Source organism: Streptomyces sp. NPDC088910 (genome assembly GCF_044749865.1).
Taxonomy (GTDB): Bacteria; Actinomycetota; Actinomycetes; order Streptomycetales; family Streptomycetaceae; genus Actinacidiphila.
Map to the genome: position 1 here is coordinate 57,338 of NZ_JBIVIV010000016.1, position 115,343 is coordinate 172,680.

92 protein-coding genes and 1 pseudogene (2 of these 93 running past the window's edge) are annotated in these 115,343 nt (G+C 73.3%); 49 read left to right on the forward strand and 44 right to left on the reverse strand.

The features are described 5' to 3' along the window. The 3 genes from ACIP4Z_RS30590 to ACIP4Z_RS30600 all read right to left on the reverse strand — a co-directional run. On the reverse strand, positions 1-218 hold the start of the coding sequence (locus ACIP4Z_RS30590) for a transglutaminase family protein (protein ID WP_401313510.1). 706 nt of this gene lie to the left of the window's left edge; the window shows 218 of its 924 coding nt (coding positions 1-218); it begins with the start codon at positions 216-218; its stop codon lies off the left edge, out of view. Positions 219-311: 93 nt separating this feature from the next. After that, entirely contained in the window at positions 312-779 is a 468-nt protein-coding gene (locus ACIP4Z_RS30595; protein WP_391048563.1) for a TIGR03618 family F420-dependent PPOX class oxidoreductase, read from the reverse strand. Beyond that, on the reverse strand, positions 779-1,444 hold the full coding sequence (locus ACIP4Z_RS30600) for an ArsR/SmtB family transcription factor (RefSeq protein ID WP_401313512.1): 666 nt from the start codon (positions 1,442-1,444) through the stop codon (positions 779-781). The genes ACIP4Z_RS30595 and ACIP4Z_RS30600 overlap by 1 nt, the downstream gene beginning before the upstream one ends. A gap of 80 nt (positions 1,445-1,524) precedes the next feature. Between ACIP4Z_RS30600 and ACIP4Z_RS30605 the strand changes: the two genes are divergently transcribed. Then, the gene (locus tag ACIP4Z_RS30605; RefSeq protein WP_401313514.1) at positions 1,525-2,949 is read left to right on the forward strand and encodes an MFS transporter; all 1,425 of its coding nucleotides are present in this window, start codon (positions 1,525-1,527) and stop codon (positions 2,947-2,949) included. On the opposite strand, the gene ACIP4Z_RS30610 is transcribed toward ACIP4Z_RS30605, so the two are convergent. The 4 genes from ACIP4Z_RS30610 to ACIP4Z_RS30625 all read right to left on the reverse strand — a co-directional run bounded on the left by ACIP4Z_RS30610 (position 2,833) and on the right by ACIP4Z_RS30625 (position 9,054). Then, positions 2,833-3,396, reverse strand: coding sequence for a 2'-5' RNA ligase family protein (locus tag ACIP4Z_RS30610; RefSeq protein ID WP_401313516.1), 564 nt, complete (start codon positions 3,394-3,396; stop codon positions 2,833-2,835). The two genes, ACIP4Z_RS30605 and ACIP4Z_RS30610, sit on opposite strands and share 117 nt — an antisense overlap. A 107-nt stretch (positions 3,397-3,503) precedes the next feature. Next, the gene (locus tag ACIP4Z_RS30615; protein WP_401313518.1) at positions 3,504-6,815 is read right to left on the reverse strand and encodes an error-prone DNA polymerase; all 3,312 of its coding nucleotides are present in this window, start codon (positions 6,813-6,815) and stop codon (positions 3,504-3,506) included. Further along, positions 6,808-8,349, reverse strand: coding sequence for a DNA polymerase Y family protein (locus ACIP4Z_RS30620; RefSeq protein ID WP_401313520.1), 1,542 nt, complete (start codon positions 8,347-8,349; stop codon positions 6,808-6,810). The genes ACIP4Z_RS30615 and ACIP4Z_RS30620 overlap by 8 nt, the downstream gene beginning before the upstream one ends. A 6-nt stretch (positions 8,350-8,355) precedes the next feature. Then, a complete protein-coding gene (locus ACIP4Z_RS30625; RefSeq protein ID WP_401313522.1) occupies positions 8,356-9,054 on the reverse strand; it encodes a hypothetical protein in 699 nt (232 codons plus the stop codon). Positions 9,055-9,489: 435 nt separating this feature from the next. On the opposite strand from ACIP4Z_RS30625, the gene ACIP4Z_RS30630 reads away from it, so the two are divergent. Continuing rightward, complete coding sequence (locus ACIP4Z_RS30630) at positions 9,490-10,350, forward strand: esterase/lipase family protein (RefSeq protein WP_401313524.1); 861 nt, start codon at positions 9,490-9,492, stop codon at positions 10,348-10,350. Here ACIP4Z_RS30630 and ACIP4Z_RS30635 read toward each other — a convergent pair. After that, on the reverse strand, positions 10,343-10,717 hold the full coding sequence (locus ACIP4Z_RS30635; protein ID WP_391048546.1) for a cupin domain-containing protein: 375 nt from the start codon (positions 10,715-10,717) through the stop codon (positions 10,343-10,345). The genes ACIP4Z_RS30630 and ACIP4Z_RS30635 overlap by 8 nt on opposite strands. 86 nt (positions 10,718-10,803) lie before the next feature. Here ACIP4Z_RS30635 and ACIP4Z_RS30640 point away from each other — a divergent pair, with 86 nt between their 5' ends. From ACIP4Z_RS30640 to ACIP4Z_RS30655, 4 genes are all read left to right on the forward strand, one after another. Continuing rightward, positions 10,804-11,250: a MarR family transcriptional regulator gene (locus ACIP4Z_RS30640; protein WP_391161294.1), complete on the forward strand. Its 447-nt coding sequence runs from the start codon at positions 10,804-10,806 to the stop codon at positions 11,248-11,250. A gap of 67 nt (positions 11,251-11,317) precedes the next feature. Then, entirely contained in the window at positions 11,318-12,988 is a 1,671-nt protein-coding gene (locus ACIP4Z_RS30645; RefSeq protein ID WP_401313526.1) for a carboxyl transferase domain-containing protein, read from the forward strand. A gap of 36 nt (positions 12,989-13,024) precedes the next feature. Then, complete coding sequence (locus ACIP4Z_RS30650; protein ID WP_401313528.1) at positions 13,025-14,155, forward strand: methyltransferase domain-containing protein; 1,131 nt, start codon at positions 13,025-13,027, stop codon at positions 14,153-14,155. Then, complete coding sequence (locus ACIP4Z_RS30655; RefSeq protein ID WP_188283791.1) at positions 14,152-14,523, forward strand: GntR family transcriptional regulator; 372 nt, start codon at positions 14,152-14,154, stop codon at positions 14,521-14,523. Before ACIP4Z_RS30650 ends, ACIP4Z_RS30655 begins: the two co-directional genes overlap by 4 nt. Positions 14,524-14,999: 476 nt before the next feature. On the opposite strand, the gene ACIP4Z_RS30660 is transcribed toward ACIP4Z_RS30655, so the two are convergent. Continuing rightward, positions 15,000-16,169, reverse strand: a complete 1,170-nt coding sequence (locus ACIP4Z_RS30660; RefSeq protein WP_355333418.1) for a DUF5925 domain-containing protein — start codon at positions 16,167-16,169, stop codon at positions 15,000-15,002. A gap of 390 nt (positions 16,170-16,559) precedes the next feature. Between ACIP4Z_RS30660 and ACIP4Z_RS30665 the strand changes: the two genes are divergently transcribed. Beyond that, entirely contained in the window at positions 16,560-16,823 is a 264-nt protein-coding gene (locus tag ACIP4Z_RS30665; protein ID WP_188283793.1) for a hypothetical protein, read from the forward strand. Between the two features lie 277 nt (positions 16,824-17,100). On the opposite strand, the gene ACIP4Z_RS30670 is transcribed toward ACIP4Z_RS30665, so the two are convergent. The 5 genes from ACIP4Z_RS30670 to ACIP4Z_RS30690 all read right to left on the reverse strand — a co-directional run bounded on the left by ACIP4Z_RS30670 (position 17,101) and on the right by ACIP4Z_RS30690 (position 22,791). Then, the gene (locus tag ACIP4Z_RS30670) at positions 17,101-18,369 is read right to left on the reverse strand and encodes a type ISP restriction/modification enzyme (protein ID WP_401313531.1); all 1,269 of its coding nucleotides are present in this window, start codon (positions 18,367-18,369) and stop codon (positions 17,101-17,103) included. Between the two features lie 14 nt (positions 18,370-18,383). Then, positions 18,384-19,130, reverse strand: coding sequence for a GntR family transcriptional regulator (locus ACIP4Z_RS30675; protein WP_355333412.1), 747 nt, complete (start codon positions 19,128-19,130; stop codon positions 18,384-18,386). Beyond that, entirely contained in the window at positions 19,127-20,467 is a 1,341-nt protein-coding gene (gene hmgA / locus ACIP4Z_RS30680) for a homogentisate 1,2-dioxygenase (protein WP_401313534.1), read from the reverse strand. Before hmgA ends, ACIP4Z_RS30675 begins: the two co-directional genes overlap by 4 nt. Before the next feature lie 67 nt (positions 20,468-20,534). Continuing rightward, positions 20,535-21,374 carry an SGNH/GDSL hydrolase family protein gene (locus ACIP4Z_RS30685; RefSeq protein WP_401313535.1) on the reverse strand — a complete coding sequence of 280 codons (840 nt, stop codon included), beginning with the start codon at positions 21,372-21,374 and terminating at the stop codon, positions 20,535-20,537. 1 nt (position 21,375) lies between these two features. Further along, entirely contained in the window at positions 21,376-22,791 is a 1,416-nt protein-coding gene (locus tag ACIP4Z_RS30690) for a DHA2 family efflux MFS transporter permease subunit (RefSeq protein ID WP_401313537.1), read from the reverse strand. 142 nt (positions 22,792-22,933) lie between these two features. Here ACIP4Z_RS30690 and ACIP4Z_RS30695 point away from each other — a divergent pair, with 142 nt between their 5' ends. The 5 genes from ACIP4Z_RS30695 (at position 22,934) to ACIP4Z_RS30715 (ending at position 29,693) form a co-directional block, all read left to right on the forward strand. Then, a complete protein-coding gene (locus ACIP4Z_RS30695) occupies positions 22,934-23,587 on the forward strand; it encodes a TetR/AcrR family transcriptional regulator (RefSeq protein WP_401313539.1) in 654 nt (217 codons plus the stop codon). A 7-nt stretch (positions 23,588-23,594) separates the two neighbouring features. Further along, a complete protein-coding gene (locus tag ACIP4Z_RS30700) occupies positions 23,595-24,200 on the forward strand; it encodes a TetR/AcrR family transcriptional regulator (protein ID WP_355333401.1) in 606 nt (201 codons plus the stop codon). Positions 24,201-24,403: 203 nt separating this feature from the next. Beyond that, positions 24,404-26,644, forward strand: a complete 2,241-nt coding sequence (locus ACIP4Z_RS30705) for a molybdopterin-dependent oxidoreductase (protein ID WP_401313541.1) — start codon at positions 24,404-24,406, stop codon at positions 26,642-26,644. A gap of 301 nt (positions 26,645-26,945) precedes the next feature. Then, a complete protein-coding gene (locus ACIP4Z_RS30710; protein WP_355333606.1) occupies positions 26,946-28,346 on the forward strand; it encodes an aldehyde dehydrogenase family protein in 1,401 nt (466 codons plus the stop codon). 264 nt (positions 28,347-28,610) lie between these two features. After that, positions 28,611-29,693, forward strand: a complete 1,083-nt coding sequence (locus ACIP4Z_RS30715; protein ID WP_401313543.1) for a Zn-dependent alcohol dehydrogenase — start codon at positions 28,611-28,613, stop codon at positions 29,691-29,693. An 85-nt stretch (positions 29,694-29,778) separates the two neighbouring features. Here the strand turns inward: ACIP4Z_RS30715 and ACIP4Z_RS30720 are convergent, their stop codons facing one another. Both ACIP4Z_RS30720 and ACIP4Z_RS30725 read right to left on the reverse strand, forming a co-directional pair. Beyond that, complete coding sequence (locus tag ACIP4Z_RS30720; protein WP_391161273.1) at positions 29,779-30,324, reverse strand: DUF402 domain-containing protein; 546 nt, start codon at positions 30,322-30,324, stop codon at positions 29,779-29,781. Positions 30,325-30,397: 73 nt separating this feature from the next. Next, the gene (locus ACIP4Z_RS30725; protein WP_391161271.1) at positions 30,398-31,051 is read right to left on the reverse strand and encodes a TetR family transcriptional regulator; all 654 of its coding nucleotides are present in this window, start codon (positions 31,049-31,051) and stop codon (positions 30,398-30,400) included. Between the two features lie 89 nt (positions 31,052-31,140). Here ACIP4Z_RS30725 and ACIP4Z_RS30730 point away from each other — a divergent pair, with 89 nt between their 5' ends. Together ACIP4Z_RS30730 and ACIP4Z_RS30735 are read left to right on the forward strand one after the other, a co-directional pair. Next, a complete protein-coding gene (locus ACIP4Z_RS30730; RefSeq protein ID WP_401313546.1) occupies positions 31,141-32,295 on the forward strand; it encodes an acyl-CoA dehydrogenase family protein in 1,155 nt (384 codons plus the stop codon). A gap of 259 nt (positions 32,296-32,554) precedes the next feature. Then, entirely contained in the window at positions 32,555-33,169 is a 615-nt protein-coding gene (locus tag ACIP4Z_RS30735) for a TetR/AcrR family transcriptional regulator (protein ID WP_355333387.1), read from the forward strand. A gap of 55 nt (positions 33,170-33,224) precedes the next feature. Here ACIP4Z_RS30735 and ACIP4Z_RS30740 read toward each other — a convergent pair whose 3' ends face one another. Together ACIP4Z_RS30740 and ACIP4Z_RS30745 are read right to left on the reverse strand one after the other, a co-directional pair. Then, positions 33,225-33,686 (reverse strand): MaoC family dehydratase, encoded by a 462-nt coding sequence (locus ACIP4Z_RS30740; RefSeq protein WP_355333385.1) that lies wholly within the window; start codon positions 33,684-33,686, stop codon positions 33,225-33,227. A gap of 220 nt (positions 33,687-33,906) precedes the next feature. After that, positions 33,907-35,346 (reverse strand): amidase, encoded by a 1,440-nt coding sequence (locus ACIP4Z_RS30745; RefSeq protein WP_355333382.1) that lies wholly within the window; start codon positions 35,344-35,346, stop codon positions 33,907-33,909. A gap of 320 nt (positions 35,347-35,666) precedes the next feature. Here ACIP4Z_RS30745 and ACIP4Z_RS30750 point away from each other — a divergent pair, with 320 nt between their 5' ends. Beyond that, the gene (locus ACIP4Z_RS30750) at positions 35,667-36,410 is read left to right on the forward strand and encodes an SAM-dependent methyltransferase (protein ID WP_401313549.1); all 744 of its coding nucleotides are present in this window, start codon (positions 35,667-35,669) and stop codon (positions 36,408-36,410) included. 214 nt (positions 36,411-36,624) lie between these two features. Then, on the forward strand, positions 36,625-39,399 hold the full coding sequence (locus ACIP4Z_RS30755) for a penicillin acylase family protein (protein ID WP_391048505.1): 2,775 nt from the start codon (positions 36,625-36,627) through the stop codon (positions 39,397-39,399). A gap of 60 nt (positions 39,400-39,459) precedes the next feature. Here ACIP4Z_RS30755 and ACIP4Z_RS30760 read toward each other — a convergent pair whose 3' ends face one another. Beyond that, the gene (locus tag ACIP4Z_RS30760; protein WP_401313551.1) at positions 39,460-40,947 is read right to left on the reverse strand and encodes a serine-threonine protein kinase; all 1,488 of its coding nucleotides are present in this window, start codon (positions 40,945-40,947) and stop codon (positions 39,460-39,462) included. Positions 40,948-41,211: 264 nt separating this feature from the next. On the opposite strand from ACIP4Z_RS30760, the pseudogene ACIP4Z_RS30765 reads away from it, so the two are divergent. The 4 genes and pseudogenes from ACIP4Z_RS30765 to ACIP4Z_RS30780 form a co-directional block, all read left to right on the forward strand. After that, a pseudogene (locus ACIP4Z_RS30765) lies at positions 41,212-41,973 on the forward strand (SDR family oxidoreductase); the annotation flags it as partial. 158 nt (positions 41,974-42,131) lie between these two features. Beyond that, on the forward strand, positions 42,132-43,796 hold the full coding sequence (locus tag ACIP4Z_RS30770) for an AMP-binding protein (RefSeq protein ID WP_401313553.1): 1,665 nt from the start codon (positions 42,132-42,134) through the stop codon (positions 43,794-43,796). 112 nt (positions 43,797-43,908) lie between these two features. Continuing rightward, positions 43,909-44,532 carry a TetR/AcrR family transcriptional regulator gene (locus ACIP4Z_RS30775; protein ID WP_355333369.1) on the forward strand — a complete coding sequence of 208 codons (624 nt, stop codon included), beginning with the start codon at positions 43,909-43,911 and terminating at the stop codon, positions 44,530-44,532. A gap of 18 nt (positions 44,533-44,550) precedes the next feature. Beyond that, the gene (locus tag ACIP4Z_RS30780) at positions 44,551-45,534 is read left to right on the forward strand and encodes an NADPH:quinone oxidoreductase family protein (RefSeq protein WP_401313555.1); all 984 of its coding nucleotides are present in this window, start codon (positions 44,551-44,553) and stop codon (positions 45,532-45,534) included. Positions 45,535-45,642: 108 nt separating this feature from the next. Here the strand turns inward: ACIP4Z_RS30780 and ACIP4Z_RS30785 are convergent, their stop codons facing one another. After that, on the reverse strand, positions 45,643-46,863 hold the full coding sequence (locus ACIP4Z_RS30785; protein WP_391048496.1) for an acyl-CoA dehydrogenase family protein: 1,221 nt from the start codon (positions 46,861-46,863) through the stop codon (positions 45,643-45,645). A gap of 6 nt (positions 46,864-46,869) precedes the next feature. Further along, positions 46,870-47,949: a phosphotransferase gene (locus tag ACIP4Z_RS30790; protein WP_391161260.1), complete on the reverse strand. Its 1,080-nt coding sequence runs from the start codon at positions 47,947-47,949 to the stop codon at positions 46,870-46,872. A 175-nt stretch (positions 47,950-48,124) separates the two neighbouring features. Between ACIP4Z_RS30790 and ACIP4Z_RS30795 the strand changes: the two genes are divergently transcribed. Continuing rightward, the gene (locus tag ACIP4Z_RS30795; protein ID WP_401313560.1) at positions 48,125-49,432 is read left to right on the forward strand and encodes a glucarate dehydratase family protein; all 1,308 of its coding nucleotides are present in this window, start codon (positions 48,125-48,127) and stop codon (positions 49,430-49,432) included. 64 nt (positions 49,433-49,496) lie between these two features. Here the strand turns inward: ACIP4Z_RS30795 and ACIP4Z_RS30800 are convergent, their stop codons facing one another. Both ACIP4Z_RS30800 and ACIP4Z_RS30805 read right to left on the reverse strand, forming a co-directional pair. Next, positions 49,497-50,891: a gluconate:H+ symporter gene (locus ACIP4Z_RS30800; RefSeq protein ID WP_391048487.1), complete on the reverse strand. Its 1,395-nt coding sequence runs from the start codon at positions 50,889-50,891 to the stop codon at positions 49,497-49,499. 74 nt (positions 50,892-50,965) lie between these two features. Beyond that, positions 50,966-51,484, reverse strand: coding sequence for a gluconokinase (locus ACIP4Z_RS30805; protein WP_355333353.1), 519 nt, complete (start codon positions 51,482-51,484; stop codon positions 50,966-50,968). A gap of 114 nt (positions 51,485-51,598) precedes the next feature. Here ACIP4Z_RS30805 and ACIP4Z_RS30810 point away from each other — a divergent pair, with 114 nt between their 5' ends. Then, entirely contained in the window at positions 51,599-52,318 is a 720-nt protein-coding gene (locus ACIP4Z_RS30810) for a FadR/GntR family transcriptional regulator (protein WP_401313563.1), read from the forward strand. A gap of 44 nt (positions 52,319-52,362) precedes the next feature. Further along, positions 52,363-53,247, forward strand: a complete 885-nt coding sequence (locus ACIP4Z_RS30815) for a hypothetical protein (protein ID WP_391161252.1) — start codon at positions 52,363-52,365, stop codon at positions 53,245-53,247. A gap of 77 nt (positions 53,248-53,324) precedes the next feature. On the opposite strand, the gene ACIP4Z_RS30820 is transcribed toward ACIP4Z_RS30815, so the two are convergent. The 4 genes from ACIP4Z_RS30820 to ACIP4Z_RS30835 form a co-directional block, all read right to left on the reverse strand. Beyond that, positions 53,325-53,684, reverse strand: a complete 360-nt coding sequence (locus ACIP4Z_RS30820; RefSeq protein WP_401313565.1) for a DUF202 domain-containing protein — start codon at positions 53,682-53,684, stop codon at positions 53,325-53,327. Beyond that, positions 53,681-54,076: a YidH family protein gene (locus ACIP4Z_RS30825; protein ID WP_188283850.1), complete on the reverse strand. Its 396-nt coding sequence runs from the start codon at positions 54,074-54,076 to the stop codon at positions 53,681-53,683. Before ACIP4Z_RS30825 ends, ACIP4Z_RS30820 begins: the two co-directional genes overlap by 4 nt. Before the next feature lie 74 nt (positions 54,077-54,150). Then, a complete protein-coding gene (locus tag ACIP4Z_RS30830; protein WP_355333343.1) occupies positions 54,151-54,288 on the reverse strand; it encodes a hypothetical protein in 138 nt (45 codons plus the stop codon). Then, a complete protein-coding gene (locus ACIP4Z_RS30835) occupies positions 54,275-55,435 on the reverse strand; it encodes a hypothetical protein (RefSeq protein ID WP_401313567.1) in 1,161 nt (386 codons plus the stop codon). The genes ACIP4Z_RS30830 and ACIP4Z_RS30835 overlap by 14 nt, the downstream gene beginning before the upstream one ends. 29 nt (positions 55,436-55,464) lie before the next feature. On the opposite strand from ACIP4Z_RS30835, the gene ACIP4Z_RS30840 reads away from it, so the two are divergent. After that, on the forward strand, positions 55,465-55,797 hold the full coding sequence (locus ACIP4Z_RS30840; protein WP_401313569.1) for a hypothetical protein: 333 nt from the start codon (positions 55,465-55,467) through the stop codon (positions 55,795-55,797). A gap of 12 nt (positions 55,798-55,809) precedes the next feature. Here ACIP4Z_RS30840 and ACIP4Z_RS30845 read toward each other — a convergent pair whose 3' ends face one another. Beyond that, positions 55,810-56,352 (reverse strand): NUDIX hydrolase, encoded by a 543-nt coding sequence (locus ACIP4Z_RS30845; protein ID WP_401313571.1) that lies wholly within the window; start codon positions 56,350-56,352, stop codon positions 55,810-55,812. Positions 56,353-56,478: 126 nt separating this feature from the next. Here ACIP4Z_RS30845 and ACIP4Z_RS30850 point away from each other — a divergent pair, with 126 nt between their 5' ends. The 3 genes from ACIP4Z_RS30850 (at position 56,479) to ACIP4Z_RS30860 (ending at position 59,751) form a co-directional block, all read left to right on the forward strand. Then, positions 56,479-58,401, forward strand: coding sequence for an acyclic terpene utilization AtuA family protein (locus tag ACIP4Z_RS30850; RefSeq protein WP_401313572.1), 1,923 nt, complete (start codon positions 56,479-56,481; stop codon positions 58,399-58,401). 69 nt (positions 58,402-58,470) lie between these two features. Beyond that, on the forward strand, positions 58,471-58,662 hold the full coding sequence (locus ACIP4Z_RS30855; protein ID WP_188283824.1) for a hypothetical protein: 192 nt from the start codon (positions 58,471-58,473) through the stop codon (positions 58,660-58,662). Between the two features lie 120 nt (positions 58,663-58,782). Further along, positions 58,783-59,751, forward strand: coding sequence for a pirin family protein (locus ACIP4Z_RS30860; RefSeq protein WP_401313573.1), 969 nt, complete (start codon positions 58,783-58,785; stop codon positions 59,749-59,751). 84 nt (positions 59,752-59,835) lie between these two features. On the opposite strand, the gene ACIP4Z_RS30865 is transcribed toward ACIP4Z_RS30860, so the two are convergent. The 3 genes from ACIP4Z_RS30865 to ACIP4Z_RS30875 all read right to left on the reverse strand — a co-directional run bounded on the left by ACIP4Z_RS30865 (position 59,836) and on the right by ACIP4Z_RS30875 (position 62,828). Next, positions 59,836-60,897 (reverse strand): ABC transporter substrate-binding protein, encoded by a 1,062-nt coding sequence (locus ACIP4Z_RS30865; protein WP_401313575.1) that lies wholly within the window; start codon positions 60,895-60,897, stop codon positions 59,836-59,838. A 172-nt stretch (positions 60,898-61,069) separates the two neighbouring features. Then, on the reverse strand, positions 61,070-61,975 hold the full coding sequence (locus ACIP4Z_RS30870; protein WP_391048469.1) for an ABC transporter permease subunit: 906 nt from the start codon (positions 61,973-61,975) through the stop codon (positions 61,070-61,072). 28 nt (positions 61,976-62,003) lie between these two features. Next, positions 62,004-62,828, reverse strand: coding sequence for an ABC transporter ATP-binding protein (locus ACIP4Z_RS30875; RefSeq protein WP_401313671.1), 825 nt, complete (start codon positions 62,826-62,828; stop codon positions 62,004-62,006). A 271-nt stretch (positions 62,829-63,099) separates the two neighbouring features. Between ACIP4Z_RS30875 and ACIP4Z_RS30880 the strand changes: the two genes are divergently transcribed. The 5 genes from ACIP4Z_RS30880 to ACIP4Z_RS30900 all read left to right on the forward strand — a co-directional run bounded on the left by ACIP4Z_RS30880 (position 63,100) and on the right by ACIP4Z_RS30900 (position 69,261). Continuing rightward, a complete protein-coding gene (locus tag ACIP4Z_RS30880) occupies positions 63,100-64,314 on the forward strand; it encodes a transposase domain-containing protein (RefSeq protein ID WP_401313577.1) in 1,215 nt (404 codons plus the stop codon). Positions 64,315-64,731: 417 nt separating this feature from the next. Beyond that, positions 64,732-67,464 carry a nitrate- and nitrite sensing domain-containing protein gene (locus tag ACIP4Z_RS30885; RefSeq protein WP_401313579.1) on the forward strand — a complete coding sequence of 911 codons (2,733 nt, stop codon included), beginning with the start codon at positions 64,732-64,734 and terminating at the stop codon, positions 67,462-67,464. Positions 67,465-67,563: 99 nt separating this feature from the next. Beyond that, a complete protein-coding gene (locus tag ACIP4Z_RS30890) occupies positions 67,564-67,986 on the forward strand; it encodes a roadblock/LC7 domain-containing protein (protein ID WP_355333321.1) in 423 nt (140 codons plus the stop codon). Positions 67,987-68,035: 49 nt separating this feature from the next. Next, entirely contained in the window at positions 68,036-68,398 is a 363-nt protein-coding gene (locus ACIP4Z_RS30895) for a DUF742 domain-containing protein (RefSeq protein ID WP_188283832.1), read from the forward strand. A 95-nt stretch (positions 68,399-68,493) separates the two neighbouring features. Continuing rightward, positions 68,494-69,261, forward strand: coding sequence for a methyltransferase domain-containing protein (locus tag ACIP4Z_RS30900; protein WP_355333319.1), 768 nt, complete (start codon positions 68,494-68,496; stop codon positions 69,259-69,261). A gap of 12 nt (positions 69,262-69,273) precedes the next feature. Here the strand turns inward: ACIP4Z_RS30900 and ACIP4Z_RS30905 are convergent, their stop codons facing one another. From ACIP4Z_RS30905 to ACIP4Z_RS30935, 7 genes are read right to left on the reverse strand one after another with little or no spacing between them, the layout of a single operon-like run. Beyond that, positions 69,274-69,729: a carboxymuconolactone decarboxylase family protein gene (locus ACIP4Z_RS30905; protein WP_401313582.1), complete on the reverse strand. Its 456-nt coding sequence runs from the start codon at positions 69,727-69,729 to the stop codon at positions 69,274-69,276. Positions 69,730-69,740: 11 nt separating this feature from the next. Then, entirely contained in the window at positions 69,741-70,217 is a 477-nt protein-coding gene (locus tag ACIP4Z_RS30910) for a DUF6917 domain-containing protein (protein WP_401313584.1), read from the reverse strand. A 26-nt stretch (positions 70,218-70,243) separates the two neighbouring features. Next, on the reverse strand, positions 70,244-71,182 hold the full coding sequence (locus ACIP4Z_RS30915) for a Gfo/Idh/MocA family protein (protein ID WP_401313586.1): 939 nt from the start codon (positions 71,180-71,182) through the stop codon (positions 70,244-70,246). Continuing rightward, on the reverse strand, positions 71,179-72,285 hold the full coding sequence (locus tag ACIP4Z_RS30920) for an Ldh family oxidoreductase (protein ID WP_401313588.1): 1,107 nt from the start codon (positions 72,283-72,285) through the stop codon (positions 71,179-71,181). Before ACIP4Z_RS30920 ends, ACIP4Z_RS30915 begins: the two co-directional genes overlap by 4 nt. Further along, positions 72,269-73,735, reverse strand: a complete 1,467-nt coding sequence (locus ACIP4Z_RS30925) for a M20/M25/M40 family metallo-hydrolase (RefSeq protein WP_401313590.1) — start codon at positions 73,733-73,735, stop codon at positions 72,269-72,271. The genes ACIP4Z_RS30920 and ACIP4Z_RS30925 overlap by 17 nt, the downstream gene beginning before the upstream one ends. After that, positions 73,732-74,679: a sugar phosphate isomerase/epimerase family protein gene (locus ACIP4Z_RS30930; RefSeq protein ID WP_401313592.1), complete on the reverse strand. Its 948-nt coding sequence runs from the start codon at positions 74,677-74,679 to the stop codon at positions 73,732-73,734. Before ACIP4Z_RS30930 ends, ACIP4Z_RS30925 begins: the two co-directional genes overlap by 4 nt. Further along, on the reverse strand, positions 74,669-75,715 hold the full coding sequence (locus tag ACIP4Z_RS30935) for a Gfo/Idh/MocA family oxidoreductase (RefSeq protein ID WP_391048446.1): 1,047 nt from the start codon (positions 75,713-75,715) through the stop codon (positions 74,669-74,671). Before ACIP4Z_RS30935 ends, ACIP4Z_RS30930 begins: the two co-directional genes overlap by 11 nt. A 446-nt stretch (positions 75,716-76,161) precedes the next feature. On the opposite strand from ACIP4Z_RS30935, the gene ACIP4Z_RS30940 reads away from it, so the two are divergent. After that, positions 76,162-77,364, forward strand: a complete 1,203-nt coding sequence (locus tag ACIP4Z_RS30940; RefSeq protein WP_401313594.1) for a DegT/DnrJ/EryC1/StrS family aminotransferase — start codon at positions 76,162-76,164, stop codon at positions 77,362-77,364. Further along, complete coding sequence (locus ACIP4Z_RS30945; protein ID WP_401313596.1) at positions 77,361-78,620, forward strand: DegT/DnrJ/EryC1/StrS family aminotransferase; 1,260 nt, start codon at positions 77,361-77,363, stop codon at positions 78,618-78,620. Before ACIP4Z_RS30940 ends, ACIP4Z_RS30945 begins: the two co-directional genes overlap by 4 nt. Positions 78,621-78,644: 24 nt before the next feature. Here the strand turns inward: ACIP4Z_RS30945 and ACIP4Z_RS30950 are convergent, their stop codons facing one another. Next, a complete protein-coding gene (locus ACIP4Z_RS30950) occupies positions 78,645-79,895 on the reverse strand; it encodes a nucleotide sugar dehydrogenase (protein ID WP_401313598.1) in 1,251 nt (416 codons plus the stop codon). Between the two features lie 364 nt (positions 79,896-80,259). Between ACIP4Z_RS30950 and ACIP4Z_RS30955 the strand changes: the two genes are divergently transcribed. From ACIP4Z_RS30955 to ACIP4Z_RS30990, 8 genes are all read left to right on the forward strand, one after another. Further along, positions 80,260-80,766 carry a hypothetical protein gene (locus ACIP4Z_RS30955; RefSeq protein ID WP_355333292.1) on the forward strand — a complete coding sequence of 169 codons (507 nt, stop codon included), beginning with the start codon at positions 80,260-80,262 and terminating at the stop codon, positions 80,764-80,766. 77 nt (positions 80,767-80,843) lie between these two features. Next, positions 80,844-81,683, forward strand: a complete 840-nt coding sequence (locus tag ACIP4Z_RS30960; protein ID WP_401313601.1) for a class I SAM-dependent methyltransferase — start codon at positions 80,844-80,846, stop codon at positions 81,681-81,683. Continuing rightward, a complete protein-coding gene (locus ACIP4Z_RS30965) occupies positions 81,680-83,296 on the forward strand; it encodes a CoA transferase (protein ID WP_401313603.1) in 1,617 nt (538 codons plus the stop codon). The genes ACIP4Z_RS30960 and ACIP4Z_RS30965 overlap by 4 nt, the downstream gene beginning before the upstream one ends. Then, positions 83,293-85,047 (forward strand): class I adenylate-forming enzyme family protein, encoded by a 1,755-nt coding sequence (locus ACIP4Z_RS30970; protein ID WP_401313605.1) that lies wholly within the window; start codon positions 83,293-83,295, stop codon positions 85,045-85,047. The genes ACIP4Z_RS30965 and ACIP4Z_RS30970 overlap by 4 nt, the downstream gene beginning before the upstream one ends. Positions 85,048-85,090: 43 nt before the next feature. Next, entirely contained in the window at positions 85,091-86,116 is a 1,026-nt protein-coding gene (locus tag ACIP4Z_RS30975; protein WP_401313607.1) for a UbiA family prenyltransferase, read from the forward strand. After that, positions 86,113-87,744: an AMP-binding protein gene (locus tag ACIP4Z_RS30980; RefSeq protein WP_401313608.1), complete on the forward strand. Its 1,632-nt coding sequence runs from the start codon at positions 86,113-86,115 to the stop codon at positions 87,742-87,744. The genes ACIP4Z_RS30975 and ACIP4Z_RS30980 overlap by 4 nt, the downstream gene beginning before the upstream one ends. Further along, positions 87,735-89,120: a protoporphyrinogen/coproporphyrinogen oxidase gene (locus tag ACIP4Z_RS30985; protein ID WP_401313610.1), complete on the forward strand. Its 1,386-nt coding sequence runs from the start codon at positions 87,735-87,737 to the stop codon at positions 89,118-89,120. Before ACIP4Z_RS30980 ends, ACIP4Z_RS30985 begins: the two co-directional genes overlap by 10 nt. 50 nt (positions 89,121-89,170) lie before the next feature. Continuing rightward, a complete protein-coding gene (locus ACIP4Z_RS30990; protein ID WP_401313612.1) occupies positions 89,171-89,488 on the forward strand; it encodes a hypothetical protein in 318 nt (105 codons plus the stop codon). Between the two features lie 167 nt (positions 89,489-89,655). Here ACIP4Z_RS30990 and ACIP4Z_RS30995 read toward each other — a convergent pair whose 3' ends face one another. After that, positions 89,656-90,630, reverse strand: coding sequence for an ABC transporter permease (locus ACIP4Z_RS30995; protein WP_401313673.1), 975 nt, complete (start codon positions 90,628-90,630; stop codon positions 89,656-89,658). A gap of 398 nt (positions 90,631-91,028) precedes the next feature. Between ACIP4Z_RS30995 and ACIP4Z_RS31000 the strand changes: the two genes are divergently transcribed. Next, complete coding sequence (locus ACIP4Z_RS31000; protein WP_401313613.1) at positions 91,029-92,228, forward strand: Ig-like domain-containing protein; 1,200 nt, start codon at positions 91,029-91,031, stop codon at positions 92,226-92,228. 172 nt (positions 92,229-92,400) lie between these two features. On the opposite strand, the gene ACIP4Z_RS31005 is transcribed toward ACIP4Z_RS31000, so the two are convergent. Further along, on the reverse strand, positions 92,401-93,291 hold the full coding sequence (locus ACIP4Z_RS31005; RefSeq protein ID WP_401313615.1) for a DUF3152 domain-containing protein: 891 nt from the start codon (positions 93,289-93,291) through the stop codon (positions 92,401-92,403). A 162-nt stretch (positions 93,292-93,453) separates the two neighbouring features. Here ACIP4Z_RS31005 and ACIP4Z_RS31010 point away from each other — a divergent pair, with 162 nt between their 5' ends. From ACIP4Z_RS31010 to ACIP4Z_RS31020, 3 genes are read left to right on the forward strand one after another with little or no spacing between them, the layout of a single operon-like run. Then, positions 93,454-94,173, forward strand: coding sequence for a response regulator (locus tag ACIP4Z_RS31010; protein WP_391048419.1), 720 nt, complete (start codon positions 93,454-93,456; stop codon positions 94,171-94,173). Beyond that, positions 94,170-95,750 carry a sensor histidine kinase gene (locus ACIP4Z_RS31015; RefSeq protein WP_401313617.1) on the forward strand — a complete coding sequence of 527 codons (1,581 nt, stop codon included), beginning with the start codon at positions 94,170-94,172 and terminating at the stop codon, positions 95,748-95,750. The genes ACIP4Z_RS31010 and ACIP4Z_RS31015 overlap by 4 nt, the downstream gene beginning before the upstream one ends. Then, positions 95,747-96,304: a hypothetical protein gene (locus tag ACIP4Z_RS31020; RefSeq protein WP_401313619.1), complete on the forward strand. Its 558-nt coding sequence runs from the start codon at positions 95,747-95,749 to the stop codon at positions 96,302-96,304. Before ACIP4Z_RS31015 ends, ACIP4Z_RS31020 begins: the two co-directional genes overlap by 4 nt. Positions 96,305-96,439: 135 nt before the next feature. On the opposite strand, the gene glpK is transcribed toward ACIP4Z_RS31020, so the two are convergent. The 3 genes from glpK to fahA all read right to left on the reverse strand — a co-directional run bounded on the left by glpK (position 96,440) and on the right by fahA (position 100,448). Continuing rightward, on the reverse strand, positions 96,440-97,957 hold the full coding sequence (gene glpK / locus ACIP4Z_RS31025; RefSeq protein ID WP_355333263.1) for a glycerol kinase GlpK: 1,518 nt from the start codon (positions 97,955-97,957) through the stop codon (positions 96,440-96,442). A 141-nt stretch (positions 97,958-98,098) separates the two neighbouring features. Continuing rightward, positions 98,099-98,953 carry an MIP/aquaporin family protein gene (locus ACIP4Z_RS31030; RefSeq protein WP_355333260.1) on the reverse strand — a complete coding sequence of 285 codons (855 nt, stop codon included), beginning with the start codon at positions 98,951-98,953 and terminating at the stop codon, positions 98,099-98,101. A 256-nt stretch (positions 98,954-99,209) separates the two neighbouring features. Then, positions 99,210-100,448 (reverse strand): fumarylacetoacetase, encoded by a 1,239-nt coding sequence (gene fahA / locus ACIP4Z_RS31035; RefSeq protein ID WP_391161187.1) that lies wholly within the window; start codon positions 100,446-100,448, stop codon positions 99,210-99,212. A 298-nt stretch (positions 100,449-100,746) separates the two neighbouring features. Between fahA and ACIP4Z_RS31040 the strand changes: the two genes are divergently transcribed. From ACIP4Z_RS31040 to ACIP4Z_RS31050, 3 genes are all read left to right on the forward strand, one after another. Then, positions 100,747-102,156 (forward strand): SDR family NAD(P)-dependent oxidoreductase, encoded by a 1,410-nt coding sequence (locus ACIP4Z_RS31040; protein WP_355333601.1) that lies wholly within the window; start codon positions 100,747-100,749, stop codon positions 102,154-102,156. Between the two features lie 859 nt (positions 102,157-103,015). Next, positions 103,016-103,234 (forward strand): MbtH family protein, encoded by a 219-nt coding sequence (locus tag ACIP4Z_RS31045; protein WP_188285961.1) that lies wholly within the window; start codon positions 103,016-103,018, stop codon positions 103,232-103,234. Positions 103,235-103,610: 376 nt separating this feature from the next. After that, positions 103,611-115,343, forward strand: the 5' portion of a protein-coding gene (locus tag ACIP4Z_RS31050; RefSeq protein ID WP_401313622.1) for an amino acid adenylation domain-containing protein. 3,030 nt of this gene lie beyond the right edge of the window; the window shows 11,733 of its 14,763 coding nt (coding positions 1-11,733); it begins with the start codon at positions 103,611-103,613; its stop codon lies beyond the right edge, outside the window.

Genomic DNA, 115,343 nt, shown 5'->3' on the forward strand with positions numbered 1-115,343 from the left:
AGGATGTCCGCGGCGTAACGGGTCTCCGCCTCGGCGTCCTTGCGGTCGCGCGGCAGCTCGTACCCGAACAGGTGCGTCTCCTCCCGGTGGACGAGCAGACTGCGCACCGTCTCGGCGAGGACCCTCGGGTCGGCGGGCAGCCCGGCGAAGACGTCCGTGCCGCCCGGATCGCTGGCCACGCTCTGCGTCCGGTAGAAATCGAACTCATTTTCGTCCATGAGGGAACTCTGCCGGGAATTCCCGCCGGAATTCAACCTGTTCGGCCGTCCGTCCGTGGCAATCGGTGTCGCGGCGCCGGGCCTCAGGGGGCCTCAGGCCAACGGGCCGCTGGTGGCGCCCTCTTCGCGGCCCCAGCCATAGGCGCGGTCGGCACGCAGCTTGATCACCAGGCGGTGGTCGGCGACCATCGCGGCGCGGTACTCGTCCCAGTCCGGGTGCTCGCCCCGGAGCGCGCGGTACAGGTCGACCAGCTCCTCCACGGTCGCGTCGTGCGGATCGGCGGCCACCGGGGTGAGTTCGGCGTCGCCCTCGGCGACCAGGTACGCGCCGAGGTCGGGCGTGGAGACGTAGAAGCTGGCCCGCGGGTCGCGGCGCAGATTGCGGGTCTTCGCGCGGTCGTCGGTCGCCGAGACGCGGATGGTGCGGGTCGAGTCGTCGTAGTGGAAGGTCACGTTGGACAACTGCGGTCGGCCGTCCCGCTTCAGCGTGACGAGGACGCCGTTGAGCTGCCGCTGGAGGAGGTCGAACAGCGGGTGGGCGGAGGTTTCCTGACGGCTCATCATCGCTCCGGTTCTGATCGTGGGGCTTCGGGGTGGTGGCCGGTGGCCGGTGCGGCCTCGGGCACGGGTGCGTGCTGGTGCTGGTGCTGGTGCTCGTCGTGGTCGCGCTCGCGGGCGGGCTCGTGCTTGTGGTCGGGCTGTGCGGGTCCCGGTCCGGCGTCGGGTTCAGTGAGGGGAAACGCCATCACCGTCGCGCCGATTCCGACCGTGCCCGGCGAATGCGGCGCTCGCGCCGCGTCGTGCAGCTCGTCGAAGAGCGCGGCCAGTCGGACACGGAAGGTGTCCCAGACCTCGGGCGCCACCCATAGCTCCGCGTCCGAGGTCACCCCCGCGGCACCCGGCGCGCGGCGGCCCGCCCGGTCGCGCAGATTGTGGGCCAGTGCCTCGGCGATCAGCAGCGCCCCCTCGTCCCGCTGATCGGAGAGCGGGGAGCCGTGCACCGCGCGGTAACGGCGTTCCCTGCCGCCGCGGTTGGCGCGCACCTCGGCGAGTTCCACCAGGCCGACCGCGTCCAGCCTGCGCAGATGCTGACTGGCCAGGGCGTGCGAGACGCCCAGTTCGCGGGCGAGTTCCGCGGCGGACAGCGGCGCGTTCCAGACCAGGGACACGATGCGCAGCCGCACCGGGTGGGCGAGGGCTCTGAGGAGGGGATCGGTCGCCGTCATGTGCCCATTAGACCGTCCACGGGCGCGGGAAGCGGGCAGGCGGTTGCCGCCGCTGACTCCCAAGCAATATGTTGGGAGTCATGACGGTGCGCAAGGTCCTGGGGGACCGTGACGCGGCGACGTATCTGGGCGGTGTCCTGGTCTCCGGTTTCGGTGACTCGGCGATGCTGCTCGTCGCCGGTATCTGGGTGAAGACGCTGACCGGCTCCAGCAGCCTCGCGGCGGCCGTGACCTTCTGTGTGTGGGCGCCCGCCCTGGCCGGGCCCGTGCTCGGCACCCTCGCCGACCGGGTGCGCCGCCGCTCGCTGCTGATCTGGACCAACGCGGCCCTGGCCGTCCTGCTCCCGGTCCTTCTCGCGGTACGGTCCGGCCGCGAGGCATGGCTGCTGTTCGTGGTCCTCGCGGTGGTCGGCGCCGCCTCCGTGCTGTCGGACGCCGCCGAGGCCGGTCTCGTCACCGCCGCCGTCCCCGTCGACCTGCGCGGCGACTTCAACGGCCTGCGGATGACCGTCAACGAGGCCATGAAGCTGCTCGCCCCGCTCGTCGGCGCGGGCCTCTTCCTGCGCTACGGCGGCGGGGCCGTCGCCGTCCTCGACGCCGTCACCTTCGTCCTCGCGGCGGCGGCCTTCGCGATGCTGCGCACCCGTGAACTCCCGCCGGTCCCACCGGCCGAGGGCTGGCGCGAGCAGACCGCGGAGGGCATCCGCTGCCTGCGCGACCACCCCCTGCTGCGCCCGCTGGTGACCGTCGGAGCGGTCGCGATGGTGCTGTCCGGGCTCAGCAGCTCCGCGATCTACGAGATGACCGAGGCCGGGCTGCACCGTCCGCCCGCCTTCGTGGCGGTGCTCTACGTGGTGCAGGGCGCCGGGTCGATCGTCGCCGGAGTGGTCGCGGGCGCGGTCATGCGCCGCCTGCCGGAACGGGTCTTCGCCGCCGTCGGCCTGCTGCTCTTCACCACCGGCGCCGCCCTGCGCGCCGTCCCCTCACTGCCCGTCGTGCTCGTCGCGACCCTCGCCATCGGGGTCGGGCTGCCCTGGGTCATCGTCGCGGCCTTCACCGCCGTCCAGCAGCGCACCGCTCCCGAACTGGTCGGCCGGGTCGCGGCCACCGCGAGCACGGTGATCTTCGGACCCACGGCGCTGGCCGCCGCCCTCGGCGCGGGGCTGGTCGCCCTGGTCGACTTCCGGCTCCAACTCGCCTCCGTCGGCGTCCTCGGGCTGCTGGCCGCGTGGCTTCTGCTGCTGCGTGGCGGGGGCGCGGGTTCGGCGGACGCGGGTTCGGTGAGGGCCGCGGGTTCGGCGGACGCGGGTTCGGTGAGCGTCGAGGGTTTGGCGGATGCCGGTTCAGCGCAGTGCGTTCCGGTGGACGCCGTTTCAGTGGGCTCTGTTTCAGCGAGCCCCGCCGAGGGGGGCTCCGCCCAGGGGGAACACGGCGTCCTGCGTCCAGCGAACGCCGTCGAAGACCACCAGCCGGACCTCCGCGATCCGCGTCCGCAGCAGCGCTAGCGCCGGGACGCACTCCGCCTCCACCGCGGCGTACACCTCGTCCGACTGCCCCTGCGCGACAGTCAGATGGGGGGCCGGATCACCGAACGCGCCTCCGTACGGCGGGGCTTCCGGCCACCGGGTCGCCACTGCCGCGGTCAGCGCCCGCACGGGTGCTTCGGGCTCGGGCGCCAGCCACAGCAGATCCGGGAACCGCCCGAAGCGGGGGAAGCGCACCTCGAACGGCGGGTGGCCCGCGAAGAGTTCACCCAGCGCAGCCCGTACCCCCGTGTCGATCCGCTCGGCCGGAAGGAACGGATACAGCACCGTGAGATGGGCGGGCACCCCCTCCGCCGCGGCCGGGTCGTACCGCTCCCGCGCCGCGCCCACCACGTTCTCCGCCTCCGGCACCACAGCCACCAACGCGGTCGTACCCGCCGCGCGCCCCGACGTTCCCTTCTGGCCCATACCTGGCATCGTCCCCCGCCCGTCCCTCGCACCGCCACCCAACACCCACCGCCACCCAACACCCACCGCCACCCAACACCCACCGCCACCCAACACCCGTCGCGGTCCTACGCTTTCGGCTCGCCCTCGCCGAGGGGGCGGGCGGTGTGGACGACGAGGTTGGTGACGTCGTGTTCGCGTTCGATGTGGCCGTCGAGCAGGACGGCGGGGGCGTCGAGGATGGTGCGGCGGATGAGGGCCCAGACCGGTGGGGTGATGACGAGGTTGGCCATGGCGGTCTCGTCCTCGACGACGGCGAAGGCCATGCCGTTGGCGGTCGGGGGGCGTTGGAGGTATTTGACGATGCCGCCGACGCGGATGCGGCGCTGTGCGGGCCAGGTGCGGATGGCCTTGGTGGGCTGTGCGCCGAGGTGGTCGAGGTAGGGGCGCAGGTGGTGGACGGGGTGCGGTCCCGCGGTGGCGCCGGTGGCGGTGAGGTCGGCCAGGGTGGTCTCGCCCGCGGTCATGGCGGGGAGTTCGGGGGCGTCGGGCAGGGCGTCGAAGCCGGGCAGGACCGGCTGCTGGTGCGCGGTGTGGGCGCCGGAGCGCCAGATCGCGGTGCGGCGGCCGGTGCCCAGGGACGCGAAGGCGCCGGCGGTGGCGAGCTGTTCGAGGAGCCGGGCGCCCAGGCCGCCGCGTCGGGCGACATCGTCCAGGTCCCGGAACGGCCGCTCGGCGCGGGCCGTGAGGAGGGTCGTGGCGGCGTCCTGCGACAGTCCGCGGACGCTGGTGAGCCCGCGGCGGATCGCCGGGTGTCCGTCGGGTCGCGCGGAGTCGGGTTCGAGGGTGGCGTGCGCGCCGGAGGCGTTGATGTCGACGCCCCGGACGGCGATGCCGTGGTGGCGGGCGTCCTGGATGAGGGTCTGGGAGTCGTAGAAGCCCATCGGCAGGTGGGCCATGATCCCGGCGATCAGGGCCGCGGGGTAGTAGTGCTTGATCCAGGCGGACGCGTAGATGATGCCCGCCATGGACTGCGCGTGGGACTCGGGGAAGCCGTAACTGCTCAGCGACGAGATCATGGTGATGATCCGCTCCGCGGCGTCCGGGCCGATCCCGCGCCGCGCCATGCCGGTCAGCAGCCGGTCGCGCAGCCGGGCGACCTTCTCGGTGGCGTGTTTGGCGGCGAGGTCCTTGCGGAGCCGGTCGGCCTCGCCGGGGGTGAACCCGGCGCAGTCGGTGGCGAGCCGGATCGCCTGCTCCTGCCACAACACCACCCCCAGGGACTTCTTCAGCGCCGCTTCGGCCAGCGGGTGGGGGTAGGTGACGGGTTCCTCGCCCGCCCTGCGCCGCAGATACGGGTGCTTGCTCCCGGCCTGGATCGGCCCGGGGCGGATGATCGAGGCGGCGACGGTGAGGTCCTCGAAGCAGGCCGGTTTCAGCTGCGGCAGGGTGCTGATCTGGGCGCGGCTCTCGGCCTGGTAGACCCCTATGGTGTCGGCGCGGGCGATCATCGCGTACACCCGCGGGTCGTCCTGCGGAATCGTCGCCATGTCGAGGTGTACGCCGTGGTGTCCGGCGATCAGGTCACAGGCGGTGTGCAGAGCCGCGAGCATGCCGAGACCCAGCAGATCGATCTTGACCAGATGGGCGGCGGCGACGTCGTCCTTGTCGCCCTGGAGGACGGACCGGCCGGGCATGGTGGCCCATTCGACCGGCATGACCTCGCCGATCGGCTGCGCGGTCAGCACCATGCCGCCGGAGTGCACCCCCAGGTGCCGTGGCAGACCTTTGAGCTGAGCGGCCAGGTCGGTGACGTCGGCGGGGATGTCCGGATCGGCTGTCGTGCCCGTGCCCGTGCCCGTGCTCGTGTTTGTGGCCGTGCTCGTGGCCGTGTTTGTGTCGCTGCTCGCGCCGTCGGGGGTGTGGGGGCGGCCGGGCCGGTGGTGCAGGGACCGGGTCATGGCGTTGACGGCGGCGGCCGGGTAACCGAGCACTCGGGCCGCGTCCCTGACCGCCAGCTTCGGCTGGTAGCTGATGAGGTTGGCGACCTGCGCGGCGTGGTCACGGCCGTAGCGGGTGTAGACGTACTGGATGACCTCTTCGCGGCGGTGGTTCTCGAAGTCGATGTCGATGTCCGGCGGCCCCGACTTCTCCATCGACAGGAACCGTTCGAAGAGCAACCCGTGCTTGAGCGCGTCCACCGCCGTGATGCCCAGGACGTAGCAGACCACGCTGCTGGCGGCGCTGCCCCGGCCCTGGCACCAGATGCCCTGCTCCTGCGAGAAGCGCACGATGTCGTGGACGATCAGGAAGTACCCGGCCATGCCCAGATCACCGATTACCCCCAGTTCGTGGTCGAGCTGCCGCCACGCGGTCGCCGCCGCCGGATCGTCACGGGCCCCGTAGCGGGCGGCGCAGCCCCGCTCGGCCAGTCGCCGCAGCCAGGAGCTGTCGTCGTGACCGGGCGGTACGGGGAAGCGCGGCAGTTCGGGCCGCAGCTCGGCGAGGTCGAGGACGCACGACTGGCCCAGGGCGATGGTCGATTCGTACGCTCCGGGGTAGCGGGCCAGCCGCTCCTCCATCTCCGCCCCGGTCCGCAGGTGCGCGGTCGGCGCGGCCATCAGATGCCCGGTGGCCTGGTCGAGGGTCTCGATCCGTCGCAGTGCGGTGAGGGCCTGGGCGAGCCGGGCCTGCGCGGGCGCGGCGTAGTGGACGGCGTTGGTGGCGACCACGGGGGTGCCGGTGCGGTGAGCGGCCACCACCAGGGCGTCGGCGCGCACGCTGTCGACGGGAAGATTCCAGTCGATGAGTTCCGCGTGCACGCTGCCGCTGCCGAACACCTCGCCGAGCTGGTCGAGGTGGAAGGCGAGCTGTCCGATCTCCGTACCGTCCTCGCCCGCGTCGGCGGGCGGGCAGCCGGTCAGGACCGCCCAGTCGCCGCCGGCGGCGGCGCGGGCGAGCACGTCGAGGTCGTACACCGGACGGCCTTTGGACCCGGCGAGCTGGGCCGCGGTGATCGCCGCGGACAGGCGGTGGAACCCGTCGAGGTTCCGGGCGAGGACGACGGGGTGCCCGAGCCCGTGAGCGGTGAGGGTGAGTTCGGCGCCGAACACGGTCCGCAGCCCGGTACCGCGGGCGGCCTCGGCAACCCGCCGGGCCCCGTACAGCCCGTCCCGGTCGGTGAGCGCCAGCACCTCGATGCCCAGCTGCACGGCCTCCGTGACCAGCGCCCCCGGATCACTGGCCCCTTGGAGGAACGACAGCGAACTGTGCACATGCAGCTCCGCCCACGGCAACCGGCTCCGCTCTTCCCGGTATTCGGTGTGTGCCGCGTGTGCCGGGTCCGCCGGGTCCGCCGCGTGTGCCGGATCCGCTGGGCGCGCCGTGCGCGGAGCGGCGGCGGGCAGGCGCAGCAGACGACCGGTGCGGCGGTCAGCCATAGTGGGCCTCGGCCCACCACCGGCCTGCGGAGATCTGCAACAGCCATGCCCCGCCCGCGGCGGTGGTGATCTGCATCCGGGCGATCCGCCGCGCACGGTCCCGGTCCCACCACTGTTCCAGCGCGGGCCACGGCGCACTCCACGCGGTCACTTCCAGCACGCCGGGGAGCCCGTCCACGGTCAGCCGGACCGGAGGCGCGGAGACCGCCAGCCGTCCCGAGACGCCCACCACCTGCCCGGCGCCGTCCAGCAACCGGGCGGGCAGCAGCGGCTGGTACACCGTGGCCGGGTGCGGGGCGGGCAGCCTGCCGGGCCACGGCCCGCCACCGGCCGGGGGCGTGGCGATGTCGCCGACCGGGACCTTGCGGACCCGGTCGGCCGGGCCACGGCCCCCGGTCAACTCCACCCGCGTGACCGCCCGGTGCCCGAGCAGCGCCTGCACCTGACCGGCCGCACGCTCCAGATCGTCCAGCGTGGCGCCCCCGCCGAACAGCACCGTCTGACGGCCGGTGGCCGCGCTGAGCTGCCGGGGCCGCAGCACCAGCTCCACCACTCCGACCGCGCCCCCGGCCCCGTCGGCGGCCGGGGCGAGATCCCCGGCATCGGTCCACGCCTGCACCTGCCAGCGCACCCGCTCCGCGACCGCCAACGACGACAGCCGTCCCTCGTGCCGCCACGCCCGCCGCAACTTGCGGCCGTCGGCCAGGCCCACCTCCACCTCCACTCGTGCTCCGACGACGCCCGCCGACGTCAGCCGCTCCTGCAACCGTTCGGCCAGTGCCTTCCCCGCGAACGCCAATGGCTCGGTGCGTTCCTCGGCAGGGTCGAAGCCCCACCGCACCGCGTGGTCGGGCTCCGCGCCCGAGGCGTTCAGAAGCCGCGGCTCACGCCCGGACGCGGTGCGGTGCGCCGCCGCCCCGTCGGCGCCGAAGCGGGCCGACACCTGGTCCGAGGGCAGCGCCGCGAAACCGCCCAGCGTGCCGATCCCGAGCCTGACCAGCAGTTCGGCCAGCCGGGGCCGACCGAGCACGCCCACCGGATAGGGGGCGAGTAAACCGGCCGTCTCCCCGGCCGGAACCAGGACCCCGGACCGGGCGCGGGCCGCCAGCGCCGCGGCGAACGTCGTATCCGCGGCCCCGCTCTGCACGGGGTGGCCGAGCCGGGAGAGCGCCGCGGCGACCCGCGCGGCCAGCTCCGCCTCGCCGCCCCAGTACCGCGCGGGACCGCGGGCCGGGGCGGCCACCATGCCCGGACGGATCACCTCCAGCCGCGGCATCACCTCCGCCTCCAACCGGCGTACCACCGGTTCGAACCCGCGCGTCTCGGCCGCCTGATCCCGTTCGGCGACCCGCAGCCCGGGGCAGCGGGACTGCGCCTGCCGTACCCGCATCCCCCGGCGTACCCCGGCCGCCCGCGCCGCGGCCGAACACGCCACCACCCGTCCGTCCCCCGACACGACCGCCACCGGCTCGCCGTCCGGCAGCCCCGTGGTGATCAGCGGCCAGTCCGGGACCCACGACACCAGCACTCGCACGCCCGCTCACCCCACCACGCGCAGCGCCCGGCCCCGGCCCGGCGCGGCCCCGGCCCGCACCTGATCCGCGGGCGGAGAGACCGGTTCGGGCTCCGCCACGGGCATCGCCATCCCGGTCGGGCCGGGCAGCAACAGCTCCGCCCGGCGCGGGGCACCGCCCGCGGCGCCGCGCCCGGACACCTCCACCACCACGCGGCGATGACGCAGCACACCGTGGCCCGCACCGAGCCCGTCCCACCGCGCCTCGGTCACCCGCAGCCGCAGATCGGCGCCGTCCCACGGACCGGCCACGAGCAACACGGCCCCGTGGGCCCGCACCTGTCCTGCCACCCGGCGGACCGCTCGCCCCGGCGCCGGCCCCGTCGCGCCGAGCAGGATCACCGGCACCGTCGACACCAGCAACGACACCACCTGCGCCCACCGGCTTCCCGGCGCGTCCACCCACAGGCCCGCCCCGGCGTCCAGCCCCGCGTCCCGCGCGGCCAGCGCCCCCAAGGACGGCAGCCCCACCACGGCCCAGCCGGCCCCGGGACGCCGTCCCACCGCCTGCGCCGCCAACGCCAGCAGCAGTCCCTTGTCCCCGCCGACAGCGGTCACCGTGCCCGCCCGCAGCCGCCCTTCGGGCAGCAGCGGACCCCACACGGACCCCGGTCCGGCGACCGTCCCGTGTCCCGCCCGACCGTCTGCCGCCAGCACTGCACCCATGCCCCCGACATTCGCACGCGCGTTCGAACAAGGCAAGTCGGCGCACCACCATCACTGCACGTGAGGGGTGTCGTACGGTCGATAAGCATGTCCTCTGCACCCGCTCGACCGCAGCCGCTCGGCCCGCCCTTGGCCGCCCCGGCGGGAGTGGTCGCGACGCCGTTCTCGGCCCGCTCGGCCGTCGTCACTCCGGTGGCCGACGTCCGCCCGCCGCCTGCCGTACTCGCGGACGCCGGTGGAGGCCGTCACTTCCGCCGCGATGCCGTGGAGGGTCGTGGGTTTTGTGACCGGCGGATAACGACGCGCCGACTTTTTACTCACGCGTAACTAGCCGCCCGTACTTACTCGCGCGTAATTTAACGGGTGTTCAGCAACCTCGTGATCCGGATCACAGGGCCTGCGTGTGTCCATTTTCCCGAACTGCGAGGAGATCACATGAGGCTGCCCTGGCGACGGCTCTTGGCCGCGCTTTCGCTGGCTGCCGCGATGGTTGTGGCGCCCGCTGCCACCGCCTCCGCATCTGCCAACTCGGCACCGTCAAGCGGGTGGAACAACTTCTCCTGCCGCCCCTCGGCCCAACACCCCCGTCCTGTCGTCCTGGTCCACGGCACCTTCGGCAACGGCACCGACAACTGGCTCGCCTTCGCCCCCTACCTGGTGCAGCGCGGCTACTGCGTCTACTCGTTCGACTACGGGATGCTGCCCGGCGTGCCGTTGATCGGCGGCCTCGGTCCGATCGCGGACTCCGCGCAGCAGCTCTCCGACTTCACCGACCGGGTGCTCGCCGCCTCCGGCACCTCCAAGGTCGACATCGTCGGGCACTCGCAGGGCGGCATGATGCCGCGTTACTACCTGCGCTTCCTCGGCGGCGCGGCGAAGGTGAACGCCCTGGTCGCACTGGCCCCCGACAACCACGGGACCACGCTCGACGGACTCACCAAGCTGCTCCCGTACTTCCCCGGCGCGGCCGACGCGCTCCACGGGATCACCCCCGGACTCGCCGACCAGGTGGCCGGATCGCCCTTCCAGCAGCACCTGAACGCGGGCGGCGACACCGTGCCCGGCGTGCACTACACGGTAATCTCGACCATCTACGACGAGGTCGTCACGCCGTATACGACCCAGGCGCTGTCCGGGCCCGACGTGCGCAACGTCGTGCTCCAGAACCTGTGCCCGGTCGACGTGTCCGAGCATGTGGCCATCGGCCTGACCGACCGCATCGCCTTCCACGAGGCGGCGAACGCGCTCGATCCGGCGCACGCGACCCCGACCACTTGCCTGTCGGCGTTCAGTTAGCCCATGGCGGTGATATGCGCGAGCCGTCGGCCAGCGTGGCTTGCAGGCCGATGCTCGTGGTGACCCACAAGGTGGCCGGCTCCTCCGTGCGGTTGGACAGACCTATGGAGGAGCCGGGCCGTGCGATGGCGGCATCTCCCGGTGTCAGGGAGCGCGTCTCCCCGTCGACGGACAGCTCCACCGACCCGGACAGGACCAGGAACACCTCCTCGCGAGTGATGGTGTGCGGAGGTCCCGACGTCCCGGCCGGGACCTCGCTGCGCCAGGCGCACAGTTCCTCGCTGCCGAGTGCGGGCGCCGCGTAGGACACGAAGCGCACCCCGTGGATCTCATGTGCGACGGCGTCGGCCGCGGTGATGAAAGGCATGACAACCTCCGGTGTTAGGCAAGTAGCTTGCGTAAGCTCCTTGCCTATATGTTCAAGCAGCTTGCGCACTGTGTCAAGGTGTTCCTGTGAAGAATTCCGATGCCATGAGCCTGAGCGCGGCGCTCCTCGCCGCCACCGGCTCGCTCGTCGAGGACATCCACAACGGCGTCGTGGCCCTCGGCTACACCGACCTGCGCCCCACGCACGGCTTTGTCTTCTCCCGGCTGGCCCCGTCCGGCGCGACCGTCACCGAGATCGCCGAACACCTCGGCGTCACTCGCCAGGCGGCCAGTCAGATCGTGGACGAGCTGGAGCGCAAGGGGTACGTCGAACGCCGCCCCCACCCCGACGACGCGCGGGCCCGGCTGGTCGTGCTCACCCCGCAGGGGTGGCGGTGCACCCGCGCCGCCGAGGAGTCCGCCGCGGAAGCCGTCCAGCCCTGGATCGAACTCCTCGGCGAGAAGCGGCTGCTCGCGCTGCGCGACGAACTGGTCCGCCTCGCGCCCACCGGCCCCATCCGTCCGAGCTGGTAGCGCGGCACGCGGCCGACCGCCGGAGGAGAACGCGGCCCGGCCGCACCGGCCGTGGCAGGGTGGCGCCATGAGCGACCCAGACCGCCGGCCCACTGCCCTCCGGATCATCGGGACCGTCCTCGACCCCGGCACCTGGCGCCGCTGGGACGAACCGGTGACCGTGGCCGACCTGCCCGAAGCGGGCGACTACCGGGCGGATCTGCTCGCCGCCCGCGCCCGTACTGGCCTGGACGAGTCGGTGGTGACGGGGGAGGGGCGGATCCGGGGGCGCCGAGTGGCGCTGATGGCAGGGGAGTTCGGCTTCCTCGGCGGGTCCATCGGAGTCGCCGCGGGCACCCGGCTGGTCACGGCGGTCGAACGCGCCACCCGCGAACGGCTCCCGCTGCTGGCCACGCCCGCCTCCGGCGGCACCCGCATGCAGGAAGGGACCATCGCCTTCCTCCAGATGGTCAAGGTCACCGCCGCCATCGCCGACCACAAAGCCGCCGGACTCCCTTACCTGGTCCACCTGCGGCACCCCACGACCGGCGGGGTGCTCGCGTCCTGGGGATCGCTCGGCCATGTCACCTCGGCGGAACCCGGCGCGCTCATCGGCTTCCTGGGACCACGGGTGCACCAGGCGCTCTACGGCGAGGAGTTCCCCGCCGGAGTGCAGACCTCCGAGAATCTGCTCGCCCACGGTCTGATCGACGCGGTGCTGCCCGCGGGCGCGCTCGCCGCGGCGGCGGCCACGGCGCTCGACGTGCTCTGCGGCGAGCAGGGCCCGCTCTCGCACCGGCCCCTGACCACGCCCCGGCACGTGCCCGCGCCTCCGTCCGTGTCCACGCCCGCCCTCGTATCTCCGCCCGCACTCCTATCTCCGCCCGCGCCCGCAGGGCAGGAAGAGAGAGGACAAGGAGAGGACGCGCCGCTACCCGTGGACGCGTCGCTTCCCACGAGCGCGTCACTTCCCGCCGACACCGCCGACACCGCCGACACCGCCGACTCGCTGCGCCGCAGCCGCCGACCCGAACGCCCCGGACTGCACGACCTGTTGGCCCGTGCCACCGATGTGACACCGCTGAGCGGCACCGGCGCGGGAGAGCGCGACCCCGGTCTGCTGCTGGCACTCGCCCGCTTCGGACCCTCGCCGTGCGTGGTGCTCGGCCATGACCGCCGCCCCGCGGAAGCCGGACCCGCGCCGCTGGGACCCGCCGGGCTGCGCGAGGCACGGCGCGGGATGCGGATCGCCGCCGAACTCGGCCTGCCCCTCCTCACCGTTGTCGACACGGCGGGCGCCGCGCTCTCCCGCGAGGCGGAGGAAGGCGGTCTCGCCGCCGAGATCGCCCGCAGCCTCGCCGACCTCGTCACGCTCCCCGCGCCCACGCTGTGCCTGCTCCTCGGCCAAGGGGCGGGCGGCGGCGCGCTCGCTCTGCTGCCCGCCGATCAGGTGCTCGTCGCCCGGCACGCCTGGCTGTCCCCGCTCCCGCCCGAAGGCGCCTCCGCGATCCTCCACCGCACGACGGACCGCGCCGTCGAACTCGCCGAACAGCAGGGCATCGGCTCGGCCGCGCTGCTCGCCCACGGCATCGCGGACGCCGTCGTCCCGGAGGACCCGGACGCCGCCGACGACCCGGACGCCTTCCTCACCCGTCTCGCCCACGTTCTCGGCGCGCGTCTCGCGGACCTCCGCGCGATGGACCCCGAGCGGCGAACAGCCGCCCGCAGAGCGCGTTATCGCAGGCTGGGCGGGGTCTGAGGGGCCATTGTCAGTGGTGGGTGGCAGGCTTTTCCCATGAGCACCGAGACGGACAACCGCGACTTCTGGGACGGCGAAGCCGACCGCTTCGACGACGAGCCCGACCATGGCCTGCGCGACCCGAAGGTCAGGGACGCCTGGGCCATACGGCTGCGCTCGTGGCTGCCCGGGACGCCGTCCGACGTGCTCGACCTCGGCTGCGGCACGGGAAGCCTCGCGTTGCTCGCGGCCGAGGCGGGACACCGGATCACCGCTGTCGACTCATCGACAAAGATGGTCGCGCGGGCCGAGGAGAAGCTGACGGGTACGGGGGCGCGGGTGCTGGTCGGCGACGCCGCCCGGCCGCCGGTCGGCCCTGCCGGATTCGATGTCGTCCTCGTCCGGCACGTGCTGTGGACCCTGCCGGATCCGGCGGCCGTACTGCGGCACTGGGTGGGGTTGTTGCGGCCGGGCGGCAGGCTCGTACTGGTCGAAGGGCGCTGGGGCGCGATCAGCCCGGTCGGCATCGGGGCCGCGGAACTCGTCGAGCTGACCGCACCGCTCGGCGGCCGACTGGTGATCGAACAGCTCGGACACGACGCCGCGTTGTGGGGCCGTGAGGTCGAGGACGAGCGGTACGCGGCGGTGCTTCGGCCGCCCGCGCCCCAACGGCACAAGGAGATCGTCGACGTCCATCTGCTGCTGCTCCGCGGCGACGAGGTGCTGCTCGCCCGCCGCTCGGGCACCGGCTACGCGGACGGTCTGCTGAACGCGCCGTCCGGACACCTGGAGGACGGCGAGGACGTCAGAAGCGGCATGATCCGCGAGGCCCGCGAGGAGATCGGCATCGAGTTGGCGTCGGAGGAGCTGGCGGTCGCCCTGGTCATGCAGCACCGCGCACCGGACGGCGCGGCCAGGATCGGCTGGTTCTTCACGGCCGAATACGGCAGCGGCGGCGAGCCCGTCAACCGCGAGCCCGACAAGTGCTCCGAGCTGGGCTGGTACCCGCTGGACGCCCTGCCCGACGACATGGTCGCGTACTGCCGAGCGGGCATCGACGCCTACCGGGGCGGGCAGCCGTTCCTGCTCCACCTGCACGAGAGCGGGGACCCGATCGCCCACGACCCGGCCGGCAGCGGCCGAGCGGTGCCGCTGCCGCCGTCCGCTGTGCCAGGATCCCGGATATGAGCCTGAAGATCACCGTAGACGCGGACGCGGCCACCGCCCCGTACGAGCAACTGCGCGGGCAGATCGCGGAAGAGGCCCGCGAGGGACGCCTTCCGGTCGGCTACAAGCTGCCCACCGTACGGGGACTCGCCGAGCAGTTGGGGCTTGCGGCCAACACGGTCGCCAAGGCGTACCGCGCGCTGGAGGCCGACGGGGTGATCGAGACCCGCGGCAGGCACGGCACCTACATCGCCGCCGCCGACGCCCGCGCACGGGAAGTGGCCGCCGCGGCGGCGGAGTACGTGGCACGCACGCGCCGCCTCGGGCTCGACCGGGACGCCGCGCGGGCCGCGGTGGACGAGGCGCTGCGCGCCGTCGACGAGACCTAGAGCCCCGGACCCCGGAGGTTCTCGCTCTCGGAGGGGCGCCAGCGTGGCAGGTCGGCGGCCGGGGGTCCGGGCGGGCGTGACCAGGTGGTGGGGGAGCCGTCGTAGTGGATCGGCGGGAGTGCGTAACGGAGCCGGCCCATGGGGGAGTCGGCTTCGGCGAGACGGGGGGAGTGATCGCGATGGTCCGCAGGTGGTGGAGGGTCGGTCGCCGGGATGCCGGTACGGACGGCCACGGAGAGACCGCCCGCCGCGTACACCGTCTGCTCGGAGCGTTCGCCAGGCGCTGCCGCGAGTTCCTCCGCCACTCGGGCCACGAGGGCGTCGGTGCCGTCGGAGTCATGACAACGGCGGACGTCTCCAAGGCGGCGTCCGGCACTCGCGCGTCTCCTCGTGCGTCTTCTCACACCCGGGCGGCGCGGTTCCCGGACGCCTCATCGGCCTTGGCGGCGTCCGGGGCGGGGAAACCGCCGGAGCTGCTAGAGGTAGAGGCCGTCCGACGCCTGGGCGGGGACGGGCAGGGCGGCCGTGCTGCCGCGGCGGAGCGCGTACAGCTCGGCGAGGGTGGCGCCTTCGCGGCCGATGCCCTCGGGAGTGCCCAGCCAGTTGACGGCCTCGTCACGGGTCAGCGGGCCGACCTCGATCCTGGCCAGGCAGCGGCCCGGCCGGACCACCGCGGGGTGCAGGCGTTCCAGATCCTCGTTGGTGGTGATGCCGACCAGCACATTGCGGCCCTGGCCGAGCAGCCCGTCCGTGAGATTGAGCAGCCGGGACAGCGCCTGGCCGGTCTGGTGCTTGGCCTGGCCCCGGATCAGCTCGTCGCAGTCCTCCAGCAGCAGGAGCCGCCAGCGACCGCCCGCCGTGCCGTCGTCCTCGCCGATGGCGATGTCCATCAGATAGCCGACGTCGTTGAAGAGCCGCTCGGGGTCGAGCACGCAGTCGACCTGGCACCAGTCGCGCCAGGACCGGGCCAGGGTGCGCAGCGCCGAGGTCTTGCCGGTGCCGGGCGGGCCGTGGAGCAGCAGCAGGCGGCCGGTGATGTCGTCGGCCGTGAGCTTCATCAGGCCGTCCATCGAGTCGGCGACCGGCGCGGTGTAGTTCCCGCGCAGCTCCTCCCACGTGGCGGCGGAGATCTGCCGGGTGGTGCGGTGCGGTCCGCGGCGCGGCGAGACGTACCAGAAGCCCATGGTGACGTTCTCGGGCTGCGGCTCCGGCTCGTCCTCGGCGTCGTCGACGGAGGACTTCAGCACCTGCTCGGCCAGTTCGTCCGTGACGGCGGCCACGGTGACGTCGGCGCCCCGGTTCCAGCGGGAGATGAGGACGGTCCAGCCGTCGCCCTCGGCGAGGGTGGCGCTGCGGTCCTTGTCGCGGGCCTGGCGCAGTACCACCGCGTCCGGCGGCAGCAGTGTGAGGCCGGACTTCACATTCTCCAGCGAGGCGCCGCGCGAGAACGGCTGCTCGCCCGAGGTGAACCGGCCCAGGAAGAGGGCGTCCACGACATCGGACGGGGAGTCGCTGTCGTCCAGTCGCAGATGGACGGGGAGCGCCTGGTGCGGGGCGGTGGCGGCGGTCGGCTTGGCGGCCGGTCCCTTGCCGGTTCCGGTGGTGGGCGGCACTTGCCTCCTCGGTTCACTGGGTGTCGCGGACATGCGGCCCATGATCCGGCACGCGGGCCCGATTCGCCCAGTCTTTTTCCATGCCGGGCCTCCCACCACGCCGTTGGTGGATTCATACCGTCTTGTCAGTATTTGGCGAGCGAGGTGCCGGGCGGCTTGAACTTCTCGTACAAGCGTACGTCCACGCTCGTGGGTGTCCCCGGCGGGGCGGCGGGGGAGACCCGGGGGAACGGCACTGTTGCCAGGTCACAGCGGTCGCCGCCGATCGGGCGGCCGAGCTGGGCACATGCCCTTGGAATGTCAACGCCCTTGAGGAGAAGGTGAATACGGCGTCGCGAATGAGTCCAGGATGCGCACGTGACGTGGCGGGGCGATAGGGTTAGCCTGCCCGAGCCGGGTGCCCTCGTAAGGGTGGGGAGAGTAATGGAACAGATAGCGATGCACAGCAGGCCACGAGTGCCTGCCATCAACTGCGGTACAGGCGCGTCCAGTGCGCGCCTCGACCGGCACCTCGCGATACTGGCCGGGCCTGCCCTGCCCCAGCGCGACACAGAGGAAGCGACTGTGCTGATGCAGGAGCTGACCTCGCGCAACACCGTGCACACCAAGGCCAACCGCGGTGCGAGGGTGTCGCTCTTCGCGCCGCTGCGACGGCTGCGGAGATCGCTGTTCGGCAACCGAGGCTGAGTCCGCTCCGCCCTCTCCCAGGACTCGGACTCCCAGGTCCCGCCGTCCCCTGACCTCGGTCGGGGCCGCGGACCGGCCAGGTGCTCGGATCGTCCGGCGGCCACACCGTCCCGGCTCGGCGCTGCTTCGCGCGGCGCTTCGGTGTGTGCCCGCCGCGGCCGTCCCTCCCCACCGGACGGTCCGCCGCGACACCAGGTCGCGCGGACACCCTTCACCCGGCCGCAGCAGGACCGCTTACGGCAGTGTCGTTCACGGCACGGCTGGTCACAACGGCTGGTCACAGCAGGGCGAACTGCCCGTCCGGCCCTTCCTCGTGGTGTTCCAGCACGGAGGCGGGCCTGCGCCTGGCGGCGGGCACCGGCAGTACGCCGCCGGCCCGCAGTTCGGCCGTCGTGACCGTCTCGCCGCGCACCGCCAGGCGGCGCGCCAGACCCTCGCGGTCCGCGCGCAGACCGGCCAGCAGCGTCAGCACACTGATCAGTTCCAGCAGCTCCGACGTGGTGGCCCGTGTCCACGCGGCGGGTCGCAGCGCCTCCAGGGTCCCCGGCGCACCCGGCGCCGTACGCCGCTCGAACCACGCCTCGATCACCCGCACCCCACCCGCGGTGACCTCCCAGGCGGCCGGTGAGACCGGCGAGATCCGGCCGTCACCGATCAGCAGCGCCCGCTCGTCCGGGTCGTACGACAACTCCCCGGCGGCCGGGGTGTCCGGCAGCGGCGACCGGACGTAAGGGCGGCTTCCTCCGGGCAGCCGGAGCCGACCGGCGTCGCGTCCCTCGGCGGGATCGGCGAACCGCGCCCCGTGGGTCTGGAGCCACAGCGTCCGGCGCCCGAGCGCCAGCCCCTCCTGCCAGAGCGCGGGATCACGGGGCAGCGGTACGAGGGCGCCGCCGGGGCCCGGCCGCGCCGCCGCGCCGATCCAGGCCAGCACGTCCGCTGCGGCGACCTCGGTGCCCAGCCGCGCGGAGAGCAGGGCGGTCAGTCCCGGCGCGATGTTGGGGTCCCGGCCGCCCGGCTGCCGGAACAGCGGCCGTATCCAGCCCGGCCGCCCGGCAGGGGAGCGCCCGTCGGGCAGCAGCGCGCAGAACACCACGGCGGGCTCCGGCGCCCCGGACTCCGCCACCGACGCGGGCCGCGCCTGATACGCCTGTTCCAGCGCGAAGACCTGCCGGTCGTCGGCCGTCCGCCATATCTCGGCCCGCGCCACGTCGATCAGCCGGTGGTCGGGTATCAGCCACTGCCGGTCGTACGGGCCGTGCTGCACCCGTACCGGCTCGGGGCAGCGACCGGTCTCGCCGGCCAGCGCGGTGGTCGGGGTGCGGTGGCCCGGCAACTGCGCGACGGGCGTGTGCAGATTCCTGGCCCGCGTCGGATGCAGCAGCGCCGACCGGGCGTCCTGGTCCGCGGTGCCGGTGAACAGCGCCCACCGGGCACGCAGACAGGAAGGCTCCGCGGCCATCGGCCAGCCGCGGCCGATCCGCAACGGGCGTACGGACCACGGCATCACGTCGTGCAGCAAAGGCGCGTCATTGCTCACCGCACGCATGCTACTGACGACCCTCAGGGCGCCTCCATCGTCACCGTGAACGAGAAGCGGTCACCCCGGTAATGGATGCGCACCACGTCCACCGCCCGGCCCGACTCGTCGTAGGTCACCCCGGTGTAGTGCAATATCGGGCTCAGCAGCGGCACTTGCAGCAGCCGCGCCGTCTCGGGGTCGGCCAGCCGCGCCTCCACGGTGTCGGTGATCCGGCTGATCCGCACGCCGAGCACGTCCCGCAGCACCTTCGTCATCGGCCACCGCTCCAGGTCGGCGAGGTCGATCCGGGCGCCGAGTTCCGGACGTACGAAATTCTCCGCCCAGTTGGTGGGCTCACCGCTCTCGTCGCAGCGCAGCCTGCGGTAGGCCATGGCCCGGTCGAGGTCGGGGAAGTGCTCGGCGGCCCCCGGCGGCAGCGGCTCGGAACCGTAGCGCAGCACCGCCGTACGGCCGCCGGACTGCTGCGCCACGATCGCGTCCACCGAGCCGAGCAGCTTCACCGGCGCCCCGCGCAGCGCCGTCGGCTCGATGAAGGTGCCACGCCTGCGGTGCCGGCTGATCAGGCCCTCGTCCTCCAGCTCCTTGAGCGCCTGCCGCATGGTGAGGACGCTCACCCCGTAGTGCCCGGCCAGCTCGTCCTCGGTGGGCAGCCGCAGCGGGGCCTGCGCGTGGCGGCCCAGTATCGAGGCGCGCAACGACTGCGAGACCTGGTACCACAGCGGCAGCTTGCGGTTCAGGACGAGGGAGTCGGGGGCGAAGGACGTCACGGCCGGAAGTTTCTCGCAAGCCCCTCCCACACCCGGTCGTAGCCCCCCTGCCGGTGCTCCCCGTTCAGTGCGAACTCGGTGGGCACGACCGGCCAACGGGTCTCGAACATGAACGCCAGCCCGTCGTCCACGCGCTGCGGCGCCAGTTCGGCGGCGCTCGCCTTGTCGAAGGTGGCCCGGTCAGGTCCGTGCGCCGACATCATGTTGTGCAGCGAGGCGCCGCCGGGCACGAAGCCCTCGGCCTTGGCGTCGTACGCCCCCTCGATCAGGCCCATGAACTCGGTCATCACATTGCGGTGGAAGTACGGCGGCCTGAAGGTGTCCTCGCCGACCAGCCAGCGGGGGGCGAAGACCACGAAGTCCGCGCCCGCGAGCCCCGGCGTGTCCGAGGGCGAGGTGAGCACCGTGAAGATCGACGGGTCGGGGTGGTCGTAGCTGAGCGACCCCAGCACGTTGAAGCGGTGCAGGTCGTACACGTACGGCACATGGCTGCCGTGCCAGGCGACCACGTCGAGCGGCGAGTGGTCGTAGACCGCGGCCCAGAGATTGCCGCCGAATTTGTTGACCACCTCCGTCTGCTCGTCCCGGTCCTCGTAGGCGGCGACCGGGACGCGGAAGTCCCGCGCGTTGGCCAGTCCGTTCGCACCGATCGGGCCCAACTCCGGGAGCTGGAAGGGCTGGCCGTAGTTCTCGCAGACGTAGCCGCTCGCCGTGCCGTCCGGCAGCTCGACGCGGAAGCGGACGCCGCGCGGGATCAGCGCGACCTCGCCCGGATCGGCGCGGATCAGCCCCAACTCGGTCCGCAGCAGCAGGGCGCCCCGCTGCGGCACGATCAGGAACTCGCCGTCCGAGGAGGAGAACACCCGGTTGTGCATCGAAAGGTTGGCCGCGTACCAGTGGATGCCGATGCCCTCACGGCGCAGCACATCGCCGTTGCCACCGACCGTGACCAGGCCGGTCACGAAATCCGTCGGCTCCTGCGGCATCGGCAGCGGGCCCCAGCGCAGCCGGTTGGGGTCGGGCTCCACGTCCAGGAACGGGGCGCTGCGCACCTGGCCGTTGGGGACCCGGCGGAAGGGCGGATGGGCGGCCGAGGGCCGGATCCGGTAGAGCCAGCTCCGTCGGTTGCGGGCGCGCGGCTCGGTGAACGCGGTGCCGCTGAGCTGTTCCGCGTAGAGCCCGAAGGGGGCGCGCTGCGGTGAGTTGCGCCCCTCCGGGAGCGCGCCCGCCACGGCTTCGCTGCTGTGCTCGTTGCCGAAGCCCGAGGAGTACGGCAGGTCCTTGCCGTCCTCGGCGTCGGCGCCGCCCGGCCCGTTCACGGCGTTCGTGGCGTTCATGGTCTGCTCCCGGTGGGGTCTCGTCCGTGATTCCTATGCTGAACCATAGGAATCACGGCGGCAACCCTCAGCCCGAGCCTGTGGAAAACTCCGCTGCCAGGGCCCGGACGGTGGCCGCGGCCGAGACCGCGTGGCCGCGCGCCGAGGCGTGCACCAGGTCGGCGCTGTACAGGTCGCGGTCGGCGACGGCGGGATGGTCGTACATCTCGACGACCACCGCGCCGTAGCGCTCCGCGACCATCCGGGTCACCTGATTGAGGACGGCGACGCCGGTCTCCAGCGGGCCGCCGCGCAGTTCCGGCACGGCCGCCGCGACATTCATCAGCGCGTACGCGAACAGGGTCCTGCCGGGCGCGGCCAGCCGGGCGAAGAGCAGGTCGAGCTCCTTCTCCAGCACCTCGGGGGAGAAGCCGGGCAGCAGCAGGTCGTTGCCGCCGCAGACGATCGCGACCAGGTCGGGCGCGAAGCGCGCGGCGCGCTCGGCCTGGTCGGCGCGTACCTGGCCCGCGGTGAGACCGCGCATGCCGAGGTTGAGATACGTCAGCTCCGGCACGACCCGGCGCAGGGCCTCCGCGGTGCGGTCGGCCCAGGGCACGGTGCGGTAGCCGGGCACGGGGTCGCCCAGGCCCTCGGCGATGCTGTCGCCGACGACCGCGAAGCGCTTCCAGGGCGCGCCGCGCAGCAGCCGGTCGCTCTCCTCGGGTGACAGGCAGTGGGGGTCGGCGGCCTCCGCCGGGTGATTGGCCGCATAGGTGGCGGAGAAGGCGCTGACCGCGCTGAGGACGGGATCGGGGACGGGATCGGGATCGGGGACGGGACTCTGAGCGGGATCGGGATCGGGATCGGGATCGGGAGCGGGGAGGGGATCGGGGAGGGGAACGGGAACGGCGTCGCCGTGCTGCGTCATCTCAGGACTCCTTGGCAAGGGTGCGGGTCAGGCCGAGGCCGACCACGGCGGCGACGGCGGCAAGCGCGGCGCAGACGAGGAACACCTCGCGGAACGCCCGCGTCCCGTCCAGGCCGTGGGCGGCGATGACCGAGGCGGTCGCGGCGACGCCGAGCGCGCCGCCCAACTGCCGCGCGGTGGTGGTCATGCCGACGCCCGAGGCGAACTGCCGGGGCGGCAGCGATGTCGCGGCGGCGGTGGACAGGGCGGTGAGCGTGGCCCCGAAGGCGGCGCCGCCGATCAGGCCCATGGGCAGCCACAGCGCCAGGAAACGGGTGTCGGTGCCGAGTTGGAACCAGGTCCAGACGCTCACCGCGGCGAAGGCGGCCATGGACACGGCGACAACGGCGGGCAGATGGTGCGGCCGGGCGCGCTTGCCGACCACCAGGGCGGCCACCGCGGAGGTGAGCGCGCCGGGTGTGAGGGCGAAGCCCGCCTTGAGGACCGAGTAGTGCCACACGGTGGTGAGGAACAGCGGTCCGCAGAGCATCCAGGCGAAGAGCGCGGCCCCGGCGAAAGCGGCTGCGGCGGAGGCGACGGCGAAGGCGCGGTCGCGGAACAGGCCGGTCTCGACGGCGGGCGTCACCTGGTGCGTGGAACGGACGAGCGCCACGACGAGCAGTGCCGCGCCGCACAATGTGCTGCCCACAGTGGCCGCGGACGCCCAGCCCCAGTCGCTGCCCTTGCTGAGGCCGAGCACCAGGAGGCCGATGCCCAGGGTGACGGCGAGCGTGCCCAGCGGGTCGGGAAACCGCCGTTCCGCGCCGACGCGTTCCGGCAGGCCGCGCAGTCCCGCGGCCACCAGGAGGATGCCCACTGGCACATTGATGAGGAAAACGGAGCGCCAGCCGAAGGCGTCGACTAGCAGACCGCCCAGGCTCGGCCCGGCGGCGCTGGCCATCGAGCCCGCGGCGCCCCAGACACCGATCGCCGCCGCGAGCCCGGCGGGGGGCGTGGTGGCGAGCAGCAGCCCGAGTGCGGCCGGGATCATCCCGGCCGCGGCGGCGCCCTGGAGGGCGCGGGCGGCGATCAGCCAGGGCAGGCCGGGCGCGGCGGCGCACAAGGCGGAGGCGACCGTGAAGCCGGTGAGCGACAGCAGGAAGACGCGCTTGCGGCCGAAGGCGTCGGCTATGCGTCCCGCGGGGGTGAGCAGCGCGGCGAAGAGCACCGCGTAGCTGCTCACGACCCACGACAGGTCGGACACGCGGTCGGCGGGGAAGCTCTCGGCCAGGTCGGGGAAAGCGACGTTGACCACGGTGGCGTCGAGGAACGCGATGAAGGTGGCGCCCGCGCTGAGCAGCAGGACGAGCCCCGGTCTGACGTCCGGGGTCCGTCCTGAGCCGGGCGGTGCGGGGAGGGTGGAAGCGGGGGAGGACATGGGCCGTCCTTGCCTTGGCAGCGAGAAACATACTGGGAGTACATACTGACGGTATGAAAATACATACCGAAGGTATGTGCGTGTCAAGAGTGGGCAGGCCCTAGGGTGGGAAGGGCATCGCGAACGACAGGAGGGCGCCGCCGTGGCAGCACCGCGCACAGGCACCGGAAGCGGGACGGGCACCGTCCCGGCCCGCAGGACGGCGGCACGCCCCACGCAGCGCGAGCGGTCGGACGCCACCGTCGAGGACCTGCTCACCGCGGCGCGCGCGCTGTTCGCCGCCGAGGGCTACGCGGCCACCTCGCTGGACGCGGTCTGCGAGCGGGCGGGCGTCACCAAAGGCGCCCTGTACCACCACTTCTCCGGCAAGAGGCAGCTCTTCAGCGCCGTCTACACCCGCGAGCAGGAACGTCTCGCCCAACGGATCTCGACCGCGTATCTCCAGGTCGCCGACCCGTGGGAGGCGGTCTACGAGAGCAGCCGCGCCTATCTGGAGGCGTCCTTGGACCCCGAGGTGCAGCGCATCACGCTCTTCGACGCTCCGGGCGCGCTCGGCTGGGAGGCGATGCGCGACCTCGGCGTCAACTGCCGCCAACTCACCCTGCGCGGCGTGAAGTACGCCATCAAGGCGGGCGCGATCTCGCAGCGCCCCGCCGACCCGCTGACGTCGATGCTCTACGGCGGACTCAGCGAGAGCGCGATGGCGATCGTCAGGGCCGACGACCCGCCGGCCGCCCTGGCGGAAGCCCTCGCGGACCTGCGCAAGCTCTTCGACGCGCTCGCCGCGAAGGGCTGAGGGAGCCGTGCCACGGGCCGTGGGCGCGGACAGCGGACTGCGCCGCGCACCGGTGCAGCAGCGCAGCACCGAACGCCTGGAACGCATCCTCGACGCCTGCGCCCGGCTATTGGACGAGGGCGGTTACGAGCGTCTCAGCACCCGCGCCGTCGCCGCCCGCGCGGGCGTCCCCATCGGGTCGGTCTACCGTTTCTTCTCCGACAAGCGCGCCCTCGCGGACGCCCTCGCCCACCGCAACCTCGACGAATTCCTCGACCGTACGGCCGCGCGTCTCGCGGAGCCCGGCACCGACCCCGACTGGCGCACGGCGGTGAACATCCTGGTCGACGAGTACACCGCCATGAAGCGCACCGCGCCCGGTTTCGCGCTGGTCGACTTCGGCGTGCCGGGCGAGACCAACCACGACCTCGCCGACCGGCTGCCCGCGCTGCTCGGGGAACGGCTCTCGGTCGACCCCTCGGAACCCCGGCTGCGGCTGGCCCTGGTGATCGCCGTCGAGACGGCGGACGCCGCGCTGCAACTCGCCTTCCGCACCGACCCGTCGGGCGACCCCGGGGTGATCTCCGAGACGAAGGAGCTGATCCGGGCCTATCTCGCGACCGTCCTGGACTGATCTCCCAGGCCCCCAGGCCCCCAGGCCCCCAGGCCCCCAGGCCCCCAGGCCCCCAGGTCCCCGGGCCTCCCCGCCCCTTCCCGGATCTCCCGCACCCGCCCTCGCGAGGCCCGATGCCCGCTCCAGGGGTCGTTGTCAGTACCGCCGGGTAATGTCGAAGACGACCGCGCGCCAACGTCGCCGCCCGTCCAGGGGAGTCCCCGATGACCCGAACCGCCCTGCGCATCTGTCCGCTCTGCGAGGCCACCTGCGGCCTCACGCTGTCCGTCGACGACGGACGGGTGACGCATGCCCGCGGCGACCGGGACGACGTGTTCAGCGCAGGCTTCATCTGCCCCAAGGGCGCCGCTTTCGGCGCGCTCGACGCCGACCCCGACCGGCTGCGGCGCCCCCTGGTGCGCCGCGAGGGCCGGCTGACCGAGGCGACGTGGGACGAGGCGTACGCGGCCGTCGCCGCCGGGATCGGCGCGGTCACCGGAGCGCACGGCGGTGACGCGGTCGGCGTCGTCCTCGGCAACCCCAATGTGCACACGATGGCGGGCGGCCTCTACCCCGCGCAGCTCATCGGCGCGCTGCGCACCCGCCGCGTCTTCACCGCGAGCACGCTCGACCAGATGCCCAAGCACGTGTCCTGCGGCTACCTCTTCGGCGACCCGAACGCGATCCCGGTGCCCGACCTGGACCGCACCGACCATCTGCTGCTCATCGGCGCGAACCCGCTGGTGTCCAACGGCAGTCTGGCCACCGCCGCCGACTTCCCCGGCAAGCTCAAGGCGCTGCGGCGGCGCGGCGGCAGACTCGTCGTCATCGACCCGCACCGCACCAGGACCGCCCGCGCCGCCGACCGCCATGTGGCGCCCAGGCCCGGCACCGACGCGGCCCTGCTGCTCGCCATGGTCAGGACACTGTTCGCCGAAGGGCTCGCGGACCCCGGCGAACTGACCCCGTGGCTCAGCGGTGTGGCCGAAGTACGCGACCTGGTGACGGATTTCGCGCCGGAGGCGGTCGCCGCGTATTGCGACGTCCCGGCCGACGACATCCGGGCCCTGGCGCGCGAGTTGGCGGCGGCCGAGCGCGCCGTGGTCTACGGGCGGCTCGGCAGCACCGCCGTGGAATTCGGCACCCTGGCGAGCTGGGCGGTCGACGTGCTCAACGCGCTGACCGGCAATCTGGACCGGCCGGGCGGTGCCATGTTCCCGCTCGCGGCCACCGCGCGGGCGCCCCGACCGCCCGGCCCCGGCAAGGGATTCCGCGTCGGCCGCTGGCACAGCCGGGTCTCGGGACACCCCGAGGTCAAGGGCGAACTGCCCGCCGCCGCCCTCGCCGAGGAGATCGACACCCCCGGGGACGGCCGCCTGCGCGCCCTCGTCGTGGTCGCGGCCAACCCGGTGCTGTCCGCCCCCGACGGCCTGCGGCTCGACCGCGCCCTGGACGGCCTGGACTTCATGGTCAGCGTCGATCCGTATCTCAACGAGACCTCGCGCCACGCCGATGTGGTGCTGCCGCCGCCCCCGCCCGCGCAGAGCGCGCACTACGACTTCGCCTTCAGCACGCTCGCGGTCCGCAACACCGTCCGCTACAGCCCGCCCGCGGTGCCGCTGGAGGACGGACTGCTGGACGAACCGGAGATCCACGCCCGGCTGATCCTCGCCGTCCTGGGACAGACCCGGGGCCAGGGAGCCGACCCCGCGCTCGTGGACGAACAGGCGGTGGTCCGCAAGCTCACCGCCGAGACCGGCGACCCGCACTCGCCGGTCCACGGCCGGGACGTCGCGGAGCTGTCCGCCGCGCTCGGCGGGAGCACCGGATACGAGCGGCGGCTCGACATGATGCTGCGCCTCGGCCCGTACGGCGACGGCTTCGGCGCCGACCCCGACGGCCTCACCCTGGCGAGGGTCCTGGACCGGCCGCACGGCATCGACCTCGGCCCGCTGCGCCCGCGCGTGCCCGAGGTGCTGCGGACACCGTCCGGCACGGTCGAGCTGGCGCCCGAGGCCATTGCCGCCGATCTGCCGCGGCTGCGGGCCGCGGTGACGCGCGGCGCGGACGGCGAAGGGCTGGTCCTCATCGGGCGCCGCCATCTGCGGTCCAACAACTCCTGGATGCACAATGTGCCCGCGCTCACCGGCGGCACCAACCGCTGCACGGCGCAGATACACCCCGTCGACGCGGCCCGGCTCGGGCTGGCCGACGGGGCGCTCGCCCTGATCAAGGGCGACGGCGGGGAGATCACCGCGGCCGTCGAGATCACCGACGCGCTGCGCCCCGGAGTGGTCAGCGTGCCGCACGGCTGGGGTCACGACCGCGAGGGCACCCGGCTGACCGAGGCGGCCCGCGAGCCGGGCGTCAACGTCAATCAGTTGCTCGACGGCACGCGGCTCGACCCGCTCTCCGGCACGGCCGTGCTCAACGGATTCCCGATACGGATGGAGGCCGTCCGCTGACCCGCGCCGCGCCCGTGACACGGCCGGGTGACACGGCGCCGCCGAGTGGTGTGACACCCGGACAGCGGGGCACGGGACCCCTGGGCGCGGGTCGCCCGGGGAGGGCGGCCGGACGTCACGGGCCCGGCCCGGCCCCGCGCGGAGCCCGGGTCGTCGGGTGTTCCCGGCGCGACGTGACTGACGGCACGCGACACACCCTGGCCACAAAAAACTAACGGCGCTAGTTTGGGCGTCGGACGCAGAGCGGTGACCCCGGAGGGCAGCAACGGTGGACGGTACGGCAGAGGGCGCACAGGACCTGGTGACATCGCGCGACGCCCAGTACATCGGCGGGAAGTGGCGCCCCGCCGCGGGCGGCGGCCGGATCGACGTCGTCAACCCGGTGACCGAGAAGGTCATCGGACAGGTGCCCGCGGGCACCGCGGAGGACGTGGACGAGGCCGTACGCGCCGCGCGCGCCGCCCTGCCCGGCTGGGCGGCCACCCCGCCCGCGGAACGCGGCGCGATACTCGGCGCGGTACGCGACCTGATGGCGGCGCGCCGCGAGGAGATCGCCGCGACCGTCGCCGCCGAGCTGGGCGCCCCGCCCGCCTTCGCCGCCGCCGTCCACACCGACATGCCCACCGCCGTCATGGGCAGCTTCGCCGCGCTCGCCGCCGGGTACGGCTTCGAGGAACAGGTCGGCAACTCACGGGTGTTCCAGGAGCCGGTCGGCGTCGTCGGCGCGATCACGCCGTGGAACTACCCGCTGCACCAGGTCGTCGCCAAGGCCGCCCCCGCGCTGGCCGCGGGCTGCACCGTGGTGCTCAAGCCCGCGGAGGACACCCCGCTGGTCGCCCAGCTCTTCGCCGCGATCCTCGACGAGGCCGGGCTCCCCGCCGGAGTCTTCAACCTGGTCACCGGCCTCGGCCCGGTCGCCGGACAGGCGCTCGCCGAGCACCCAGGCGTGGACATGGTCTCCTTCACCGGTTCCACCGCGGTCGGACGGCAGATCGGCGCCACCGCGGGCGCGGCCGTCAAGCGCGTCGCGCTCGAACTGGGCGGAAAGTCCGCGAACGTCATCCTCCCCGGCGCCGACCTCGCCCGCGCCGTCAACGTCGGCATCGCCAACGTCTTCGCCAACTCCGGCCAGACGTGCAGCGCCTGGACCCGGATCCTCGTCGACTCCGCGCGCTACGACGAAGCCGTCGAGGCGGCCACCGCGGCAGCCGCCAAGTACGTACCCGGCGAACGGCTCGGCCCGGTCGTCAACGCCAAGCAGCGCGAGCGGGTGCGCGGCTACATACGGCGCGGCGCCGCGGAAGGCGCGCGGATCGTCGTCGGCGGCCCCGACGCGCCGGACGGACTGGAGACCGGCTACTACGTACGCCCCACCGTCTTCGCCGACGTCGACCCCGGTATGACGATCGCCCAGGAGGAGATCTTCGGCCCGGTCGTCGCCCTGATCAGGTACGAGGACGAGGACGACGCCCTGCGCATCGCCAACGGCACGGTCTACGGGCTCGCGGGCGCGGTCTGGGGCGCCGACGACGCGGAGGCCGTCGCTTTCGCCCGCCGGATGGACACCGGACAGGTCGACATCAACGGCGGCCGGTTCAACCCGCTGGCGCCCTTCGGCGGTTACAAGCAGTCCGGAGTCGGCCGCGAGCTGGGCGCGCACGGGCTGGCGGAGTACCTCCAGACCAAGTCCCTCCAGTTCTGACCGCAGGACCGCAGGACCCCAGGACCGCCCGACCTGGCTGAACCGCACGAACCGCCCGCCCCTCCCGACCCGTTCGGGCCGGCTCGGTCGACCAGGATCACCCCGGCCGACCCGGTCCGACCGGCCCGTTGCCCCACCCCGCTCACGCCCGCTCGTCCGCATCCGCACCCGCATCCGCACCCGCATCCGCACCCGCATCCGTCAGCCCCCGACCGCATCCGTCCGCATCCGGATCCGCTCGCAGCCCCGCACCCAGGAGACCTCGTGGTACGCGCAGCCGTCCTGCCCGCCGTCAACGCGCCGCTGGCCGTCGCCGACATCGAGCTGCCCGACCCCGGACCCGGACAGGTCCGGGTCCGGCTGGCGGCGGCGGGCGTGTGCCACTCCGACCTGTCGCTGTCCAACGGGACGCTGCGCCAGCCGGTACCCGCCGTCCTCGGCCATGAGGGCGCGGGCACGGTGGTGGCGGTCGGAGACGGCGTCGCCCATCTCGCCCCCGGCGACCGCGTGGTCCTCAACTGGGCGCCCGCTTGCGGCGACTGCCACTTCTGCGGCCTCGCCGAGCCCTGGCTGTGTGCCAACTCCGCCACGGCAGCCGCCAGTCCGTACGCCACGCTGGCCGCCGACGGCAGCCCGCTCTACCCGGGCCTGGGCACCGCCGTCTTCGCCGAGGAGACCGTGGTCGCCGCGGGCGCGGTCCTGCCGCTCCCCGACGGCGTCCCGCTCACCGACGCCGCGCTGCTCGGCTGCGCCGTACTCACCGGCTACGGCGCGGTGCACCACTCGGCGCGGATCCGTACCGGCGAGAGCGTCGCCGTCTACGGGGTCGGCGGCGTGGGGCTCGCCGTGCTCCAGTCGGCGCGGATCGCGGGCGCCGAGCGGATCATCGCGGTCGATGTCGCGCCCGCCAAGGAGGAGCTGGCGCGGGCGGCCGGCGCCACCGACTTCGTCGTCTCCGGGGACGACACGGCCAAGCGGATCCGCAAGCTCACCGACGGCTTCGGCGCCGACGCGGCCATCGAGTGCGTGGGCCGCGCCGACACCATCCGCACCGCCTGGTCCTCCACGCGCCGCGGCGGCCGTACGACGGTGGTCGGCATCGGCGGCCAGGACCAGCAGGTCACCTTCACCGCGCTGGAACTCTTCTACTTCGGCCGCACGCTCTCCGGCTGCGTGTACGGAAACTGCGACCCGGCCGTGGATCTGCCGGTGCTCGCCGAGCACGTACGGGCGGGCCGCCTCGACCTGTCCGCCATGGTCACCGACCGCATCACGCTCGACGGCATCCCGGCGGCCTTCGAGGCGATGACCGCCGGGCGCGGCGGCCGGGCGCTGGTGGTCTTCTGACCGGTCGGTCGGGCCGGATTCCCGCGGGACCGCGCACCCGCCGCTGTCAGCGGGCGCGTCCCTAGGCGTACGTCTAGGCGTACGTCTACGCCTGCGCGCCGTCGACCATCGCCAGCCAGTGCCGGTGAGTGCCGTCGAAGGGACCGGTGCCCTCCGCCACCGCCGTCATCAGCCACGCGGCGGCGGATTCGGCGGCGCCGATCACATCGGCGGGGTAGCCGTACCGCACCTGGTGCTCGGCGAATTCGTCCTCGTCGACCAGGATCGGCAGGTCGGCGCCGCGCTTGAGCAGGACGTCCAGGTCGAGGTCGACCATGGTGACCTCGGCGGGGGACGGCCACCGCGGCGGGGTGGTGATGTCGCAGTAGATCTCGGTGCGGCGGGGCGCGGCGTTGAAGGTCGCCGTCCACCAGGCGTCGCGCGGGAAGAGGATGATGTGCGCCTCGGGGATCGGGACGTGGGGGTTGTGGCCCTTGCGCACCAGGCCGAAGCCGGGGAGGCCGAGCCATACGCCGTGCTCGTCCTCACCGAGCCGCCGCATCCGCAGATTCCAGTGCAGAGTGCCGTCGTATTTGCGGTAGTTGACCTGGACGAAGTCGGGCTCGGGGCCCTGCGGGACCGGTTCTGACATGGCGCCATCCTGTCAGCAGGCGCGGCCGGTCCGCCCCCGGATTTCCCGCCGGGAGGCCACCCCCCCCGGGGGCTCACGCCGGGGCGGTTCCCGGGCCCGCGAGCGCCTCGAACTGCACGGCCAGACCGTCGATCAGCGCGCGCAGCCCCGTCTCGAAGGCGCCGCTGTCGATCTGCCGCTGGTGCTTGGCGAGGAGGTGGGCCTGGCCGAGGTGCGGATAGTCGGCGGGGTCGTAGACGTCCGCGTCGCCGACGAAGCCGCCCGCGAAGGAGCCGAGCGCGGAGCCGGTGACGAAGTAGCGCATGAGGGCGCCGATCCGGGTGGCGTGGGCGGGCGGCCAGCCCGCCTCGACCATGCCGCCGAAGACGGCGTCGGCCATCCGGAGCCCGGCGGGCCGCAGGCCGGGCCCGACGGCGAGGAACGGCACGATGTGCGGGTGGTCGGTGAGGGCGGCGCGATAGGAGCGGCCCCAGTCGAGCAGCGCCTGCCGCCAGTCCCTGCCGTCACCGAACATCGACAGGTCGACCTGGGTGACGACGGTGTCGGCCGCCGCGTCGAGGATGGCTTCCTTGGTGGCGAAGTGGTTGTAGAGGGAGGGCCCGCTCACGCCCAGTTCGGCCGCGAGCCGCCGGGTGGACAGGGCCGCCAGACCCTCCTCGTCGATGAGGGCGAGGGCCGCCGTGACGATCCGGTCGCGACTGAGCAGGGGCTTGCGGGGGCGGGCCATGCGGCACATAGTAGAGCCTGCCGCCCGAAAACTAGCGGTGGTAGTTTCGAAGGATCGTCCGGACGATCGTGGGATGCGGTGACAACGCAGTGAACCTTGAGCTGACCGAGGAGCAGGCCGCCGTCAAGGAGCTGGCCAGGGACTTCACCGAGCGCGAGATCGCGCCGAACGCGGTGGCGTGGGACCGCGCCGAGAGCGTGGACCGCGCCATCGTGAAGAAGCTCGGCGCGCTCGGTTTCCTGGGGCTGACCGTCGACGAGAAGTACGGCGGCTCCGGCGGCGACCACCTCGCCTACTGCCTGGTGACCGAGGAGCTGGGCCGCGGCGACTCCTCCGTGCGCGGCATCGTCTCGGTCTCGCTCGGCCTGGTCGCCAAGTCGATCGCGCGCTGGGGGAGCGAGGAGCACAAGCGCGCGTGGCTGCCCCGGCTCACCGCGGGCGACGCGGTCGGCTGCTTCGGGCTGACCGAGCCGGGCACCGGTTCGGACGCCGCGAATCTCACCACCCGCGCGGTACGGGACGGCGACTCGTACGTGATCACCGGCAGCAAGATGTTCATCACCAACGGCACCTGGGCCGATGTCGTCCTGCTCTTCGCCCGCACCGGCCGCGCCGACGAGGGGCACAAGGGCGTCAGCGCCTTCCTGGTGCCGACCGACACGGCGGGCCTGACCCGCCGAGAGATCCACGGCAAGCTCGGGCTGCGCGGGCAGGCGACGGCCGAGCTGGTCCTCGACGGCGTCCGCGTCCCGGCCTCCGCGATGCTCGCGCCCGAGGGCAAGGGCTTCTCCGTGGCGATGTCCGCGCTGGCCAAGGGGCGGATGTCGGTCGCGGCGGGCTGTGTCGGCATCGCCCAGGCGTGCCTGGACGCGGCGGTGGCGTACGCGGGGGAGCGCGAGCAGTTCGGCGCGCCGATCGCCGGGCGTCAGCTCGTCCAGGAGCTGCTCGCCGACATCGTGGTGGACGTGGACGCGGCCCGGCTGCTCACCTGGCGGGTCGCCGACCTGATCGACCGCGGGCTGCCCTTCGCCACCGAGTCCTCGGTCGCCAAGCTCTACGCGAGCGAGGCCGCCGTGCGCTGTGCCAACAACGCCCTCCAGGTCTTCGGCGGCTACGGCTACATCGACGAGTACCCGGCGGGCAAGCTGCTGCGGGACGCGCGGGTCATGACGCTGTACGAAGGCACCAGCCAGATACACAAGCTGCTGATCGGACGGGCGCTGACCGGCGTATCAGCGTTCTGACCGCAGGCCGCGCACCTGTACGCACCCGTACCGCACTCCCCGGACACCCGTACCGCTTCCACGCACCGCGCACCCGTACCGCACTCCCCGTACGGCACCCGTACCGCTTCCACGCACCGCGTCCCCCTACCGCTTCGACGTCCTGTCTCGACGTCCCCCTGCCCTGGTCACGACAAGTGACGAGCGACCGCTTAGTATCTAAGCGCTTGCTCAGCCCCGCGATAGGGTGGCGGCTGTGACCGGCGGTGAGGAGCGTGCGATGAGCGTCGAGGCGACAACCGGCGAGGCGTGGGGGGACATCAGCCCCGACGCCGCGAGGCGGCTGGTGATCGCGGCGGTGCAGGCGTTCGCCGAGCGCGGCTACCACGCCACGACCACCCGCGACATCGCCGGGCGCGCGGGCATGAGCCCCGCCGCGCTCTACATCCACTACAAGACCAAAGAGGAACTGCTCTACCAGATCAGCAAGGTCGGCCACCTGCGCTCGCTCGCCATGCTCTCCGAGGCCAGGGACGGCGACGGCAGCCCGGCCGAACGGCTGGAGAGCGCCGTACGCGCCTTCGTCCGCTGGCACGCCGAGCACCACACGACCGGGCGGGTCGTGCAGTACGAGCTGGGCGCGCTCGCCCCCGAGCACCACGCGGAGATCGTGGCGCTGCGGCGGCAGAGCGAGGACGCGATCCGCACGATCATCAAGGACGGCGTGACGGCGGGCGAATTCGACGTCCCCGAGGTCTCCGGGACCACGCTCGCCGTGCTGTCGCTCTGCATCGACGTGGCCCGCTGGTTCAACCCCGAGGGCCGCAGGACCCCGGACGAGGTCGGCGCGCTCTACGCCGACCTCGTGCTGCGCATGGTGCGGCCCACGGCCTGAGGGCGCGACCCGCGCGAACGCCTCCACGGACAGCCGCCCGAACGCGTCCGCAGAGCTACAGATAGAAGCGGGCGACTGTCTCCGCCACGCACACCGGCTTGTCGCCGCCCTCGCGCTCGATGGTCACCTTCGTCACGAGCTGGATGCCGCCGCCCACCTCGGTGACCTCCGCGACCTCGGCGGTCGCGCGGAGCCGGGAGCCGACCGGTACGGGAGCGGGGAAACGCACCTTGTTCACGCCGTAGTTGACGCCCATCTTCACGCCCTCGACCAGCAGGAGTCGCGGGGTGAGGGACGGGATCAGGGAGAGCGTCAGATAGCCGTGCGCGATGGTCGTGCCGAACGGGCCGAGCGCCGCCTTCTCCGCGTCGACGTGGATCCACTGGTGGTCCCCGGTGGCCTCGGCGAACAGGTCGATCCGCTTCTGGTCGATCTCCTGCCACTCGGTCCAGCCGAGCTGTTCGCCGACGGCGGCGCGCAGTTCGTCCGGCGAAGCGAAGATGCGGGGCTGCGACATGGGGTGGCCTCCAGGGGCGGTCCGGTACGGCGCGCTACGGGGTTTCTAAGCGCTTGCTCAGCGACTCTCAGCATGGTTCGGGGGCCGCCGGGTGTCAATCGCCGCCGCGCGGTCGGCCGCCCCTCGCGCCGCCCGGCCGCCGATCCCGTACCCCCGGCTCCCGCGCCGATCCCGTACCCCCGGCTCCCGCGCCGATCCCGTACCCCCGGCTCCCGCGCCGCTACCAGAGCTCCGGCCGCCGCCCCGCCCAGGGCCTGGCCCGTTCCAACTGCGCCGACAGCGACACCAGCGTCGCCTCGTCGCCGTACCGCCCGCCCAGCATCACGCCGATCGGCAGCCCCGCGTCCGTCCAGTGCAGCGGGACGCTGACCGCGGGCTGGCCCGTCGCGTTGTACAGCGGGGTGAAGGGCGTGAAGGCGGCCATCGCGTCGAATTCGGCCGTCGGGTCCGCGTCGTCGCGCATGCCCCCGACCAGGGCGGGCGGCTGCGCGAGCGTCGGCGTCAGGATCACGTCGTACGACGTCAGGAGCGCGTCCGCGATGAGCTGGCCGAGCATGCGGAAGACGTAGAGGGCGCCCGCGAAGTCCAGCCCCGACACCTTGCCGCCCGCCGCCCGCAGATGCCGGGTCAGCGGCATCAGCAAGTGCTCGTCGCCCGGCGCGACCGGCCGGGCCGCGGCCATCACCGACCAGACCGCGTTGAACGCCTGCCGCACCGAGTCGTCCACCGGCAGCGCCATCTCGTCCACGTCGTGGCCCAGTTCGCGCAGCAGCCCCGCCGCGCCGTCGAGCGCGGCCCGGCAGTCGGGGTGCAGCGCGACGCCGGGCACCGGCGGATCGGCGAGCGCCACCACGCGCAGCGGCCCCGGCTCGCGGCGGGCGTGGGAGAGGAAGGTCTCGCCGGGCGGCAGCGAGGGCGCCCCGTACGGGGCGCCGGCCTCGGGGCCCGCGAGGATGTCGAGCAGCGCCGCCGCGTCGGCGACGGTACGGGCGATCGGGCCCGACGTGCTGAGCCCGCTCACGTCGTGCAGGACGGGACCGCCGCTCACCCGGCCGCGGCTCGGTTTTATGCCGAACAGCCCGCAAACCGAGGACGGGATACGGATCGAGCCGCCGCCGTCGCTGCCCTGCGCGACCGGCGCGAGGCCGCCCGCCACCGCCGCCCCGGCGCCACCGCTCGAACCGCCCGCCGACCGCTCCAGGTCCCAGGGCGTGCGGGCGGGCGGCGCCAGCCGGTTCTCGGTGTAGCAGGGCAGCCCGAACTCGGGGGTGTTGGTCTTGCCGAGCAGGATCGTGCCCGCCTTGCGCAGCCGGGCCGCCACATGGTCCTCGGCGTCGGGTACGTGCTCCGCGAAGGCCGCGGAACCGAAGGTGCAGCGCACACCCGCCACCAGATTCAGGTCCTTGACCGGCACCGGGACGCCGTGCAGCACGGGCAGTTCGTCGGCCGCGCCCTCGCGCCGCGCGGCCAGCGCCCACGCCTCGGCCTCCGCCGCCTGCTTGCGGGCGACCTCCGGCGTCACGGTGATGAACGCGCCGAGCGTCGCGTCGAGCCGGTCGATCCGCTCCAGATAGTGCTCGGTCAACTCGACCGGCGACACCGCCCCCTCACGTACCGCAGCCGCCTGCTCCACCGCCGTCAGATCGTGCAACTGGGCCATGCCCGCTCCCGCCTTCCGCCGCTCGTACCGCCGTGCGCCACGCGTCGTGCGCCGCGATCCTCGCACTACCGGCGGGTAGCGACCAGCCCCTCGGCGGACTCGGTCACCGCCCGGAACCCGTCACGCCTGATGACCGCGGCTCCGTGGCGGTGACGCCCGTCGGCCGGTGACGCCGCCGACCGGTGACGGCCGTCGCCCCGCCGTCGGCCACTATGGAGCGGAGCCGACGGGCCAAAACGAGTGGCACCCGCCATCCCGATCGGGGACCATCGCGAACGCCCGAGCCCGCCTGTGAACGACCAGCACCGCCAAGGAGCCACATGAGCCTGCGCCACCACGAGATCGCCGAGGCGGACAACCGCATCCTCAACCCCCTCAGCCAGGAGAAGCTGCGGCTGCTCGGTGAGATCTGCCGGTTGAAGGAGGGGCAGCGGCACCTCGACCTCGCCTGCGGGAAGGGCGAGATGCTGGCCGGCTGGGCGAAGCGGTACGGCACGGGCGGTGTCGGCGTCGACCTCAGCGAGGTCTTCCTGACGGCGGCGCGCGAGCGGGCCGCGGAATTCGGCGTGTCGGAGAGCGTGACCTTCGAGCGCGGCGACGCCGGGAAATACCAGCCGGAGCCCGCCTCCTTCGACATCGCCTCGTGCCTCGGCGCCACCTGGATCGGGGACGGCCTCGCGGGCACGATCGAGCTGCTGCGGCCCGCGCTGCGCCCCGGCGGACTCATGCTGATCGGCGAGCCGTACTGGCACGAGACACCTCCGGAGGAGGCGTACGAGGCCCTCGGCACCGAGCCGGACGACTTCGTGTCGCTCAGCGGCACCCTGGACCGCTTCGAGGCGGCGGGCGTCGACCTGGTCGAAATGGTGCTGGCCGACGGCGACAACTGGGACCGCTACTACGCGCCCCAGTGGTTCGCGATCTCCGAATGGCTCCGCCGCACCCCCGCCGACCACCCCGACGTACCGGCCATGCGCGAATTCCTCGACCACCAGCGGCGCGGCCATCTCACCTACGGCAAGCGCTACTTCGGCTGGGGCGTCTTCGTCCTGCGCCCCCGCTGACCGCGACGCGCGCCGCTGATCCCGGCGTGCCCCCGCTGACCGCGACGCGTGCCCGCACACCCCAACGCGCGCCCGCTCACCCCAACGCGCCCCCGCGGCTGCGGGAGTCGGGGGCGGCGGGATGTGGGGGAAGTGAAAAGCTGACGCATGTTCATCTTCCGGGAAGGAGGTACCGGCGGTAACGTCCGGGGACTGGTATCCGGAAGGAGCAGACATGCCGCTGCGGACCCCACGACGGATCGGCAAGCTGGGCAGGATCGGCAAGTGGAGAACGGCGACAGCCGCGGCGCTGCTGGCGCTCGGGGCCACCTTGGTGGCCCCGTTGCCGCTGGCGGCGCAGGCCGCGGACAACTCGGGCGACTACTGCGCGGGACAGTGCTCTGACATTCTGCCGCCTGGCGAGAACGGCAACGCCACGCTCGCGGACATTCTGGCGAACAAGGTGCTCGGGACACGCCCCGCGCACACCTCTGACCAGCTCGGACCGTATTCGTCGCTCGCCGACGGATACCCAGGGCTGACCGACGCGACCATCAGCAACTTCTTCAACAGCTCGTCCTTCGGCGTCCCTTCGGGCCAGGTCGCCTCGGTGATCAGCCCGCGCTCGGACGTGACGATCACCCGTGACAAGGCGACGGGCGTCCCCCACATCAAGGGCACGACCAGGCAGGGCACGGAGTACGGCGCCGGATACGCGGCGGCGCAGGACCGGCTGTGGCTGATGGACCTCTTCCGGCACGTCGGACGCGGCGAACTGTCGTCGTTCGCGGGCGGCGCGGCGGCCAACCGCGGCCTGGAGCAGGAGTTCTGGCGGCAGGCCCCGTACACCGAGGCCGACCTCCAGGACCAGGTCACCCGGCTGGCGAACAGCGGCGGCGCCCGCGGCCAGCAGGCGCTCGCCGACGCGCAGGCGTACGTCGACGGCATCAACGCCTACATCACGCAGTCCAAGAACGGCCGTTACTTCCCCGGCGAGTACGTCCTCACCGGGCACATGGACGCGATCACCAACGCGGGTACGATCGACCCGTTCCAGCTCACCGACATGATCGCGCTCGCCTCGGTGATCGGCGCGCTGTTCGGCACCGGCGGCGGCGGAGAGGTGGAGTCCGCGCTGTCGCTGCTGGCGGCGCAGCAGAAGTACGGGGTCGCCGAGGGCACCAAGGTCTGGGAGTCCTTCCGCGAGCGGGACGACCCCGAGGCCACGCCCACCGTGCACGACGGCAGCAGCTTCCCGTACGCCGGCAAGCCCGCGCAGGCCAAGGGCCAGGCGCTGCCCGACGCCGGTTCGGTCGTACCGGAACCGCTGGTCTACGACGCGACCGGCGGCGCCAAGCAGGCCACCACCAAGAGCCCCGGAGTGCTGCCGAGCAACCTCTTCTCCGGCGACGCCACGAAGAAGGGAATGTCCAACGCTCTCGTGGTCAGCGGCGCGCACACCGCCAGCGGCCACCCGGTCGCCGTCTTCGGTCCGCAAACCGGCTATTTCGCGCCACAGTTGCTGATGCTCCAGGAGTTGCAGGGCCCCGGCATCAGCGCGCGCGGCGCGTCCTTCGCGGGCCTGGGCATGTACGTGGAACTCGGCCGGGGCCAGGACTACGCCTGGAGCGCGACCTCCGCGAGCCAGGACGTCACCGACACCTACGCCGTGGAGCTGTGCCAGGACTCCACGCACTATGTGCTGCACGGCGCGTGCGTGCCGATGGAGAAGCTGGAACGCACCAACTCCTGGTCGCCGACCGTCGCCGACTCCACGGCGGCGGGCTCGTACCGCATGCAGGTCTGGCGCACGGCGTACGGCCCGGTGCAGTACCGGGCGACCGTCGGCGGCAAGGCCGTCGCCTATACGGCGCTGCGCAGTTCGTACCGGCACGAGGCCGACTCGATCCTGGGCTTCCAGGAGCTGAACGACCCCGGATTCGTGCACGACGCCGCCTCGTTCCAACGGGCGACGCAGGACATCAACTACACCTTCAACTGGTTCTACGCGGACTCCCAGCACACCGCGTACTACAACAGCGGCACCAACCCGGTCAGGGCGGACGGCGTGGACCCGTCGTTCCCGGTGTGGGCGCAGGCCGCCTACGACTGGCGCGGCTGGGACCCGGTGACCAACACCGCCTCCTACACCCCGCCCGCGCAGCATCCGCAGTCCGTCGACCAGGACTACTACGTGTCGTGGAACAACAAGCAGGCCAAGGGGTACACCTCGGCGGGCTTCGGCAACGGCTCCGTGCACCGCGCCGACCTGCTGGAGGACCGGGTGAAGGCGCTCACCCAGGCGGGCGGCGTCACCCGCGCCGCGCTCACCAAGGCCATGGCGGACGCGGCGCTCACCGACCTGCGCGGTGAGGACGTCCTGCCCGACCTGCTCCAGGTGATCCACAGCGCACCGGTCACCGATCCCCAGGAAGCCACCGCCGTACAGCAGTTGGAGGCGTGGAGCACGGCGGGCACCAAGCGGCACGAGACCTCGCCCGGCTCGCACACGTACGCCAACGCGGACGCGGTACGGGTGATGGACGCGTGGTGGCCGCTGCTGATCGCGGGCGAGTTCCAGCCCGGCCTCGGCAGCGACCTCTACAACGCGCTGGCCGCGAACCTCGCGATCGACGAGTCGCCGTCCGCGGGACACGGGCCGACCGGCTCGCACGCGGGCAGCGCCTTCCAGTACGGCTGGTGGTCGTACGCCGACAAGGATCTGCGCAAGGTGCTCGGCAAGCCGGTGCAGGGCGCGCTCGACCAGACGTACTGCGGCGGCGGCCAACTGACCGCCTGCCGCGACATGTTGCTGTCCACGCTGAAGCAGGCGGCGGCCGTCCCGGCGGCCACCGTCTACCCGGCCGACGACAGCGGCTGCTCCGCCGGTGACCAGTGGTGCGCCGACTCGATCGTCCAGCGTCCGCTGGGCGGAGTCACGGACGACCGGATCGCGTGGCAGAACCGGCCCACCTTCCAGCAGGTGGTGGAATTCCCGTCACACCGGTGACGCGTCCCGCTCAGGGGTGAGCCCTTGAGCGGTGCGCGGTGACAGTCGCGGGCCGGGTCCTCAGCCGGGGACCCGGCCCGCGGCGCGCAGCACCAGGCGGGCCAGCTCCTCGTGGCAGATGTCGCTGTGCGCGCCGGACGGCGGCCCGCCCGAGCACACCACCGAGGACGCGTCCACGCTGACGCAGCCGGTCCTCGGCAGCTCACCGGCCAGGGCCCGCTCCAGGGTCAACTCCGGTGCGCCGTCCAGAGCTTGGAAGCCGTCGTGGCCCAGCGCTCCCCAGCGTTCGCCGAAGCCGAGCAAATCCGCTCCCGCGTGGGCGATGTCGCCGAGCAGCGACTCGTCCTCACCCGCGAGCCGCGAGGCCAGCGGGTAGAACACGCCGAGCGCCTGGTCGTGCCGCGAATGGCAGGCCACCAGGGGCCCGGTGACCCGCTGTTGCCTGCCGTGCAGCGCCCCGCCCCGCGCGTCGAAGGGCTGCGGGCCGCTGAACGCGTAGTGCGAGAGGGCCCCTTGGAGCAGGGTCACCGACGAGACCCGGACGCTGGACGGCATGCCGTCCAGGGCGAAGGACACCAGCCGCGCGCCGAAGCTGTGCCCGATCAGGTGGACCCGGACCGAGGGCGCCCGGCGCGCCAGCACCCCGAGCAGCGGCCCGAGCCCGCGCTGCCCGACGGTCCCCGCGCGCCGCTTCATCGCGTAGTACGTGGCCTGCCGCAGCAACTCCTTGGCGCCGTCCCACACGCGCCGGCCGAGCCCGCCGAACACCGCCTCGCCGGAGACGGGTTGGGCCGGGGCGACCTCGGCGCCCGCTGTCGCCAGGGCGTCGGCCAGTGAGAGGCAGGTGGTGACGGGGTCCTGGGTGAAGAGGAGCGGCTCGGCGCCCGGCGCGGTGCCCATGTCCTCGGCGAGGAGGCTCTGGGCGGCGACGCCTTGTGCGGCGGGAATCTGTGCGGCGGGACCTGAGGCGGCGGGACCCCGTGCGCCGGGAGTCCGTGCGGCGGCGCCCGGACTCGGCGGCAGTCCGGTGAGCGTACGGACCAGCGCGGCGAATTCGTCCAGCCGCTCGGGCGCTTCCGGCCGCTCGGCCAGCAGTTCCGCGATCCGGTCGAGCGTCGGTCCGCTGCCGGGGAAGACCTCGCCGAGCGCGGCCCTGGTCAGGGGGTCGAGCGCGGCGCCCGACGCGGCGGCGCCGTCCGCCACGGGCGCGGCGAGCGTCGGGGAGGTGCGCGGGAAATCGGGGATGGGCTCGTCGCTGAAGCGCATCGACGGCCAGTGCACGCCGACGTAGCCGAAGCGGAGGTCCGGCGCGGCGGCCAGCAGGCCGGGGAAGGGGCCGAAGAAGCCGTCGTAGAGCGCGGTCGCGGTGGCGATGTCGTTGTTCCAGCCGTGCGAGAAGACCACCAGATCGGTCCGGTCCCCGACCGCCTCCAGCAGCGCGTCCCGCTGCCGGGGGTCGGGGTCGCCGTCCGCGTCGAAGGTCAAATCCCAGTACGGCCGGACGCTGGTCACTGAGGTGCTGGTCACTGAGGTGCCGGTCACGGCCATGGTGCCCCCCTGGAAATACGCCGTGATGGTGTGGTTCGCCCGCATCATCCCGACAGGGCCGGGTGTCGTCCATCCCCCGGACGGCTGAATACGCACCGGCTACGTACGCGGCGGCACCGGCTACGTACATGGCGCGCGGGCGGACCCCAGGCCCCGGCGTCCGGGGTCCGCCCCCGGCGCCCGGCCCGGCACTACCGGATTGTGTGACCGACCGCTTAGTATGCGAAGGAGCCGAGTCGAGTCGAAGGAGACACGATCGTGGTCGTGGAAGCAGTGCGCGGCGCCCGGGTGGTCGTCACCGGGGCGGGCGGCGGCATCGGAGCCGCCCTCGCCCGCAGATTCGCCGCCGAGGGCGCCCGGGTCGTGGTGAACGACCTGGACGCCGACGCCGCCCGCGCGGTCGCCGACGAGATCGGCGCGGCCGTCGTCCCCGGCGACGCCTCCGGCATCGTGCCCGCCGCCCGCACCGCGCTCGGCGGCGGCGTCGACATCTTCTGCGCCAACGCCGGGGTCGGCACCGGCGGCGGCCCCGAGGCGGACGACGCCGCCTGGGAGCTGGCCTGGGACGTCAACGTCATGAGCCATGTCCGCGCCGCCCGCGCGCTGCTCCCCGAATGGCTGGAGCGCGGGCAGGGGCGCTTCGTGTCCACCGTCTCGGCCGCCGGACTGCTGACGATGATCGGCGCGGCCCCGTACTCGGTCACCAAACACGGCGCGCTCGCCTTCGCCGAATGGCTCTCGCTCACCTACCGGCACCGCGGCGTCCACGTGCACGCGGTGTGCCCGCAGGGCGTGCGCACCGCGATGCTCCGCTCCACCGGGGTCGCGGGCGACCTCGTGCTCGCGCCGAACGCCATCGAGCCCGAGGACGTCGCCCAGGCGGTGCTCGACGGCATCGCGGCCGACCGCTTCCTGATCCTGCCGCACCCCGAGGTCGCCGGTTATTACGCGGCCCGCGCCGCGGAACCCGACCGCTGGCTCCGCGGCATGAACAAACTCCAGCGCACCTACGAGGAGTTGCGGGCGAAGGAAGCCGGACAGGCCGAGGGCGCCGGGAAGGCCGGGAAGGCCGAGGACGCCGTGAAAGCCGAGGGCGCGGGGAAGGCCGGGAAAGCCGAGGACACAGGGCGAGCCGGGCAGACCACGGAATCCGCCAACGCCCCCGCGCGGGAAGGGGAACCGGCATGACGACCTACGCCGACCAGCCCTGGCTCAAGCACTTCACCGACGAGCAGCGCGAGGACGTCGAGCACCCGCCGTCCGTCCTGCACACCTTCCTCGACGTCGCCGCGCGGATACCCGACCACCGCGCGCTCGCCTACTTCGACGGCGCGCTGAGCTACCGCGAACTCGACGCCCTCTCCGACGGGTTGGCCCGGCATCTGGCCGCGCGCGGCTTCGCCCCCGGCGACCGCCTCGCGGTCATGCTGCAAAATGTGCCGCAGTTCGTCGTCGGCCTGCTCGCCGCGTGGAAGGCGGGCGGCACCGTCATCCCGGTCAACCCCATGTACAAGCAGGGCGAGTTGGCGCACATCCTGACCGACGCCGGGGCCGCCGCGATCCTCTGCTCGGAGCGCGCCTGGCAGGGATACGTCCGCGCCACCGTCGTCGACTCGCCGGTCCGTATCGCGCTGACCGCCAGCGAATTCGACCTCCAGACGCGCGACGACAGCCGCGTACTGACCGGGGAACGGCCGCCCGCGCAGGCCGGTGAGGGCGCGGACGACGTGCTCACCGCCGCCCGCGCCGCGGCCGGACCGCGCCCCGACGTCCCCCTGCCCGCCGCCCGCGACATCGCGCTGATCAGCTACACCTCGGGCACCAGCGGCAAGCCCAAGGGGGCGCTCAACACACACGGCAACATCTCCTTCAACGCCCACCGGCAGGTACGCGTCCAGGGCTTCGCCGACGACGCCGTCATCTTCGCGCTCGCGCCGCTCTTCCACATCACCGGCATGGTCTGCCAGCTCTCGGCGGGGCTGGCGGGCGGACACACCGTCGTCCTCGCGTACCGCTTCGAGCCGGGCGTGGTGCTCGACGCCTTCCGCGAGCACCGCCCGACGTACACCGTCGGCCCGTCCACCGCCTTCATGGCGCTGCTGGCCAGGCCCGACGCCGACGCCGCGGACTTCGCGTCCTTCCGGCTGATCTCCTCGGGCGGCGCGCCGCTGCCGCCCGCCGTGGTGGAGGGCTTCCGCGCCCGCTCCGGCGGCCTCTACCTCGCCAACGGCTACGGCCTCACCGAGTGCACGGCCCCCTGCGCCAGCGTCCCGCCCGGCACCGAGGCCCCCGTCGACCCCGCGTCCGGCACCCTCGCCGTCGGCGTTCCGGGACCCGGCACGATGGTCCGGATCCTGGACGACACGGGCGCCGAGGTGCCGTTCGGCGAATCCGGCGAGATCGCCGTCACCGGACCGATGGTCGTACCGGGCTACTGGAACCGGCCGGAGGAGTCCGCGGCGGCCCTGCCCGGCGGCGAGCTGCTGACCGGCGACATCGGCTTCATGGACGAGGACGGCTGGCTCTACGTCGTCGACCGCAAGAAGGACATGATCAACGCGTCCGGCTTCAAGGTCTGGCCGCGCGAGGTCGAGGACGTCCTCTACACCCACCCCGCGGTCCGCGAGGCGGCCGTCGTCGGCGTCCCCGACGCCTACCGCGGCGAGAGCGTCAAGGCGTACGTCAGCCTGCGGCCCGGCGCCACCGCGGGGCCCGAGGAGATCGTCGCCTACTGCAAGGACCGGCTCGCCGCCTTCAAATACCCGCGCGAGGTCGAGGTGCTCGGCGACCTCCCCAAGACGGCCACCGGGAAGATCCTCCGGCGCGAACTCAAGGTCCGGGCCGGATAGGGTTCCCTACCGGCCGGAACGCGCGTCGCTTTGTCGGTACGGCGCCACATCGGTTCACCGGCAGGTCGGTACGGGGATACGTGGGCACGTGGGTACGGAAAGAGGTCAGGCCATGGCACGCAATGCGACGGGCGGCGGCAGCGGCGGCTCCGGCGAGGGCGGCACCGCCGCGGTACCCGAGCGGCTGCTCGCCGAGGCCACCCGGCTCTTCGCCGAGCGCGGCTACGACCGCACCTCCGTCCAGGAGATCGTGGAGGCCGCCGGAGTCACCAAGGGCGCGCTCTACCACTACTTCGGCTCCAAGGACGATCTGCTGCACGAGATCTACGGCCGGGTGCTGCGGCTCCAGACCGAACGTCTCGACGCCATCGCCGCCCGCGACACCGCCGTGCCCGACCGGCTCGCCGAGGCCGCCGCCGACGTCGTCGTCACCAGCATCCAGAACCTGGACGACACCAAGATCTTCTTCCGCTCCATCCACCAGCTCGCCCCGGAGAAGCAGAAGGCGGTACGTGCCGAGCGCCGCCGCTACCACGAGAAGTTCCGCTCCCTGATCGAGGAGGGCCAGCGCGGCGGCCACTTCCGCGCCGACCTGCGGCCCGACCTCGTGGTCGACTTCTTCTTCGGCTCCGTGCACCACCTCGGCACCTGGTACCACGCGGAGGGCCCGCTCTCCGCCGAGCAGGTCGCCACCGAATTCTCCGACCTGCTGCTGCACTCGGTGCGGCGGCACTGACCCGCTGGGAGCTTTGACGTGAAGGCATGGCGCGTGCACGAGAACGGCGAGCCGCGCGAGGCGATGCGCCTCGACGAGGTCCCCACCCCCGAGCCGGGTCCCGGCGAGGTGCTGCTGCGGGTACGCGCCGCCGGGGTCAACTTCCCCGACGCGATGCTCTGCCGGGGCACCTACCAGATCCGGCCGCCGCTGCCGTTCACGCCCGGCGTGGAATTCTGCGGCGAGGTCGTCGCCGTCGGTGAAGGGGTCACGGACCTGGACACCGGCGCCCGCGTCATCACGCCCGCCGCCCTGCCGCGCGGCGCCTTCGCCGAATACGCCGTCGTCCCCGCCGCCGGGGTGCTGCCCGCGCCCGAGGCCCTGGACGACGCCGAGGCCGCCGCCCTCCACATCGGCTACCAGACCGGCTGGTTCGCCCTGCACCGCCGCGCCGCCCTCAGGCCCGGCGAGACCCTGCTCGTGCACGCCGCCGCGGGCGGTGTCGGCAGCGCCGCCGTCCAGCTCGGCAAGGCCGCGGGCGCCACCGTCATCGGTGTCGTCGGCGGCCCCGACAAGGCCGAGGCCGCCCGTGAGCTCGGCGCCGACATCGTCGTGGACCGGCACGCGGAGGACTTCGTCGCGGTCGTCAAGGAAGCCACCGCCGGACGCGGTGCCAACGTCGTCTTCGACCCCGTCGGCGGCGACTCCTACACCAAGTCCACCAAGTGCGTCGCCTTCGAAGGGCGCATCGTCGTCGTCGGCTTCGCCGGCGGCACCGTCCCCGCGCCCGCGCTCAGCCACGCCCTCGTCAAGAACTACGCCATCCTCGGTCTCCACTGGGGGCTCTACAACACCCACGATCCGGTGGCGGTCCGCCAGGCCCACGAGGCGCTCTGCGAGCTGGCGGCTTCCGGGGCCGTCCGCCCCCTCGTGAGCGAGCGGGTGGCTTTCGACGGCGCCGCCGAGGCCGTTCAACGCGTCGCGGACGGCACGACGATCGGCCGGCTGGTCGTCCAGCCGTAACGCCCTCGGCGCCCCTGAAAAGACCGGCGCGCCGCCCACCGCGGAGGTACCCCTCCGCGGTGGGCCGCTCAAGACACCGGCGTATCGCCCCGCGCGGGCGCGGTCCCCTTACGGGGTCAGGTACTTCTTCAGCTCGCGGCGGGCGAGCGAGCGCTTGTGGACCTCGTCGGGTCCGTCCGCGAGCCGCAGGCTACGGGCGGCGGCGAAGAGTTGGGACAGGGGGAAGTCCTGGCTGACGCCGCCGGCGCCGTGGACCTGGATGGCGCGGTCGACGATGCGCTGGACGGCGACGGGGGTGGCGATCTTGATGGACTGGATCTCGGTGTGGGCGCCCTGGTTGCCGACGGTGTCCATGAGCCAGGCCGTCTTGAGGACGAGGAGCCGCAACTGCTCGATCTCGACGCGGGCTTCGGCGATCCACTCCTGGACCACGCCCTGGGCGGCGAGCGGCTTGCCGAAGGCGACACGGGAGGCGGCGCGGCGGCACATGAGTTCAAGCGCGCGCTCGGCCATGCCGATCAGCCGCATGCAGTGGTGGATGCGGCCGGGGCCGAGCCGGGCCTGGGCGATGGCGAAGCCGCCGCCCTCCTCGCCGATCAGATTCCCGGCGGGCACGCGCACGTCGTGGAAGACGATCTCGGCGTGACCGCCGTGGTCGCCGTCGTCGAAGCCGAACACCCGCATGCCGCGCCGTACTTCGATGCCGGGGGTGTCGCGCGGCACGAGGATCTGGCTCTGCTGGCGGTGCCGTTCGGCGTCCGGGTCGGTCTTGCCCATGACGATGAAGACCGCGCACTTGGGGTTCATCGCCCCGGAGATGTACCACTTGCGGCCGTTGATCACGTACGAGTCGCCGTCCCGTACGATCCGCGTCTCGATGTTGGTGGCGTCGGAGGAGGCGACGTCCGGCTCGGTCATCGCGAAGGCGGACCTGATCTCCCCGGCGAGCAGCGGCTCCAGCCACTCCTTGCGCTGGGCGGGGGTGCCGAATTCGCTGAGGACTTCCATGTTGCCGGTGTCGGGAGCGGCGCAGTTGAGGGCGGGCGGGGCCAAGTGGGGGCTGCGGCCGGTGAGTTCGGCGAGCGGCGCGTACTGGAGATTGGTCAGTCCCGCGCCGTGCTCGCCGGGCAGGAAGAGATTCCACAGGCCCTGCCGCCTGGCCTCGGCCTTGAGGTCCTCCACCACGGGCGGCGCGGTCCACCGGTCGTCCCCCGTGGCCTCGGCGCGCTGCTCGGCGAAGACCGGCTCGGCGGGGTAGACGTGCTCGTCGAGGAACGCGGTCAGCCGCGACCGCAGTTCCTCGGTACGGGTGTCGAAGGCGAATTCCATGGCTGCTCAGCCTTCCTTCCGGGGGGAGTCCTGCGAGGGGCGCGGCCGGCCCTGCCGCTCGGCGTGCCGCCGGAGCCGGTCGAGGCCGCGTTCGACGAAGTGGGGAACGATGCCGCCGATCCGGTCGAATCCGGCGCCGATCGTCTGCCCGAGGGTGTAGCGGTAGTGGATGCCCTCGGAGATGACGGCGAGCTTGTAGCAGGCGAAGGCCGTGTACCAGTCGACGGTCGACACGTCGCGGCCGGACCGCTCGGCGTACCGCTGGAGGAGTTCCGCCTCCGAGGGGTGGCCGGGCGCGCCGCCCGCCGCCTGGATGGGGAAGTCCGAGGCGATCTGCGGCTCGCTGTAGACCAGCAGCAGCCCGAGGTCGGTGAGCGGGTCGCCGAGGGTGGACATCTCCCAGTCCAGCACGGCGGTGAGCCGGTCGGCGGTGTCCACCAGGACGTTGTCCAGCTTGTAGTCGCCGTGGATGACGGCGCCGCCGGGGGAGTCGGGCAGGGCCGCGCCGAGCGCGGCGTGCAGCGCGTCGATGCCGGGCAGTTCACGGCTGCGGGAGGCGTCGAGCTGCTTGCCCCAGCGGCGCAACTGCCGTTCCAGATAGCCCTCGGGGCGGCCGAAGTCGCCGAGGCCGACCGCCGCCGGGTCCACCGCGTGCAGGTCGACCAGCGTGTCGACCAGCGCGAGCACGACCTCGCGGGTCCGCTCGGCGCCCAGCTCCCTGAGCTGGCTCTCGGTGCGGAAGGGGGTGCCCTCGACGAATTCCATGACGTAGAACGGGGCGCCGATCACCTCGCCGTCCTCGCACAGCAGCACCGTGCCGGGCACCGGCACCGGGGTGGCGGCGAGCGCGCTGATCACCCGGTGCTCGCGCGTCATGTCGTGCGCGGTGGCCAGGACGTGCCCGAGCGGCGGCCTGCGGACGACCCATTCGGTGCCGCCGTCGGTGACCCAGTACGTGAGGTTGGACCGGCCGCCCTCGATGAGCTTGCCGCGCAGGCCGCCGCCGACCAGCCCCGGCCGCTCCCGGTCGAGATGGGCGCGCAGCCGGCCCAGATCGAGACCCGGGGGGTTGTCGGTATCGCTCATGCCGTCTCCTCGTCACCGTCGTGGCTTCAGAAATCGTACCGACCAGTCGGTATGTCGTCCAGCTCTTCGCTCTCCCCGTCGCGTCCCGTCCGTCACATCCGCGCTCGGGGGGCCGCATTGACGGCCGTGGTCACCGCACCTACGCTCTGGACTTATGGGTGAACGTAATTCACATATGCAGACAGCAGATCGCTCCGCCGGACTCGTGATCACCGAGGTGCGGCTGACCCCCATCCTCATCGCCGATCCGCCGCTGCTCAACACCCAGGGTGTCCACCAGCCCTACACGCCCCGCCTCATCATCGAGGTCGTCACCGCCGACGGTACGGCCGGGGTGGGCGAGACCTACGGCGACACCCGCTATCTCGACCTCGCCGCGCCCCTGGCCCGCGCGCTGCCCGGCCACACGGTCAGCGATCTGAACGGGCTGTTCACCCTCGCGGAAGAGGTCTGCGGCGACCCCGCCGACGTCTCCGACTCCGTCGACGTCGGCGGGCTGCGCGGTGTGCAGACCGCCGACAAGCTGCGGCTGTCGGTCATCTCCGGCTTCGAGGTGGCCTGCCTCGACGCCCTCGGCAAGCACCTCGGCCTGCCGGTGCACGCGCTGCTCGGCGGCAAGGTCCGCGACGCCGTCGACTACAGCGCCTACCTCTTCTACCGGCTCGCCGCCCACCCCGAGGGGCAGGGCGAGGCCGACGACTGGGGTCCCGCCCTCGACCCGGAAGGCGTCGTCGCCCAGGCCCGCCGCTTCGCCGACACGTACGGCTTCGGCTCCTTCAAACTCAAGGGCGGTGTCTTCCCGCCCGACGAGGAGATCGCCGCCGTACGCGCCCTGGCCGCCGCCTTCCCCGGCCGGCCGCTGCGCCTCGACCCCAACGGCGCCTGGTCGGTGGAGACCTCGCTGTACGTGGCCCGCGAGCTGGGCGAGGTGCTGGAGTACCTGGAGGACCCGGCCAGCACCACCGACCGCATGGCCCGGGTCGCCAGCGGCACCTCCGTGCCGCTGGCGACCAACATGTGCGTGACGACCTTCGCCGAGATCCAGGACGCCTTCACACGCGGCGCCGTCCAGGTGGTGCTCTCCGACCACCACTACTGGGGCGGCCTGCGCAACACGCAGCAACTCGCCGCGATCTGCGCCACGTTCGGCGTGGGCCTGTCCATGCACTCCAACACCCACCTCGGCATCAGCCTCGCCGCCATGACCCATGTCGCGGCCACCGTGCCCAACCTCGACTACGCCTGCGACTCGCACTACCCGTGGCAGACCGAGGACGTCATCACCCGCCGCCATGTCTTCGAGGACGGCCGCCTCGCCGTCAGCGACCTCCCCGGCCTCGGCGTCGAACTCGACCAGGACGCGCTCAAGGCGCTGCACCAGCGCTGGCTCGACGACGACGGGGCCATGCGCGACCGCGACGACGCCGCCGCGATGCGCAAGGCGGACCCGGACTGGCGGACGCCGCCCGTGCCGCGCTGGTGACACACGCGTGTGGGGCGGCGGACCGTACGGCCCGCCGCCCCACACGCCTCACGACGTCAGCGCCTCACAGCACCAGCGACAGCAGCATGACGAAGCCCAGCGCCACCACCGAGATCACCGTCTCCATCACCGACCAGGTCTTGAGGGTCTGCGGGACGTCCATCCCGAAGTACTCCTTCACCAGCCAGAATCCGGCGTCGTTGACGTGCGAGAAGAACAGCGAACCGGCGCCCACCGACAGCACCAGCAGCGCGGTGTGCGAGGACGACATGCCCTCGGCGAGCGGCGCGACGAGACCGGCGGCCGAGATGATCGCCACCGTCGCGGAACCGGTCGCGACCCGGATCAGCACCGCGATCAGCCAGGCGAGCAGCAGCGCCGAGATGTGCCAGCTCTTGGACCAGTCGAGGATCATCTGACCGACCCCGCAGTCGATCAGGGTCTGCTTGAAGCCGCCGCCCGCGCCGACGATCAGCAGGATGCCCGCGATCGGGCCGAGCGAGGCGTCCACGGTCGAGGAGATGCGGTCCTTGCTGAAGCCCGCGGCCCGCCCGAGGGTGAACATCGCCACGATCACCGCGGCCAGCAGCGCCACCAGCGGCGTGCCGATGACGTCGAAGATCCGGTACGTCAGGCTGCTCTGGTCGTCCACGATCACGTCGACCAGGGCCTTGGCCAGCATCAGCACCACCGGCAGCAGCATCGTGCAGGTCGTCGCGGCGAAGCTCGGCCGCCGCTCCAGGTCGTCGGAGGCGCGCGCGGGCGTCATCCGCTCCGGCGGCGTCACGTCCACCCAGCCCGCGGCCACCCGGCCGAAGAGCGGACCCGCGATGGCGAGCGTGGGTATCGCGACCAGCACGCCGAGCGCGAGCGTGATGCCCATGTCGGCGTGGATGGCGCCGATCGCGGCCAGCGGGCCGGGGTGCGGCGGCACCAGACCGTGCATCACCGACAGACCGGCCAGCGCCGGGATGCCCAGCCGGATCAGCGACTGGCCGCTGCGCTTGGCGACCAGCAGCACCACCGGGATGAGGATCACGATGCCGATCTCGAAGAAGAGCGGCAGGCCGACCAGACCCGCGATCAGGGCCATCGCCCACGGCAGCCGTTTCTCGCTGGTACGGGCCAGGATCGTGTCGACGATCTGGTCCGCGCCGCCGGAGTCGGCGAGCAGTTTGCCGAGTATCGCGCCGAGCGCGATCAGGGTGCCGACGCTCGCCACGGTCGAGCCGAGGCCGGTCGAGAAACTGGTGATCGTCTTGGCCAGCGGCGCGCCCGCGACGGAGCCGAGCACACCGGAGCCGATGGTCAGGGCGAGGAAGGCGTGCACCTTCCAGCGGGTGATCAGCAGCACGATGACGGCGATACCGGCCAGGGCGGCCAGTGCCAGGCGGGTGTTGCCCGCGTCGGTGATCGGGGACGGATCGGCGGCCAGCAGCTCCACGCTGAGTGCGGACACGGAGGACTCCAGGGGGAAGGACGGGGACAGGGGGGAGGGGGTTCGAACGGGTGGGGCGGGTCAGTCCTGCGACGTCAGCGGGGTACGGCGGCGAGCGCGCGGTCCGCGATCTCCCGCGGGCCGCCCTCGATCGTCACGACCGCGCCCGCCTCGTCCGGCTCCAGCGGCTCCAGCGTCGCGAACTGCGAGCGCAGCAACTCGGACGGCATGAAGTGCTGCATCCGCGCGGCCAGTCGGGAGGCGATCAGCTCGGGGGACCCGTCCAGGTGCAGGAAGAACAGGTCGGGCGCGCTCTGACGCAGGTGGTCGCGGTAGCGGCGGCGCAGGGCGGAACAGCTCACCACCCCGCCCTTGCCCTCGCGTTGCGCGATCCACGCGCCGATGGCGTCGAGCCACGGCGCCCGGTCGGCGTCGTCCAGCGGGTGACCGGCCGACATCTTGGCGATGTTGGCCGCCGGGTGGAAGTCGTCGGCCTCGGCGTACGGGACGCCCAGCCGATCCGCCAGCAGGCCGCCGACGGTCGACTTGCCCGAACCGGAGACCCCCATCACGACGACGACGGGGGAGTGCGGTGGGCGCGGGGAGCTGGTCATGCGCTCGAACCTCCTTGTGCAAGCGGTCGGGGACACTCAACGCCATAGGTACTACTTATTCAAGAGTCTGTGATGTAAAAGTCACATGACTGTGCTGCCGCATAAGCTGTCCTCATGCCTCAGCAGGAAGCACCGCGGGACGACGCCGGGGGTCTGCACGCCCGTGTTCTGGCCGAACTCGGCCCCGCCATCGCCTCGGGCGACTACCCGCCGGGGACGGTTCTGCGCATCGACGAACTGGAATCGCGCTACGGCGTCTCGCGCACCGTCGTCCGCGAGGCGGTCCGGGTGCTGGAGGCGATGCACCTCGTGGAGTCCCGCCGCCGCGTCGGCGTCACCGTGCTGCGCAGCGAGGAGTGGAACGTCTTCGACCCGGCCGTCATCCGCTGGCGCCTGGCCGGCGCCGACCGCCCCCGCCAACTGCGCTCCCTCACCACCTTGCGCACCGCCGTGGAACCGGTCGCCGCGGGACTCGCCGCGACCGCCGCCGGTCCCGCCCAGTGCCGCGAACTCACCGTGCTGGCCGCCGAGATGGCCGCCGCCGCCCGCGCCGCCGACCTCGACGCGTACCTCGTGCACGACGTCGCCTTCCACCGCGTCGTCCTCGACGCCTCGGGCAACGAGATGTTCGCCCGCCTCGGGGACGTCGTCGCCGAAGTCCTCACCGGCCGCACCGAACACCATGTGATGTTCGCCGAGCCCGACCCCGCCGCCGTCACCCTCCACGTCCGCGTCGCCGAGGCGATCCGCTCCCGCGAGGCCGCCGCCGCCGAGGACCTGATGCGCGAGATCTGCGTGGGCGCCCTGCACGAGCTGGACATCCTGGCGCCCTGAAAATCCGTTTACCCGCACGGCCCGGCGGTGCTGCACTGGTACGCGTGACCGCTCGTCAACCCGCTCCGCCGCAGCCCTTCCGCTGGGCGCTGTCCTCGTACGAGGGCCGCCCGCCGGACCGCCTCGGCACGCTCGCGGACGGCTCGGAACCCGTACGGCTGTGGCACCTTCCGGCGCTCACACAGTGCACGGGCAAGGTGCTGGCCCGCTCCCGCGCCGCCGACCTCCGCTTCGTCGGCCGCTCGCTGGACAGCATGTACGACCTGCTCACCGGCGCGCTGGAACACGCGGACCGCCCTGGCGGACTCCTGCGGCTCCCCCTGTCGATCCGCCGCTCCGCCCGTCTCCCGCAGCCCCAGCGGGAGCGCTTGCGCGAGCACCTGGCCGCGGCGGGCCTCGAACCGCGCGCCCTGGCCCGCCGCAAGCGCCCGCTGGCCGTGGTCGACGTGGTCCACAGCGGCTCCACCTTCGACGCGCTCCACCGCGAACTGGCCGCGTGGATCGCCGAGAGCCGCGAACCCTGGTCGGTGATCCGCCGCAAGCTGCGCTACGTCGGGGTGACGCCCCGCGGCAAGAGCGGCCCGAACGCCGACCGCTGGCAGCAGTCACCCGATTCCGCCCGCTGGGTGCGGACGCTGCCCGCGGGACACGTGGTCAACGTGTCGCTGCCCTGGCCCGAATGGGGCTGGTACGGCAATGCGCAGCCCAAGCTCAACGGCACCTTTCCGCCGAGCCGCTGGTTCGACGAGGACGCGGACACACCCTGGTACCACCAGGCGCTCCCGCAGGCGCTGGCCGAGTCGCTGGCGCTGGTGGAGGCCGGCCGAAGCCGTACCGTGCGGGACGGACTCGTGCGGACCGTCGCGGGCGAGCCGGGCTTCGCCGACCGGGAGGTCCGGGCGCTGGTGAGCGTGCTGCGACGACGCTGAGGGGCGCGGCGGGCGCGCCTCACCACAGCTGGGCGCTTCACCACACGAGGGCGCGCGTCACCACAGCTGGGCGCGCGTCACCACACCAGCGCCGCGCCGAACACCGCGAGCGCCACCGTGCAGCCCACCACCGCGACGGCGGCGCCCGGCGCCATCACCGCCGGGTGCGGCGCGCCGCCGAGCTGCTGAATCCTGCGGTGCGCCAGCCGGAGGAAGGCCAGGAACGCGAGCGCCGTCAGACCGATGGCCACCGCGGGGAGCGCCCCGCCCTCGTGGTGCAGCACCTGCCGCCCGGCCAGCACGGCCGTCACCGCGCAGGACAGCGTCGTACGCCGCCACGCCAGCCGCGTTCGCTCCGGCTGGAGCCCCGGATCCCGGTCGTCACCGGGTCGGCCGCCGACTCCCGGCGGCCCGCCGTCCTGGCGGTCGTGGCTCATCCGGCCCAGCCGAAGAGCACCACGCACACCATCGCGACGGCGATCACCGCGATGGCGACCGCGAGCAGCGCGGGGAAGCGGGAGACGGGCAGGTCGGCGCCGCGGCGCATGGCGCGTTCGCAGCGGGCCCAGTGGTTGACCGCGCGCAGCGTGCAGGCGACGCCACCGGCCAGCAGGACGAGCGCCAGCGAGACCCGTACCCAGTGCGCGAGGTGGTCGGTGAGGAACTGGTCGACGGCGAAACCGCCGCCGATCAGGGCGAGCGCGGTGCGGATCCAGGCGAGGAAGGTCCGCTCGTTGGCCAGCGAGAAGCGGTAGTCGGGGGTCGTGCCCTCGTCCCGCACGCGGGCGGGGGCGAACCACAGACGTACGGAATCCCGCGCGGCACGCAGCCGCGCGGGCAGCTCCTGGGCGAAAGCGCTCACGCGTCCACACTAACGACCAGGTCGGAAGCGGGCGCGGGCGGTCACTTCCGGCGGGAGACCGCCGCGATGATCACGGCGAGCACCGCGGCCAGCAGCACCACGCCGACCACGGCGATCACCACATGGCCTGCGGAGCCGCCGCCACCGTCCTGCGGCGGCGCGACGTCAGCGAGCAGCATCGGAGGACTCCTTCCTTCCGTCGGTCGCACGCGCGTCGGTCGCACGCGCGTCGGTCGCGCTCTCTTCGGTCGCGCCCATTTCGGGCGGACTCTTCTCGGGCGGCCTCTTTTCGGTCGCGCTCGTCCCGGTCGGCCTCGTCCCGGTCAGGTCCGCCCCGGCCGCCCGGCCCCGCTCCCCGAGCCCCAGCACCAGCATCAGCAGCACCGGGAACTCCAGATACGCGTGGTAGCTGGCCACCGCCGCGTACAGCGACCTGCCCCGCGTGTAGTCGCTGACGAACAGCACCGACAGGGCCGCCGCCCCGCCGAGCCCCAGCGCCCAGGCCCGCACACCGCGCAGCACGGGCGCGCGCCGCTCGAACGCCTCGGTCGCGTCCGGCGCGTACCGCGGCATGAACCACACCCACACCACGTAATGCATGGTCTGGAGGAAGGCGAAGACCGCGACGAAGCGCAGCCCGGCGTGCGTGTGCTGCCAGGCGGGCGGGGTGTACGACAGCGCCAGCCGGTCCGTCCAGCCCGAGCCCGCGCCGAGCAGACCGTCGAGGGCGCCGGACAGCAGCAGCGCGGGAATCACCAGCACCCACCCGCACTGCACCGCCCGGAAGGCGGCACGGCCGCGCGGCATGGCGCGCGACCACTCCCACAAGAAGAGCAGCGGTACCACATTGTGCAGATGGGCCAGCACCACGAAGTGGTAGGCGGGGAAGGCCAGCGACGCCATGGCGGCGCCCGCCAGCAGCGCGCAGGAGGCGGCCAGCGGTACGGGCCTGGTCCGCAGCGCGTGCACGCAGGCCGCGGCGAGCAGCACGTACGCGAGCAGGATCTCGGCGGTACGGGTGCCCGAGGACGGCGGCAGCAGGCGGCACACGACGATGCCGGTGATGAGCGCGCCCAGCAGCCGCAGGAACGGGCCGTGCAGGACGCCTTCGAACCGGCCGGTCACGTACCGCAGTTCGAGCACATTGTGCAGAATGCCGAAGACCGCGAGGCCCACCACGGCCGTGCCCGCGGGCAGCCGCAGCGAGACGGCGAGCGCCACCGCCGCCGCCAGGACGAAACCGGCGACCGGCAGCGTACGCCCCGCGCGTCCCGTATCGCCCGTGCCCGCACCGCCCGCCAGGGGCGCCCCCACCGCGCTGGCCACTCGTCCCCTCCCCGTGGCACGATCCGCCCGTGCCGTATCCGCTGGCCCTCGCCCTCACCCTGCTCGTCGAGGTGCCCTGCTACGTCGCGGCGGTCACCGCGGCGTCCGCCGTCCGACCGACGCGGACCGCTCTCGCGGCCGTCATGGTCAACTGTGTGACGCACCCGCCGCTGTGGTGGTTCCTGCGGCAGACGCACGGCGCCGCGTACTGGCCCGCCTTCGCCGTCGCCGAGAGCGCGGTCTGCCTCGTGGAGGGTCTGCTGCTCGGCCGACTGCTGCGGCTGCGGGGCCCGTTGCCGTACGCGTCCTCGGTCGCCGCCAACTGCGCCTCGGTCATCGCCGGTCTCCTGGTGGCCGGTTGAGCCGCCGGGCGGTCAACTCCCGTGCGTCGCACGCCATTCGAGCAGCCTGCGGTAGCCGTCGAGGCCGTCCGGCACCCACTCCCACTCGGTGAGCCTGGCGGCCAGCTCCTCCTCGGTGAGGAAGGTGTGCCAGGCCACCTCCTCGGCCTGCGGGGCGACCGGCAGTGTGCACCGCACCTGGTAGACCGACGACCACCACGTCCGCGGCCCGTCCTCGTAGAGGAATCGGAACAGCGGCTCGGGGCGCGGCAGTCCGCTCACCCCCAGTTCCTCCTCCGCCTCGCGCAGCGCCGCCTCCTCGTAGGACTCGCCCGCGCCGACGACACCGCCGACGAACATGTCGTAGAGGGAGGGGAAGACCAGCTTCTCCGCGGTGCGGCGGTGCACGAAGATCCGGTCCTCGGCGTCCCTGGCCAGGATGAAGACGCAGCGGTGCCGCAGGCCCTTGGCGTACGCCTCGCCGCGCGGCGCCCTGCCGACGACCCGGTCGTGCTCGTCCACGATGTCGATGATCTCGTCGGCGGACAGCGGGGGTCGCGGTGTGGGCTCGTTCATGGAGCCGATTCAACCACCGGCCGCCGGACCCGCCCCGGGCGCGCCCCCTGGTGGTCTTGCGCGGCGCGGACACCGGCAAGATGATCGTCCCGGTTCGGTGAGACGGGGGAGTGACGGGAGTGTGGGATGACGGCACACCAGGCGCCCCGGGTACCGCAGGCGCCCCAGACGCGACAGGACCGGCGGGCACCGCGGGCGCAGCGGGAGCGCGGGGCGCCGCTGCGGATCGCGAACTGCTCCGGCTACTACGGTGACCGGCTGTCGGCCGCCCGCGAGATGGTCGAGGGCGGCCCCATCGACGTCCTCACCGGCGACTACCTGGCCGAACTGACCATGCTGCTGCTGTGGAAGGCGCGGCAGCGCGACCCGGACGGCGGCTACGCGGTCTCCTTCCTCGCCCAGATGCGCGAGGTGCTCGGCACCTGCCTGGAGCGCGGCATCAAGATCGTCGTCAACGCGGGCGGCCTCAACCCGGCGGGACTGGCCGCCAAACTCGCCGAGTTGGCCGCGGTCGGCGGCCTGCACCCGTCCGTGGCGTACGTCGAGGGCGACGACCTGCTGGACCGGCTGCCCGAACTCCAGTCCCGCGGCCACGACTTCGCGCACCTGGCCACCGGCCGCCCGCTGGCGGGCTCCGGCGTCGAGCCGGTCACCGCCAACGCGTACCTCGGCGGCTGGGGCATCGCGCAGGCGCTGCGCGGCGGCGCCGACGTGGTGATCTGCGGCCGGGTCACCGACGCCTCGCTGGTCGTCGGGCCCGCCGCCTGGGCCTTCGAGTGGGCGCTCGACGACTGGGACCGGCTGGCGGGCGCCGTCACCGCGGGCCACATCATCGAGTGCGGCACCCAGGCCACCGGCGGCAACTACTCCTTCTTCACCGAGATCCCCGACCCGGTGCACCCCGGCTTCCCGATCGCCGAGATCCACGCCGACGGCTCCAGCGTCATCACCAAGCACCCCGGCACCGGCGGCGCCGTCACCGTCGGCACCGTCACCGCCCAACTCCTGTACGAGATCGGCGGACCCGGCTACCTCAACACCGACGTCGTGGCCCGCTTCGACACCGTCCGGCTCATCCAGCAGGGCCCCGACCGGGTCTCCGTCGGCCCGGTCGCGGGCGAGCCCGCGCCCGACACCCTCAAGGTCTGCCTCAACCACCGCGGCGGCTACCGCAATTCCGCGACCTTCGTGCTCACCGGCCTCGACCTCGACGCGAAGGCGGACTTCGCCGAGGCCACCCTGCGCGACGCGACCGGCGGGCCGGGCCGCTTCGCCGGGTACGACCTGCGGCGCGAACACGGCGGCGAGGCCGACCGGTTGACGCTCACCGTCAAGGACCCGGACCTCGACACCGTCGGCCGCGGCTTCTTCACCGACGTCGCGGGCTCCGCGCTGGCCGGCTACCCCGGGCTCTACCTGGAGCACGCCTCGCCGCGCCCCACCGAGTACGGCGTGTACTGGCCCGCGCTGGTGGCCGCCGACGAGGTCACCGCCGTGACCGTGCTCGCCGACGGCACCCGGCTGCCCGTACCGCGCCCGCCGCACGGCGCCACCGACCTCCGCGAGGGACGGCCGGGTCCGGTGCCCGACTCCGGCCCCGTACCGCCGCCGCTGGTGTCGCCGGTCACCGGACCCGCGCCGCGCCAGGCGCGGACCGGGCCGCCCGAGCCCTTCGGCCGGACGGTACGGCTGCCGCTCGGGACCGTCGTCGGGGCGCGCTCGGGGGACAAGGGCGGCGACGCGAACGTCGGGCTGTGGGCACGGGACGACGAGGGGTACGCGTGGCTGCGCGCGTATCTGGACGTACCCCGGCTGCGGGCCCTGCTGCCGGAGACCGCGACGCTGCCGGTGAGCCGTTGGGAACTGCCGAATCTGCGCGCGGTGAACTTCGTCGTGCACGGGCTGCTCGGCGACGGCGTCGCCGCTTCCACCAGGGCCGATCCGCAGGCCAAGGCGCTGGGGGAGCGGCTTCGGGGATGCCTCGCGGACGTGCCGGAAAAGCTGGTGGATCTTTTGCAGAGCCAGTACACGCCGTTGCCCAAGAGGTGACATTCGTGGAGTCATGATGGGAATCGTCCGAGGGCGACGGGCCCGCGGGGGTAGTGAAGGGCGGTCCCCATGGACGGCGACATCCTGCGCAAGGCGATCTTTCTGCTGCGTGAGTGCCACGAGTCGGAGCAGCAGGTCGTGACCAGGCTCAAGGACTACTTCCCCGGCCTGACGCTCGGCGACCGGGAGATGTACGTCAGCGAGGCCCGCGACCTCGTGCACGGCATCCACCCCGCCCACTCCGCGCCGCCCGCCCGGTAACCGCCCGCCCGGCCCCTGGCCTCGGGATTCCTGCCGCCCGGGGCCGACGGACCCCCTGACCCGCGCGACCGCCCGGTCCCCTCCTCGCTTCGGGCGGTCGCGCGCGGCATGATCGGCACCATGAGCAATCTCGACACGACGCCCGCCGCCACCCGCTGCGGCGGGCGCGCCGACGTCTCCGCCGCACCGGTCCGCGACCTGCTCGCCGGCCGCACCGTCCAGCTCGGCGAGAGCACCGAGGTACGGCGGCTGCTCCCCAACCTCGGACGGCGCATGGTCGGCGCTTGGTGCTTTGTTGACCATTACGGGCCCGACGACATCGCCGACGAGCCCGGCATGCAGGTGCCGCCCCATCCGCACATGGGCTTGCAGACCGTCAGCTGGCTGCACGACGGCGAGGTGCTGCACCGCGACAGCCTCGGCAGCTCCCAGACGGTGCGCCCCCGCGAGCTGGGCCTGATGACCTCGGGCCGGGCCATCGCCCACTCCGAGGAATCACCGCGCGACCACGCCCGCTACCTGCACGGTGCCCAGCTCTGGGTCGCCCTGCCCGACGCCACCCGCGACACCGCGCCCTCCTTCGAGCACCACCCCGTACTCCCCGAGGTCACCGGCGGCGGCGGACTCCACGCCACCGTCATCCTCGGCGACCTCGACGGCGCCTCCTCGCCCGGCACGATCCACACCCCGCTCGTCGGCGCCGACCTCACCCTCGCCGCCGGTACCGACGCCCGGCTCCCGCTCGACCCCGACTTCGAGTACGCCGTCCTCACCATGTCCGGCGAATCCCACGTCGACGGTGTCCCCCTCACCCCCGGCTCCCTGCTCTACCTCGGCTGTGGCCGCCGCGAACTCCCCCTGCGCGCCGACACCCCCGCCTCCCTCATGCTGCTGGGCGGCGAGCCCTTCGCCGAACGCATCATCATGTGGTGGAACTTCGTCGCCCGCACCAGCGAGGAGATCACCGAGGCCCGTACCGCCTGGCAGTCCGCCACCCGCTTCGGCGACGTCCACGGCTACGACGGCGAGCGCCTGTCCGCCCCCGACCTCCCGCCGGGCCCGCTGAAAGCGCGCGGCCGGGAGCGCTGACCGGGCCGGGGTCGCGGCGGGGAACGTCACAGGGCCCCTGGGCGGCGGGGGCGCGCCGGGCAGGGGCCCTGGGGGGAGCGGGGGTCAGGACGCGGAGTGGTCCTGGGCCGCCTTCTGGACGTACTCGTCGGTGTACGTCTTCGACAGGTCGATCGTCTTGCCCTTCACGGTCGGGTCGACCGCGGTCAGGACGCGGAGCACCGTCTGCGGGGCGTCGGCCGGCATCTGGCCGGTCGGGTTGTACATGCCCATCTCGTTGGCCAGCGCCTGGACGTACTGGTCCTTGCCGCTGCCGGCGTAGAAGTCGGCCGGGACCTGCTCGGTGATCTCCGCGGCCGAGTGGGACTCCATCCACTGGAGCGTCTGGTAGACGGCGTTGACCATCTTCTGGACGGTCTCCTTGTGGCTGTTGGCCCACGCCGTCTGGACGGTCAGCGCGGTGCCGGGGTACGGGCCGCCGAGCGCGGCCTTGGTGCCCGCCGCGGTGCGCATGTCCGCGATGATCGTCCCGAGCTGCTTCTTGAGCAGCGTCGAAATGGTCGGCTCGGTGGTGACACCCGCGTCGATCCGGTTGTGCTCGAAGGCCGCCACGAAAGTGGCACCGGCCGCCACCGCCACCAGGTGGGTGTCGGCCACCGCGATGTTGTTGTGGATCGCGAGGTACGAGGCGATGGTGGAACTGGCGGAACCGAGCGAGGTGACGCCGACGTTCTTGCCCTTGAGGTCCGCGGGCGACTTGATCGACGGCGCGTTCGTACGGGCCATCTCGACCATGCCGGGCGCCTGGAGGAGCTGGACGACCGCCTGGGTGTTCTTGCCCTTGAGCTGGAGCTTGAGGTTCGAGTCGTAGAAGCCGATCATGCCCTGGGCGTCACCCTTGAGCAGCGCGTCCGAGACCTGCGGCGTGCCCTGGAGGTTGGCGATCTTCACGTTCAGACCCTGCTTCGTGAAGTAGCCCATCCGCTGCGCCAGGATCAGCGGGAGGTAACTCTGGTTCGCCTGGTTCGACAGGGCGATCGTCACCGTCTCCAGCGACCCCGCGCTCGCCGCGTCGGTGGTCTTGTCGGACTTGCTGTCCGAGCAGGCCGTCACGCCTGTCGCCAGGACTACCGTCGCGGATGCGAGAACGATCTTCTTGTGCCACATGTGCGTTGTCTTCTCCTCGGAAGCGGGTGGGTCGTGCGCCGTCTCGGGTCGTGCCGCGGGCCGCGAGTCGCCGCGGGGCGGTTGACCGTCGGGGGGATGGCGGAATGGGCGGGGATGGCGGGAGTGCCGGAGGCGGCCCCGGTCCCGGCGGTGCTGTCGCCGGTCACGGCGGTCACGCCTGCGCTCCGGACTTCTGCGGACGCGGCTGCCAGCTCAGCAGCCACCGCTCCAGCAGCGAGATCAGTCCCTCGGCCGCCAGCGCGAACGCGGCGGTGATGACGAGTCCCGCGTAGACCCCGTTGGGATCGAAGTTGGCCTGCGCCTGGAAGATGAGCAGCCCGAGGCCCTGCTGCGCCCCGAGCAGTTCGCCCACGATCGCGCCGGTGATGGCGAAACCGAAGGCCACGTGCAGGCTGGTGGTGATCCAGCTCAGCGCGGACGGGACGACCACGTGCAAGGTCACCCGGGTGTTGCTCGCGCCGAGGATGCGGGCGTTGGCGAGGAGATTGCGGTCCACCTCGCGGGCGCCCTGGAAGGCGTTGAAGAACACGCCGAAGAAGACCAGTACGGCGGCCAGCATGACCTTGGAGCTGATGCCGAGACCGAACCAGATCGCGAACACCGAGCCCAGCAGGATGCGCGGGATCGAGTTCAGGGTCTTGATGTAGGGGGCGAAGACATCGGCCAGGAAGCGCAGCCGGCCCAGCACGATGCCGAGGACGACACCCAGGGTGACCCCGATGCCGAAGCCCATCAGGGTCTCCTGCAACGTCACCCACACCTGGTCCCACAGCGGTCCCTGCGACGTACCGTCGCGCACCCAGCCCCACAGCTTCGAGCAGATGCCCGACGGCTTGCCGGAATAGAACGGGTCGACGACCTCCGTCGAGGCGAGCACCTGCCACAGGCCGATGAACGCGGCGAGGACGGCGGCCCTGACAACGTTGACCCACACGCGGCGCCTGGCCCGTTGTCGCCTGGCCAGCGCGGCGCGGGCCGCTCCGGCGTCGCTCTTCGGCGGTTCGGGTCGCGCGAGGATCTCGTCGGTCGCCGACCCGGTCGCGGTGTCGGTCTTCATAGGCTCATGCCTCTTCCGTACGGATGGTTCAGGCCGCCGATTCGGACGTCACGGTCTCGGCCGACACGGTCTCGGGCCGCGCGGCCGTGCGGGAGTACGCGAGCTGCACCTCGTCCCGCAGCGCCTGCCAGACCCGTTCGTGGAGCTTGACGAATTCGGGAGTGTGCCGGATCTCGCGGGGATTGCGCGGCCGGGGGAGATCGATCTCGAACTCCTCCTTCACGGTGGCCGGTCCCGCCGTCAGCACCACGACCTTGTCGGCGAGCGAGATCGCCTCCTCCAGGTCGTGCGTGACGAACACGACCGAGGGCCGGGTCAGGTCCCAGAGCGAGAGCAGTTCGTCGGACATGATCTGACGGGTCTGCACATCGAGCCCGGAGAAGGGCTCGTCCATCAGCAGCACCCGCGGCTCGTTGATCATCGTCTGCGCGAGCGCCACCCTCTTGCGCATTCCGCCGGAGAGCTGGTGCGGGTGGTACCGCTCGAACCCGGCGAGGCCCACCCGGCGGATCCACTCGGCCGCGGCGGCGTGCGCCTCCTTGCGGGACGCGCCCCGGAAGCGCGGACCCGCCGCGACGTTGCCGATGACGGTCTTCCAGGGGAACACCGCGTCCGTCTGGAAGACGAACCCGACGTCCTTGCCAATGCCCTCCACCGGGCGCCCGTCGACGAGCACCTCACCGCTGTCCGGACGTTCCATGCCGGAGATCAACGAGAGAGTCGTCGATTTCCCGCATCCGGTGGGACCCACGACCGCGGTGAACTCTCCGGGCCTGACGGTGAAATCGATGTTGCGCAGGACGTCATGATTTCCGCCCTGCGGGGTACTGAAGGACTTGCACACGTCGCGCATCGCGATAGGCGATGTCGTCGGTTGCGGCGATTTGACTAGACCATTGCTGTGCCCGTGCTGGGATTCGCTTGCCACGCGAGTGAGGCTGCCAGAACCGACGGGCAGACACCAACCTCGTCGAACAAGGGTGCATTGACTTAAGCGTCCGGAGGCCGCTGACCTCACTCTCCGTCGACGTCGTTGTCCGGAGAAATTCCGTCTAGTGCCTCTTTCTCCCGACTATCCATAGTGGGTTAGACGCGGAGGGTTCTCCAGGGGTAGCTTCTGGCGAATGACGTTTCGCCATCTCGACATATCGCCTGAAACGCATCTTCCCGACCGGCTCGCACTGCGCATGCTCGTGGAGACTTTCCGGCCGGATGTGATGGACCGGCTCGTGGACAAAACCGAGCGCCGAGAGCGCCGCAGGCGTCTCCTGCCCGCACAGCTCATGATGTATTTCGTTCTGGCGATGTGGCTCTTCGGGGCCTCCTCTTATGAGGAGGTGCTCGCCAAACTCACCGGCGGTCTGCCCGAGATGTTCCCGGGCGCAGGCGTCGGCGGATCGGGCGACGTGGCCAGCGCGGCCGCCATCGCGCGGGCCCGCATGCGGCTCGGCGTCGAACCCCTCAAGGCGCTCTGCGGCCACCTCGCCGACGCCGCGGGCCACGGGACCCGGCTGGACGGCGAGCGGGTCTTCGTCTACGAGAGCGTCGCGATGGAAGTGCCGGACACCCCCGCGAACAGGGCCGGTTACGGCTCCCCCGACACCACGACGCCCCGGTTGGACAAGCACCGCTCGCTCGACGTGTGGGTGTCCTCGCTCACCGACTGCCGACTGCGCGTCTCGGCGGTCGCGGCCATCACGCCCCGGGCCGAGGAAGGCGCCGAGGGCCTGCTCGCGCAGTGGCCGGAAGACCTTCTCGACAAGCGGGCGCTGGTGGTCGGCGACGAGGAACTGATCCCGGTCGCGCTGTGGTCGGCGCTGGCCGAGACCGGCGCCGACCAGATCTGGCGCTCCGGCGGCCTCGGACCCGCCCCGTACTCACTGCCGGTGATGCGCGAACTCCCCGACGGCTCCTACCTGTCGGAACTGGCGGCGGACGCCGGTCCCGGCGAAGGTCCGGGGCCGGGGACCGCGGTCCGGGTGGTGCCGTGCGGCGACCGCACGGCCGCGCGAGCCGCTGCTGCGGGACCGGTGCTGGGCGCTCCGCTGCTGGTCACCTCGGTACTCGACAGCACGGTGCCGGCCGACGAGATCAGGGCCCGGTACGAACAGGCGGCCGTCGCGAGCGGCGACGGGGTCGCCCACTTCGTCGAGCAGATCACCGGGCCACGGGTGCTATTACGGTCGAAAAGCCCTGAACTCGTGCAGCAGGAAATATATGCCCTCCTGTGCACCTATCATGCCGTCGGACACCTCGTATCGCCGCCGCTTTCGGTGGGTCCGATTTCGACCGATCCGACCACTGGACTGGGGGAGTGGGCGGCGGTGAGGCCGCGTTAAGTCAGTAGCGCAACCCTTTGCTCCTGCGGGCACGCGTGTGCTGCAATAAAGTTCCCGCAGAGGGCGTGGAAGTGAACAGACACAAAGAGCCTCCGACCTGGTACGCAGTGGTATGCGGTCGGAGCCGAACGTCTCATCGCGGTGAACCGGATAATCAAGCGTCGCCGCGCCATGCGGCGGCGTTATGAGGGTTAAGGGTTAGTGAATGGAAGACCAGCGGTCTCACGGAGCCGGCAATCCGTTGACATGCGGGGACCGCTTGACACAGCACGATGCGGCGACGGCATGACGAGCGCGCGGAGACGGGGTCGCGCGCCCGCACCGAAATGGATCTCCCCCCTCACCGGGCTCGGCTCCAGGCTCTGGACCAAACGCAAGCTCGGTGACTGGCGGCTGCGCAATCGCATGCTGCTCCTTGTGCTTGTCCCGCTGATCGCGATCATTCCGCTGGCGGGCGTGCGCGTGTTCTCCGCGGTCGGCAACCTCCGGAGCGCGGCCCATATCCAAGGGCAGGCGCAACTCGCCCGGCAGGTGTCCACGCTGGTCAGCGCGCTCGACGACGAACGCGACCTCACCCAGTTGGCACTCACCGGGTCGGGTACCGCCAAGGACGACAAGCTCGCGGCGGCGCAACAGGCCACCAACGCGCAGGTGAAGGCGTTCGGCCAGAGCCTGGACGAACACCGGAGCAGCGTCGACGCGCTGCCCGCCGCCGTACGCCTGATCGGCGTGCGCGCCGAGGCCCGGCTCGGTGACCTGACCCCGCTGCGCGCCTCGACCAAGGGCCTCGCCCACGGCGCCAACACGCCGACCTTCAGCGCCTACAGCACGATCATCGGCAATCTGCTGGACTTCAGCCAGCAGCTCGCGGCGGTCGGCTCCGACCACACGCTCGGCAGCCTGGTCACCACGCTCGCCTCGATCGAGCAGATCGAGCAGCAGACGTCGAGCGAACGCGGCTTCATCGTCGACGCGCTCGACCGCGGCTTCACACTGGAGCTCAAGGAGAACATCGAGCAGGCGCACTTCGAGACCGCCAACGGTACCTTCACGAACAACGCGTCGACCTCGCTGCTCAACCTGTACCAGTCGACGGTCAGCGGCGACAAAGTCGGCGCGGCCGACGGCACCATCCAGGTGGTCGCCACCGCCGCGCAGGAGGACATCCCGCTCGACAGCCTCGGCATCACCAAGGCCACCGCGTTCCAGCAGATCACCGACAAGCTCGACGCCGTACGCACCGTCGAACGGCAGACCGTGGCGGACCTCAACGACCGGTCCTCGCACCTGCTGTCGGCCGTGCGCACCCAGCTCTACCAGAACATCGCCATCATCGTCGCCGTGGTCGCGCTGTCCTTCCTCGGCGCGCTGATCCTGGCCAGGTCCGTGGTCCGGCCGCTGCGCCAACTGCGGGTGTCCGCACTGGACGTGGCCGACAACCGGCTGCCGGGCGCGGTCCGCCGACTGCGCGACGTGAACCCCTCGGAGACGGACCGGCCGGTACGGGTCGAGCCGATCGAGGTGCAGTCGCAGGACGAGGTCGGCCAGGTCGCGCGCGCCTTCGACCGCGTGCACTTCGAGGCGGTCCGGCTCGCCACCGAGCAGGCGCGGATGCGCTCCAACGTCAACGCGATCTTCACCAACCTCTCGCGGCGCAGTGAGAGCCTGGTGCTGCGCCAACTCCAGCTCATCGACGACCTGGAGAACAGCGAGCAGGACCCCGGTCAGCTCACCGCCCTGTTCCAGCTCGACCACCTCGCCACCCGCATGCGCCGCAACAACGAGAACCTGCTGGTGCTCGCGGGCGAGGAGCAGAGCCGCCGCTGGGACCAGCCGGTGTCGCTGTTCGACCTGGTCCGCGCCGCGACCGCCGAGGTCGAGCAGTACGAGCGCGTGGTGCTCTACGAACTGCCCGACGTGGCGGTGGTCGGACATGCCGCCACCGACGTCGTCCACCTGATGGCCGAGATCATCGAGAACGCCACGACGTTCTCCGGCCCCGAGACCCAGGTGCTGGTGGGCGCCAAGATGCTCACCGCGGGCGATGTGGTCCTGGACATCGCGGACGCGGGCATCGGCATCCGGCCCGAGGAGCTGGAGCGGATCAACCGGCGGCTCGCCGAGCCCCCGGTCCTCGATGTCGCGATTTCCCGCCGCATGGGCCTGTTCGTGGTCGGCCGGCTGGCGGCCAAGTACGGCATCCAGGTGCGGCTGACCAGTACGGGCAGGACCGGCCTGAACGCGCTCATCCGGATCCCACTGACTTTGCTGGTGTCCGCGAGCGAGTTGGAGGTGGACGGCCCGCAGGTCTTCGACCAGTCGGCGCTGCGGCCCGGACCGTACGACACCGGCGAGATGGCCGGGCTGCCGGGCGGCGGGGTCGCGGCCGGACAGGCGGGCGACCCGCGCTTCGACGGCCCCTACGGGCCCGCGGGCACGCCCTCGCGCGGCCGGTCGTACGACGACGTTCCGGCGGGCCGCCACTCCGGTCAGCCCGACGGCGGCTTCCCGTGGTTCCACGACCAGGAGGAGGGCGGCGGCCCCGACGGCGACTTCTCGTGGTTCGCCTCGGAAGAGGAGGAGGCCGAGGCGGTCGCACGCCTGGAAGGGCACGGGTCCGACCGGTTACCGATCTTCGACGCGATGAGGTCGCAGTGGCCGGCCGGGCAGGGACCGCAGCAGGCGCGGCCCCCGCAGGGGCACGTACGTCCGCAGGTCCCGCCGCAGCCGCAGGCGCTGCCCCACCAGCGGGTCCAGCCGCCGGCCCAGCGTCCGCAGCTCCGGCCGCAGGCGCAACCCCAGGCGCAGCTCCGGCCGCAGGCGCAACCCCGCCCGCCGGCCCAGCCGCCGGGCAACCCCGGTCACACCTCACCCTCGTGGGCCCGGCCGGGCCCCGAGGACACGGGCGGCCAGGCGACCGGAGGCACGACCGCCCAGGGTCTGCCCCGGCGGGTGCCCCTGAACAACCTCTCGGCCGAGGCGCGCCCGCGCGGCCCGGTGCCGCAGCCGAACGCGGCGCCCACCGCCCCGCGCGCGGCGAACCTGATGAGGGATCGGCTGTCGAACTTCCACCAAGGGGTCAGACAGGGTAAGGATGGGTCCGACCGCGAGGGGCCCGGCCGGACGCCGGGCGGATCGGGTCCGCTATGAGCGGACTCACAGCTCCCACGACCTCCGTGTTTCCCGTGTTTCCCCTGTCCGTAGCGCCGTCGGACGACGTCCTCGGCAGCATAGGAAGCAGCTACACCCATGAGCGATCTGAGCAACGAAGCACAGAACCTGAACTGGCTCATCGCCAACTTCGTGAAGCAGGTGCCGGGAGTCGCGCACGCGGTCGTGATCTCCTCGGACGGCGTTCAGCTCCTGGCCTCCGCGTCCCTGCCCAGGGACCGCGGCGAGCAACTCGCCGCGATGGCCTCGGGCCTGGCGAGTCTGACGCAGGGCGCGGCCCTGCTCTTCGAGGCCGGGGTGGTCACGCAGACCGTCGTCGACATGGAGAACGGATTCCTCTTCCTGATGTCGGTCAGCGACGGCTCCGTGCTGGTGGTGCTGGCCTCGCCGACCTGCGACATGAAGGTCGTCGGTTACGAGATGGCGTTGCTGGTCGAGCGGACCGGCGACGTCCTCACGCCCGACGTGCGCAGGGAACTGCAGAACGCGCTGGCCGGCTGAGGGCCGGCGCGATGGGCCGTCCGAATCACACCCGGAAGGATGTGCGTTCGTGAGTGGAGACCGAGACCGAAGGCGCAACTCGCCGTTCGTCCGTCCGTACGCCGTCACCCGCGGCCGGACGACGGCGCGGACCGACTTCGCGCTGGAGGCCCTGGTCGGTACGACCGCTCTCGCCTGGGAGAGCGGTGTGCGGTTCTTCCCCGAGCAGCAGGCGATCTGCCGGCTGTGCATGAACCTCACATCGGTGGCCGAGATCTCCGCGCTGATGAACATCCCGCTCGGCGTGACCCGCGTCCTGGTGGGCGACCTCGCCGAGAGCGGCTTCGTCATCGTCCAGCAGCCCACGTACGCCGAGGGCCGGCCGGACGTCACGCTGCTGGAGCGGGTGCTCACCGGGCTGCGCGGCCTCTGAGGCCGCGCGGTCGCGGTACCCGAGGTCCGGTCCCGCGCCGGTCCTGCCCTGTTCCCGGCCGTACGACGGCCGCGCCCGACGACCTACGGAGTGCCGTGCCCGAACTGTCCAGCCTCGCCCTGTCCTTCGGGGCCGCGGCACGGGACTACGACCGCTACCGGGTGGGTCCCTCGGCCCGGATGCTCGACTGGCTGCTGCCCGCGGACTGCCCCTCGGTGCTCGACCTGGGCGCCGGGACCGGGCTGCTGACCCGGTGGCTCGCCGAACGGGTCGAGGACGTCGTGGCGGTCGAACCCGACGCGCGCATGCGGCGGGTGCTGACCGGCGTCTGCCCGCGGGCGACGGTGCTCCACGGGTTCGGCGAGCGCATTCCGCTGCCGGACGCGCGGGTCGCCGCGGTCACGGTGTCCTCGGCGTGGCACTGGATGGACCCGGCCCTCACGCTCCCCGAGATCGCCCGGGTGCTCACCCCGGGCGGCTCGCTCGGCATCCTCTACACCCGCCGCGACCGGCGGGTGCCCTGGGTGGACGTGCTGGACGCCTACGTCCACGACGAGATGGGCAACGACGACTGGATCGGCGACCTGATCCAGCGCATGTCCGACGGACCGTGGCTCCCCGACGGTGTCCCCTTCGCGCCGCCGCAGGCTCATGTCGTCACCTGGACGGCCGAGTTGACCGTCGAGGAGGTCGTCGCGATGTTCGCCACCTACAGCAGGTACATCGCCCTGCCGGACGGCCAGAAGCGCGAACTCGCGGACCTGATCGGGGCGAAGGTCCGCGAGACGGCCGAGATGCGGGACGGCCTGGTCGTGATGCCCATGATCTGCCACGGCTGGCGCACCCGCCTGACCGCCTCCTGATCCGGCGGGCGGTCAGTTCGCGCGGGGTTCCTCGGTCTCCGCCGTCCGGGTCGCGGTGGCGATGCCGATCCGGTTCCAGGCGTTGGTCGCCGCGACGGTCCAGATCAGGCGGGCTGTGGCTTCGGGGCCGAGGAGGGTGGTGACCTCGGCGTGGACGGCGGCCGGGACGGCGCCGTCGGCGGGGCGGGTGAGGTGCCGCGCCAGGTCGAGGGCGGCGCGCTCTGCGGGCGTGAAGTCGGGGGAGTCGGGCCACTGGGGGAGAGCGGCGAGCTTGAGCGGAGGGTGGCCCGCCGCGAGGGCGGCGTCGTGGTGCAGGGCGGTGCAGTAGGCGCAGCCGTTCATCTGTGAGACGTGCAGGCGGACCAGTTCGGCGATCTCGGGAGCCAGGCCCTCGGCGGAGACCCGGGTCAGCTCGGTGAGCGCCTGGAGGGCGTCGGGGGCGGCGGCGGTGGGGTTGACCTGCGGCATGGGCGTGGCTCTCAGGGGTGTGGGGGCGGGGTCTGTTCGAAGCTGACCGGTGTCTCGGGGGTGAGTTCCAGGTCGGCGCCGGTCACCGGGGCGTCGGCGTGGATGAGGATGTTGTAGTGGTTGGGGAAGTGGCAGGCGTCAAAGCCGAAGACCGTGCCGACGGTGTGTCCGCCGATACGGACGGTGTCGCCGCGGTCGATGACGCCGCCGCGGTCCAGTTCGACGAAGCCGAGGAAGCCCACGCGGTCGATCCGCGCCCCCGGCGCGCTGTCGGTGTGGTCGGTGGTGACCAGCTCATGGACCTCGCCCGCGCGCACGCAGCGGCTGGCGTGGGGTTCCAGGGCCATGCCGCGGTCGTCGCGGCGGTGGATCAGGACCTTGACCAGACAGCCGTGGACGGTGCGCTTGAGCCCGTCCTCGCGCGGGGCGGCAGCCCTTTCGGGGGTCGGCTCTTGAGCGGTGGGTTCTTGAGCGGTCGGCTCTTGCACGGCGGGTTCTTGAACGGCGGGCGGGGTCAGCACGCCGTCACCTCCGTACGCCGGTACGCGGCCTCGACCAGCTCCAGGGCCGCCGTACCGCCGTGGTCGGCGCGGTAGGGACCGCGGAGCCGGGCGGTGAAGTCCGCGAGGATCGCCGCGTACTCGTGCCGGAGCGAGGACTTGAAGCCCTGGTGCCCGGCCAGCATGTCGGCGTGGTGCACGGACCCGTCGGCCAGCGTGACCGTCACGTCCTTCAACTCGCCCGGATACGACCAGTCCAGCTCGACCGTGGCACGCGCGGCGCCGGAGACGGAGCGCAGCCCGATCGTCGCGCTGCGGTCGAGCCCCGTCCCGTCGTAGCCGATCCGGGCGGTCTCGACGGTCACCTCGCCCAGCAACAGCCGTACCAGGTCGAACGCGTTGGGCCCGTTGTCGGCGACGCAGCCGCCACCGCACCGGGCCGGGTCCAGATACCAGCGGTCCCGCCCGATGTGCTCCTCGATCCGCTCGAGGTACCGGACCGTGACCCGCTCGACCGGCACGTCCCGCGGCAGCCCGGCGGCCAGCGCCCCGACCGCCGCGTTGTAGCGCCGGTGGAAGGCGGTGAACAGCGGCACCCCGGACGCCTGCGCGAGCGCGGTCAGTTCGGCGCCCTCCGCGCCGGTGAGAGCCAGTGGCTTCTCCACGCACACCGGTACGCCCGCGCGCAGGAAGTCGGCGCAGAGCGCCGCGTGGGCGTCGTTCGGGACGGTGATCACCACGCCGTCGAGCGGCGGCCCGGCGGCGAGGAGTTCGCGGTGGTCGCGGTAGGCGGGTACGGCCCCGGACGCGTCCTGTCCGCCCCTGGCGGCGAGTGCGGCCGGGTCGCGGTCGCAGACGGCGGCGAGGCGGGCCGCCGGGGAGGCGTCGAGGGCGGCCAGGTAGAAGCGGGAGATGACGCCCAGGCCGACGACGGCGATCGAGTGCCGGGTCATCGGCGAAGGCCCCCGTCCAGCGGGGCGGGCGCGGTCAGGCCGAACCGCCCTGCCACATCGCCGAGTTCGCGGTACTGCCCGGCGGTGACCGGTACACCGTCCGCACGGTGGGCGTCGGCCGTCGCGCCCTCGGTCCAGCCGGGGTAGCGGACGGGGGAGGCCGGGTCGACCGGCGGGCAGGCGAGCAGGCTGCCGAACAGCGAGTCGGCGTCCGAGGCGACGTCCTCCCGCGGGCGGAGCATGGCGGGGGCGATGGCGGCGACCAGAGTGCCGATGTCGTCGTCGCGGCCCGAGGGGCGCCCGTCCCCGTCCAGCGCCTCGGGGGCCGGGCCCAGGCCGGAGCCGCTGACCAGACCGGCCAGCACCTCCACCGCGAGCCCGAGTCCGTAGCCCTTGTACGCGCCGGTCTCCGGTGCGCCGCCGAGCCAGCCGAGGTACGCCTGGCCGCGGTCGAAGGCCGCCGGGTCGGTGACCGGAAGCCCGGCCTCGTCGGTCAGCCAGCCCTCGGGCACCGCCCGGCCCGCGCGGGCGGCGGCGCGCACGCGTCCGGTGGGGACGACGGTGGTGCTCATGTCGAGCACGAACGGGTGGCGCGGCCCGGCGGGGGCCGCGACGGCGAGCGGGTTCGTGCCGAGCATCGTGACCCGGCCGCCCGGCGGGCGGGCGATGCGCTGACGGCCGCAGTTGGAGGCCACCAGGCCGACCATGCCGCGGTGCGCCGCGCGCGCCGCGTGGTACCCGGCGCAGCCCAGATGGGTGGCGTTGTGGACGCTGACCAGGCCGACGCCGAAGCGCTCCGCGCGCTCGACGGCCAGGTCCATCGCGTCGGCCGCGGCCCACAGGCCGAGCGCGCGCCGGGCGTCCAGGCGGACCGCGGCGCCGAGATCCACGGTACGGTCCGGCTCGGCCGCCGGGTCGGCGCGGCGCTCCTCGAACAGCGGCAGATACAGCCGGGTCAGATTCGTCACGCCATGGGAGCTCATCCCGGCCAGATCGCCGTAACACAGCGCCTCGGCCGCCGTGGCCGCCCGCTCCCCGGCGAGACCGCACCGCGTGAAGACGCCGGTGACGAAGGTCAGCAACTCCTCATACGCGAGGCGCACGGTACTGTCCGGCGCCCGCGCCGGAAGGGTCGACTGCGGCGGGCTCGACAACGGCATGGGGCTCGTTCCTCCTGCTGACGGGCGTGGACGGCGCAAGTGGCGTGGACGGCGCGGGAAGTGACGGCGGCGCGGACGGCGCGAGCGGTACGGCGGGCGCGGGCACGGCAGGCGACACGGCCGCGTCGAAGGCGGCCAGGAGGCGCGGGACCGTGGCCGCGAAGGCGTCCAGGTCGGCGAGATCGGCGAACTCACCCGCGGCGTGGGCGCGGTTGGCGTCCAGGCTGCCGGGGCCCAGGACCACGGTGTGGGCGTCGGGCACGCCGGACATCCAGATCGCGTCGCAGGTGAAGGCGGGTTCGGCGGCGGGCCACCGCGGCACCTCGGCGCGGTCGAGCAGCGGACCGAGCCACGACGGGTCGCCGTCGAGCGCGGGCAGGCCGCGCTTGAGCCAGTCCAGCCGCAGGATGTCCGCCGCGTCGGCCGCGGTGCGGGCGAACCGCCGGCTGTGCCGGAAGGCGGCGCAGAAGGACTCCAGCCCCTCGGCGACGGCGTCGCCCAGCAGCCGCTCCAGCCGCCGTCCGGTGGCGGCCGAGCCGTAGGAGAGGTTGAGCAGCAGGTCGCCGCTGCCGTAGACGCGGTTGTGCAGGTCGCCGGTGCGCAGGCCCGCCACGCACACCTGCCCGTCGGCCGGGTCGAGTCGCGGGTCGAGCGCGGCGGCGAGGTGCTGGGCGAGATGGCCGAGCAGGACGGTGGCGTTGTGCCCCGCCTCGGGCCGGTCGTCGATCGCGTCACGGCCGCGGACGCTCAGCCGCGCGGTCATGGCCGCGGTGCTGCGGGTCAGGGCCCGGCCGCCGGTGGGTTCGCAGAAGACGTTGAGCCGCCCGTGGTGCCCGGCGTCCACGAGCGGACGGGTGCCGAAGGCGCCGAGCGCGCCGCCCTCCTCGCCGGAGACGGCCTGCACCAGAATCCGGGTGTCGCGGGGGAGTTCGGGCCGCTCCCGCAGGGCGCGCCGCAGTCCGGCCAGCAGCGCGACGGCCGGGCCCTTCGCGTCGATCGCGCCCCTGCCGTGGAAGCGGTCACCGTCGAACGAGACCGGTTCGAGGCCCGCGACGGTGTCGAGGTGGACGTTGAACATCACCGTACGCTCGCGCGGTGCCCCGGCCGGGCCGAGGGCGAGCACCAGGCTGGGCTGGCAGGCCAGGAACTCCGGCCGCTCGGCGGCGGCTTGACGTACCAGGAGCGGTACGTCGTCGCGGTCGACGCAGGCGGGCGGCGGGGCCGCGTGGTGCAGGACGGTGAAACCGAGTTCGGCGGCGGCCCCCGCGTAACGGCGCTGCGCCTCCCACAGCGCGGGTGCGGGCGCGTCGGGGCCGCACTCGAGCGGGCCGGCCGTCGGCAGGGCGAGCAGGTCGAGCAGCAGGGTGCGGTCGGCGGGGCTGAGCGGGCTCACTGAACGGGCTCCCGCAACGCCGCCCCGTCCGGCGGGGTGTGCGCGATGGTGCCGCCGGGCACCCGCGCGCACGCGTCCAGCAGATTCCGCAGCGCCACCCCGCTCCTGACGAAGGCGGCGTGGCACCGCTCCTCCGGATCGCGGTGGTCCTCGTGCGGCCGTACGGCGATGTGCGGTTCGATCGACAGCGCGCCCCGGTAGCCGTGGGCCAGCAGGGCGCGCAGACAGTCGGCGATCCGCAGGTCGCCGGTGCCCGGCTCGCAGTAGGCGGGGCGGCCGGCGGGGGCGATGACGGCGTCCTTGACGTGGACGTGCAGGATTCGGTCGGCGTACGGCAGCAGTTCGGTCAGCAGCCGGTGGCCGTCGTAGCCGTACGCGGGGCCGTTGCCGGTGTCGAAGAGCAGGGCGAGCCCCGGGCCCGCGGTCTCCAGGAGGCGGACCGTACGGGTCGCGTCGGCGCCCGCCCAGCCGGAGCAGTTCTCGTGCAGAAGTGTCAGGCCCGACTCGGCGGCGCGGTGGGCGAGTTCGCGGACGCGGCGCAGCGCCTCACGCTCCCAGGCGTCGGCGTCGAGCCCGTCGTTCGGGAAGGACATCACGCGGACGAAGCGGGTGCCGAGCCGGGCGCATCGCTGTTCCAGGACCGCGAGTTCGGCCAGGTCGGCGGCGAAGTCACCGGTCACCGGGCGGGCCCAGCCGCCGATCCTCGCGTCCACCGCGGCGACCGACACCCCGGCGTCCGCGAGCGTCCCCGCGACCCGGTCGAAGGCGGTAGGGGACAGGTCGGCGACCGGCGTGCCGTCCACGGTCCGCAGCTCGACCGACCGCCAGCCCAAGGCGCTGACGGCCGCGATCTGGCCCTCCACGCCGAGCGCGGCCTCGTCGCCGATCCCGGTGAGGCGCAACGGCTCGTCCGCCCGTACGGCGGTCTGCTGTTCAGCGGGCACCGGCCAACTCCCTTCGTGGGCCCGAGGCGTCGGGCGGGGCCGCCAGATTCTTGGCGTCGGTGAGCAGGCCGACCACGCGCGCCTGCCGCGCGAAGTCCGTGGGGCAGGGGCCGTCGTCCCCGGCGAAGTCGGCGTAGGCGCGGAGCATGAACGCGGTCAGGGCGTCGTCGCGGAACACCTCGCGGTCCCCGGCCGGGCATTCCGGTGTGGTCAGGCGCAGTTGGGCGTAGTGGTCGCCGGCGTCGGCCGGGTAGTGGCCGACGGCGGTGCCGCCGTCGAATCCGAGCGTGATCCGGCGCTCGCGCACCGGGGAGGTGAGGTCGGAGCGGATGTCGGCGAGCACGCCGTCGCGGTGGGCCAGGCGCACCTCGGCGCCGCCGAGCCGGGGCAGCCGCCGTCCGTCCACGTCCAGGTCGGTGCACGAGGCGCCGACCACCTCGGCGTCCCCGGCCAGCCGCAGCAGGACGCCGAGCGCGTGCGGGATCTCGATGTCGAACGCCGTGGGGTGCCCCGAGGTGGCGAGCGTGCGCTGGAAGCGCGGCTTGTCCTGCACGACCGAGATCTGCCGCAGCGCGCCGAGACCGGGCCGCTCCTCCACGAGGGCGATCAGCCGGTCGGTGAGCGTGCTCGCCAACCAGGGTGCCACGACGGTGGCTTGGACGCCGGGCCGCCCCACCAGCTCCACCAGCCGCGCGAGATCGCGCGGCCCCGCCGCGAGCGGCTTCTCCAACAGCAGCCTGCGGAAGCCGAGTCGGAGCAGTTCGGCCACGACCTCGGCGCGGGCGAGCGGCGGGGTGCAGATGTGCACGACCGTGCGCTCCGGGTCCAGCGACTCCCGCGCCCGCGCGAGCGAGTCCACGACGCTCAGACTGGTGTCGCCCGCCGCCCGGGCCCGTTCGGCCGGGTCGCGGTCGAAGGCGATCACCGGCTCCGGAGCGAAGAGCCGGGGCCGCAGGTCCCGCGCCTTGGCGAGGACCGGCAGGTGGAGACCCGCCCCCGCGCGGCCGAGGCCGAGGACCATCGTGCGCAGTGGCATCTCCTGCGTCAGCCTTCCGTCGACTTCGGTGGGGGCGGGGGAAACGAAGCGGAACAGGGCGGTACGGGACAGCGGGGGGAAAGCGCCGGGCGCCGGGGGGAGTTGCGGAAAAAAGAGGGCAGGGCGCGACGACGTCGGTCAGCCTGCTCGCCCGAACCGGGCGAAGTCAAACAAACGCGCCGATAGCGCCCTTTTGTGTGAATCCCCCCGTCGGCCGCGTCGCCGACCCCCGTCCGGCCGAGGGCCTGGCATAGCGTCGGCCTCCAGCGCGTCCGGGACGCCCGGTTCGTCCGACACGACCGGGCGAACCGCCGCGTCCGGACGAACGACAGAGTCCGGATGAACGAGAGCGTCCGGACGAGCAACCGTGTCGGGACGAACGACCGCGTCCGGATGGACCAGCGCATTCGGCGTACCCGGCGTATGCGGGCAGCAGAGAGGCGGAGATGGACCTCCAGCACACCGTCGACCCACGCGAACCGGCCCCCGCCGACGTGCCGTTCTTTACCCAGGCCGAGTCCTTCTCCGCCCTCTGGCCGCGGATCGAGCGGCACCTGTCGGAGATGTTCGAGGACGGGAAGTTCTCCCACGGCACCAAGGTGGCGGAGCTGGAACGGGCGCTCGCCGCCTACACCGGCGCCCGGCACGTCATCGGGGTCAACAGCGGCACCGACGCCCTGGTCCTGCTGCTGCGCGCGGCCGGTCTGCGGCCGGGGGACGAGGTCGTCGTCCCGGCCTTCAGCTTCGTGGCCTCCGCCTCCTCGGTCGTCCTGGCGGGCGGGCGGCCGGTGTTCGCGGACATCGACCCGGTCACGTACGCCCTCGACCCCGCCTCGGTGGAGCGCGTGCTCACCCCGCGCTGCCGCTTCCTGATGCCGGTCCACCTCTTCTGCCAGCTCGCGGACGTGGAACGGCTCGGCGAACTGGCCGAGCGGCACGGGCTCACCGTGGTCGAGGACAGCGCCGAGGCGATCGGCATGCGCCGCGAGGGCGTCCACGCGGGGCTGTTCGGCGCCGGAGGGGTGCTGTCGTTCTTCCCGACCAAGACCCTGGGCGCGATCGGGGACGCGGGGGCGGTGCTCACCGACGACGACGAGATCGCCCGTACCGTGGACGCGCTGCGCCACCACGGCCGGTTCGGGCGCACCATCGCGGACTTCACCACCATCAACACCAGCAGTTCGCTGCCGGGCTGCAACAGCAAGATGGACGACGTGCAGGCGTCCGTACTGCTCGCGAAGCTCACCCGGCTGGACGCGGACATCGCCCGCAGGGAAGCGCTCGCCGACGCGTACAACCGGCGGCTGGCCGGAACGCCGGGCATCCTGCGGCTGCCGACGGTCGTGGCCCGCGGCGGCACGGCCGATCCGGTCTTCTACGTCTATCTGATCGAGGCCGAGCGCCGTGACGAGCTGGCCGGGCACCTGGCCGCGCACGGCGTGAGCACCGAGACGTACTACCCGAGCCCGCTGCACCTCCAGCCCTGCTTCGCCGAACTCGGCCACCAGCCGGGCGACTTCCCCGTGGCCGAGGCCGCCTGCGCGCGCACCCTCGCGCTGCCGCTCTACCCCGATCTGACCACCGAGGCCGTGGACCGGGTCTGCGATCTGGTCCAGGACTTCTTCTCCGGAGCCGGAGCCCGCCCATGACGCCCGCGACCACGCCGACGCCCGCGACCACGCCGATGCCCGGGACCACGCCGGTGCCCGCGACCACGCCCGGGCCTCCGACGCCCACCACCGTGCCCCCGCCCCCCGCGCCCGCGACGGCCCGGGGCGACCGCCCGCGGCTGCCGTTCTTCCCCCCCGACCTCTTCGAGGCCGACCGCGAGCACCTGCTGCGCGTCGTGCGCGAGACCGGCACCGGACCGGCCCAGAAGTTCATCCTCGGCGAGCACACGGCCCGCTTCGAGCAGGCCCTGCGCGAGCAGCTCGGCGCCGCCGACGTCGTCGCCTGCGGCAGCGGCACCAGCGCGCTGACCCTGGTACTGGCCGCGATGGACGTCGGCGCGGGCGACGAGGTCGTGGTCCCGGCCTTCGGATGCGCGCCGCTGGCCGGTTCGGTCGTGGCGCTCGGCGCGACACCGGTCTTCGCCGACATCGACCCGTGGACCATGGTGGTCGACCCCGACGACATGGAACGCCGGATCACCGCGCGCACCAAGGCCCTGATGCCCGCTCACCTGTTCTCGGTGATGGCGGACATGCCGCGCCTGACCGCGCTCGCGCGGGACCGCGGGCTGCGGCTGGTCGAGGACTCCGCCGTCGCGCAGGGCGGCGTCCAGGGCGGGGTTCCCGCGGGGCTGGCGGGCGAGGCGGGGGTCTACTCCTTCGTCCAGGTGAAGACCTTCGGCACGGCGGGGGAGGGCGGCGCGGTCGTCACCCGCGACGCGCAACTGGGCCGTACGGTACGGATGCTGCGCAACCACGGGCAGGACGGCGTCCACCGCTTCGTCCACCACCGGATCGGCTGGAACAGCCGGTTCGACGAGGTGCTCGCCGCCTTCCAGCTCCACCGCCTGCCGGGGCTGGCCGGCCGTCTGGAGCGCCGCGCCCGGATCGCCGGTCACTACACCGAGCGCTTCGCCGACCTCGCCGAGCGCGGTGTCCTCGCCCCGCCGCCCGGCCGCGACGGCCGCTGCTATTACGTCTACACGCTCCAGTGCGACCGGCGCGACGCGCTCAAGACGCACCTGGCCGAGCGCGGTGTCGACTCGCACGTCTACTACCCGCTGCCGCTGCCCCGCCAGCCCGCCTTCTCCGGCTTCGCCGCCCCCGGCGACAGCTGGCCCGCCGCGGAACGCGCGGGCGAGCGGATCCTCTCCCTGCCCGTCTACCCGCACCTGAGCGACGCGCAGGTGGAGTACATCGCCGACGCCGTCAGGGAGTTCGCCCTGGCCCCCTGACGCCCGCGGTCCGCCGGACAGGCGCTAGAGCCGTACGACGCGCTCCCCTGACAGCCGGCCCGTCGTGTCGAAGAGCAGCCGGGCCGCCTTGGTGATCGCGCCGAGGTCGTAGGCGCGGTGGGCCTGGAGCAGGACGACCAGGTCCGCCTCGGCCGCGGCCGACAGCGCGTCGTCGTACCGCCGCAGCCGGGGGTCCGCCAGCGGCAGGTCCGCCGCGTGCGGGTCGTGCCAGCCGACCCGCGCGCCGAGGCCGAGCAGCCCGCTCGCCACCTCGAGCGCGGGCGACTCGCGCAGGTCGTCGGTGTCGGGCTTGTACGCGGCGCCGAGCAGCGCGACGCGGGCGCCCGGCAGCGGCACCCCGCGGTCCTGGAGCAACCGCGAGGCGCGCGCGACGACATGGCCGGGCATGACGCGGTTCGCGCGCAGGGCGGCCCGTACGACCTGGAACGCGTCGGCGGGCGCGCCCTGCAGCAGGTAGACCGGGTCGACCGGGATGCAGTGCCCGCCGACGCCGGGGCCGGGGCGGAACGACTGGAAGCCGAAGGGCTTCGTCGCCGCGCACGCCACCACGTCCCACACGTCCGCGCCCACATCGTGGCAGTAGCGGGCGAATTCGTTGACCAGGGCGATGTTGACGCTGCGGTAGGTGTTCTCCAGCAGCTTCGCCAGCTCCGCCTCGCGCGTGCCGCGGGCCACGATCACCCGGTCCACGAAACGCTCGTACAGCGCCGCGCACTGCTTGGCGCACACCTGCGTCACCCCGGAGACCACCTTGGGCGTGTTGCCGATGCCGAAGAACTGGTTGGCCGGATCGACGCGTTCGGGGGAGTAGCCGAGGTGGAAGTCCCTCCCCGCGACCAGCCCCGACGCCTCCAGCAGCGGTCTGGCCAACTCCTCGGTGGTGCCGGGGAACGAGGTCGATTCGACGACGACCAGCGTTCCCGGCCGCAGATGCGCGGCGACCGTACGACAGGCGGCGGTGAGCGGCCCGAGGTCGGGGCCTCCTTCGGAGGTCAGACCGGTGGGGACGCAGATCGCGACGGCCTGGGCCCGCGCGAGCGGCGCGGGGTCGGTGTCGACGGCGAAACCGGCGGCGAGCATCCGGGTCACGTCCGCGTCGGTGACATCACGGACCGGGGACCGCCCGCCGCGCAGCGCGGCGACGGTCGACGGCGCGATGTCGTATCCGGCCACCGCGAGCCCGGCGTCGGCGGCGGCGCGGGCGAGGGGCAGACCCACGTATCCCAGGCCCACCACCAGCAGATCGAAGGACATGACCGAGACTCCCCGGGGACGGTGGGCGCTGCGCGACGGGCGGTCCGGGAAGGCGCCCCGGGGCCCGCTCACCGCGATCTTGAACCAGTCCCCGCCCGGCCCGTGCGTGTGGCGGCCGGGCGGCGGTCATGAGGGTGAATTCTTCACCCTGTCGGCGCTGGTCCGGCCTTCGCGGGAGCCGGGAGCGGCCGGTGACGACCCGCGTCCGGCGCCGACGAGCAGCGGGCCGGGCCACGATCGGGCCATCGGGCTCCCCGCGACACGGCGACGGCGGCACATCCCGCAGTCATATGCGAACCTTCTTCCGATATGGTCCACTTCGTGCGAACCCGGACATTCGGTCCGGACCGTTCGAGGAGAGTTCATGACCCGTTTTGTCACGGCGAAGCGTGCCGCTGTCGCAGCCACCGCCACCGGCGCCGCAGCCCTCGCCCTGGTGGCCGGTTCCTCCGCCACCGCCACCGCGACCGCCACGCAGGTACGCGCCACCCCGCCGTCGCTGACGCTGGACTTCAGCGGCAACAACAGCGCGGGCGCCGCCGCCAGCACCGTGGGCGCGGGCTTCGGCGGCAGCGCCACGGTCAAGGACTCCTCCGGGAAGCCGGTCGGCACCGCCTACGACATGTGCGACAAGGACGCCATCTCCGCCAAGGAGGTGACCGCGTTCTGCCACGCGAACATCGTCTTCAACGGCGGTGACCAGGTCGCCCTCTCGGTGGTCTTCCCGATCCAGAACCCGCTCACCGCGACCTACCCGAAGTCCTTCGACGGCGTCGTCGTCGGCGGCACGGGCGCCTACAAGGGCCTCACCGGCGCGGCCCACTTCACCAACACCGCGCTCGCGGTCTACACCGTGAGCTGGGACGCCTGAGGGATCTGAAGTCCTTTCCGGTGGGCCGTCGTCCGGACGGCGGCCCACCGCCACCCCGCCCACGCACCGGAGAGTCCATGCCAGCCGCGAGTCCCGGCACGACCACCGCCACGGCGGCGACGGCCGACCGCCCCGAAGGCGACTACGCCTTCGACAACGACAGCCCGTACGCCACCGAGCAGCACCGCTGCCTGGCCGCCGCGCACGACGCGATCACCACCGCGCGGCTGGCGGAGACCGGCGTCGGCCCCGGCTGGGACTGCCTGGAGGCGGGAGCGGGCGGCGGCAGCGTCGCCCTGTGGCTGGCCGACCGCACCGCGCCCGGCGGCAGCGTGCTGGCCACCGACATCAAGCCCGAGCACATCCCCGCCCGCCCCGGTCTCGAACAGCGCCGCCACGACATCGTGCGCGACCCGCTCCCCGACGCGGCCTTCGACCTCGTCCACTCCCGCCTGGTGCTCACCCACCTGCCCCAGCGGCGGGCCGTGCTCGGCCGGCTGCTGCGCGCCCTAAGGCCCGGCGGGCACCTCCAGTTGGAGGAGTTCGACATCGACTACGCGCCGGTGCTCCTCGCCCCCGACGAGCGCACCCGCGCGGGCTACGAGGCGTTCCGGGCGGCCAAGGGCCGCGTGCTGCGGGCCGCGGGAGCCGACCCCGCGTGGGGCCGCACCTGCGCCGCCGACCTGCGGGCCGCCGGATTCACCGGCATCGAACCCGTACCGCACCTCGTGCCCTGGACGGCGGACTCCCCGGGCCTGCGGCTGCAACTGCACCACACCTACCACCTGCGGGACGCGCTCCTGGAGCACGGGATGACGGAGGACGAACTGCTCGCGGCGCGCGACGCGATGCGCCACCCGGACTTCCGCGCCGCCTCCTGCGTCCTGTACTGCGTACAGGCGAGGCGACCGGAGTGACGGCCACCGCGGCCGGCCCCCGTACCACCGCGGCGCCGCGTATCGGCACGGCGCCGGTTTCCGCGCGCGGCGGCGCGCCCGCCACGGCCGTCCGGCTCGCCGTCGCCCACCTGCGGGCGCTCGGCTGCGGCACCGAGCACGGCAGGTCGGGAGCGTTCACCGCCCACTACGGCCCGGTCCGCGCGCGCTGCGAGGTGAGCTGGGCCGGGCCCGTGGACCTCCCGCTGACCAGCGAGGCCGACGTACAGGCCGCGTGCGGTCTGACGCAGGTGCACGGCCGCCGCTACGGTGCACCGACCCCGCTCGGCGTCGACTACGCCTCCTGCGTCGCGGGCGCGCTCGCCGCCACCGGCACCCTCGCCGCGCTGGCCGCCGGGCCCGCCGACGACGGCGGCGAGATCCGCGTCACCACCTCGGTCGCCCAGGCGGCGCTGCTCTCGGTCGGCCAGTACCTGGCCGCCGCGACCGCGGCCGACGACTGGCCGGAACGCCACGCCCCCGGCGGCCCGCCCTTCGCCGCCGCCGACGGCGTCCGGTTCGAACTGGAGACCCTGGACCCCGAGGCGTGGCGCGGCTTCTGGTCCGCGCTCGGCGTGGACCGCGCGGACGCCGCGCGCGGCTGGCTCCCCTTCCAGCAGCGGTACGCCACCGCGGTCTGCTCGCTCCCGCCCGCCCTCCACGAGGCCGTCGCCCGGCTGCCCTTCCCCGAACTCGGCCGCCTCGCCGACGCGATCGGCGTGGATCTGACCCCGGTCGCCGCGGAGCCGCCCCCGTGGGCGGACGGCGACGAGCGGCCCTGGCGGCTGCGCCCCGCCGGCCCGCCGGCCGCGCCGCAGGCCGCGCCCGGCACCGGGGCGCCGCTCGACGGGGTGACCGTCGTCGAGGTGTGCCGCCGCGTCCAGGGCCCGCTCGCCGGGCACCTGCTGCGGCTGCTCGGCGCGCGCGTCGTCCGCGTCGAGCCGCCGGGCGGCGACCCGATGCGGGGCGTGCCGCCCATGGCGGGCGGCACATCGGCCCGCTTCACGGCCCTGAACGACGGCAAGGAGACGGTGGAGGCGGATCTCACCACCGCGTCCGGCCGCGCCGCGGTCCGCGAACTCCTCGCGGGGGCCGAGGTGTTCCTGCACAGCCTGGCCCCCGGCAAGGACCGGCGGTTCGGGCTCGACGCCGACACCCTGACCGCCCACCGCCCCGGCCTGGTGCACGCCGCCGCCTCTGGCTGGGGCGACGAGCGCGGCTCCCGGCCTCCCGTCGGCACCGACTTCCCCGTACAGGCGTGGACGGGCCTCGCCGCCCTGGTCACCCCGCCGGGACTGCCGCCGACACCGTCCCTGCTCACCCTCACCGACGTGCTCGGCGGAGTGATCTGCGCGGAAGGCGCCGTCGCGGGGCTGCTCGCGGCCCGGCGGACCGGGCGCGGACAGGCCGTCACCTCCTCGCTGCTGTCCGCCGCCCGGCTGCTGTGCGGGCCGCGGTTCCGCTCGGCTCCCGCGCGGACGACGGTCCCCGACCGCGCCGACCTGACCGACCTCGCGGCGGACCCCCGCCTCGCGCCCGCCCTCGACCGCGACCTGTGCGCGCGGGCCGCAAACCCCTGGGAGTTCCACCGATGACCACTCCGGTGGAGACGCCGACCGACGCGACACCTCCCGTACGGGCGGCGGCCGGACGCACATGGCGGTCCCGCAACGGCCTCGTGCTGCGCGACACGGTCCCGGCCCCGCTGCGGCGGCGCTGGGCCCTGCGTGAGGAGTGTCCCGAGACGGGGCTGTACGCGGCTTTCGCCGAGCACGTACGCGACCACGGCGACCGGACGGCCGTACGCACTCCCGGCCTCGCGCTGACCTACCGCGAACTCGACGTGCGGGTACGCGGGATGGCGTCGGCGCTGGGCGCGCTCGGCGCGGGCCCCGGCGATGTGGTCGGCATCCGGCTGAACGGCGGCTGGCCCGCGCTGGCCACGGACCTCGCCGTCGCCGCCGTCGGCGCGGTCGCCCTTCCCTGGCCCACGGGGCAGGGCACCCGCGAGAGCCACGCCCTGCTGGAGCTGTCCCGCGCCCGCTACATGGTGAGCGACACCCCACTGGACCACCGGCACGGCCCGCTCCCGTACCTGGAACGCCTCACCACGGTCGGGGAACTCCTCTACGGCGACCCCGACGGATGCGTCCCCGCCGTCGTGGACCCCGAGGACCCGGCGCGCGTCCTGGTCTCCTCGGGCTCCGAGGCCGCGCCCAAGATGACCGCCTACAGCCACAACGCGCTGCTCGGCGGACGCGGCAGTTACGTGGACGCGGTGCTGCGCGGCGGCGGCGCCGGACACGACACGGCCACCGGCACCGGCCAGGACACGCCCGGCGGCGGCGACCCCGGCACCGGCGAAAGCGCCGAGGACGGCGGCCCGGCCGCGCTCGTCCTGGTCCCGCTCGCCTCCTCCTTCGGCTCCTTCGGACTGGTCGCCCTCGCCCGCTGCGGCGCGACCCTCCACCTGCTGGACCGCTTCGACCCCGGCGCCGCCCTGCGCGCCGTCACCGACTGGCGGCCCACCCACGTCGTCGCCGTACCCACCATGCTGGGCCGGATCGCCGACCACCCCACCGTGCCCGGCGAGGACCTGGGCTCGCTGCGGGCCGTCGTCTCCAGCGGCGCCCCGCTCACCTCCACCGTCCTCGCCGCCGCGCTGCGCCGCTTCGGCCGCCCGGTCACCAACGTCTACGGGTCGAGCGACGGCGTGAACTGCCGTATCACCTGGACCGGTTCTGACGGCGACGTCCGCCGCGTCGGACACCCGGACCCGCGCGTCACCGACCTGCGCGTCTGCGGCGCCGACGACCGGCCGCTGCCCGCGGGGCACAGCGGCGAGATCCAGGCCCGCGGCCCGATGAGCCCGCTGGCCTACGTCGGCGCGCCCGACCTCGACCTGCGCTACCGCACCGACGACGGCTGGATCAGGACCGGTGACCTCGGGGTCTTCGACGCCGACGGTTCGCTGCGCGTCCTGGACCGGATCAGGCAGACCGTGATCCGCGGCGGCTGGACGATCAGCCCCGCCGAGGTCGAGGAGGAGCTGCACACCCACCCGCACGTCGCCGAGGCCGCCTGCGTACCCGTCCCCGACCCGGATCTCGGCGAGCGGCTGTGCGCCTTCCTGGTCCAGCGACCGGGCACGGAGCCGCTGACGGTCGCGGCGCTGTCGGCGTATCTGACCGGCGAGCGCGGTCTGGCCCGGCGCAAGCTGCCCGAACTCGTGCTGCACCTGGACCGGTTGCCGCTCGGGGCCACCGGCAAGGTCTGCCGCCGCACCCTCGCCGCCGCGGCCCTCGCCCGCCCGCCAGAAGACCCGGTACGCGCCCCCCGGCGCTGAGCAGCGCCTGAGCCACACCGCACCGCAGGAGGAGCACCCGCCCATGGAACCCGCGCCCGTACTCGACACCGCGGCCAGGCCCCCCGTCGGCGCCGTTCCCGCCGCCGACACCTCGCCGATCGCGCCCGGCAGTTGGCGCGCCTACGCCAAGCTGGCCAAGCTGGACATCCTCGACTACTACCTGAGTATCCCGCTGGCCGCCGCGATGCTCGTCCCGTTCGGCGTCGTCACCGGGGCCGGGTTGCGGCCCGAGACCACGGGACGCGCCGCGCTCGTGCTGGTCCTGTTCTTCCTGGGCGAACTGACCATGGTGGCCGGGATGGTCGCCTTCGACGACGTGACCGGCTACCGCGACGGCAGCGACGCGGCCAACTACGGCCCGGACGCCGCCGCCCGCCGCCTCGCCCGTAAACCGCTGGTCGCCGGGACGCTCACCGAGCGGCAGGCGATCCGGTTCGGCTGGGCGGCGGTCGCGCTGTGCGCGCTGTTCTGGGGCGCGGCCGTCCTCGCCGCTCCCGCCCGGCCGCTGTGGGCGGTGCTCGGCACGGCGGCCTGCGCGCTCTTCGGGTTCCAGTACTCCTGGTGGCTGAAGTTCAGCTACCGCGGCGGCCAGGAGATCTTCCTGGCCGCGCTCGGCTGGGGCTATGTGCTGCCGCTCTTCGGCCTGCTGAACGGCGGCGCACCCGGCTTCGTCGTCGTGCAGGCGCTGATCTTCGGGCTCGGCCCCGTGCTGTTCGGCGTCTACTCCAACATCAACGACCGGGACGGGGACCACGCGGTCGGGCGGCTGACCGTGGCCGCCGTCGCCTCCGAGCGCGGCAACTCCGCCTTCATCGCCGGGGTTTCCGGGCTGGAGGCCCTGCTGATCGTCGTCCCCGCCGCCGCCGGGATCGCGCCGTGGTGGTTCCCGCCGCTCATGTCGCCCGTCCTCGTGCTGCGTGCCCGCCAGTGGGTACGCGGCAATCGGCGCGGTGACGTCCTGGGGGCCCGCACCCGCGGCATCCGGCTGCACCGCCTCGCCACCGCGCTGATGATCGCGGCCGACCTGCTGCTGGCGGTGACCCGGTGACCAAGCCCCTCGACCCCGGCATCGTCTTCGACGCGCTCGCCCGCCGCGGCTCGCCGACCGTCGTCCACCTCAGCCGCCCCCTCGACCTCGCGCCCGAGGAGGGCACCCGGTGGACGGTGCCCCAACTGGCCGGCCTGGTACGGGACACCGCCGCCCGGCTCGCCGCGGCGGGAGCGGGCCCCGGCGACCACGTGGCCGTCGTCAAGCGCAACCACTGGGACTACGTCCTGCTCGCCTGCGCCGCCGTCCGGATCGGCGCCGTCCCCGCGCTGCTCTCCGACCACCTCGTCCCCGAGGTGCTCGACACCCTGCTCGAACGGCTGCGCCCCGCCGTCCTGGTCACCCAGACGCACCTGCTGCGCAAGGGCGCCCGAGCCGATGTCGAGCTGGCGCGCCACAGCGCGTGCACGCTGACCCTGGACAGCGCGAGCCTGCACGACTCGGTACCGGACGACACCCGGCCGCCCCAGCCGGTCCGCTCCTTCCACGACCTGCCCGCCCGGCCGCTCGCCCCGATCCACCGCCGCGGTGACGGCGAGCCGCTGGCCGTGCACCACACCTCGGGGACCACCGGCGTGCCCAAGCTGGTCGTCCACTCCACCACGACGCTCATCCGGCGGCTCGCCGGATTCGAGGCCAGGCGCTGGCCCGTGGTCACCCCGCGCGCCGGCGACACCGTCGCCAGCGCCATCTCCTTCGCGCACGGCCGCGCGCTCGCCTGGACCGTCAGCGCGCTGTGGCACCAGCCCCGCGAGGCCGTGATCGTCGCCGACTCCGATCCCGACGCGGCCCGCCGCACCCTGACCGCGCACCCGCCCACCGTCCTGGAAGCGCTGCCCTCCACGTATGTGCGCTGGCAGCGCCTGGCCGCCGAGCCCGACAGTCCCTTCCGGGACGTACGCATGTACATCTCCACCTTCGACGCCGTCCACCCGCCGACCGTGCGGGTCTTCCTCGACGCCAGCCGGCGCGCCCGGCCGCTGTGGATGCAGGGCTGGGGCCAGACCGAGACCGGGCCGCTCACCTTCCGCTTCCTCACCCGAGGGGCGCTGGCCCGGCGCGCGGAGCGCCACCCCACCACCCGCGACCTCGGCCGCCCGGTCCCCGGCTGGGTCGGCCTGCGGGTGGTGGACCCGCGGACCTTCCAACCCGTGCCGCGCGGACAGGTCGGCCTCGTCCTCACCCGGACCAAGGCCCGCTGCCTCGGCTACCTCGGCGAACAGGACCGCTGGGACGAGAAGGCGCACGGGCCCTGGTTCAACACCGGAGACCTCGCCGTCCGTACGCGCGGCGGCTCGCTGATCCTGCTGGACCGGGAGGTCGACATGATCCCGGGGCTGAGCTGCGTGGAACTGGAGGACGTCCTGCACGACCGGCTGCCCGAGGTCGAGGAGGCCGTCGTCCTCGGCGTCGTGGACCGCGACCCGCAGACCGTCCTGGTCGTCAACGCGCCCATCGACCCGGCCCGTTGGCGGCACGCCGTACGCGACCTGCCCGCGCTCGCCGAACCCCTCACGGTGGACTGGGACGCCGTCCCGCGCACCGCCACCGGCAAGGTCCGCCGCCACGAGCTGCGCGACCGCTACCTCGCCGGCACCGCCACCCACGGAACCGGGAGATGGACGTGACGGACCTCGACGTCGCGGTCGTCGGCGGCGGCATCGGCGGCCTCGCCGCCGCCTACCGGCTGCAACGGGCGGGCCGGTCCGTGCGGGTCTTCGAGGCCGCCCCGCGCGTCGGCGGACGCATGGCCAGCTCCCTCGTCGACGGCTGCCTCGTCGACGAGGGAGCGGAGACCATCGCCACCCGCGGCTACCAGGCCACCTGGCGCCTCATCGACGAACTCGCCGTGCCGCCCGCACACCTCACCCCGGTGCGGGCCGGATTCGCCCTCTGGCACGAGGGCCGCGCCCACGCCCGGCTCGGCCACCCGGCGGGGCTGCTCACCGGCGCGGGCATGTCCTGGCGCGGGCGGCTCGACTGGCTGCGCTTCACCGCCCGACTGCTGCGCCGCCGCGGGGACTTCGACGCCGACCGGCCCGAACTCGCGCCGCCCGGCACGGCCACCCTCGCCGAGTACGCCCGCGCCTACCACCCCGACGTGCACGACCGCCTGCTCCAGCCGCTGTCGGGCCACTGCTTCGGCTGGCACCCGGAACGCTCGGCCGCCGCCCCCATGCTCGCCACGCTGCTCGCGGTCGGCGGCGCCGGAGCCCGCTGGACCACCTACACCACCGGCATGGACACCCTCCCGCGCGCCCTGGCCGAACGGGTCCCCGTACAACTCGGCAGCTCGGTCACGGCCGTTGAGCGGGCCGGCGCGGACGAGGCACGACTGCACCTCGCCGACGGCGGGATCTTGACGGCGCGTCAGATCCTGATCGCCGTACCGGCACCAGTCGCGCTGTCCCTGTACGCCGACCCGTCGCCCGACGAACGCGCCTATCTGGCGGCCTGTTCCTTCACCCCCATGCTCAAGGCCGTCTGCCTCCTCGACCGACCGCTGCCCAGCCCGACCCGCGCCCCCAGCTACGCCCTGTCCGTTCCCGCGACCGAGAGCCGGATCTGCGGCGGGCTGCTCCTCGACCACCTCAAGGCCGAGGGGCGCGTCCCGCCGGGCCGCGGGATGGTCAGCCTCTTCGCCTCGCCCGCGATCGGCCCCCGCCTGCTGGACGCCGACGACGCCGAGGTCACCCGTACGCTCGTCGGCGAGGCCGAACGCTTTCTGCCGGGGCTCGGCGAGGCCACCACCCGCACGCTCGTGCACCGCTTCCGGTACGGCCTGCCCGAAGCCACCCCCGCCGCGCTGGGCCTGCGCGCGGCCTTCGCCGCCCGGCCCGCGGGGCCCGTCGACTACGTCGGCGACTGGACTCTCCTGCGGCCCAGCAGCGAGGGCGCGGTCCGCTCGGCGGAACTGGCCGCGCGACGCGTCGCCGCGCGCACGGCCCACCCCTCTCGTCCGAAGCGCGCGGTGAGCCCGGCACCCACCGGCCGACCCGCGTGATTCGGCGCACATGTCCCACCCGCGAATCACGTGCACTGGAGGCACCTGTCATGCGTCGAAGCACCACCATGATCGCGATGGCCGCGGCGGCCGTCGTCGGCCTCGCGGCCACTCCCGCCCAGGCCGCCACCGGCCAGGTCGTCGTCTTCTCCGTCGAGGGCCAGCCGCTCAAGGTCTACCAGGACCCCACCGGCTGTCAGCGACTCCCGTTGACGGCGCATGTGCTGGACAACCTCACCGACCAGCCGGTCAAGGTCTTCGCCGACCCCTTCTGCACGGTCCCGGCGACCCTTCCCACCACCGGCGTCGGCGTCCTTCCGGCCGGCTACGGCACCCACGTCACCGGAGTCGGCAGCTTCTCCGCCTGACCACCGGTCGCGGCACGCGCGCCCGCCGTACCACCGCCGTCGGGGTGCGGTGGTACGGCGGGGCGGCCGGCCCGGTCAGGGTGTGAGGCGGTTCGGCCTTCGGAACAGGAACATGGTCCCGCGGAGCGAGTCCAGGCCGAGTATCGCCATGAGGACGCGGCCGAGGGTCAGACCGTCGCCGGGAGGGGCATGGGGGTGGGGCGGCGACGGTCGCGCAGGGCGGCGGACAGCACCGACACGACGATGCCGCCGAAGGCCCAGGCGCCCAGGATCCACAGGGACCTGGTGATGTCGTGCCCGTCGAAGTAGACGGTGTTGCGGACCACGGTCGTCCCGGCGCCCGGCGGCAGGATCTGGCCGATGGCCCGCCAGAAGGGCGGCAGGAGAGCGGCCGGATAGACCCCGCCGGAGCTTGGATTGCCCAGGACGGTGAAGATCAGGATGGTCAGGCCGAGGCCGATGGTGCCCGCCACCGACTGGAGGGCGACGCCCACCGCGCCCGAGGCGAACACGATCAGGGTGCCGATGCCGACCAGGTCCCAGAAGGCGCCGGGCAGGCAGTGCAGGACGGGACCGACGATCACCGCGCCGCCGATGCCGGAGACGAAGGCGTAGGGCAGCATCGCGGTCAGCCGCACCAGGACGCGGCGCAGGGTGGGGCGCGCCGACCCGGCCGCCATGTTCAGCGCGGACGCGGCCAGATAGCCGCCGATCGTCCAGCTCAGGACGAGGTAGAAGGACGACAGGCCGCGCGAGTCGCCCTTCACCGGCGGGCGGATGTCGCGTACGACGACCTCACGGTGCTGCGCCTGTCCCGCCAGCCGCACGACCTGGGTCGCCGCGTCCGAGGCGGAGGGGCCGCCCGCGGACGCGACCAGGACGGTGTCCGTCGTCCCGCGCGGGTCGACGACGACGGCGGCGTCGGTGCGCCGGTCCAGCAGCCGGGCCCGGGCCTCGGCGCGGTCGGCGACCGCGACGGCGTGCACCGGCTCACCGGGAAGGGCGTTGAGCCGGGCCACCGCGTCCCGCGCCGCGGCCTGCGGTGCGACCACGACGATCGGCACCCGGTGGGGCTTGGGCGAGTGGAAGGCGCCCATGTAGGACAGCGCGAAGCCCAGTTGCAGCAGGAGCACGCCCAGCATGACCAGGACGGCCCTGAATGTGATCGCGTCCCGCAACTCCTCCACAATGCCGTGCCTGCCCGGCCTGTCGAGTACCACCCGACTGCTCCCCGTGCCCGTCAACGCTGTCCGCCCTTCTGGTACGCCGGGGCCATGAGCCCGGCCGAAGTCGTCAAATCCTCGGCTCCGCGTCGGCGTCCGTCGCCGGGGCGCGCCCACGGCGCCCGTCCCGGCAACCCGTTCGGCGTACGCCCGACCGCCGCCTAAGGGTTGGGTATCAGTCATGCGGCACCTGCAACCGCTGGGGCGGTCGTACTCTCCTATAGTGCGACCGGCGAGATGGGGAGACTCGATTGATCACGGCAACGGCGGTTGACACCGCCGCTCAGGGCTCGCGTAAACGGCGGGTGGCGAAGGGGATGTTGGCGTTGGCGCTCGGCGCCGTCCTGCTGGGGGCGACCGCCTGCAGCGGGAGCGCGGGCGCGTCGACCGACAAGGGAAAGCAGGACGGCAAGGGTTCGGCGTCGGGCGGTGCCACGACGACGCCCGCCTCGCAGGTGGCGCTGAGCATCGTGCCCAAGGACGGCGCGACCGGGGTGGACACCACGGGCGCGCTCAAGATCACGGCTGCCAAGGGCAAGTTGGTGAAGATCGCGGTGACCGACGCGGCCGACCACCGGCCGGTCGACGGCGCGATATCGGCGGACGGCACCAGTTGGAAGCCGTCCGGGATTCTGCGCACCGCGACCAAGTACACCGTGAACGCGGAGGCGGTGGACTCGGCCGGGCGCAGCACCGTACAGCAGTCGTCGTTCACCACGCTGAAGCCCCAGGCCGTCAACTACGGCGTGTTCAACGTGGATCCGGGCTCGACGTACGGCGTGGGCATGGAGGTGTCGATCCGCTTCAACAAGCCGGTCGCCGACCAGGCCGCGACGCACAAGGGGATCACCGTCACGGCGGACCCGCAGGTGCCCGTCGAGGGCCACTGGTTCGGCAATCAGCGGATCGACTTCCGGCCGGAGAGGTACTGGGCGCCCGGCACCAAGGTCACGCTGCACATGAACCTCAACGGTGTGCAGATGTCGCCCGGTGTCTACGGCCAGCAGTCGAAGGACGTGAGCTTCACCATCGGCCGCTCGCAGACCTCGGTGGCCGACAACACCGCGAAGACGCTGAAGATCTACCGGGGCGGGAAGCTGTACAAGACGTACCCGGCGAGCCTCGGTGACCCCCAGCACACCACGTACAACGGCAAGATGGTGATCGAGGAGAAGGACCCGGTGGTGGACATGGACTCCCGCACCGTGGGCCTCGGCAACTCGTACCACATCAAGGACGTGCCGCACGGCATGCGGCTGTCCGACTCGGGGACCTTCGCGCACGGCAACTACTGGCGCCCGGTGTCGGTGTTCGGACACGAGAACACCAGCCACGGCTGCGTGGGCCTGCACGACGTGAAGGGCGGCGGCGACCCGGACACCCCGGCCGCCTGGTTCTACAGCCACTCGCTCATCGGTGACGTCGTCGAGGTCGTGCACTCGCCCGACAAGGTCATCGACCCGAGCAACGGCATCAACGGCTGGAACATGTCCTGGGCCACCTGGGTGGCCAACTGACCCTCGGACCGCGGCCCCCGACCGTCCGGACACGCGTCCCGGGCGGCCCGGGGAACGGGTCCCGGGTGGTTGACGAACGGGTCCCGGGCGGTTGACGAATGGATCGCGGCCCCGGAACGCTCAGGCGTTCCGGGGCCGTTCCGCGCGGGACACACCGGTGCGGACATCGATGTCAGGGCATCGGCGGTCCCGCCAGATACGTGCCGTGCGCGTCGTACGGCCACGCGTTCGCCACACAGCCGTGCAGTCCGTCGATCTGCTGCATCATCGCGGGCGCCGGACGCCCGGGGCCGGGACACCCCTCGTGGCCGTGCCCGATGCGGTGGCCCACCTCGTGGTTGACGATCAGGGCGCGGTACTCGTGGAGCGGCCCGGGGAACTGCGGCGAACCGGTCCGCCAGCGCTTGAGGTTCACCACCACCTGGTCGCCGACATCGCAGTTGACCTCGCCGCGGGTGTGCAGCCCGGCCGCCCCGCAGATCCGGTCCACGGTGTCCGGGCTGGCGATCTTCACCTCGAAGTCGTACCGGCCGCCGGAGACGAGCTGGAAGGCGTCGTGGCCGTCGGCGATCCAGCTCCGCCGGTCGCCGAGGATGCTCTCGATCTCGCGCGCCGCGTCGGCGGCTCTGACGCCCGTGCCCTGCTCGACCTGCACCTTGTAGCGGCGCAGCGTGCCGGTGCCGACCGACGTCCCCGACGCCTGGGCGGTGTCGAAGACGCCGTTGCCTCCGGTGCCGGACGACGGCGCGGATGACGGCGTGGACGCGGGCGCCCGCCCGGCGGGTGACGTGGAAGGCGCCGCCGGCGTTTTCGCCGATTCGGTGGCGGCGGGCGGCGAACCCGCCGTAGCCCCGTCCGCCGCGTGGTCGCCCTTCCCGCCCTTCCCGTCCTTCCCGCCGTGCGCGGCGACCAGCAGCGCCCCGGCCACCCCGACCGCCGCCAGCGTGCCGAGGGTGTACGTCGTCCGCCGTCGCCTGCGCCGCCGTAGGGTCGCCAGGGAACGCCGCGTACGGGCGCCGTCCCCCGCCCGGCCCGCCGATTTCCGTTTCTTCTCCCGGTGCATGGCCGTTCACACTGCGGTCCGCGTGTGATGGCCCCTGGCCCGGAAGATGACGAAAGCGTAACCACGGCGGCGGACGGCCGCTGTATGACCCCTTCGTAACAGCTGCCCGGCCGAGCCCCTCTCACGGCCCTGCCCGCCCGGACCTCACGCATACTGACCTGCATGCCCCGCGTTCTGCTCGTCGAAGACGACCCCGCGGTCCGCAAGGGCGTGCAGCTGGCCCTGCGCCACCAGGGACACGACGTCCTCGCCGCCGCGACCGGTGAGGAGGGCCTGAGCCACCTGCGCCCCTTCCGGCCCGACGTCGTCGTGCTCGACCTCATGCTCCCCGGCATCGCCGGACTCGACGTCTGCCGTCGCATACGCGAGCACGACCAGGTCCCGATCATCATCGTGACCGCGCGCGGCGACGACGTGGACGTGGTGGTCGGCCTGGAGGCCGGAGCGGACGACTACGTGGTCAAGCCGGTACAGGCCCGCGTCCTCGAAGCCCGCATACGCGCGGTGCTGCGCCGGATCGCCGCACCCGGCGCCGACGGCACCAGGCCCCGGCAGGAGTCGCACGGCGACCTGTCCATCGACCGCGCCGGGCTGCGGGTCTCCCTGCGCGGCGAGCCCGTACCGCTGGCCCCCTCGGAACTGCGGCTGCTGCTGACCCTGTCGGCCTCGCCGGGACAGGTGCTCAGCCGCCAGCAACTCCTGGAAGCGGTCTGGGAGCACAGCTACCACGGCGACATCCGGCTGGTCGACGCCTGCGTGAAGCGGCTGCGCGGCAAGCTCGGCGGCGGACCGGGCGCCGGGTCCGGCTACATCGAGACCGTACGGGGCTTCGGCTACCGCTTCCGCGCGCCGTACGCGCGGCCGCTCCAGCCGACCCCATGAGGTCCGCCGTCTCCAGGGCCCTGCTCGCGCTGCGCGGGCTGCGCACCCGGCTGGTGGTCGCCTTCGTGCTGGTCGCGGTCGTCAGCGCGCTGAGCACCGGGGCCCTCGCCTTCAGGGAGGCGCGGACCGGCGTGCTCCAGCAGAGCCAGGACGCGGTCATCCGGCAGTTCCGCGACAGCGTCGACGCGCTGGCCCCCGCGATCCCCGCGGAGCCCGACCAGGCGGCGATGGACTCGCTGGTCATCCAGGTCGCGAGGGCCCACCAGTCGCAGCGCTGGCAGGTCCTTGCCACGTACGGGGAGCGCCGCGCCGGATCCGCGCCGGAGAACGCCTTCGAGCGGCTGACCCCCGAACTCCTCGGGTCGGTGCGCGACCAGGCCGCCGCGGTCTTCCAACGGGTGAGCACCGACGACGGCCCGGTCCTCGTCGTCGGCCTGCCGGTCGCGTACCGCGCCGCCGAGAACCAGTCGCTGACGCTCTCCGGCCTCGTCATGTACCTGATCGTGCCGCAGGACACCGAGCAGGCGTACGTCCAGGCCATGATCACCGCCATCAAGGACGCCGCGCTGTGGGCCGTGGTCCTCGCGGTCGTCCTGGCGCTCTTCGCCGCGCGCGGCGTGCTGCGCCCGGTACGCGCCCTGCGCCGCGCGACCCGGCGGATGGCGGAGGGCCACCTCGACGTACGGCTGGCCGTCAACGGCTCCGACGAACTCGCCGACCTCTCCCGGTCCTTCAACGACACGGCCGCTGCCCTGGAGCGCTCGGTGACCGAACTGCGGCGGCTGGAGGCGCAGGCCCGGCGCTTCGTCGCCGACGTCTCGCACGAACTGCGCACACCGCTGGCCGCGATGTCCTCGGTCACCGACGTACTGGACGAGGGAGCGGGCCGCCTCGACCCCGAGACGGCCACGGCGGTCGGCCTGATCAGCGAGGAGACGGTACGGCTCGCCCGGCTCGTGGAGGACCTGATGGAGGTGTCGCGCTTCGACGCGGGCGCCGCGCGGCTCAACCTGGACGAGATCGACCTGGCCGAGTCGGTGCGCCGCACCCTCGTCTCGCGCGGCTGGCTGGCGGAGGTCGACACCCGGCTGCCCGCGCCCGGCGCCCTGCGCGCCCGCGTCGACCCGCGCCGCCTGGACGTGGTGGTGGCCAACCTCGTCGGCAACGCGCTGCGGCACGGCGCGCCGCCCGTGGTGCTGTCCCTGAACGCGGTCGGCGGGCGGTCCGCCGGGGGAGCGTGGGCGGTGATCGAGGTACGGGACGCCGGCCCCGGCATCCCGGAGGCGGCCCTGCCGCACATCTTCGAGCGCTTCTACAAGGCGGACACCTCGCGCAGCCGCAGTGAGAGCAGCGGCCTCGGCCTGGCCATCACGGCCGAGAACGTACGGCTGCACGGCGGCCGGATCACCGCCCGCAACGCGGACGGCGGCGGCTCCGTCCTCACCGTCGAACTGCCGCTGCGCCGCGACTCGGCCGCGGGCACCGCCGACGCCGGGGACCGCGCCGGTTCCGTCGGTTCTGCTGATTCCGCTGATTCCGCTGATTCCGCCGCCTTCGGAAGCGAGGACGTCCGATGAGGCGCGCCGCCGGTCCGCTGGCCTGCCTGGCGTCCGCCGCCGCGCTCGCGGCCTGCGGCGTCCCGCCGACCAGCGTCATCCAGGCCGGGGAGCCCGCGGTGGGCATGACCCCCGGCGTCAGCGTCTACTTCCTCTCCGGCGACACCTTGCGGGCGGTTCCCCGCCGCGCGCCCGACGCCGCCGGTCCGGTCGTCGCGCTGCGGCTGCTGTTCGCGGGCCCCGGCGACGCCGACCCGACGACGCTCACCACGCGACTGCCGTCCCTGCCGCGCCCGCCCGTGATCGCCTTCGACGGCGTCACCACCGTCGTGCGCCTGCCCGCGGGCGTCGACCGCCTCTCGCCGCTGGCCATGGACCAGGTGGTGTGCACGGTGGCGGCCAATCCGGGCGGGCCGCAGCGCACCGCGCCGCCCGGCGGGGCCAGCGCCGTCCCGACCGCCGTACCCGACGTCCCGACCGCCGGGACCCCGCGGTCGGCGTCGCCCAGTCCCGACGTCCGCGTCATCGGCGCGGGCTGGGCGCTGTCCCGGCTCGTGGAGAGCTGCCCGTCGTAGCGACCGGCGGGCGACCGTACAGCCCGCTGGGCCGGTGCGGCGGGGCCGCGGACACGCGGACGCCCCGCCGGTGGTGGGACCGGCGGGGCGTACGGGGGACGGCTGCGGAGAGCTGGGGGCCGCCCGGGCGCCGGACTACTCGACGTCGACCCAGTCCAGGGTCCGGTCCACGGCCTTCTTCCAGCCCTTGTAGCCCGTGGCGCGCTGCTCCTCGCTCCACTGGGGCTCCCAGCGGCGCGACTCGTGCCAGTGCTCGCGCAACTCGTCGGTGTCGCGCCAGAAGCCGGTGGCGAGACCGGCCGCGTAGGCCGCGCCCAGCGCGGTGGTCTCGGCGACCACCGGACGGCTGACCGGGACGCCCAGGACGTCGGCCTGGGTCTGCATGCACAGGTCGTTGGCCGTGACACCGCCGTCGACCTTGAGCACGTCCAGGTGCACACCGGAGTCCTGCTCCATCGCCTCGACCACGTCGCGGCTCTGGTAGCACATGGACTCCAGCGTGGCCCGCGCCAGGTGGCCGTTGGTGTGGAAGCGGGCGAGGCCGACGATGGCGCCGCGCGCGTCGGACCGCCAGTACGGCGCGAACAGCCCGGAGAAGGCGGGCACGAAGTAGATCCCGTCGCTGCTCTCGACGGTCTTCGCCAGCCGCTCGCTCTCCGCGGCCTCGCTGATCAGGTGCATCTGGTCGCGCAGCCACTGCACCGCGGAACCGGTCACCGCGATGGAGCCCTCCAGCGCGTACACCGCCGGGGCGTCACCGAACTTGTACGCCACGGTCGTCAGCAGGCCGTGCTCGGAGCGGACCGCCTCCGTACCGGTGTTGAGCAGCAGGAAGTTACCGGTGCCGTAGGTGTTCTTCGCCTCGCCCGGCGCGAAGCAGACCTGGCCGACGGTGGCCGCCTGCTGGTCGCCGAGCACACCCGTGATGGGGATCGGCGCGCTCAGCGGGCGCGAGGTGCGGGTGGTGCCGAACGCCTCGGGGTGCGACGACGCGTGGATCGTCGGCAGCATCGCGCGCGGGATGTTGAAGATGCCGAGCAGCTCCTCGTCCCAGTCCAGCGTCTCCAGGTCCATCAGCATCGTGCGGCTGGCGTTGGTGACGTCGGTGGCGTGGATGCCGCCGTTCGGACCGCCGGTGAGGTTCCACAGGATCCAGGAGTCCGTGGTGCCGAACAGCGCGTGCCCCTGCTCGGCGGCCTGGCGGACCCCGTCGACGTTCTCCAGGATCCACTTGATCTTGCCGCCGGAGAAGTACGTCGCGGGCGGCAGGCCCGCCCGGCGCCGGATCAGGTCGCCGTGGCCGTCGCGCTCCAGCGCCTTGGCGATCGAGTCGGTCCTGGTGTCCTGCCAGACGATCGCGTTGCCGTACGGGCGACCGGTGCGCGGGTCCCAGACGACGGTGGTCTCACGCTGGTTGGTGATGCCGATCGCCGCGAGGTCGGAGGCCGAGATACCGGCCGACCGCACCGCGTTCTGGATCGCGACGTTGGTCCGCTCCCAGATCTCCACCGGGTCGTGCTCCACCCAGCCCGGCTTCGGCAGGTACTGGGTGTGCTCCAACTGGTGCTTGGCCACTTCGTTTCCGTCGTGGTCGAAGATCATGAAGCGGCTGCTGGTGGTTCCCTGATCCACCGCGCCGACGAAGTCCGCCATGGGTGCTTCCTGCCTTTCGTGGGTGTACCGGACCGCGGTGTACGTGACCGCGGTGTGCGTGACCGCCGTCCGCACGGCCGCCGTGTACGTGACCCCCGCGTACGGACCGCGGGGGTGTACGGACCTCGTGGACCCGCGGGCTCAGACCTCGGCAGCGGGCTCGGAGGCGGGGGCGCGTCCCGGGGGCTCCGGCGGGGCCTCGGGCAGGAAACGGCCGACGAAGATCTTGTAGATCGCGCCGCCGAGGACGCCGCCGATCAGCGGTCCGACGATCGGCACCCAGAAGTAGAGATTCCCCCACTGGTCGCGCCACGCCGTGCTGTAGCCCGTGATGTAGCTGGCCAGCCGCGGGCCGAGGTCACGCGCCGGGTTGATCGCGTAACCGGCGTTGGCGCCGTACGCCATGCCGATCGCGACCACGATCAGGCCGACGATGAACGGGCCGAGATTCGCGCGGGGCGCGGTGTTGAGCACATCGGTGACCGCGAGGATCAGGATCAGCAGGATCGCCGTGCCGATCACCTGGTCGCGGAAGGCGCCCCACTCGTGGACACCGGCCGTCAGCGAGCCGTTGCCCGGCAGGGTGGCGAAGACCGTCTGCGTCTTGATGGTGTGGCCCGGGTCGGCGTGGCCCAGGATCTCGGAGTAGTTCCAGCGCACCAGCAGCGCGGCGACGAAGGCGCCCGCGGTCTGCGCCAGCGCGTAGGGCGCGACCTTCTTCCAGTCGAAGCCCTTGAACACCGCCAGGGTCAGCGTCACCGCCGGGTTGAGGTGCGCGCCGCTGAGTCGCGCGGCGACATAGACACCGAGGGTGACGCCGAGCCCCCAGGCCCAGGCGATGCTGTCATGGTCGCCGAGACCGCCCTTCGGATCGGTCAGCGCGCCGCCGCCGACGACTTGGGCCACGACGCCGACACCGATCAGAATGAGGATCATCGTCCCGACGAACTCCGCCGACAGTTCGCCCAGAAGTCCTGAGCGTGCACGTGTCGCCATGGATTCCCGCTTCCCGCCGGCCGCCGTATGGACCGGCTGTAGCTCGTCCCGCTCTTGGCCATGCGTCTTCTGCTCTCCGCATGCTCCTTCACACGGAAGCACGTGTGAACCGGCTGTGCCGGATGGGATTGCGCCGTACGGGGGAGAGTGGTGGGAGAGGTGAGGCGCACACGGGAGTGGCGGCACCGGAAGCGGCGACCGGTCTGTTAGAGGCGCGGCCGGTCCGGTGGCGCGGTCCGCTGAAGGCGGGTGTGTGTCAGGGACGGGCGGGCTCGACGCGGCCGACGACCTCGCCGAGGCCGATCCGCGTACCGCCGGGGCCGGGCGCGGTGGCGCTGATCACCACCTCGTCGCCGTCCTCCAGGAACGACCGGCGCGTCCCGTCCGGCAGCTCCAGCGGCTCCTCGCCGTTCCAGGCCAGCTCCATCAGCGCGCCCCTGGTCTCCCTGTCGGGACCGCTGACCGTGCCCGAGGCGAAGAAGTCCCCGGTCCGCAGGCTCGCGCCGTTCACCGTCATGTGCGCCAGCATCTGCGCGTACGTCCAGTACATGGCGGCGAACGGCGGCCGGGACACCAGATGCCCGTTGAGCCGTACCTCCAGGGCGATGTCGAGGCCGTACGGCGGTCGCGCCGCGCGGTCGTCGAGATACGGCAGCGGCTCGGTGTCGCGGACCGGCGGGTCGGTACGGGCCTGCGCGAGCGCGGCCAGCGGCACCACCCACGGCGACACCGACGTGGCGAAGGACTTGCCGAGGAAGGGACCGAGCGGGACGTACTCCCACGCCTGGAGGTCGCGCGCCGACCAGTCGTTGACCAGGCACACCCCGAAGACGTGCGCGTCCGCGTCGGCCAGCGCCACCCGGCCGCCGAGCGGCGAGGGCGCGCCCACCACGAAGCCCAACTCCGCCTCGATGTCCAGCTTCCGCGAGGGGCCGAAGTCCGGCGCCGGATCGGCCGCCGCCTTGCGCTGCCCGCACGGCCTGACCACCGGCGTGCCGGAGACCACGACGGTGCCCGCCCGTCCGTGGTAACCGATCGGCAGATGCTTCCAGTTCGGGGTCAGCGGCTCGGACCCCGGCCGGAAGATCCGGCCGATGTTCGCGGCGTGGTGCTCCGAGGCGTAGAAGTCCACGTAGTCCGCCACCTCGAACGGCAGGCGCATCGTCAGCTCCGCGCGCGGCAGCAGGCACGGCTCGACGGCGTCGGCGTAGGTGTCCTCGGTCAGCCACGCGGTCAGCGCCGCCCTGACCCGCGTCCACAGCGGACGGCCCGCGGCCAGCAGCGGGTTGAGCGAGTCCGCGCCGAGCGCGGCGGCCAGATCGGCGGGAGCCCCGGCCGCCCGCGCGGCGGCCCCCGCGTCCAGTACGTGATCGCCGTACGCCACCCCGATCCGCCGCGCGGCGGGCTCGTCGGCGGTGCTGAACACCCCGTACGGCAGATTGCGCACCCCGAAGGGCGCGTCGTACGGGACGGCGAGCGGGCTGCTGGCGCTCAACGGACCTCCAGGTGCGGCTCCTGCGCGGCGGAAACGACCCGAGGGTACCGCCGGGTCCTGCGGCCGGGTTTGGAGCTGCTACCGGTGCAAACGTAAAGTTCGGCCGGGGCGGGGCACGCGGGGGCATCGCATGGGCACATACGGAGAGAGCAGCGGCGGGATGACGGCGACAACGCAGGACCTTCACGGCCACGGGGCCTACGAGGAACCGATCGGTGATGCCGAGGACACGGACGGCGCGGAGGCCGTGGAGGGCGCCGAGGGCTTCGCCGACGTGCCCGGCATCGATCCCGCGCGGATGGCGGTCTGCCTCGCCGTACTCGGCGAACTCGACACGCTGCCCGTCGACCACCCCGACGCCATCGCCGTACGCCGGGCCACCGCGGGCATCTACCGGTCGGTGAAGCAGCGCCGCCGTCAGGAGCGCCGGGCCGCCAAGACCGCCAACGACAAGGCCGTCACCGAGGCCACCGCGACCGGCGCCGCCGACCGGATCGACGACGAGACCCTCGGCATCCAGCTCACCACCTCCGTCAGCACGGAGATCGCGGGCATCCTGGAGCGGCCCCGCTCCTGCTACGTCTGCAAGACCCGCTACGTCGAGGTCGACGCCTTCTACCACCAGCTCTGCCCGTCGTGCGCGGCCGAGAACCGGGCCCGCCGCGACGCGCGCACCGACCTCACCGGGCGCCGCGCGCTGCTCACCGGCGGACGCGCCAAGATCGGCATGTACATCGCGCTGCGGCTGCTCCGCGACGGCGCGCACACGACGATCACCACCCGCTTCCCCAACGACGCCGTCCGCCGCTTCAAGGCCATGCCCGACAGCGACGAGTGGATCCACCGGCTCAAGATCGTCGGCATCGACCTGCGCGACCCCGCCCAGGTCGTCGCCCTCGCCGACTCGGTCGCGGCGGCGGGCCCGCTCGACATCCTGATCAACAACGCCGCCCAGACCGTACGCCGTTCCCCGGACGCCTACCGCGAGCTGGTCGCCGCCGAGTCCGCGCCGCTGCCCGCGGGCGAACTGCCCGCCTCCGAGGTCTTCGGCGCCTTCGGCAGCGGCGCGCAGACCGCGGCCGCCCTCCCGGCCCCGCGCCGCGAGGACGCCCTCACCGCGCAGGACGTCACCGGCCTCGCGCTCGTCAGCGGCTCCGCCTCGCTCGCCAGGATCGAAGCGGGCACCGCCATCGACGCGGGCGGGCTCGTGCCCGACCTCGACCCCACCAACACCTGGGTGCAGACCGTCGGCGAGGTCGACCCCGTCGAACTCCTCGAAGTCCAGCTCTGCAACGTCACCGCGCCGTTCGTCCTCGTCAGCCGGCTCAGGCCCGCCATGGCCGCCGCCGCGGCGCGCCGCAAGTACGTCGTCAACGTCTCCGCCATGGAGGGGCAGTTCAGCCGCGGCTACAAGGGCCCCGGCCACCCCCACACCAACATGGCCAAGGCCGCGCTCAACATGCTCACCCGCACCAGCGCCCAGGAGATGCTCGACACCGACGGCATCCTCATGACCGCCGTCGACACCGGCTGGATCACCGACGAACGGCCCCACCCCGACAAGGTCCGGCTCGCCGCCGAGGGCTTCCACGCCCCCCTCGACCTCGTCGACGGCGCCGCCCGTGTCTACGACCCCGTCGTCCGGGGCGAACGCGGCGAGGATCTGTACGGCTGCTTCCTGAAGGACTACGCCCCCTCCGCCTGGTGACACCGCGCGGGCGGTGACGCTCATCCGCTGCCGCTGCCGCTGCCGCTGCCGCTGCCGCTGCCGCTGCCGCTGCCGCTGCCGCTGCTGCCGTTGCCGCCGACGACCCATCGGACCGGACCGGGCCGCACCGGGCCGTCCGGCCGGTCCGGCGGTCACGCGTCGCCGCGCGTACCAGGAATGCTGAGCAGTCCGCCTACGCGCGTCCGCGTCGCCGTACGCGCAAGGTCGTAGATCTCAGCTCCCACGCCCCTCACGCGCCCCTCCCGTGCCCCGAGTGCAACCGGCGCGCGGGGGGCGCGCGGCACCCGGCGCCCGCACGGCGCATTTCCTGGCGCGCACCTGTGACGTGCGAATTCCCCGCGGAGCGGAATCACCGAATCCGGTGGCCTATGCCAGCCGCTCTTGCCGAATAATCCGTGATGCCGCCGGGTCGATTACCGATGTACGGATTTGGCCATTAACGAGCGCCGCCGATTCCGCGCCGTCGTTTCGGGCGCCAAGGCGGCGAGCTTTACGTGATGCGATGCCCTGGCATTTATCTACGGCCCGGCCGGTCCGCTCCGCCACCGTCGAAGAAGGCGCAGTTCGGGGCGGGGTGCACCCGGTAATCGAAAGTATGTCCGTCGTCGTCGGGGCCTATATACCCCGGTTCTTCGATCTGAATCAGGTGAGGAGGAAGTTCGTACCCCCAACAGGTGAAACCGGCCAATCGTCGGCCTCCCGGCAGTCTTTCCGTCCGAAGAAGTCGGCTGTTGTACTCTGACGATGATGCGAATAGGGACAGGGCTGTGCCGCCCCGCGCTTTACCGGGGCCCGTACGGCGAGAAGAAACGGAAAACTGAGGGAAGGTGGAGCGGCCATGGTTAATCCTTTCGACGACGACTCGGCTCGGTTCGTCGTATTGGTGAACGACGAGGGACAGCACTCCCTGTGGCCCGCACATCTCGACCAACCCGGCGGCTGGCACGCGGACGGCCCGGAGAGATCCCGTCAGGAGTGCCTGGACGCGATCGAGAAGTCCTGGATCGACATGCGGCCCACGAGCCTGGTGCGCGCGATGGAGGCGGACGTCCGGTAGGCGGAGTCCCGGGTCGGCACCCGTCCTCGTCGGGACGGGTGCCGACCCCGTCCCTCGCGCTTCCCGCCGCCTCGGTGAGCGGGTCCGACCGAAGGTGACCGCACGCGATCACTTTCGGTCCGTGAATGCTCTCTTTCGTCGCGGGTGTTTCACCGGGACCATCACCCGGTCCTTCGCGGCGTCATCCGCCGCGCGCGGCAGGGAACGCCCCTCGCCGCGAATCGCCGCGCCGGCGGAACCCGAGTGCCCGACGCGATGACGCGGGCGCGCTTTCGGCCCGCCTCCCTCGGCACGGCGTCGGCGGCCTTTTTATCGACGGGCTGATTTCGTCGTTTCTCCGCACCGTTCCAGAATCTCCCCGAAGGGGTCGACCGGCATGCATGAAGACAGCTCCTTCTCAGAAGACAGTTCCTTCCCGGCGGACAGCGTTTCCCGGGATCTCTTCGAACTGACGTCGGCCCAGCAAGGTGTCTGGTACGGGCAGTTGATCGATCCGGACAGTCCGAAGTACAACATCGGGGAATGCCTGGAGATCCGCGGCGACCTCGACGAGGCGCTTTTCGCCGCCGCGCTCGGCCGGGCCGTCGCCCACTGCGACAATCTCCACCTGCGGTTCGAGACCGGCGACGACGGCGTCCGGCAGTACGTCACCGACCGCCCGGCCATCGCGACCGACCGGGTCCGCCTGATCGACCTGTCCGGCGCGGAGGACCCGGCGGCCGAGGCCGAGGCGTACATGGCACGGGACATGGCCACCGTCGACCGGCTCGACGCCCCGTCCCACCACTTCGCGCTGCTGCGTCTGGCCCCCCGGCTGCGCTACTGGTACGTGCGCTACCACCACATAGCCATCGACGGCCTCAGCGGCGGCGTGGTCAACCACCTCGTGGCCGACCTCTACGCGCGTGCGGTCCGCGGCGAGGACATCACCGCGGTCGACCTCCCGGCCGCCTCACTGCGCGAGCTGGTGGCGGACGAGCTGGCGTACCTCGGGTCGGAGCGCCACCGCGCGGACCGGGCGTACTGGATCGACACCTTCGCCGGGCCGACCGCCGAACGAGGGACGGACGCGGCCGGGACGGCCGGGACAGCGGCACCGGCACGAACGGCGGGAACGGCGGGAACGGCGGACGAGGCGGACGCCCGCGGCGGCGCGCCGCTCATCCGCCGCCGCGCCGCGGACCTGCCGGACGCGGGCGCCGCCGCCCCGCAGGGCGCGGGCCCGGCCACCCCGCTGCACACCGGCGAGTCGCTGCCCGTCGCCGTCCTGGACGGCCTACGACGACTCGGCTCCGCCCGCCGCACCACCTGGACGGCCGTCGTGGTGAGCGCGGCCGCCGCGTACGTCGCGCGGGCCACCGGCCGCGAGGACGTCACCGTCGGGCTGGCCTCGAACGGCCGGCACAGCGCGCTGCGGCACGCCGTCGGCATGACGGCCAACGTGCTGCCGATCAGGCTGCGCCTGCCCGCCGACCGGACCGTCGGCGACCTGATCCGGTCGGTGTCCGCCGAGATGGCCCGCGCCCTGCGCCACCGCCGCTACTCCCGCGAACAGCTCGCCCGCGAGGTGGACGCGGGCGACGACGCCGCGCGCCTGACCGATCTCGTCGTCAACGTCATGCCCTACAACTTCGACCTCGACCTCGCGGGCAGCCCCGCCACCTCCCGCGTGCTGTCCATCGGACCCGTCGACGACGTGTCCCTCTTCGTCTCCGAACGGTCGGAGGGCATAGGCCCGCTGATCGGGCTGGACGCCGCCCCGGCGCTCTACCACCCCGACGACGTCCTGCTCCACCAGCACGCTCTCGTCTCCTTCCTCACCGCGCTGGCGGCGGCGGACGCCGACACCCTGCTGCGCGACCTGCCGTTCCTGGACGACGACGCGGCCGAGGCGGTCCTCGCCCAGGGCCGCGGCGCGCAACTGCCGCCGCGCACCGCCACGGCGAACCTGCCCGAGGCGTTCGCCGCCCAGGCGCGCCTGACCCCGGACGCGACGGCCGTCGTGGACGGCGCCCGCACGCTCTCCTACCGCGAACTCGCCCGCACCGCGGACGCCCTGTCCCACGCCCTGGCGGGCTGGGGCGTGGCCGCGGAGGACCGGGTCGCGGTGCTCCTGGAACGCTCGGCCGCGGTGGTGTCCGCCACCCTCGGCGTGGTGGGCGCGGGCGCCGCCTACGTGCCGATGGACCCGGCCTGGCCCGCGGAACGGCTCAGCGGCGTCTGCGGCGTCGCGGGCGTACGCGCCCTGGTGGTCGACGAGGCCGCCGCCGCGCAGCCGTGGGTGAAGGAGGCGGCGGCCGGTCTGCCGGTCGTCGTCGTCGACAGGACCGGCGCCGTCGTCCGCGGCGGGCCGCCGTCCCCGACGCCGCCGCCGAGGGCCGGACATCCCGACCGGCTCGCGTATGTGATGTTCACCTCGGGCTCGACCGGTCTGCCCAAGGGAGTTGGCGTCACGCACGGGGACGTTCTGGCGCTGGCGGCCGACTCCGCGTGGCACGACGGGGCGGTGGAAGCCGTGCTGATGCACTCGGCGTATGTCTTCGACGCCTCGACGTTCGAGATCTGGGCGCCGCTGCTCAACGGCGGCCGGATCGTCGTCGCACCCGAAGGCGTCCTGCACGCACCGGTCCTGCGCGACATGGTGGAGCGCCACGCGGTGACCGCGCTGTTCCTGACCACCGCCCTGTTCAACCTGGTGGCCGAGGAGGAGCCGACGGCGTTCGCCGGACTGCGCCTGGTCTGCTCCGGAGGCGAGGCCGCCGCTCCCGACCTGCTGCGACGGGTGGCCGTCGGCGCGCCCGACGTGACGGTGCTGCACGTGTACGGGCCCACCGAGACCACCACCTTCGCCACCCGCCACCACGTCACCGCCGACCCGCTGCCGGGACCGCCGCCCATCGGCCGGCCCCTGGACGGCATGCGCCTGTACGTGCTCGACGACGCCCTGCGCCTGGTGCCGCCCGGCGTGGTGGGGGAGCTGTACGTCGGCGGCTCCGGTGTGGCGCGCGGCTACGTCGGCCGCCCCGACCTGACCGCGACCCGTTTCGTGGCCGACCCGTTCGGTACGGGGGGCGGCCGGATGTACCGCACCGGCGACCTCGTGCGCTGGACCGCGGGCGGCCAGGTGGAGTACGTCGGCCGCGCCGACGGCCAGGTCAAGCTCCGCGGCTACCGCATCGAGCCCGCCGAGATCGAGTCCGTCCTGCTCACCGCGCCGGGTGTGCGCGCCGCGTGCGTCGTGGTGCGCGAGGACACGCCGGGCGACCGGCGGCTGGCCGCCTATATCGTGCCGTCGGCCGACGTCCGCCCCGACGACGAGTCCCTGGTCCGGCACGTCACGCGCGCCCTGCCCTCGTACATGGTGCCCTCGGTGTTCGTCCCGCTGGACGCGCTGCCGCTGAACCCCAACGGCAAGGTCGACCGGCGCGCCCTGCCCGTGCCGCCGGCCGCGGTCGCGACCGGCCGTGCCCCGCGCACCCCGCGCGAGGAGGTGCTCGCCGGGCTGTTCGCCGACGTCCTGGGCGTGGCCGCCGTCGGCATCGACGACAACTTCTTCGCGCTGGGCGGCCATTCGCTGCTGGCCACCCGGCTCACCGGCCGGTTACGGGCGGCGCTGGGGGCCGAACTCGACCTGCGCACCCTCTTCGACCACCCGACGGTCGCCTCCCTCGCCGGGGTCCTCGACACCGCCCGCGCCCGCGGACCGGTCCTCGCCCCGCGCCAGCGCCCCGACCCGTTGCCGCTGTCCTTCGCGCAGCAGCGGCTGTGGTTCCTCAACCGCGTCGAGGGCCGCCCCGGCAGCACGTACAACGTCCCGCTCGTCCTCGCGCTCGACGGCGACCTGGACGTGCGGACCCTGCGCGAGGCGCTGGCCGACGTGGTCGACCGGCACGAGAGCCTGCGCACCGTCTTCGCCGAGGAGGACGGCGTCGCCCGGCAGGTGATCCGGCATGGCTCCGACGCGGCGGCGCTCGTCCCGCTCACGGTCGCGCACGCGCCGTCCGACAAAGGCGGGGCAGGCGGGGCAGGCGGGGCAGCGGCAGCACGCGACGACCGCGCGGAAGGCGCGGAAGCCGGCGCGGGCCGGGGAAGCGAGCAGGGCCAGGAGCATGCCGCCGCCTGGGCCGAGGAAACGGTACGGCACCTGACCTCGCTCCCCTTCGACCTCGCCGGTGACGCCCCGCTGCGCGCCCACCTGCTCGTGCTGGGCCCCGACCGGCACGTCCTGGTCCTCGTCCTGCACCACGTCGTCGCCGACGGCTGGTCGCTGGCCCCGCTCGTGCGTGACCTCGGAGCCGCTTACCGGGCCAGGACCGCGGGCGCGGACGCCCCCGACTGGCCCGCGTTGCGCGTGCAGTACGCCGACTACACGCTCTGGCAGCGCGAACTGCTCGGCGGCGACGGCCCGGACGGCCTGGGCGCACGCCAACTCGCCTTCTGGCGGGAGGCGTTGGCGGGCGCGCCCGACCTCCTCGACCTGCCGCTCGACCGGCCCCGGCGCGCGGTGCCCACCCACCGCGGCGGCGCGCACCCGATCGAACTGCCCGCCGCCACGCACACGGCAATGGTCCGGCTCGCCCGCGCGTGCGGCCGTACCCCGTTCATGGTCCTCCAGGCGGCCCTCGCGGTGACGCTGCACGCGTACGGCGCGGGCACCGACATCCCGCTGGGCACCGCGGTTGCCGGACGTACCGACGAGGCACTGGACGACCTGGTCGGCTTCTTCGTCAACACCCTCGTGCTGCGCACCGACCTGTCCGGCGACCCGACCTTCCGCGAACTGCTGGACCGGGTGGGGCGGTTCGACCTGGCCGCCTTCGGCCACGCCGACCTGCCCTTCGAACGGCTGGTGGAGGAGCTGAACCCCGAGCGCTCGGGCGACCACCACCCGCTCTTCCAGACCATGCTGGTCCTCCAGAGCCAGCGGCAGGCGCGGCTCGACCTGCCGGGCGTCACCGTCCACGACCGGTCCGCGCACACCGGGATCAGCAAATTCGACCTGACCCTCTCGCTGACGGAGGCCGACCCCGACCCCGACGGCGACCCGGCCGAGGCCGGCGGCATCAGCGGGTATCTGGAGTACGCCGCCGACCTCTTCGACCCGGACACCGCCCGCGACCTGTGCGACGGCTTCGTCCGTGTCCTCACCCAGGCGGTGGCCGAACCCGGCCTCGCCGTCAGCGCGTTGGAGCCGATGGCGCCCGGCGCGCGGGCCCGGCTCCTCGGCCGCGGACAGGGCGAGCGGCGACCGCTGCCGACCCGTACCGTGCCCGAGGCGGTCCGGGAGTGGGCCCTGCGCACACCCGGCGCCGTCGCCGTGCGCGACGCGGGCACCAGCCTGACCTACGCCGCTCTCGACGCCCGCGCCGACAGCCTCGCCCAGGTACTGCGCGAGCGAGGGGTCGGCCGCGAGAGCGTCGTGGCCCTGGCCGTACCGCCGTCCGTGGACACCGTGGTGGCCATGCTGGCGGTCCTGCGGGCGGGCGGGGCCTACCTGCCCGTCGATCCGCGGTACCCGGCGGCGCGCATCCGGCAGATGCTCGACGACGCCGGGCCCGTCCTGCTGCTCACCACCGGGCGGATACGCGAGGACCTGCCCGTCGGCGGCCCGCCCCGGCTCGCGCTCGACGACCCGGCCGACATGGCGGCCGGCCCCATGGCGCGGGACGCGAGACCGTCCCATCCGGCCGACCCCGCGTACGTCATCTACACCTCAGGTTCCACCGGCCGCCCCAAGGGCGTGGTCGTCCCGCACGGCGCGCTGGCCAACCACATGGCCTGGATGACGCGGCACTTGGACGTCACCGCGGACGACCGGGTGCTCGCCCGCACCTCCACCAGCTTCGACGCGTCCGTCTGGGAGGTGTGGCTCCCGCTGGTGAACGGCGCCGAGGTCTGCGTGCTGCCGCGCGAGGCCAACGAGGAACCCCGTGAACTCGTCTCCTGGATGAGCGGGTTCGGGGTGACCCTCGCCCAATTCGTGCCCTCCCACCTCGCCCTCGTCCTCGCCGAGGCCGGGAGCCACGCCCCGCTGCCCGACCTGCGCGCCGTGCTGTGCGGCGGCGAACCGCTGCCGCGCGCCGTCGCGGCCGAGGTCGCCGCCCTGTGGCGGGTGCCGACGCACAATCTCTACGGGCCGACCGAGGCGACCATCGACGCCACCGCCCACCGCGTGCCGGACGCGACGACCGCGCCCACCGGCCCGCACGCCCGGCCCGCCGCACCCGACGAGCCGTCCGCCGCGACCGCCGCGTCCGAGACCGTGCCGATCGGCCGCCCCGTCGACACCATGCGCGGGTACGTCCTCGACGACCGGCTGCGGCCCGTCCCGCCTGGTGTCACCGGGGAGTTGTACCTGGCGGGCCCCAACCTCGCGCGCGGCTACCTCGGCCGGCCGGGGCTGACCGCCGCCCGGTTCGTCGCCGACCCCTTCGCCACCGACCTCGCCGCCGCCGCCACAACAGCCGCCACCGCTGACCTCGCCGCCACCGCCGACCCCGGCGCCCCGACCTCCGCCGCCGGTGCCCGGATGTACCGGACGGGCGACCTCGTGCGGTGGAGCCGCGACGGCCTGCTCGAATACCGGGGCCGCGCCGACGACCAGGTCAAACTCCGCGGCTTCCGGATTGAGTTGGGCGAGGTCGAGGCCGAACTGGCGGCCCTGCCAGGTGTCACGGCCGCCTGCGCCGTCGTCCGCGAGGACGTCCCCGGCAGGCCCGTCCTGGTCGCGTACGCCGTCACCGGCGACCCGGCACCGCAGGGTCCCGGCCTGCGCGACGCGCTCGCCGGGACGCTGCCCCACCACATGGTCCCCTCGGCGGTCGTCGTGCTCGAAGCCCTTCCGCTGCTGCCCAACGGCAAGGTGGACCGCCGCGCCCTGCCCGAGCCCGCCGCGGGCACCGGCGGCCCGAGCGCACCGGGACGGCGCACCTTCCAGGAGGAACTGCTCGCCGGGATCTTCGCCGACGTCCTCGAAGTGCCCCAAGTACGGCCCGGGGACAGCTTCTTCGACCTCGGCGGGCACTCCCTGCTCGCGATGCGCGTCGTCAGCCGTATCCGCACCCTGCTGCACGCCGACGTCACCCTGCGCATGCTGTTCGAGCACCCGACCGTCGAGGAGCTGGCCCGCGTCCTGGACACGCCGGGCCGCCGCCGACCCGCGGTGCTGCCCGTCACGCGGCGGCCCGACCCGCTGCCGCTGTCGTTCGCCCAGCGCCGCCTGTGGTTCCTCAACCGGCTGGAGGGCCCCAGCTCCACGTACAACATCCCGCTCGTCCTGCAACTGCGGGGCGCCCTGGACGCGGACGCCCTGCGCGGCGCGCTGCGCGACACCGTCGCCCGGCACGAGGCGCTGCGCACGGTGTTCCCCGAACGGGACGGCGTACCGCACCAGTTGATCCTGCCGGCCGAAACGGCCGCGCCCGCGCTGCCCGTCACGAGCACCGCTCCCTCGCGGCTGGAGGCGGCCGTCCTGGACGCCGTACAGGAGCCGTTCGACGTCGGGACGGACCTGCCGCTGCGGGCGCTGCTGCTGCGCTCCGCGCCCGAACACCACGTCCTGGTCCTGGTGTTGCACCACATCGCGGGCGACGGCTGGTCGCTGGCCCCGCTCGCCCGCCACCTCGGCGACGCCTACCGGGCGCGCCTGGCGGGCGAAGAGGGCGGCACGGCGCCCGGCGCGCGGCTCCAGTACGCCGACTACACCCTGTGGCAGCACGCCCTTCTCGCCGAGGACGGAAGCGACAGTGCCGTCGAGGACCCCGCCGCCCACGGCGACAGCCTGCTGCGGGAACAGCTCGACCACTGGCGCGCCGCCCTCGACGGGCTGCCCGTCCTGATCGACCTGCCCTCGGACCGGCCGCGCCCGGCCGTCGTCGACCCGAGGGGCGCGGTGCACGCCTTCGACGTGCCGCCCGCCGTGCGCGACGGCCTGCTGAAGCTGGCCAGGCAGTCGGGGAGCAGCCTGTTCATGGTGCTCCAGGCGGCCGTCGCCACCCTGCTGAGCCGGCACGGCGCCGGGGACGACATCCCGCTCGGCACCCCGGTGGCGGGCCGCACGGACGAGGCGCTCGAAGACCTGGTCGGGTTCTTCGTCAACACCCTCGTGCTGCGCACCGATCTGTCCGGCGACCCCACCTTCGCCGAACTCCTCACCCGCGTCAGGGAGTTCGACCTGACGGCCTACGCGCACCAGGACATACCCTTCGAGCGGCTGGTGGAGGAGCTCAACCCCGCCAGAGCGCGCGACCACCACCCGCTGTTCCAGACCATGCTCGTCCTGCAGAACCAGGACAGTCCCCGCCCCGACCTGCCCGGCGTCGCCGTCGAGGACCGCCTCGTCCACAACGGCCTGAGCAAGTTCGACCTCACCTTCGCCTTCACCGAGGAGCCCGCGGGGGCCCCCGATGCGGACGGCTCCCTGAGCGCCGGAATCGAGTACGCCACCGCCCTCTTCGACCGTGCCACCGTCGAAACCCTCGCCGCGCGCCTGGTCGGGCTGCTGGAACAGGTCGTGGCCGATCCGGACCTGCGCCTGGCCGCGTACGACCTGATGACGCCGGACGAACACACCCGCATCACGCGCTGGGGCACCGGCCGCGCCCTGCCGACCGGCCCGGAGGACGGCACCCTGACCGCCGCCTTCGCCGCCCAGGCGCGGCGCACGCCGGACGCCGTGGCCGTCGTCGCCGACGACACCACCCTCGACTACGCGGGACTCGACCGGATCTCGGCCGACCTCGCCGGGGTGCTCGCCGGTCTCGGGGCCGGTCCGGAGACGCGGGTCGGTGTGCTGCTCGACCGGTCCGCCGCGGTGGTGTCGGTGTCCCTCGGCATCGTCCGCTCCGGGGCCGCCTACGTCCCCCTCGACGGGCGCTGGCCCGACGAACGCCACAGCCAGGTCGCCGACATCGCGGACATCCGCCTCCTCGTCGTCGGCGAGGAGGCCGCGCGATCGCCCCGGGTCGCCGCCGCCGGGACGCCGGTCGTGGTCGTGGACCGGCTCGGCCGGGTGCTGTCCGGAGCGCGCCGCCCCGCCGCCCCGGCCCCCGTGCCCGGCCCCGCGACCCTGGCGTACGTGATGTTCACCTCGGGCTCGACCGGTCTGCCCAAGGGAGTCGGCGTCACGCACGGGGACGTCCTGGCGCTGGCGGCCGATTCCGCGTGGCACGACGGCGCGGTGGAAGCGGTGCTGATGCACTCGGCGTACGTCTTCGACGCCTCGACGTTCGAGATCTGGGCGCCGCTGCTCAGCGGCGGCCGGATCGTCGTCGCACCCGAAGGCGCCCTGGAGGCACACGTCCTCGACCACGCCGTCCACGAGCACGGCGTGACCGCCGTCTTCCTGACCACCGCCCTGTTCAACGTGATCGCGGAGACCGATCCCGGCGCCTTCGCGGGGCTGCGGCTCGTCTGCGCCGGTGGTGAACTTGCCTCGCCCGACCTGATGCAGCGCGTCGCCCGGGTCGCGCCCGGAGCGCGACTCCTGCACGTGTACGGGCCCACCGAGACCACCACCTTCGCCACCCGCCACCACGTCACCGAGGATCTGCCGACCGGGCCGCCGCCCATCGGCCGCCCGCTGGACGGCATGCGCGGTCACGTCCTCGACCACCACCTGCGTCCGGTGCCGCCCGGTGTCACGGGCGAGCTGTACCTGGCAGGACGCGGCGTGGCGCGCGGGTACATCGGCCGCCCCGACCTGACCGCCACGCGCTTCGTGGCCGACCCGTTCGGTACGGGGGGCGGCCGGATGTACCGCACCGGAGACCTCGTGCGCTGGACCCCGGGCGGCCAGGTGGAGTACGTCGGCCGCGCCGACGGCCAGGTCAAGCTGCGCGGCTACCGCATCGAACTGGGCGAGATCGAAGGGGCGCTGGCAGGCTGCGAGGGGGTCGCCGACGCCTTCGCCATGGTCAGGGAGGACACCCCCGGTGACCGCCGGCTCGTGGCCTACGTGGTGCCCGCGGCCGACGGCCGCCCGGAGGCCGGTGCGCTCGCGAGCGCCCTCGGCCACTCGCTGCCCGCCTACATGGTGCCGTCGGCGTTCGTCCTCCTCGACACGCTGCCGCTGACCCCCAACGGCAAGGTCGACCGGCACGCGCTCCCCGAACCCGCCCGCCGCGCGCCGGTCCGCACGACGGCCGCCCGCACCGCCCGCGAGGAGATCGTCCGCGGCCTGTTCGCCGACGTCCTCGGACTGCCCGCCGCGGCGGCCGACGACGACTTCTTCGCGCTGGGCGGCCACTCGCTGCTCGCCACCCGCCTCGCCGCCCGCGTCCGCACCGCGCTCGGTGTGGAGATCGAGGTCAGAGCCCTGTTCGAGCATCCCACCCCATCCCGGCTCGCCGACGCTCTCGACGACGCGCGGCGGGCCAGGACGCCGCTGCTGCGGGCCGCCTCCCGCCCCGACCCGCTGCCGCTGTCCTTCGCGCAGCAACGGCTGTGGTTTCTCAACCGGTTCGAGGGGCCCAGCGCCACGTACAACGTGCCGATGGTGCTGCGGCTGGACGGTCCGCTCGACGCGGACGCCCTCGCGAGCGCCGTCGCCGACGTCGTCGAGCGGCACGAGAGCCTGCGCACGGTCTTCCCCGACACACGGGGCGTGGCACGCCAGGTGGTGCGCGCCGCCGACGACGCGGACATCGACCTCGCGCCGCGCGACACCGACCCCGGGCGGCTGGACGAGGCGCTGAGCGCGGAGGTGGCGCACACCTTCGACGTGAGCACCGGCCTCCCGCTGCGGGCGCGGCTGCTGCGGCTGGCCGACGACGCACACGTCCTGGTCCTGCTGGTCCACCACATCGCGGGCGACGGCTGGTCGCTGGCCCCGCTCGCCCGTGACCTGGGCCTGGCGTACCGGGCCCGCGTCGCGGGCGAGGAGCCCGGCTGGACCGAACTCGCCGTGCAGTACGCCGACTACACGCTGTGGCAGCGGGAACTGCTCGGCGCCGAGGACGACCCGTCCAGCCGGGCCGCGCGCCAACTGGACTTCTGGCGCGGCGCGCTCGACGGCGCTCCCGAACTGCTCGACCTGCCGTACGACCGGCCGCGCCCCGACGTCACCTCGCATCGCGGCGACGCGTTCTCCTTCGCCGTGGACGCCGGTACCCATCGGGCGCTGGCGGACCTCGCCCGCGCCCGCGGGTGCAGCCTGTTCATGGTGCTCCAGGCCGGTGTGGCGGTGCTGCTCTCCCGGCACGGCGCGGGCGAGGACATCCCGCTCGGCACCCCCGTGGCCGGGCGCACCGACGAGGCGCTGGACGACCTGGTGGGCTTCTTCGTCAACACCCTCGTGCTGCGCACCGACCTGTCGGGGAACCCCACCTTCGGCGAAGTGCTCGACCGCGTGCGGGAGTTCGACCTGGCCGCCTACGCCCACCAGGACATTCCGTTCGAACGCCTGGTGGACAGCCTCGACCCGGTCCGCGCCCAGAACCGGCACCCGCTCTTCCAGACCATGGTCGCGCTCCAGAACCAGGCCGACGCCGCCGTGGACCTGCCCGGCCTCACCGTGACCGGGCAGCGGGTCGGCACCGGCATCAGCAAGTTCGACCTGACGTTCACCTTCACCGAGAAGCGCGACGAGGTGAACGCGCCCGCCGGTCTCGACGCGGTCCTGGAGTTCTCCACCGAACTGTTCGCCCACTCCACCGCGCACGGCCTGGCCGACCGCCTCACCCGGCTCCTCGGCGCGCTCGCCGCCGAGCCGGAGCGGCCCGTGCACACCGCCCCCGTCCTGGCCGCCGACCGGCGGGCGGCGCTGCTGGCGGCCGGGCACGGCCCGCTCCGGCCCGCTGCGGGCACGATCCCCTCGGCGTTCGCGGCCCAGCGCGCCCGGACCCCGGAGGCCGTCGCGGTCCGCGCGGGCGCGCGGACCCTGACCTTCACCGAACTCGACGCGCTCTCCGACCAGTTGGCGGACCGCCTGCGCGGTCGCGGGGTCGGCCGCGGCGACCTGGTCGCCCTCGCGATGCCCGGCACCGCGGACCAGACGGTCGCCATGCTGGCGGTGGCCAAGGCCGGGGCGGCCTATCTGGCGGTCGACCCCGAGTACCCGCGGGCCCGTATCGCCTTCATGATCGACGACGCCCGTCCCGTACTGCTGCTC

Coding starts and splice junctions, on each gene's coding strand:
- ACIP4Z_RS30595 (WP_391048563.1), bottom strand. CDS start 779: ATGAGCCGTCAGGAAACCTCCGCCCACCCGCTGTTCGACCTCCTCCAG.
- ACIP4Z_RS30600 (WP_401313512.1), bottom strand. CDS start 1,444: ATGACGGCGACCGATCCCCTCCTCAGAGCCCTCGCCCACCCGGTGCGG.
- ACIP4Z_RS30605 (WP_401313514.1), top strand. CDS start 1,525: ATGACGGTGCGCAAGGTCCTGGGGGACCGTGACGCGGCGACGTATCTG.
- ACIP4Z_RS30610 (WP_401313516.1), bottom strand. CDS start 3,396: ATGGGCCAGAAGGGAACGTCGGGGCGCGCGGCGGGTACGACCGCGTTG.
- ACIP4Z_RS30615 (WP_401313518.1), bottom strand. CDS start 6,815: ATGGCTGACCGCCGCACCGGTCGTCTGCTGCGCCTGCCCGCCGCCGCT.
- ACIP4Z_RS30625 (WP_401313522.1), bottom strand. CDS start 9,054: ATGGGTGCAGTGCTGGCGGCAGACGGTCGGGCGGGACACGGGACGGTC.
- ACIP4Z_RS30630 (WP_401313524.1), top strand. CDS start 9,490: ATGAGGCTGCCCTGGCGACGGCTCTTGGCCGCGCTTTCGCTGGCTGCC.
- ACIP4Z_RS30635 (WP_391048546.1), bottom strand. CDS start 10,717: ATGCCTTTCATCACCGCGGCCGACGCCGTCGCACATGAGATCCACGGG.
- ACIP4Z_RS30645 (WP_401313526.1), top strand. CDS start 11,318: ATGAGCGACCCAGACCGCCGGCCCACTGCCCTCCGGATCATCGGGACC.
- ACIP4Z_RS30650 (WP_401313528.1), top strand. CDS start 13,025: ATGAGCACCGAGACGGACAACCGCGACTTCTGGGACGGCGAAGCCGAC.
- ACIP4Z_RS30655 (WP_188283791.1), top strand. CDS start 14,152: ATGAGCCTGAAGATCACCGTAGACGCGGACGCGGCCACCGCCCCGTAC.
- ACIP4Z_RS30660 (WP_355333418.1), bottom strand. CDS start 16,169: ATGTCCGCGACACCCAGTGAACCGAGGAGGCAAGTGCCGCCCACCACC.
- ACIP4Z_RS30665 (WP_188283793.1), top strand. CDS start 16,560: ATGGAACAGATAGCGATGCACAGCAGGCCACGAGTGCCTGCCATCAAC.
- ACIP4Z_RS30670 (WP_401313531.1), bottom strand. CDS start 18,369: ATGCGTGCGGTGAGCAATGACGCGCCTTTGCTGCACGACGTGATGCCG.
- hmgA (WP_401313534.1), bottom strand. CDS start 20,467: ATGAACGCCACGAACGCCGTGAACGGGCCGGGCGGCGCCGACGCCGAG.
- ACIP4Z_RS30685 (WP_401313535.1), bottom strand. CDS start 21,374: ATGACGCAGCACGGCGACGCCGTTCCCGTTCCCCTCCCCGATCCCCTC.
- ACIP4Z_RS30690 (WP_401313537.1), bottom strand. CDS start 22,791: ATGTCCTCCCCCGCTTCCACCCTCCCCGCACCGCCCGGCTCAGGACGG.
- ACIP4Z_RS30705 (WP_401313541.1), top strand. CDS start 24,404: ATGACCCGAACCGCCCTGCGCATCTGTCCGCTCTGCGAGGCCACCTGC.
- ACIP4Z_RS30720 (WP_391161273.1), bottom strand. CDS start 30,324: ATGTCAGAACCGGTCCCGCAGGGCCCCGAGCCCGACTTCGTCCAGGTC.
- ACIP4Z_RS30725 (WP_391161271.1), bottom strand. CDS start 31,051: ATGGCCCGCCCCCGCAAGCCCCTGCTCAGTCGCGACCGGATCGTCACG.
- ACIP4Z_RS30735 (WP_355333387.1), top strand. CDS start 32,555: ATGAGCGTCGAGGCGACAACCGGCGAGGCGTGGGGGGACATCAGCCCC.
- ACIP4Z_RS30740 (WP_355333385.1), bottom strand. CDS start 33,686: ATGTCGCAGCCCCGCATCTTCGCTTCGCCGGACGAACTGCGCGCCGCC.
- ACIP4Z_RS30745 (WP_355333382.1), bottom strand. CDS start 35,346: ATGGCCCAGTTGCACGATCTGACGGCGGTGGAGCAGGCGGCTGCGGTA.
- ACIP4Z_RS30750 (WP_401313549.1), top strand. CDS start 35,667: ATGAGCCTGCGCCACCACGAGATCGCCGAGGCGGACAACCGCATCCTC.
- ACIP4Z_RS30755 (WP_391048505.1), top strand. CDS start 36,625: ATGCCGCTGCGGACCCCACGACGGATCGGCAAGCTGGGCAGGATCGGC.
- ACIP4Z_RS30760 (WP_401313551.1), bottom strand. CDS start 40,947: ATGGCCGTGACCGGCACCTCAGTGACCAGCACCTCAGTGACCAGCGTC.
- ACIP4Z_RS30770 (WP_401313553.1), top strand. CDS start 42,132: ATGACGACCTACGCCGACCAGCCCTGGCTCAAGCACTTCACCGACGAG.
- ACIP4Z_RS30775 (WP_355333369.1), top strand. CDS start 43,909: ATGGCACGCAATGCGACGGGCGGCGGCAGCGGCGGCTCCGGCGAGGGC.
- ACIP4Z_RS30785 (WP_391048496.1), bottom strand. CDS start 46,863: ATGGAATTCGCCTTCGACACCCGTACCGAGGAACTGCGGTCGCGGCTG.
- ACIP4Z_RS30790 (WP_391161260.1), bottom strand. CDS start 47,949: ATGAGCGATACCGACAACCCCCCGGGTCTCGATCTGGGCCGGCTGCGC.
- ACIP4Z_RS30795 (WP_401313560.1), top strand. CDS start 48,125: ATGCAGACAGCAGATCGCTCCGCCGGACTCGTGATCACCGAGGTGCGG.
- ACIP4Z_RS30805 (WP_355333353.1), bottom strand. CDS start 51,484: ATGACCAGCTCCCCGCGCCCACCGCACTCCCCCGTCGTCGTCGTGATG.
- ACIP4Z_RS30810 (WP_401313563.1), top strand. CDS start 51,599: ATGCCTCAGCAGGAAGCACCGCGGGACGACGCCGGGGGTCTGCACGCC.
- ACIP4Z_RS30820 (WP_401313565.1), bottom strand. CDS start 53,684: ATGAGCCACGACCGCCAGGACGGCGGGCCGCCGGGAGTCGGCGGCCGA.
- ACIP4Z_RS30830 (WP_355333343.1), bottom strand. CDS start 54,288: ATGCTGCTCGCTGACGTCGCGCCGCCGCAGGACGGTGGCGGCGGCTCC.
- ACIP4Z_RS30845 (WP_401313571.1), bottom strand. CDS start 56,352: ATGAACGAGCCCACACCGCGACCCCCGCTGTCCGCCGACGAGATCATC.
- ACIP4Z_RS30850 (WP_401313572.1), top strand. CDS start 56,479: ATGACGGCACACCAGGCGCCCCGGGTACCGCAGGCGCCCCAGACGCGA.
- ACIP4Z_RS30855 (WP_188283824.1), top strand. CDS start 58,471: ATGGACGGCGACATCCTGCGCAAGGCGATCTTTCTGCTGCGTGAGTGC.
- ACIP4Z_RS30860 (WP_401313573.1), top strand. CDS start 58,783: ATGAGCAATCTCGACACGACGCCCGCCGCCACCCGCTGCGGCGGGCGC.
- ACIP4Z_RS30865 (WP_401313575.1), bottom strand. CDS start 60,897: ATGTGGCACAAGAAGATCGTTCTCGCATCCGCGACGGTAGTCCTGGCG.
- ACIP4Z_RS30870 (WP_391048469.1), bottom strand. CDS start 61,975: ATGAAGACCGACACCGCGACCGGGTCGGCGACCGACGAGATCCTCGCG.
- ACIP4Z_RS30875 (WP_401313671.1), bottom strand. CDS start 62,828: ATGCGCGACGTGTGCAAGTCCTTCAGTACCCCGCAGGGCGGAAATCAT.
- ACIP4Z_RS30880 (WP_401313577.1), top strand. CDS start 63,100: ATGACGTTTCGCCATCTCGACATATCGCCTGAAACGCATCTTCCCGAC.
- ACIP4Z_RS30890 (WP_355333321.1), top strand. CDS start 67,564: ATGAGCGATCTGAGCAACGAAGCACAGAACCTGAACTGGCTCATCGCC.
- ACIP4Z_RS30905 (WP_401313582.1), bottom strand. CDS start 69,729: ATGCCGCAGGTCAACCCCACCGCCGCCGCCCCCGACGCCCTCCAGGCG.
- ACIP4Z_RS30915 (WP_401313586.1), bottom strand. CDS start 71,182: ATGACCCGGCACTCGATCGCCGTCGTCGGCCTGGGCGTCATCTCCCGC.
- ACIP4Z_RS30935 (WP_391048446.1), bottom strand. CDS start 75,715: ATGCCACTGCGCACGATGGTCCTCGGCCTCGGCCGCGCGGGGGCGGGT.
- ACIP4Z_RS30940 (WP_401313594.1), top strand. CDS start 76,162: ATGGACCTCCAGCACACCGTCGACCCACGCGAACCGGCCCCCGCCGAC.
- ACIP4Z_RS30945 (WP_401313596.1), top strand. CDS start 77,361: ATGACGCCCGCGACCACGCCGACGCCCGCGACCACGCCGATGCCCGGG.
- ACIP4Z_RS30950 (WP_401313598.1), bottom strand. CDS start 79,895: ATGTCCTTCGATCTGCTGGTGGTGGGCCTGGGATACGTGGGTCTGCCC.
- ACIP4Z_RS30955 (WP_355333292.1), top strand. CDS start 80,260: ATGACCCGTTTTGTCACGGCGAAGCGTGCCGCTGTCGCAGCCACCGCC.
- ACIP4Z_RS30960 (WP_401313601.1), top strand. CDS start 80,844: ATGCCAGCCGCGAGTCCCGGCACGACCACCGCCACGGCGGCGACGGCC.
- ACIP4Z_RS30970 (WP_401313605.1), top strand. CDS start 83,293: ATGACCACTCCGGTGGAGACGCCGACCGACGCGACACCTCCCGTACGG.
- ACIP4Z_RS30975 (WP_401313607.1), top strand. CDS start 85,091: ATGGAACCCGCGCCCGTACTCGACACCGCGGCCAGGCCCCCCGTCGGC.
- ACIP4Z_RS30985 (WP_401313610.1), top strand. CDS start 87,735: ATGGACGTGACGGACCTCGACGTCGCGGTCGTCGGCGGCGGCATCGGC.
- ACIP4Z_RS30990 (WP_401313612.1), top strand. CDS start 89,171: ATGCGTCGAAGCACCACCATGATCGCGATGGCCGCGGCGGCCGTCGTC.
- ACIP4Z_RS30995 (WP_401313673.1), bottom strand. CDS start 90,630: ATGCTGGGCGTGCTCCTGCTGCAACTGGGCTTCGCGCTGTCCTACATG.
- ACIP4Z_RS31000 (WP_401313613.1), top strand. CDS start 91,029: ATGTTGGCGTTGGCGCTCGGCGCCGTCCTGCTGGGGGCGACCGCCTGC.
- ACIP4Z_RS31005 (WP_401313615.1), bottom strand. CDS start 93,291: ATGCACCGGGAGAAGAAACGGAAATCGGCGGGCCGGGCGGGGGACGGC.
- ACIP4Z_RS31010 (WP_391048419.1), top strand. CDS start 93,454: ATGCCCCGCGTTCTGCTCGTCGAAGACGACCCCGCGGTCCGCAAGGGC.
- ACIP4Z_RS31015 (WP_401313617.1), top strand. CDS start 94,170: ATGAGGTCCGCCGTCTCCAGGGCCCTGCTCGCGCTGCGCGGGCTGCGC.
- ACIP4Z_RS31020 (WP_401313619.1), top strand. CDS start 95,747: ATGAGGCGCGCCGCCGGTCCGCTGGCCTGCCTGGCGTCCGCCGCCGCG.
- glpK (WP_355333263.1), bottom strand. CDS start 97,957: ATGGCGGACTTCGTCGGCGCGGTGGATCAGGGAACCACCAGCAGCCGC.
- ACIP4Z_RS31030 (WP_355333260.1), bottom strand. CDS start 98,953: ATGGCGACACGTGCACGCTCAGGACTTCTGGGCGAACTGTCGGCGGAG.
- ACIP4Z_RS31040 (WP_355333601.1), top strand. CDS start 100,747: ATGGCGGTCTGCCTCGCCGTACTCGGCGAACTCGACACGCTGCCCGTC.
- ACIP4Z_RS31045 (WP_188285961.1), top strand. CDS start 103,016: ATGGTTAATCCTTTCGACGACGACTCGGCTCGGTTCGTCGTATTGGTG.